The 115,343-nt window shown below is 69.2% G+C and carries 81 protein-coding genes, 1 pseudogene and 1 riboswitch (2 of these 83 cut by a window edge); of the genes and pseudogenes, 49 read left to right on the top strand and 33 right to left on the bottom strand.

Annotated features, from left to right (window positions below; genetic code table 11):
- The 5 genes from ACEWX3_RS15185 to ACEWX3_RS15165 all read right to left on the bottom strand — a co-directional run.
- On the bottom strand, positions 1–134 hold the 5' portion of the coding sequence (locus ACEWX3_RS15185) for a metal ABC transporter substrate-binding protein (protein WP_374156991.1). The gene continues 802 nt to the left of window position 1, outside the view; only the first 134 of its 936 coding nucleotides appear in the window; it begins with the start codon at positions 132–134; its stop codon lies beyond the left edge, outside the window.
- A 97-nt stretch (positions 135–231) separates the two neighbouring features.
- The gene (locus ACEWX3_RS15180) at positions 232–2,724 is read right to left on the bottom strand and encodes an AMP-binding protein (RefSeq protein ID WP_374156990.1); all 2,493 of its coding nucleotides are present in this window, start codon (positions 2,722–2,724) and stop codon (positions 232–234) included.
- On the bottom strand, positions 2,721–3,770 hold the full coding sequence (locus tag ACEWX3_RS15175; protein WP_221357714.1) for an ABC transporter ATP-binding protein: 1,050 nt from the start codon (positions 3,768–3,770) through the stop codon (positions 2,721–2,723). The genes ACEWX3_RS15180 and ACEWX3_RS15175 overlap by 4 nt, the downstream gene beginning before the upstream one ends.
- Positions 3,767–5,359, bottom strand: coding sequence for an iron ABC transporter permease (locus tag ACEWX3_RS15170; RefSeq protein WP_221357713.1), 1,593 nt, complete (start codon positions 5,357–5,359; stop codon positions 3,767–3,769). The genes ACEWX3_RS15175 and ACEWX3_RS15170 overlap by 4 nt, the downstream gene beginning before the upstream one ends.
- Positions 5,360–6,373, bottom strand: coding sequence for an iron ABC transporter substrate-binding protein (locus ACEWX3_RS15165; RefSeq protein WP_207067114.1), 1,014 nt, complete (start codon positions 6,371–6,373; stop codon positions 5,360–5,362). It abuts the gene before it with no gap.
- A gap of 164 nt (positions 6,374–6,537) precedes the next feature.
- Between ACEWX3_RS15165 and ACEWX3_RS15160 the strand changes: the two genes are divergently transcribed.
- Both ACEWX3_RS15160 and ACEWX3_RS15155 read left to right on the top strand, forming a co-directional pair.
- Positions 6,538–7,461, top strand: a complete 924-nt coding sequence (locus ACEWX3_RS15160) for an EfeM/EfeO family lipoprotein (RefSeq protein WP_374156989.1) — start codon at positions 6,538–6,540, stop codon at positions 7,459–7,461.
- Positions 7,458–8,750 (top strand): Dyp-type peroxidase, encoded by a 1,293-nt coding sequence (locus tag ACEWX3_RS15155; protein WP_207067112.1) that lies wholly within the window; start codon positions 7,458–7,460, stop codon positions 8,748–8,750. The genes ACEWX3_RS15160 and ACEWX3_RS15155 overlap by 4 nt, the downstream gene beginning before the upstream one ends.
- Positions 8,751–8,774: 24 nt before the next feature.
- On the opposite strand, the gene ACEWX3_RS15150 is transcribed toward ACEWX3_RS15155, so the two are convergent.
- Both ACEWX3_RS15150 and ACEWX3_RS15145 read right to left on the bottom strand, forming a co-directional pair.
- Positions 8,775–10,169: a mechanosensitive ion channel domain-containing protein gene (locus tag ACEWX3_RS15150; RefSeq protein ID WP_374156988.1), complete on the bottom strand. Its 1,395-nt coding sequence runs from the start codon at positions 10,167–10,169 to the stop codon at positions 8,775–8,777.
- Positions 10,166–12,289 carry an adenylate/guanylate cyclase domain-containing protein gene (locus ACEWX3_RS15145; protein ID WP_374156987.1) on the bottom strand — a complete coding sequence of 708 codons (2,124 nt, stop codon included), beginning with the start codon at positions 12,287–12,289 and terminating at the stop codon, positions 10,166–10,168. The genes ACEWX3_RS15150 and ACEWX3_RS15145 overlap by 4 nt, the downstream gene beginning before the upstream one ends.
- A 250-nt stretch (positions 12,290–12,539) precedes the next feature.
- Between ACEWX3_RS15145 and ACEWX3_RS15140 the strand changes: the two genes are divergently transcribed.
- Positions 12,540–14,507 carry an alkaline phosphatase family protein gene (locus tag ACEWX3_RS15140; RefSeq protein WP_374156986.1) on the top strand — a complete coding sequence of 656 codons (1,968 nt, stop codon included), beginning with the start codon at positions 12,540–12,542 and terminating at the stop codon, positions 14,505–14,507.
- Positions 14,508–14,509: 2 nt separating this feature from the next.
- Here ACEWX3_RS15140 and ACEWX3_RS15135 read toward each other — a convergent pair whose 3' ends face one another.
- From ACEWX3_RS15135 to ACEWX3_RS15120, 4 genes are all read right to left on the bottom strand, one after another.
- Positions 14,510–15,166 (bottom strand): glycoside hydrolase, encoded by a 657-nt coding sequence (locus tag ACEWX3_RS15135; protein ID WP_207067109.1) that lies wholly within the window; start codon positions 15,164–15,166, stop codon positions 14,510–14,512.
- A gap of 109 nt (positions 15,167–15,275) precedes the next feature.
- Complete coding sequence (locus ACEWX3_RS15130) at positions 15,276–16,394, bottom strand: sensor histidine kinase (RefSeq protein ID WP_374156985.1); 1,119 nt, start codon at positions 16,392–16,394, stop codon at positions 15,276–15,278.
- Positions 16,395–16,455: 61 nt separating this feature from the next.
- Complete coding sequence (locus tag ACEWX3_RS15125) at positions 16,456–16,785, bottom strand: cupin domain-containing protein (protein WP_207067107.1); 330 nt, start codon at positions 16,783–16,785, stop codon at positions 16,456–16,458.
- Between the two features lie 53 nt (positions 16,786–16,838).
- The gene (locus ACEWX3_RS15120) at positions 16,839–17,672 is read right to left on the bottom strand and encodes a hypothetical protein (RefSeq protein ID WP_221357703.1); all 834 of its coding nucleotides are present in this window, start codon (positions 17,670–17,672) and stop codon (positions 16,839–16,841) included.
- 237 nt (positions 17,673–17,909) lie between these two features.
- Between ACEWX3_RS15120 and ACEWX3_RS15115 the strand changes: the two genes are divergently transcribed.
- The 6 genes from ACEWX3_RS15115 to katG all read left to right on the top strand — a co-directional run bounded on the left by ACEWX3_RS15115 (position 17,910) and on the right by katG (position 26,215).
- On the top strand, positions 17,910–20,144 hold the full coding sequence (locus ACEWX3_RS15115; RefSeq protein ID WP_207067105.1) for an NADP-dependent isocitrate dehydrogenase: 2,235 nt from the start codon (positions 17,910–17,912) through the stop codon (positions 20,142–20,144).
- A 55-nt stretch (positions 20,145–20,199) separates the two neighbouring features.
- Entirely contained in the window at positions 20,200–20,607 is a 408-nt protein-coding gene (locus ACEWX3_RS15110; RefSeq protein ID WP_374156984.1) for a hypothetical protein, read from the top strand.
- A 153-nt stretch (positions 20,608–20,760) separates the two neighbouring features.
- Entirely contained in the window at positions 20,761–21,894 is a 1,134-nt protein-coding gene (locus ACEWX3_RS15105; RefSeq protein WP_374156983.1) for a hypothetical protein, read from the top strand.
- Between the two features lie 179 nt (positions 21,895–22,073).
- The gene (locus ACEWX3_RS15100) at positions 22,074–23,444 is read left to right on the top strand and encodes an acyltransferase (protein WP_374156982.1); all 1,371 of its coding nucleotides are present in this window, start codon (positions 22,074–22,076) and stop codon (positions 23,442–23,444) included.
- 38 nt (positions 23,445–23,482) lie between these two features.
- Positions 23,483–23,926, top strand: a complete 444-nt coding sequence (locus ACEWX3_RS15095; protein ID WP_207067101.1) for a Fur family transcriptional regulator — start codon at positions 23,483–23,485, stop codon at positions 23,924–23,926.
- Positions 23,927–23,950: 24 nt separating this feature from the next.
- A complete protein-coding gene (gene katG, locus ACEWX3_RS15090; RefSeq protein WP_221357695.1) occupies positions 23,951–26,215 on the top strand; it encodes a catalase/peroxidase HPI in 2,265 nt (754 codons plus the stop codon).
- Positions 26,216–26,238: 23 nt separating this feature from the next.
- On the opposite strand, the gene ACEWX3_RS15085 is transcribed toward katG, so the two are convergent.
- Positions 26,239–26,991: an STAS domain-containing protein gene (locus tag ACEWX3_RS15085; protein ID WP_374156981.1), complete on the bottom strand. Its 753-nt coding sequence runs from the start codon at positions 26,989–26,991 to the stop codon at positions 26,239–26,241.
- 571 nt (positions 26,992–27,562) lie between these two features.
- On the opposite strand from ACEWX3_RS15085, the gene ACEWX3_RS15080 reads away from it, so the two are divergent.
- The 4 genes and pseudogenes from ACEWX3_RS15080 to ACEWX3_RS15065 all read left to right on the top strand — a co-directional run bounded on the left by ACEWX3_RS15080 (position 27,563) and on the right by ACEWX3_RS15065 (position 32,156).
- Positions 27,563–28,702, top strand: coding sequence for a glycosyltransferase (locus tag ACEWX3_RS15080; protein ID WP_207067098.1), 1,140 nt, complete (start codon positions 27,563–27,565; stop codon positions 28,700–28,702).
- Positions 28,703–28,866: 164 nt separating this feature from the next.
- A pseudogene (locus ACEWX3_RS15075) lies at positions 28,867–29,001 on the top strand (sigma factor-like helix-turn-helix DNA-binding protein); the annotation flags it as partial.
- A gap of 87 nt (positions 29,002–29,088) precedes the next feature.
- Positions 29,089–31,491 (top strand): Tex family protein, encoded by a 2,403-nt coding sequence (locus ACEWX3_RS15070; protein ID WP_374156980.1) that lies wholly within the window; start codon positions 29,089–29,091, stop codon positions 31,489–31,491.
- 38 nt (positions 31,492–31,529) lie between these two features.
- Complete coding sequence (locus tag ACEWX3_RS15065; protein WP_374156979.1) at positions 31,530–32,156, top strand: sensor domain-containing protein; 627 nt, start codon at positions 31,530–31,532, stop codon at positions 32,154–32,156.
- Here ACEWX3_RS15065 and ACEWX3_RS15060 read toward each other — a convergent pair.
- Positions 32,153–33,049 carry an alpha/beta fold hydrolase gene (locus ACEWX3_RS15060; protein ID WP_374156978.1) on the bottom strand — a complete coding sequence of 299 codons (897 nt, stop codon included), beginning with the start codon at positions 33,047–33,049 and terminating at the stop codon, positions 32,153–32,155. The two genes, ACEWX3_RS15065 and ACEWX3_RS15060, sit on opposite strands and share 4 nt — an antisense overlap.
- A 131-nt stretch (positions 33,050–33,180) precedes the next feature.
- Here ACEWX3_RS15060 and ACEWX3_RS15055 point away from each other — a divergent pair, with 131 nt between their 5' ends.
- Complete coding sequence (locus ACEWX3_RS15055) at positions 33,181–34,026, top strand: helix-turn-helix transcriptional regulator (RefSeq protein ID WP_207067094.1); 846 nt, start codon at positions 33,181–33,183, stop codon at positions 34,024–34,026.
- Here the strand turns inward: ACEWX3_RS15055 and eutC are convergent.
- From eutC to eat, 3 genes are read right to left on the bottom strand one after another with little or no spacing between them, the layout of a single operon-like run.
- Positions 34,008–34,784 carry an ethanolamine ammonia-lyase subunit EutC gene (gene eutC / locus ACEWX3_RS15050; RefSeq protein ID WP_221357689.1) on the bottom strand — a complete coding sequence of 259 codons (777 nt, stop codon included), beginning with the start codon at positions 34,782–34,784 and terminating at the stop codon, positions 34,008–34,010. The genes ACEWX3_RS15055 and eutC overlap by 19 nt on opposite strands.
- The gene (locus tag ACEWX3_RS15045) at positions 34,781–36,190 is read right to left on the bottom strand and encodes an ethanolamine ammonia-lyase subunit EutB (RefSeq protein ID WP_374156977.1); all 1,410 of its coding nucleotides are present in this window, start codon (positions 36,188–36,190) and stop codon (positions 34,781–34,783) included. Before ACEWX3_RS15045 ends, eutC begins: the two co-directional genes overlap by 4 nt.
- Complete coding sequence (gene eat, locus ACEWX3_RS15040; RefSeq protein ID WP_221357688.1) at positions 36,187–37,626, bottom strand: ethanolamine permease; 1,440 nt, start codon at positions 37,624–37,626, stop codon at positions 36,187–36,189. The genes ACEWX3_RS15045 and eat overlap by 4 nt, the downstream gene beginning before the upstream one ends.
- Before the next feature lie 366 nt (positions 37,627–37,992).
- On the opposite strand from eat, the gene ACEWX3_RS15035 reads away from it, so the two are divergent.
- Together ACEWX3_RS15035 and ACEWX3_RS15030 are read left to right on the top strand one after the other, a co-directional pair.
- The gene (locus ACEWX3_RS15035; RefSeq protein ID WP_374156976.1) at positions 37,993–39,105 is read left to right on the top strand and encodes a hypothetical protein; all 1,113 of its coding nucleotides are present in this window, start codon (positions 37,993–37,995) and stop codon (positions 39,103–39,105) included.
- Between the two features lie 18 nt (positions 39,106–39,123).
- Positions 39,124–40,326: an acyl-CoA dehydrogenase family protein gene (locus tag ACEWX3_RS15030; protein ID WP_374156975.1), complete on the top strand. Its 1,203-nt coding sequence runs from the start codon at positions 39,124–39,126 to the stop codon at positions 40,324–40,326.
- 96 nt (positions 40,327–40,422) lie between these two features.
- On the opposite strand, the gene ACEWX3_RS15025 is transcribed toward ACEWX3_RS15030, so the two are convergent.
- The 6 genes from ACEWX3_RS15025 to ACEWX3_RS15000 all read right to left on the bottom strand — a co-directional run bounded on the left by ACEWX3_RS15025 (position 40,423) and on the right by ACEWX3_RS15000 (position 46,410).
- Positions 40,423–41,709 (bottom strand): spinster family MFS transporter, encoded by a 1,287-nt coding sequence (locus ACEWX3_RS15025; RefSeq protein ID WP_374156974.1) that lies wholly within the window; start codon positions 41,707–41,709, stop codon positions 40,423–40,425.
- A gap of 229 nt (positions 41,710–41,938) precedes the next feature.
- Complete coding sequence (locus tag ACEWX3_RS15020; protein ID WP_374156973.1) at positions 41,939–42,403, bottom strand: DUF5078 domain-containing protein; 465 nt, start codon at positions 42,401–42,403, stop codon at positions 41,939–41,941.
- 59 nt (positions 42,404–42,462) lie between these two features.
- Positions 42,463–42,744: a hypothetical protein gene (locus ACEWX3_RS15015; protein WP_207067088.1), complete on the bottom strand. Its 282-nt coding sequence runs from the start codon at positions 42,742–42,744 to the stop codon at positions 42,463–42,465.
- Positions 42,741–43,079 carry a DUF732 domain-containing protein gene (locus ACEWX3_RS15010; RefSeq protein WP_374156972.1) on the bottom strand — a complete coding sequence of 113 codons (339 nt, stop codon included), beginning with the start codon at positions 43,077–43,079 and terminating at the stop codon, positions 42,741–42,743. Before ACEWX3_RS15010 ends, ACEWX3_RS15015 begins: the two co-directional genes overlap by 4 nt.
- Positions 43,079–45,985 carry an RND family transporter gene (locus tag ACEWX3_RS15005; protein WP_374156971.1) on the bottom strand — a complete coding sequence of 969 codons (2,907 nt, stop codon included), beginning with the start codon at positions 45,983–45,985 and terminating at the stop codon, positions 43,079–43,081. Before ACEWX3_RS15005 ends, ACEWX3_RS15010 begins: the two co-directional genes overlap by 1 nt.
- A complete protein-coding gene (locus tag ACEWX3_RS15000; RefSeq protein WP_283613726.1) occupies positions 45,982–46,410 on the bottom strand; it encodes an MmpS family protein in 429 nt (142 codons plus the stop codon). Before ACEWX3_RS15000 ends, ACEWX3_RS15005 begins: the two co-directional genes overlap by 4 nt.
- 290 nt (positions 46,411–46,700) lie before the next feature.
- Between ACEWX3_RS15000 and ACEWX3_RS14995 the strand changes: the two genes are divergently transcribed.
- A complete protein-coding gene (locus ACEWX3_RS14995; protein WP_374156970.1) occupies positions 46,701–48,002 on the top strand; it encodes a cytochrome P450 in 1,302 nt (433 codons plus the stop codon).
- 53 nt (positions 48,003–48,055) lie between these two features.
- Here ACEWX3_RS14995 and ACEWX3_RS14990 read toward each other — a convergent pair whose 3' ends face one another.
- Positions 48,056–48,451 carry a hypothetical protein gene (locus ACEWX3_RS14990; RefSeq protein ID WP_207067083.1) on the bottom strand — a complete coding sequence of 132 codons (396 nt, stop codon included), beginning with the start codon at positions 48,449–48,451 and terminating at the stop codon, positions 48,056–48,058.
- A 106-nt stretch (positions 48,452–48,557) separates the two neighbouring features.
- Between ACEWX3_RS14990 and ACEWX3_RS14985 the strand changes: the two genes are divergently transcribed.
- Both ACEWX3_RS14985 and ACEWX3_RS14980 read left to right on the top strand, forming a co-directional pair.
- A complete protein-coding gene (locus tag ACEWX3_RS14985; protein ID WP_374156969.1) occupies positions 48,558–49,370 on the top strand; it encodes a nuclear transport factor 2 family protein in 813 nt (270 codons plus the stop codon).
- Positions 49,371–49,453: 83 nt separating this feature from the next.
- Positions 49,454–50,017 carry a hypothetical protein gene (locus tag ACEWX3_RS14980; protein ID WP_207067081.1) on the top strand — a complete coding sequence of 188 codons (564 nt, stop codon included), beginning with the start codon at positions 49,454–49,456 and terminating at the stop codon, positions 50,015–50,017.
- Here ACEWX3_RS14980 and ACEWX3_RS14975 read toward each other — a convergent pair.
- Both ACEWX3_RS14975 and ACEWX3_RS14970 read right to left on the bottom strand, forming a co-directional pair.
- A complete protein-coding gene (locus ACEWX3_RS14975) occupies positions 50,014–50,778 on the bottom strand; it encodes an SGNH/GDSL hydrolase family protein (protein WP_374156968.1) in 765 nt (254 codons plus the stop codon). The two genes, ACEWX3_RS14980 and ACEWX3_RS14975, sit on opposite strands and share 4 nt — an antisense overlap.
- Positions 50,779–50,872: 94 nt before the next feature.
- Positions 50,873–51,715 carry a hypothetical protein gene (locus ACEWX3_RS14970; protein ID WP_179967512.1) on the bottom strand — a complete coding sequence of 281 codons (843 nt, stop codon included), beginning with the start codon at positions 51,713–51,715 and terminating at the stop codon, positions 50,873–50,875.
- 46 nt (positions 51,716–51,761) lie between these two features.
- Between ACEWX3_RS14970 and ACEWX3_RS14965 the strand changes: the two genes are divergently transcribed.
- The gene (locus ACEWX3_RS14965) at positions 51,762–52,253 is read left to right on the top strand and encodes an NUDIX domain-containing protein (RefSeq protein WP_374156967.1); all 492 of its coding nucleotides are present in this window, start codon (positions 51,762–51,764) and stop codon (positions 52,251–52,253) included.
- Here ACEWX3_RS14965 and ACEWX3_RS14960 read toward each other — a convergent pair.
- The 5 genes from ACEWX3_RS14960 to malQ all read right to left on the bottom strand — a co-directional run bounded on the left by ACEWX3_RS14960 (position 52,174) and on the right by malQ (position 57,686).
- Positions 52,174–52,668 (bottom strand): nuclear transport factor 2 family protein, encoded by a 495-nt coding sequence (locus ACEWX3_RS14960; protein ID WP_207067078.1) that lies wholly within the window; start codon positions 52,666–52,668, stop codon positions 52,174–52,176. The genes ACEWX3_RS14965 and ACEWX3_RS14960 overlap by 80 nt on opposite strands.
- A 2-nt stretch (positions 52,669–52,670) precedes the next feature.
- Positions 52,671–53,771, bottom strand: a complete 1,101-nt coding sequence (locus ACEWX3_RS14955; RefSeq protein WP_207067077.1) for a PDR/VanB family oxidoreductase — start codon at positions 53,769–53,771, stop codon at positions 52,671–52,673.
- The gene (locus ACEWX3_RS14950; RefSeq protein WP_207067076.1) at positions 53,771–54,670 is read right to left on the bottom strand and encodes a metal-dependent hydrolase; all 900 of its coding nucleotides are present in this window, start codon (positions 54,668–54,670) and stop codon (positions 53,771–53,773) included. The genes ACEWX3_RS14955 and ACEWX3_RS14950 overlap by 1 nt, the downstream gene beginning before the upstream one ends.
- Positions 54,671–54,763: 93 nt before the next feature.
- Positions 54,764–55,234, bottom strand: coding sequence for a hypothetical protein (locus ACEWX3_RS14945; RefSeq protein ID WP_152517271.1), 471 nt, complete (start codon positions 55,232–55,234; stop codon positions 54,764–54,766).
- A gap of 196 nt (positions 55,235–55,430) precedes the next feature.
- Positions 55,431–57,686 carry a 4-alpha-glucanotransferase gene (gene malQ, locus ACEWX3_RS14940; RefSeq protein ID WP_374156966.1) on the bottom strand — a complete coding sequence of 752 codons (2,256 nt, stop codon included), beginning with the start codon at positions 57,684–57,686 and terminating at the stop codon, positions 55,431–55,433.
- A 100-nt stretch (positions 57,687–57,786) separates the two neighbouring features.
- On the opposite strand from malQ, the gene ACEWX3_RS14935 reads away from it, so the two are divergent.
- From ACEWX3_RS14935 to ACEWX3_RS14915, 5 genes are all read left to right on the top strand, one after another.
- Positions 57,787–59,007, top strand: coding sequence for an MFS transporter (locus tag ACEWX3_RS14935; RefSeq protein WP_374156965.1), 1,221 nt, complete (start codon positions 57,787–57,789; stop codon positions 59,005–59,007).
- A 94-nt stretch (positions 59,008–59,101) separates the two neighbouring features.
- On the top strand, positions 59,102–60,673 hold the full coding sequence (locus ACEWX3_RS14930; protein WP_374156964.1) for a carboxylesterase/lipase family protein: 1,572 nt from the start codon (positions 59,102–59,104) through the stop codon (positions 60,671–60,673).
- A gap of 46 nt (positions 60,674–60,719) precedes the next feature.
- Positions 60,720–61,607 carry a sterol desaturase family protein gene (locus tag ACEWX3_RS14925; protein WP_374159862.1) on the top strand — a complete coding sequence of 296 codons (888 nt, stop codon included), beginning with the start codon at positions 60,720–60,722 and terminating at the stop codon, positions 61,605–61,607.
- 10 nt (positions 61,608–61,617) lie between these two features.
- Positions 61,618–63,024 carry an NAD(P)/FAD-dependent oxidoreductase gene (locus ACEWX3_RS14920; protein ID WP_374156963.1) on the top strand — a complete coding sequence of 469 codons (1,407 nt, stop codon included), beginning with the start codon at positions 61,618–61,620 and terminating at the stop codon, positions 63,022–63,024.
- 172 nt (positions 63,025–63,196) lie between these two features.
- Positions 63,197–63,952 carry a hypothetical protein gene (locus ACEWX3_RS14915; RefSeq protein ID WP_374156962.1) on the top strand — a complete coding sequence of 252 codons (756 nt, stop codon included), beginning with the start codon at positions 63,197–63,199 and terminating at the stop codon, positions 63,950–63,952.
- 24 nt (positions 63,953–63,976) lie between these two features.
- Here the strand turns inward: ACEWX3_RS14915 and ACEWX3_RS14910 are convergent, their stop codons facing one another.
- Entirely contained in the window at positions 63,977–64,417 is a 441-nt protein-coding gene (locus tag ACEWX3_RS14910) for a nitroreductase/quinone reductase family protein (protein ID WP_374156961.1), read from the bottom strand.
- 110 nt (positions 64,418–64,527) lie between these two features.
- Here ACEWX3_RS14910 and ACEWX3_RS14905 point away from each other — a divergent pair, with 110 nt between their 5' ends.
- Genes ACEWX3_RS14905 through ACEWX3_RS14895 form a run of 3 tightly spaced genes read left to right on the top strand, consistent with a single transcriptional unit; the run spans position 64,528 to position 67,298 of the window.
- Complete coding sequence (locus ACEWX3_RS14905) at positions 64,528–65,208, top strand: TetR/AcrR family transcriptional regulator (RefSeq protein WP_374156960.1); 681 nt, start codon at positions 64,528–64,530, stop codon at positions 65,206–65,208.
- 45 nt (positions 65,209–65,253) lie between these two features.
- Entirely contained in the window at positions 65,254–65,760 is a 507-nt protein-coding gene (locus ACEWX3_RS14900) for a VOC family protein (protein WP_207067069.1), read from the top strand.
- A gap of 2 nt (positions 65,761–65,762) precedes the next feature.
- On the top strand, positions 65,763–67,298 hold the full coding sequence (locus ACEWX3_RS14895; protein WP_374156959.1) for an FAD-binding protein: 1,536 nt from the start codon (positions 65,763–65,765) through the stop codon (positions 67,296–67,298).
- Here the strand turns inward: ACEWX3_RS14895 and ACEWX3_RS14890 are convergent.
- Complete coding sequence (locus tag ACEWX3_RS14890) at positions 67,295–69,208, bottom strand: ABC transporter ATP-binding protein/permease (protein WP_207068737.1); 1,914 nt, start codon at positions 69,206–69,208, stop codon at positions 67,295–67,297. The genes ACEWX3_RS14895 and ACEWX3_RS14890 overlap by 4 nt on opposite strands.
- A 52-nt stretch (positions 69,209–69,260) precedes the next feature.
- Positions 69,261–71,171: an ABC transporter ATP-binding protein/permease gene (locus tag ACEWX3_RS14885; protein WP_221357653.1), complete on the bottom strand. Its 1,911-nt coding sequence runs from the start codon at positions 71,169–71,171 to the stop codon at positions 69,261–69,263.
- 187 nt (positions 71,172–71,358) lie between these two features.
- On the opposite strand from ACEWX3_RS14885, the gene secA2 reads away from it, so the two are divergent.
- The 21 genes from secA2 to ACEWX3_RS14780 form a co-directional block, all read left to right on the top strand.
- Entirely contained in the window at positions 71,359–73,728 is a 2,370-nt protein-coding gene (gene secA2, locus ACEWX3_RS14880; RefSeq protein ID WP_221357650.1) for an accessory Sec system translocase SecA2, read from the top strand.
- A 9-nt stretch (positions 73,729–73,737) separates the two neighbouring features.
- Complete coding sequence (locus ACEWX3_RS14875; RefSeq protein ID WP_221357648.1) at positions 73,738–74,364, top strand: CDP-alcohol phosphatidyltransferase family protein; 627 nt, start codon at positions 73,738–73,740, stop codon at positions 74,362–74,364.
- Positions 74,361–75,248 (top strand): DUF881 domain-containing protein, encoded by an 888-nt coding sequence (locus ACEWX3_RS14870; RefSeq protein ID WP_283612683.1) that lies wholly within the window; start codon positions 74,361–74,363, stop codon positions 75,246–75,248. The genes ACEWX3_RS14875 and ACEWX3_RS14870 overlap by 4 nt, the downstream gene beginning before the upstream one ends.
- Positions 75,245–75,577, top strand: a complete 333-nt coding sequence (locus ACEWX3_RS14865; RefSeq protein ID WP_152517285.1) for a small basic family protein — start codon at positions 75,245–75,247, stop codon at positions 75,575–75,577. Before ACEWX3_RS14870 ends, ACEWX3_RS14865 begins: the two co-directional genes overlap by 4 nt.
- The gene (locus tag ACEWX3_RS14860; RefSeq protein ID WP_374156958.1) at positions 75,574–76,380 is read left to right on the top strand and encodes a DUF881 domain-containing protein; all 807 of its coding nucleotides are present in this window, start codon (positions 75,574–75,576) and stop codon (positions 76,378–76,380) included. Before ACEWX3_RS14865 ends, ACEWX3_RS14860 begins: the two co-directional genes overlap by 4 nt.
- Positions 76,381–76,429: 49 nt before the next feature.
- Entirely contained in the window at positions 76,430–76,825 is a 396-nt protein-coding gene (gene gcvH, locus ACEWX3_RS14855; protein WP_152517287.1) for a glycine cleavage system protein GcvH, read from the top strand.
- 151 nt (positions 76,826–76,976) lie between these two features.
- Positions 76,977–77,450 (top strand): glycogen accumulation regulator GarA, encoded by a 474-nt coding sequence (garA, locus tag ACEWX3_RS14850; RefSeq protein WP_152517288.1) that lies wholly within the window; start codon positions 76,977–76,979, stop codon positions 77,448–77,450.
- Between the two features lie 48 nt (positions 77,451–77,498).
- On the top strand, positions 77,499–78,257 hold the full coding sequence (locus ACEWX3_RS14845; protein WP_207068731.1) for a MerR family transcriptional regulator: 759 nt from the start codon (positions 77,499–77,501) through the stop codon (positions 78,255–78,257).
- Positions 78,258–78,350: 93 nt separating this feature from the next.
- Positions 78,351–78,845 (top strand): bifunctional nuclease family protein, encoded by a 495-nt coding sequence (locus ACEWX3_RS14840; protein ID WP_207068730.1) that lies wholly within the window; start codon positions 78,351–78,353, stop codon positions 78,843–78,845.
- A 220-nt stretch (positions 78,846–79,065) separates the two neighbouring features.
- Positions 79,066–79,689: a MerR family transcriptional regulator gene (locus ACEWX3_RS14835; RefSeq protein WP_152517291.1), complete on the top strand. Its 624-nt coding sequence runs from the start codon at positions 79,066–79,068 to the stop codon at positions 79,687–79,689.
- 205 nt (positions 79,690–79,894) lie between these two features.
- Positions 79,895–79,993, top strand: a riboswitch (glycine riboswitch).
- A 185-nt stretch (positions 79,994–80,178) separates the two neighbouring features.
- Positions 80,179–83,046 (top strand): aminomethyl-transferring glycine dehydrogenase, encoded by a 2,868-nt coding sequence (gene gcvP / locus ACEWX3_RS14830; protein ID WP_374156957.1) that lies wholly within the window; start codon positions 80,179–80,181, stop codon positions 83,044–83,046.
- Positions 83,047–83,076: 30 nt separating this feature from the next.
- The gene (locus tag ACEWX3_RS14825; protein WP_152517293.1) at positions 83,077–83,808 is read left to right on the top strand and encodes a thioesterase II family protein; all 732 of its coding nucleotides are present in this window, start codon (positions 83,077–83,079) and stop codon (positions 83,806–83,808) included.
- Positions 83,809–84,396: 588 nt separating this feature from the next.
- The gene (locus ACEWX3_RS14820; protein WP_221357642.1) at positions 84,397–86,172 is read left to right on the top strand and encodes an AMP-binding protein; all 1,776 of its coding nucleotides are present in this window, start codon (positions 84,397–84,399) and stop codon (positions 86,170–86,172) included.
- Positions 86,169–91,670 carry an acyltransferase domain-containing protein gene (locus ACEWX3_RS14815; protein ID WP_374156956.1) on the top strand — a complete coding sequence of 1,834 codons (5,502 nt, stop codon included), beginning with the start codon at positions 86,169–86,171 and terminating at the stop codon, positions 91,668–91,670. Before ACEWX3_RS14820 ends, ACEWX3_RS14815 begins: the two co-directional genes overlap by 4 nt.
- 126 nt (positions 91,671–91,796) lie before the next feature.
- The gene (locus tag ACEWX3_RS14810; protein ID WP_374156955.1) at positions 91,797–93,527 is read left to right on the top strand and encodes an AMP-binding protein; all 1,731 of its coding nucleotides are present in this window, start codon (positions 91,797–91,799) and stop codon (positions 93,525–93,527) included.
- Positions 93,524–98,332 (top strand): SDR family NAD(P)-dependent oxidoreductase, encoded by a 4,809-nt coding sequence (locus tag ACEWX3_RS14805; RefSeq protein ID WP_374156954.1) that lies wholly within the window; start codon positions 93,524–93,526, stop codon positions 98,330–98,332. Before ACEWX3_RS14810 ends, ACEWX3_RS14805 begins: the two co-directional genes overlap by 4 nt.
- Before the next feature lie 5 nt (positions 98,333–98,337).
- Complete coding sequence (locus ACEWX3_RS14800; protein ID WP_374156953.1) at positions 98,338–103,767, top strand: SDR family NAD(P)-dependent oxidoreductase; 5,430 nt, start codon at positions 98,338–98,340, stop codon at positions 103,765–103,767.
- Positions 103,767–109,163, top strand: coding sequence for a type I polyketide synthase (locus tag ACEWX3_RS14795; protein WP_374156952.1), 5,397 nt, complete (start codon positions 103,767–103,769; stop codon positions 109,161–109,163). Before ACEWX3_RS14800 ends, ACEWX3_RS14795 begins: the two co-directional genes overlap by 1 nt.
- Positions 109,160–113,623, top strand: a complete 4,464-nt coding sequence (locus tag ACEWX3_RS14790) for a type I polyketide synthase (protein ID WP_374156951.1) — start codon at positions 109,160–109,162, stop codon at positions 113,621–113,623. The genes ACEWX3_RS14795 and ACEWX3_RS14790 overlap by 4 nt, the downstream gene beginning before the upstream one ends.
- A 97-nt stretch (positions 113,624–113,720) precedes the next feature.
- Positions 113,721–114,725 carry an ATP-binding cassette domain-containing protein gene (locus tag ACEWX3_RS14785; RefSeq protein ID WP_374156950.1) on the top strand — a complete coding sequence of 335 codons (1,005 nt, stop codon included), beginning with the start codon at positions 113,721–113,723 and terminating at the stop codon, positions 114,723–114,725.
- Positions 114,722–115,343: the 5' portion of an ABC transporter permease gene (locus tag ACEWX3_RS14780; RefSeq protein ID WP_286183357.1), read on the top strand. The gene runs 218 nt beyond the window's last position; 622 of the gene's 840 nt are visible here — the first part of the coding sequence; the start codon lies at positions 114,722–114,724; its stop codon lies beyond the right edge, outside the window. Before ACEWX3_RS14785 ends, ACEWX3_RS14780 begins: the two co-directional genes overlap by 4 nt.

Raw genomic sequence — 115,343 nt, 5'->3', positions numbered from 1 at the left:
AAGGTGGTCAGCACGACCGGTCGGCCGCCGTCCTGCGAGTCACCGTCCTGCGGATTGCCGCCCGGCGCGCACGCGCACACCACTGTGGTGGCGAGCACCATCAAGATCGCCGCCACGCGGCGAGGTCCGATCATCACACGCAATACCTGGGGTTTCGGGGGCTGTTATCCGATTTTTCGGGTAGCCGAAAATATAGCGGCGGCCCGGACGGGGCCGCAACCAGGGCAGGTCCTACCGGGAGGCGGTCGCCGCGTCGGCCGTCTGCTCGTCGCGGCTCACGCGGTTGCGCAGCAACGACACCGCCTTGGTGAGCAGGATCCCGACCACCAGAGAGGCGAGCACCCCGGGCAGCGGGTGTCCGTCGAACAGCGCGTAGACCTGGTAGTGGGTCAGGTAGGTGAACAGCGACGCCTCGGCGAGCCATCCGGCGAGCATCGACACCCCGGCGGGACAACGGATCGCGGGCAGCCAGATCAGCAGCGTCAGACCCGCGAACACCAACACCGTCCGATAGGTCTGATCGAAGTAGCCGTACAGGCCGATCGCGAGGACCGCGGTCACCAGGGCGCGCTGCCATCCCGCCGACGCTTTCGCCGCCGCCCAGCCGGCCGCGAAGAACCAGAAGGTCAACACCGTGAACATCGCCTGATAGCCGAGCCCCAGGCCCAGCACGTCATAGCGCAGAGCCATGCCGAGTGCCAGGAAGGCCATGGCGACCAGGAACGGGCGTCGACGCTCGGCGCGGTCGGCGACCGGCCACCAGAACACCACGGCGAGTGCGACCAGAATCCACACCAACGCCTCGACGAACCACAGCCGGCCGGCCGTCATGCTGCCGTCGGGGCCCAGGATCTTCTGCAGCAGAACCAGATTCGTGGGGTGATAATCGTCGGTGAGCGCAAGCATCAGCGCGATCCACAGGATCGAGGGCACGGCGATCCAGGCGATCGTCGAACGCAGGTGACGGATGCGGTCCCGGCGTGGCAACGGGGTCAGACAGAAGCGGCCGAAGTTGTATCCGGCAACTCCGAGCAGCACGTGTGCACCGCCCCACACTTCGAACAGCTCGGCATGCGATCCGACGATCAGCACGATCGCCACGGCGCGCAGGGCGACGCTGGTCTCCATCGTCGAGGCCCACCACGACCGTCGACGGGTCGGCTGCGCGGTCGACTCCAGGTCCGCGATCGGGCGCCGGTGCCAGTCGGGCGGCAGATGGCCGAGTGCCCGCTCGAGCCGCACCGACAGCGCGACGTAGGACAGTGAGTTGCCGCCCAGATCGACGAAACTGCGATCGCCGGTGACGTCCCGCGGATCCAGGTGCAGCGCCTCGGCGAACACACCGCGCAGATCGGCCCGCTCCGTCGGCGCCGGCTTCCGGCGGGCGAGTTCGCGCACGGCCTGGTAATCCGGCTTGTTCGAGGCGGTACGCGGCAGGGCGGCGACCCGTACCGCCGTCACCGCCGCCGGGGGGAGCCCGGCGACGTCCGCGGCCGCCCGCGACACCTCCGATTCCCCGGGCGCACCGGAGTAGGCGACTGCGATCCGGTCACCGTCACCGGTACACATCGCGGTGACGCCCCGACCGCGCAGCTGCGCCTCGAGCTGCTGGAGGTCGATGCGCAGGCCGTACATCTTGACGAAGCGGCTCGCGCGGCCGATCACCTCGTAGAGTCCGTCGGCGCCTCGCCTGGCGATGTCGCCGGTGCGCAGTTCCGTCAGGGCGCTGCCGCGCGCCAGATCGGCCCGGTCCTGCGCGTACCCCATCATGACGTTCGGGCCCTGGTAGACGAGCTCGCCGGATCCGTCGTCCCAACCTTCGACAGGGTCGATCCGAAATGACCCGCCGGGAATCGGCCGGCCGATCGCGTCCGGCCGCGACCGGGCGAGTTCCGATGGCAGGTAAGCCATTCGGGCGGTCGCCTCGGTCGCGCCGTACATCACGAAAAACCGCCAGCCGGACCGTTCGCCGAGTTCGGCATAGGCTCGCACCCGTTCGGGAGCCAACCGTCCACCGGCCTGGGTCAGGTAGCGCAGGTCGGGCAGATCCATGTCGGCGAAGCCCACCCGGTCGAGCAGATCGAACGTGTAGGGCACCCCGGCCAAGGACGTACCGCGGTGACGCCGGAACAGCTCCCAGAACTCGTCGTCGACCACCGACGTGTCGGTCAGGATCAGGCCCGCCCCGACGAGCAGGTGGCTGTGGATGACCGACAGGCCGTAGCAATACGACATCGGCAGCGTGGTGGCGGCCCGGTCGGTGTCGCGCAGTTCCAGGTACTCGGCGATGGCGCGGGCGTTGGCGAGCACGTTGTGCGCGGACAGCCGCACCAGTTTCGGTGACCCGGTGCTGCCCGAGGTGGACAGCAGCAGCACCAGATCGGGGTGCAGAGGGCGGGCGGATCCCGGGGCGGCCGAGCGGATCTCCCGGATACCGTCGCCGTCGATGACGACGTCCGGGGCGTAGGTGGCGATGATCTCCGGATGCGGCCGCCCGGCCGGCATCGGCAGCACGACGTGCCCGGCGGCCAGCGCACCCAGATAGTGCACCAGGGTGTGCAGGTCATTATGGGTTTCCAGCAGCACCAGCCGCCGCACTCCGGCCAGTTGCGTGGCGACCGCAGCGACCCTGGCAGCCAGATCCAGGTAGCTCAACTGCTCGGTCCGGGTCGCCACCGCCAGACGCTCACCGTGGCGGGACAGCCCCTCGACCAGACCGTTCATCGAAAGACCACACCACTGCCCATCACATCGATGTGCACCTTGGTGTCGACCGCAGGCGGGTCGATGCTGTGCTGGCGCACCGTGATCGGGGCGGTGTCGCCCCCCGGATCGATGGTGAGCAGCACGTCATGGCCGAGGAACTCACTGGCGATGACGGTGCCGACGCCGGCCTGTCGCTCACTGTCGGATACCTCCGTACCCATCAGCTGCTCCGGTCGCAGCATCAGTGTTGCCGCCCCGTCGTCGACGGGCGGGTCGACGGGCACGCCGCCCAGCACGCAGTCGGCCACGCCGGAACGGACGGTGCACGGCACGAACACGCACTCGCCCAGGAACTCGGCGGTGAACCGGTCCACCGGGTGGCGGTACACCTCGCGGGGGCTGCCGACCTGGGTGAAACGACCGTGTCGCATCACCGCGACCCGGTCGGCGATCGACATCGCCTCCTCCTGGTCATGCGTCACGACCAAGGTGGTGACGCCCGCTGAGGTCAGCAGCTGGGCGACGGCCTTGCGGGTGGATGCGCGCAGTCCCGCGTCCAGCGCGTTGAACGGCTCGTCGAGCAGCATCAACTTGGGGCTGCGGGCCAGCGCCCGCGCCAGTGCCACCCGCTGCTGCTGGCCGCCGGAGAGTTGGTGGGGACGCCGGGTGGCGAACGCCGGATCCAGCGCCACCGTCTCCAGCAGTTCGGCGACCCGTCGACGCACGGCACCACCGCGCCGCACTCCGGGGAGCCCGTAGGCGATGTTCTGTCCGACGGTCAAATGGGGGAAGAGCGCACCGTCCTGCGCCACGAAGCCGACCTCGCGCCGGTGGGCGGGCACGAACACCCCGGGACCGGACACCACGGTGCCGTCGATGGCGACGCTGCCCGCGTCCGGGGTTTCGAATCCCGCGATCAACCGCAACAACGTGGTCTTGCCGCACCCGGACGATCCGACGATCGCGGTCGTCTGTCCCCGGGGCAGGTCGAGATCGATGCCGTCGAGGACGGCGGCCCCGCCGAACGACTTCGACAGACCCTGCACCGTCGCCGCGACGCTCATACCGACGCCGCCTTCGTGGACTGGCGGAACAACACCATGGTGACCGGCATGGCCAACAGCACCATGACCAGGGCGTACGGTGCCGCCCCCGCATAGTTCAGCTCGCTGGACAGCGACCAGAAACCCATCGCCAGCGTGCGTGTCCCGGTCGGGGCCAACAGCAGGGTCGCGGTGAGTTCGGTGGCCACGGCGACGAACACCAGCGAGGCGCCGGCCGCCGCCGCGGGGGCGGTCAGGCGCAGCGTGACCCGCAGGAACGTCGCCCAGGGCGCCACACCCAACGAACGGGACGCCTCTTCGAGGCCGAGGGGGACCTGCGCCAGGCCGGCTCGCACGCTGACCAGCGCGCGGGGCAGGAACATCAGTACGTACGCGCAGACGACCACGACGACAGTCTGGTAGAGCGGGGGAGCCACCCGGATCGTCACCGTGACCAGCGCCAGCGCCGTCACGATGCCGGGCAGCGAACTCGTCACGTAGTTGGCCCCCTCCACCGTGCGGGCCAGGAAGCCTTCGCAGCGCACCGCCACCCAGGCGACCGGGAAGGCCAACACGGTCGTCACCACCGCCGCCACGGCGGCCAGGCCGATCGTCTGGGTCAGCGCCTGCCCGATCGAGCCGAGGGTCCACACGTCGACCCCGCCGATCCACAACCAGCGCGCCAGCGTCCACAGCGGCACACCGAGAGCCAGCAGAGCCAGCCCCACCAACGCCACCAGCGCGGGAATCCGGTTGCGGCCCAAGCGCAGTGGCACCACTGTCCGCGCAGCGCCGCTGCCCACCCGGGCGAGCCGCGCGTTGCCCCGCGCGCCGGCTTCAGCGACCAGCAGCACCAGGCAGCACAGCACCAGAACACCAGCGAGCATGCTGCCGGCCGGCCCGTCGAAGGTGGCCTGGAACTGCTGGAAGATCGCCGTGGTGAAGGTCTCGAAGCGCAGCATCACGAACGCCCCGTACTCGGCGAGAAGGTGCAGCCCGATCAGCAACGCACCGCCGAGGATGGCCAACCGCAACTGCGGCACCACCACCCGCACGAAGACGCCGACCGAGTTGGAGCCCAGCGCGCGCGCCGACTCCTCGACGGTGGGGTCCAGCCGGCGCAGCGTCGCGGCAGCGGGCAGGTAGATGAACGGAAAGTACGACAGCGTCGTGACCAGCACACCGGCCCCCAGCCCGTGCAGCGACGGGACGATCCCGAGCCAGGCGTAACTGTTGACGAACGCCGGCACCGCCAGCGGCGTCACCAACAGCGGGCGCCACACCGCCCGGCCCGCAACGTCGGTGCGCTCCACCAGCCACGCCGCCCCCACCCCGACCACGATGCACAGCGGCACTGTCAGCACGACCAGCGACAGCGTGTTCACCAGTAACTCGCCGACACGTGGACGGACGATCAGGGCATAGGCCTGATCCCAGCCGGTGGTCGCGAACGCCCAGGCCACATAGCCCAACGGAATGAACGTGGCGGCGACCAGGACCGCGACGGTGGTGGAGATCAGCGGGCCGGGACGACCCGCCCCCGGCCGGGACCCGGCCGGGGGACGCTGCGGTGCCGACTCGAGGTCGGGTGACGTGGCCGGAGCGACCACCTACAGCAAACCGTCCTGGGTCATCATGTCCGACACCGCCTGCGCATCGAGATCAGACGGGTTGACCGCCGGAGCCTGCAGGTCGGCCAGCGGCGGCAGCGCCGGATTGGCGGCCACGCCGCTGGCGACCGGGTATTCGAAGGAGGTGCCGGTGCGCAGCACGTCCTGGCCGGCCTTGCCGGTGACGAACTGCAGGAACTGCTGAGCCTGGTCCTGCTTGTCGCTGGAGGCCAGCACCCCGGCGCCGGAGATGCTGACAAAGGCGCCCGGGTCCTCGTTGCGGAAGTAGTGCAGCTGGGTGTTGCCGCTGATCTCCTTGGTCTCCGCCTGATCGCGGAACCAGTAGTAGTGGTAGATGATCCCGCCGGCCACCTCGCCACTGTTGACCGCTTTGAGCGTGGTGATGTTGTTGTCGTAGATCTTGGCGTTGGCCTTCATGCCCTCCAGCCACTGCTGGGTGACCTCGGGGCCTTCGAGCTCGAGCAGCGCGGCCACGATCGCCTGGAAGTCGGCCTTCGCCGGCGGCGCTCCCCACCGGCCCTGCCACTCGGGCTGCTGCAGGTCCAGCATCGAGGCAGGCAGCTGCTCAGGGGTGAGCAGGTCGGTGTTGTAGGCGAACACCGTGGCGCGGGCGGCGACACCGGTCCACTTGTTGCTGGCCGGCCGGTACTGGGCCGGAACCTGCGCGACGACCTCGGGGCTGATGTCGGCGAAGAGGCCTGCCCGCTCGACGGCGGCCATGGCGGGGGAATTCTCGGTGAGGAACACGTCGGCCGGCGAGGCGTCCCCCTCGGCCACCAGCTGGTTGCCCATCTCGGTGTCGCCGCCTTGGCGGTAGGTCACCGGGATGCCGGTCTCGGCGGTGAACGCCTCGATCCACTCCTTGGTCAGCGACTCGTGCTGGGCGCTGTAGACGAGCAGTTCGTCGCTCTCGCCAGAGCTCGAGCAAGCAGCGGTGCCCAATGCTGCGGTGAGGGCGACGACTGCGGCGATCCGACTCCAACCTGCGCGCATGCGGGGGCCTTCCTTTCCCGCGCCCTACTCAGACGCTTTAGCGAACCCTAGCCTAAGCGGACACCGTACCCGAGGGACTAAGGTCCTCTTTACCTAGGTGTGGCTACCCTCATCTCCGCCGGGGCGCTAGCCTGCCTTTCGACCCGAACAAGGAGGTTCCTTTGATGAGACGGCGTACTGCCCTTCCGATCTCGGCGCTGGCACTGGGCCTGGCGTTGGCCGGCTGCTCGAGCTCCGACACCGACACCGCCACGACCGAGACGGAGACCGCGACGCAGACCAGCGCGGAGCCCTCGGCGGCACCGGACCCGCTGGTCGCCCAGGCCGCGGAGGAGTACCAGGCCTACGCCGTCGACCAGAGCGACCAGCTGGTGACCGCCGTCAAGGTGCTGACCGATGCGGTGCGGGCCGGCGACCTGCAGGCCGCCCAGGATGCCTACGCCCCTTCTCGTGAACCGTGGGAGCGCATCGAGCCGCTGGCCGGGCTCGTCGAAGAGATCGACGGGCTCGTCGACGCCCGCGTCGACGACTTCGCCGGCGTCGACGATCCCGCCTTCACCGGCTGGCACCGGCTGGAGTACCTGCTGTTCGAGCAGAACACGACCGACGGCGGCGCACAGTTCGCGGACCAGTTGGACGCGAACATCGCCACCCTCAACGAGCAGATGCCGACACTCGAGGTGGCACCCAGCGACGTCGCCGTGGGGGCAGCGGAGCTGATCGAGGAGGTCTCCGAGGGCAAGATCACCGGCGAGGAGAACCGCTACTCCAAGACCGACCTGTGGGACTTCAACGCCAACCTCGAGGGCTCGCAAGCCGCGATCGAGGACCTGACACCGGCGTTGCAGCAGGCCGATCCGAAGTTGCTGGAGCAGATCAACGCCGGGTTCGCCGACGTCAACGCGACGCTCGAACCGCTGCGTCGCGGCGACGGCTGGGTGCTGTACTGCACCCCGAATGACCAGTACCCCTCGCCGCGCTGCCCCGAGGTGACCGTCGACCAGCAGACCATCGACACCCTCAAGGCCCAGCTGGCCGGGCTGTCGGAGAACGTGTCGGAGGTCGCCGGAGTGCTGAACCTGCAGTGAGCACGCAGTCGCCGCGATCCGGCATCAGCCGCCGTAATTTCGTCACCGGGGCGTTGGGCACCGGTGCGGCGGTCGGTGTCGGCGCGGCGCTGACCGGGTGTTCGGCGGAGGACGGCCCGTCCACCGCCGGCCCGCCGGCGCCGCGATATGTGCCGTTCGAGGGACCTCACCAAGCGGGCATCACCGCCATCCCCGTGCCAATGCAGGGACTGATGGCGGCCTTCACCGTCATCGCCGACAGCCGGGAGAAGCTGGCGGACACGCTCGCCGAGCTCACCGACGAGATCCGGGGCCTGATGTCGGGCCGGCCGCCCGAGCAGCGCGGGCCCGCCTACCCGCCGGTCGACTCGGGCATCCTCGGCGAAGAGCCGCCACCGGACGATCTGTCGGTCGTGGTCAGCGTCGGCGCGTCGCTGTTCGACGGCCGGTTCGGTCTGGCCGACCGGCGCCCCGCCGAGCTGGTGCAGATGCCGTTTCTGGCCAACGACCGGCTCGACCCCAAGTTCTCCCACGGTGACCTGCTGCTCACCATGGAAGCCGGGCACATCGACACCCTGCAGTTCGCACTGCGCCAACTGATGCGGCGCACCAGACGACACCTGGTGCTGCACTGGATGATCGACGGCTACGCCCGCGGCGCAGGCGTCGCCTCACACGCCGCCACCCCCCGAAACCTGTTGGGCTTCAAGGACGGCACCGCGAACCTGGACAGCGATGACCAAGCCCTGATGGACCGCTACGTGTGGGTCGGTTCCGGCGACGCTGAGCCGGACTGGGCAGTGGGCGGGTCCTACCAGGCGGTGCGGATCATCCGCATGTTCGTCGAGTTCTGGGACCGGACCCGGCTGATCGAGCAGGAGCAGATCTTCGGCCGAGAGAAGATCAGCGGCGCGCCGCTGGGGATGTCCGACGAATTCGCCGACCCTGACTACGCCGATGATCCTCGCGGAGAACGGATTCCGCTGAACGCCCACATCCGGTTGGCCAACCCGCGGACACCGGAAACCGAGGACAGTCTGATCCTGCGCCGCGGCTTCTCCTATGCCCGCAGCTTCGACGGTGCGGGCCGCCTCGATCAGGGCCTGGCGTTCGTGTCCTATCAGCGCAGCCTCGAGCGCGGCTTCCTGGCGGTCCAGAATCGGCTCACCGGTGAACCGTTGGAGGAGTACATCATGCCGGTGGGCGGCGGGTTCTTCTTCGCTCTTCCGGGTGTGCAAGGCCCCGACGAATTCCTCGGCCAGGCGTTGGTCGGCGACCCCGGTCACGGCAGACGACACCGCCGGGGCTGACCGGAGTCCGGCTGAGCGCCGGGGCTAATCCGCCGCGGTCACTTTGCGCATGCTGGCCCGGCGCTCTTCGATCACCCGGCCGATCTCCTGCATCAGCAGCGGACGGCGCAGCACCAGCGCCTCCATGCTCTGGCGGTCGATCCACGCCACGGTCAACTCGTCGAGCGCGCGGGCGTCGGCCTTGACCTGCTCTCTGGTCAGAGCGGTCTGACCGAGGAAATCGCCGCGCTCGAGCGTGCGGATGCCCACCACGGCGCCACCTGAGCGGACCTCCAGACGAACCTGCCCGCTGACGACGAACATCATCCGCACCGGGACGGTCCCGCGTTCCTGGACGATCTCACCGACCCCGTAGCGGACCACCCGGATGTGCTCGCGCACCAGCTCCTGATCGGTGCGACTGAGGTGCAGGCTGCGCCCCACCACCTGCAGCGCGTCGTCGAACAGCAGAGGTGAGGGAAAGTCGTCGGTGACGTCGTCGAGCGAGAGTTCCTCGCGCCGTGCGGCGTACCAGGCCCAGCGCAGAAAGGTGGACCGGGCCTCGGCGTCCTCGGCCGGGGTGTGCAGCGGAACGGTGGTGGTGTACTCGCCGGTGGCGCCGATGAGGGTCACCGGGTCGGCCCCGGCGCGCAGCTGGGGTACCCGCTGCGCGAGGCCGGTCAGCATCCGGCACACCGCGTCGGGTGGATCCGCAGCCGAGAACTTCGTCGTGATGTCGATCGAGTGTTCACCGCGCGGCAGGCTGCGGTTGATGAACAGCTCGGTGGCCAGCAGCGAATTGGGCAACACGTAGACACCGTTTCCGGAGTCCAGATGTGTGGCCCGCCAGTTCACTTCGACCACCCGGCCGCCATCGATCCATCGGGTGGCGACCCAGTCGCCGATCTCGAAGGGCTGCTCGAAGAGCACGAGCAGCCCCGAGATGACCTGCCCTACGGAGTTCTGCAGCGTCAGGCCGAGCACGATCGAGCCGATGCCCAGCGCGGTGAACAGACCGCCGACGTTGGCGCCCCAGATGTACGCGAAGATCAGCGCGACACCGACGGTGATCAGGACGAACCGGGCGACGTCGAGGAAGATCGACGGAACCCGCTTGCGCCAACTGCCTTCCGGCGCGCTCTGGAACACCGTCGCGTTGAGGCCGGACAGCAGCAGGACCAGGACGACGAACCCGAGCACGGTGGCCACCACCCGCACGGTGGTGGCATCGGCGCGCACCTCGGTCGCTTTGAGCAGCAACAACAGCAGTGCCCCCAGCGGCAGCACGTAGTTGCGCACCAGGCTCACCGGCCGGGCCAGATAACTGTCGCGCCGCAGCAGCGCGTTGTGCACCTCGGTGAGCACCACCAGCGAGATGGGCAGTGCCACCGCGATCGCGATGGCCCACCAGAACCACGGCGCGGAGAAGATCTCGCTCACCGCTGGTCACCCGAGAGACGCCACAGGCGTTCGACGCGATCGTTGGCGACGACCTCACCGTCGGCGGTGAAGTCGCGGAGATCCCGCATCGCCTCGTACACCGGGCGGGTCACATAGACCCCGGCCGTCGCCGGGCTCTTGTGCGCCTGGTAGGCGAGGTTGACCGCCGAACCCCAGATGTCGTAGACGAGGTTCGACTGTCCGAGCAGACCGCTGGTCACGATGCCGGTGTTGATCCCGGCCCGCAGGCTGAGCCGGTGCCCCGTCTCGCCGTTGAACCGGTCGATGATGTGCTGCATCTCCACGGCGAGGTCGACTGTCCGGCGCGCGCTGTCGAGCCTGGGCACGGTCAGGCCGCAGCTGGCCAGGTATCCGTCGTGCAGCGTGCGCACCCGCTCGACACCCAGATTGTCTGCCGCGGCGTCGAACTGGCGAACCAGCCGGTTCACCACGCCCAGCGATTCCTGCGCGGTCAGCTGTTCGGCGAGATCGTCGAGACCGTCGACGTTGGCGAACAGCACCGTCACATCCTGGTGCTCCTCGGCGATGTTCTCCTCCCCGTCGCGGTAGCGCTCGAGTACCGGTTCGGGCATGAGCGACAACAGCAGCCGGTGGTTCTCGGCGCGTTGTTCGGTGAGCTGTCGCTCCTTGGTCTGCAGATTGCTGCTCATCTGGTTGAACGCGCGGGTGAGGTCGCCGAATTCGTCGCGCGAGGTGACGGGCAGCTCGACATCGAAGTCACCGGCGCCGATCTGCTCGGCCCCGGCCTCCAGCCTGCGGATCGGCCGAACGAACACCCGGGCCAGCAGCAGCGCGGCGATGCAGACCACCAGGACGATCGCGACGGTGGACAGCACCAGGGTGCGGGTGAACGTGGCGACGGGAGCGAACGCCTCGGCGACGTCGATCTTGGCGACGAGCACCCAGTTCAATCCCGCGGTCTGCACCGGTGAGTACGCCTGCAGCGTCCGGCGACCCTCATAGTCCTCGGTGATCAGCGTTCCGGTCGCCCCCTGCAGGGCCTGTCCGACCGCGTCGGTGTCCACGGGCTGCACGAGAATGGTGCTGCCCTGGCGGATCGCCTCGTCGGCCACTTCCACGGGCGTGCCGGCGGCCACCACGTCGTTGCGGTAGGCGTCGGGGTCCTCCAGGAACAGCCGTGACTCCGAGCGCATCAGCAGATCGGGCCCGACCAGGATCGTCTCACCGGTTTTGCCGAGCCCGGCACCCTGCCAGTCGCCGTTGAACGTGAGACCGCGGTTGAGGTTGTCCACCGGCAGCGCGAGCGCCATCACGCCCTGCACGTTGCCGGCCGGACCGATCGGCGACACCATCCAGGCGGTGGGCGTCCCCGACGGTTGGTAGGTGTCGAAGTCCCGGACCACGACCTCGTCGAGCGAGTTGGAGTTCATCGCCTCCTTGAACGCCTCGGCGAGGTTGCTGCCGCGGTAGGGCCCGTACTGGATGTTGGTTCCCAGGTCGATGCCCTTGCCGACGCTGTAAACGACGTTGCCACGGGCATCGATCAACAGAGCGTCGGCGGAGTGCTGCCGCTTGATCACCTGGCGGAAGAACTCGTTGTACTGGGCGTTCGCCGCCGACCAGGCACTGCCGTCCCCGGGATCGTCGATCTCGATGCGGTCCTCGGGGGTGTCGGCGGCCAGCGTGTAGGTGGTCTGCAGGTAGCGCTGCGAGTTGCCGCGGGGCAGCAGTGCCTGGACCCGGGCCTGAGCGGCGTCGCGGTCGGCGTCGGCGTCGGTCTCGCCGTAGTTGCGCTGGTAGAACTCGACGAGGGCCTGCTGCCGGTCGGGCGGCACCTCGGCGTCACGGAGCTCGTCGTATCCGGCGGTGAACGCGGCGATCGCCTGCTCGGCGGTGCTGCCGCGGGTGTAGACGACCATCGAGCTGGTCAGGTCCCGCATCGCTTTTTCCAGCATGCGGGCCTGGGCGCTGCGAATGAGGGTGAGCTGTTCGAACACCGATTCACGCAGCGATTCGCGGCCGGACTGAAAGCCGATCGCGCCCACCACGGCCACCGACAGCACGCTGGTCAGCAGCAGCATCAGCAGCAGCTTGGACTGGATGCTGATGCGCGAGAAACGCCGTGGGGTGTCCGGCACACTTGCCCTTCCGTCGCTGGCGAAACTCCGGTGCTACACCTGTCGGAACGGCAGCGTCGCGGTCTGCTTCCGCAAGCGGCGCGGGCCAGCCTACCCTGCGGGGTGTTCGCTCGGGCCGGGCTGGTGGCGGTCGACTGTTTTCAGCCAAGTCGCCGATTCATGGCCTCCAGGACAGGTGTTCCGCGTATTTTTACGCCCGCGGCAACTTTGCCGCAGCGGTGTCAGTCAGGCGGCCCCGAGGAGATGTCCCATGAACCATGCCAAGTACATCGGTCGGGTGGGAGGGCTCGCGGTCGCACTGGGCGTCGGGCTCGCCGTGGCCAGCGCGCCGGGGATCGCCGCGGCCGAGACCGCAGATTCGTCGAGGAGTTCCTCGACCACGAGTCAGGCCGGCGACTCGGGAGGTTCGGCGTCGTCGGGGGCCGCCGGCGCCGCGTCGTCGGACCGCACGGACGATACGACGACACAGCAGGAGGAGTCAGCCGCCTCGGATGACGGGGGACAGGGTCTCGGCGCCGACGAGGATTCGGACGCGGACTCCGATCTCGGGGACGACCTCGCCGACGACCTCGGGGACGACCTTGCAGACGACCTCGACGAAGCCGGCGATGGCGCAACCGACGTCGGCGAGGGCACCGATCTCGATGATGCGCAGGTCACCGACGCCGGCGCGGACCTGGACGAGGCCGCGACCGACGACGCGGTGGTCGCGTCCGGGTACGCCACCGAAGCGCCGGCCTCGGCGCCCGTCCAGGCCGCTGATGTCGCGATCGAACAGCCCGCACCGCAGCCGGTTCCCGACGCTCCCGCACCTGCGGTCCTGCCGATGGCGTTGGCGACGCTGGCCGGTGCCCGGGAGGAGTCCGAGCGCGCCGCACTGCGCAGCAGCGCCGTCGCTCCGCCGGAGATCGAGTTGCTGGCCGATGCCTCGCCCAATGTCCTGCTCATCGGCGTCGACGGCACGAACTTGAGCAGAGTGCTCGCCGATCTCGCGAACACCAACTTCTTCGGCCTGATCCAGGACGGCACCACTGCGCCGGCGAGCATCGCCGGACACACCACCATCTCCAACCCGTCGTGGACGTCCATCCTCACCGGGGCGTGGGGCGAGAAGACGGGCGTCATCAACAACGTGTTCACCCCGTGGACCTATGACGACTGGCCCACGGTGTTCACCCAACTCGAAGCGTTCAACTCGGCAATCCAGACCACGTCGATCGCCAACTGGAACGTCATCTCCGCCATCGCGGACGCGGGCGCCACGCCGGCCGACAAGGTCATCGACATCAAGCAGGTCGAGGGCGACACCGACTGGTTGCTGACCGACGACGCGGTCGGCGACGCCACCGAACTGGCGATCATGGGCGCCGACCCGATGGTCCCCAACTTCGTCTTCAGCTACTTCGTCGGCGTCGACGAGAACGGCCACATGTACGGCGGCGCCTCGCCGCAGTACGCCGCCGCGATCCGCAACGTCGACCGCAATCTCGGTGAGATCCTGCAGGCGGTCGACGCGTGGGAGGCCCTCACCGGCGAACAGTGGACCATCCTGGTCGTCACCGACCACGGCCACCAGCCGCAGCAGGGCTTCGGCCACGGGTTCCAGTCACCCGACGAGACGTCGACCTTCGTCATCGCCGAGAACCCGAACCTGTTCGCGGCCGGCGCGATCAACCTCAAGTACCAGATCGTCGACGTCACCCCGACCGTCATGACGCTGTTCGGCGGCACCCCGTCCACCGACTCCGACGGCGTGTCGCTCACCACGCTCGGCGACAGCGATGTCTTCCCCGTCAACGACGACGAAGCACTGCGCGGCGCGCTTCAGGACGCCATCGACATGTACGGCTACCCCGACATCGCCACGAACATCGCGCTGGGGGTGCGCACCGTCGCCGCCACCGTGCCCTACATCGTGTACGGGCTCACCGAGAGCCTCACCGCGGGCCTGCAGCAGATCGTCGATCAGGACATCTTCCTGATCAGTCCGCTTGCGGCGCTGGCGATCGTGCCGGTCCGGCTGATCGGCAACCTCACCTACGTGGTGACCAACGTCGTCGCGCAGATCGTGGCCAGACTGACCGGGGTGACCGGTGCGAGCATCTTCCCACTGTGGCCGCCGGCCCCGCCGTCGGTCGAATCTCCGCTGGACGCCGCGCAGCTGTGCGACGGGGACAACGCGGCGGCGCTGCCCGCCTGCGGTCAGATCGCCGTCTAGGGCTAGGACTGCATCGAAGCGATGTAGTAGGTCTCGTCACCGTCGGGATAACCGCCCCCGATGGTGGCAATGTGGATGTGGTCGAAGTGGTTGAGCGTCTCGTTGCCGTAGTCGGCGGTCCAGCTCGGCGCACCGATGCCCGGATAGAAGCCCTGCCGCCAGATCACGTGCAGCACCCCCCAGCGTTCCGCATTGGCGAGTGCGTACCCGGCGATCTGGTTGCCGAGCTCGATGCCCTCGTCACTGTGGTAGTTCGGGATCATCACGTCGATCGCCAGCCCGTTGGGATGCCACTTCAACGGATCCTGGCGATAGCCGCCGATGGTGGTGATCTCCGGGAACAGGGCACTGATCGCCCGGGCGGCCCAGATGGTGTTGACCTGCAGGCCACCCTCCGGCGCGACGCCGGCGGGCAGGGCAAGGTCGAAGACGCGGCCGTCGACCGGGGCGCTGGCGGCCAGCAACTCCGCCTCGGAGAGCCGGACCCGCTCCGGTGCGGCACTCGGTTCCGCGCCCTGGGCGCTCGGTGGTGGCGACGGCTCGGGGGCGCAGCACGGCGGCGCGGCGTTCTGGGCGTAGATCATGCCGCCCGAGACGACCAGAGACACCACGACCGCGAGCCATCGGCCCCGGCCCTTGGCAAACACGTCCCTGCGCACGATCAGCACCTTAGTGGCGCGACCCCGCCATGCGGCCAGGTTTGCCGGCAATTGCGCCTGGCGCGTCGGTCGGCCGTTGGCCCGCACCGGGCCGCTGCAGGTCGCCGGCTCAGACGGATTCGCCGACCGGAAGGGTGACCGTGATTGTCGTGCCCTGCCCGGGTCCGGCGCTGGCGGCACTGATGTCGCCGCCGTGGGCCTCGGTCAGCGCCTTGGCTATCGCCAGACCGATGCCCGCACCGCCACCGACCCGGTTGCGCGACGGATCGGCCCGATAGAACCGCTCGAACAGGTGCGGCAGGTGCTGCGGTGCGACGCCTTCGCCGTCGTCGACCACCCGTACGATCACCTGCCGGCCCACGCGATCCGCGCTCAGCTGCACCGCGCCACCAGCGGGAGTGTGGCGCAAGGCGTTGTCGAGGAGGTTGGCCAGAACCTGCGCCAGACGCTGCGGGTCCGCCCAGACCGGTGGAACATCTCCACCGACGGCCACAGTCAGCGCGACCCCCTTGTCGTCGAATCGTTCGGCGACCGCAGCCGCGCAGCGCTCCAGCAGCGCAGCGACCGCCACACGGCAGAACGACACGTTCGCGGTGTTCTCCTCGGCCTGAGCCAGCGCCGCCACGTCCTCGGAGAAACGCACCAGCCTGCGGGTCTGGTCCCGGAGCACCTCGGCCGTCTCGGGCGTCAACATGCGCACGCCGTCCTCCAGCGCTTCGATGTAGGCGTCGAGCACCGACACCGGCGTGCGGATCTCGTGGGCCAGGTCCCCGAACAGACGTCGCCGGGTGGCCTCCACCGACTCCAGCCGTGTCGCCATCTGGTTGAAAGCGCGGGCGAGGCTGTCGAACTCCTCACCCAACTCTTGCGGTGCGACCCTGATCTCGTAGCGGCCGTCGGCGACCGCGGTGGCCGCCGACGCGACTTCGCCAACCGATCGCTGCAGGCGCCGGCCGGCGTAGCCGCTCACCGCCAGCGCGGCCAGCGCCGAGACCGCGACCGCGCCTCCGATCGACAGGGCCGTCGCGTACCGGTACGCCTCCTCGGCGTGCAGTTCCTCGAGCGAATCAGCCGGAACGCCGGCCCGGTGCAGGTGCTCGCGGAACAGCGGAGGGCCGACGATCGCGGCCACCACCCACACCGCGGCCGCCGCGACCAGCAGCACGAGGGCCTGGGCCGCCAACAGCCGTACGCCGATCCCGGCCCGCCGCCACCGAGATCGCATCATGACCGCCGCCCCGCGCTGTCCATGGCACCATCGTCCCCCCAGCTGCGGAAGAACTTCGGCGCTACGGGAGTTTGGCCACCGTCAGCAGTAACGCGGAGTCGGCGAGCGCGACCAGCGAGTGCCGGGCATCGGGAACCTTCAACAGGTCGCCCGCGCGCGCGTCCCACTGCTCGTCACCCGAGGACATCCGGACCGATCCTTTGATCACGTACACGGTTGCCTCGCCGGGATTCTCGTGTTCACCCATCTCCGCGCCGGCAACCATCCCGATGACGGTCTGGCGCAGGACCTTCTCGTGACCGCCGACCACGGTGTCGGCGGCGTTGCGGTTGTTGGCGGTCGCGAGCTGCAACTGCTGGCGGGCCAAAGCTTCGATCGACACCTTCTGCATGTCTGCCATTCGATGCCCGGCAGCACCCGCTCGTCAACCCGGCAGGGCGCCGCTCAGAACGGTGCGACCCGCGCAGCACTGACCACCGCGCCGTGGCCGGTGGCGTCATGGGTGAATCGCAGCTCCGAGGCGTTGGCGACGATGGTCCACCCCAAGGCGCGGTAGGTTCGCTCGGCCAACGGAGTCGGGGCCGCGGCGCCGAGATTGCCGTCCACCCACGAACCGGTGCCGTCGGTGTTCACCCGCACCCCGTGGTAAGGACCGCTGCCGTCAGCGTGCTGTTGCCAATTGCGAGCGGCCGTCTGGCATCCCACGAACGTGGTCTCGACGATGCACTGCGGGTCACCCGCCGCGGTGGTCACCACGACGTAACCGAACTGGTTGGGCGGAATCGTCGTCACCTCGGCAGACGGCACGGCACCGGGCAGCTGCTCGGTTGAACGGGCCAACGCCGGCGACCGGTAGGACGCCACCGTGAAGCCGAATCCGGACAGTGGGGCCAGGTCCTCGGCCTCGCCGTCGGGTGTCCAGATCGCCAGCGGACGGTCGTCGAGCGTCGTCGTCGCGACCTGAGGGGACGGCGCCCACGACAGCATCGCGTCCATCGCGGGCACCGAGTCGAAATGGTCGAAGTTGACCACCCCGTCGCCGTCGTGGGGGACGCAGGTACTGCCGTCGACGATGTGGCGGGTGCCCGAGTCGGTTTCGGTCCCGTCGCGGCACACCGCGTCCTGCCACTGCTCGACGGTGCCCGATACCGGCGGCGTCCCGGCCGCGTTTGCCGTGCCATCGGCTGTCTGCGGCGCCGAGCAGCCCGCCACCGCGACGAGCACCCCCAGCGCCGCCGCGACGCTGCGAACACAGTCTTTGCTCCCGGCCCATGTCATGGCCGTGAATGTAGCGGCGGGACGTGCGCCGGCCGGCTCGACGCGCCGGGCCGAAGCCCGACCGTGACCGAGCACCGCAGGTCTGGCCCGCCCTGTCGTCGCCGCAGTTGGGTAGGCTCCGCCTGAAGGGTGCGGTGCCGCGATACTGACTGCCGGATACCGACGACCAGCCGATGGTCACCGGCCCCGACGCGAGCCGCCACGAACTGACCGAAACCGATGCCGGGAGAACACCACATGAGCGCCGAGCAGCCGACCATCATCTACACGCTGACCGACGAGGCGCCTCTGCTGGCGACCTACGCCTTCCTGCCCGTGGTCCGCACCTTCGCAGACGCAGCCGGCATCTCCGTCAGCTCCAGTGACATCTCCGTGGCCGCGCGCATCCTGGCCGAATTCCCCGACTATCTGACCGAGGAACAGCGGGTGCCCGACAACCTCGGGGAGTTGGGCAAGCTGACCCAGCTGCCCGAGACCAACATCATCAAGCTGCCCAACATCAGCGCCTCGGTTCCGCAGCTGCTGGCCGCGATCAAGGAGCTTCGCGAGAAGGGCTACAACCTGCCCGACTACCCGGGCGAGCCGAAGTCCGACGAGGAGAAGGAGATCAAGGCGCGCTACTCCAAGGTGCTCGGTAGCGCGGTCAATCCGATACTGCGCGAAGGCAACTCGGACCGTCGCGCACCCCAGGCGGTCAAGGCGTATGCGCGTAAACACCCGCACAGCATGGGGGAGTGGTCGCAGGCCTCCCGCACCCACGTCGCCACCATGAAGCACGGCGACTTCTACCACGGCGAGAAGTCGATGACGATCGACAAGGCCCGCACCGTGAAGATGGTCCTCAAGACCGACAGCGGCGAGACCGTCCTCAAGCCCGAGGTGGCCCTCGACGAGGGCGACATCATCGACAGCATGTTCATGAGCAAGAAAGCTCTGTGCGAGTTCTTCGAAGAGCAGATCGAAGACGCCTACAAGACCGGCGTCATGTTCTCGTTGCATGTCAAGGCGACCATGATGAAGGTCAGCCATCCGATCGTGTTCGGCCACGCGGTCAAGGTGTTCTACAAGGACGCGTTCGCCAAGCACCAGCAGGTCCTCGACGAGCTCGGCGTGAACGTCAACAACGGCATGTCGGATCTGTACTCCAAGATCGAGTCGCTGCCCGCCTCGCAGCGCGAGGAGATCATCCGCGACATCCACGCCGTGCACGAGCACCGGCCCGAGCTCGCGATGGTGGACTCGGCGCGCGGCATCACCAACTTCCACTCGCCGAGCGATGTCATCGTCGACGCCTCGATGCCGGCGATGATCCGCGCCGGCGGGAAGATGTACGGCGCCGACGGCAAGCTCAAGGACACCAAGGCCGTCAATCCGGAGTCGACGTTCTCGCGGATCTACCAGGAGATGGTCAACTTCTGTAAGACGCACGGCCAGTTCGACCCGACGACGATGGGCACCGTGCCCAACGTCGGTCTCATGGCCCAGCGCGCCGAGGAGTACGGCAGCCACGACAAGACCTTCGAGATCCCGGAGGACGGCGTGGCCGACATCGTCGACGTCGAGACCGGCGAGGTGCTGCTGAGCCACAACGTCGAGGCCGGCGACATCTGGCGGATGCCCATCGTCAAGGACCCGGCGATCCGCGACTGGGTCAAGCTTGCCGTCACGCGGGCGCGGGCGTCGGGCATGACCGCGGTGTTCTGGCTCGACACCGAGCGCCCGCACGAGGCCGAGCTGCGCAAGAAGGTCAAGGCCTACCTCAAAGACCACGACACCGAGGGACTCGAGATCCAGATCATGCCGCAGGTGTGGGCCATGCGGTACACGCTGGAGCGGGTCATCCGCGGCCAGGACACCATCGCCGTGACCGGCAACATCCTGCGCGACTACCTCACCGACCTGTTCCCCATCCTGGAGCTGGGTACCAGCGCCAAGATGCTCTCGATCGTTCCGCTGATGGCCGGCGGCGGAATGTACGAGACCGGCGCCGGCGGCTCGGCGCCCAAGCATGTTCACCAGCTGATCGAGGAGAACCATCTGCGCTGGGATTCACTGGGTGAATTCCTGGCGTTGGGGGCCAGCTTCGAGGACATGGGCCGCAAGTCGGACAACAAGAAGGCGACCCTGCTGGGCAAGACCATGGACGCCGCGATCGGCAGACTCCTCGACAACAACAAGGGCCCGTCGCGGAAAGCCGGTGAGCTCGACAACCGGGGCAGCCAGTTCTATCTGGCCATGTACTGGGCGCAGGAGCTGGCCGAGCAGACCGAAGACCCCGAACTCGCCGAGCACTTCGCCTCCCTGGCCAAGTCCCTGGCCGAGAACGAGGACAAGATCATCGCGGAGTTCAACGACGTGCAGGGCAGCCCCGCCGACATCGGCGGCTACTACTACCCGCAGGACGAGAAGCTCATGACCGTCATGCGGCCCAGCACAACCTTCAACGAGGCGCTCGAAGCGGCCAAGAGCTGAGGCGAGCCGCACGCTTCACCGGCGGCCGGGCGGCCGGTTGCCCTACCATGCGGGCATGAGACGCCCCGGCGCGACGGTTCTGATCGCCGCGATGCTTCCGCTGGGCGGCGTGGTCACCGCCGGCTTCGCCGCCGCCGAACCGCCCCCGCCGTGCGCGTTCACCCTGTCGGCGCCGCAGGTGGTGCACCACGACGGGGTCGACGCCGTGGCGGCGACGGTGGCGCCCGCCGACTGCGGTCCACCCGCCGCGCCCCATATGAGCGTGGCCTGTGTCCAACCGGCAGACGCCGGCGCGCCGATGCAGTGTGCGCAGGGCAGGGGTGCCCAGCCGGCTCAGGTGTACTTCACGCCACTCGTCCCGGGAGTCACCTACACCGCCACCGGCCGCGGTTGTGGTAGCTGGATCGGCACCGATCCGGCTCCGCTATGTCAGCAACTCGGTCCGCTGACTGCGGCATTCTGAGAACAGCGCACACCGCTAGCTACCCTCTCTAATTCGCCGAAATGGTTAATTAAGGATTCGCTCACGCGGCTGATCTCAATCGAGTAACGTGCGTAACATCGGACCCAGGCACGCCGATACAAAGCTAACACCGGCAGTTGTCGAGGGGTAACTATGCGCGTGGTATTGGGTCTGTCACTGACAGCGACAAGTGCAGTCTGGGCGCTGGTCGACACCAAGGACGGTGCGATCCTGGCTGACGAAGTCGTCGCTCTCGATTCGGTAAACGAGATAGCCAGAGCGACGGCCCGCAGCGTGCAGGCATTCGCCCTGCAAAGCGACCGCGACATCGACGGCATCCGCATGACATGGACCGACGACGGACGCGATCACGGCATCCGGCTGCGCTCCAAGCTGCGACTGTTCGGTTTCGACACCATCGAGCACGTCACGGAGGAGGAGGCTCGGGAAGGCCGCAACCAGACGGCCCGCCACATCGCTCCCCACCTGACCCTGGCCTACGGGGCCGCTCGCGCGCATCCCGCCGACGAGGCGCACCACCTGCTGCGGCGGCTGACCTCCCGCGTGCCCGTCGCCCGCGCCACCATCGCCCGGGTGCCGATGCGCATCACCATGGCGGCGAGCATCGCCGCAGTGTGTGCCGTCGCGGCGCTCGGGGTCTTCGCGACCATGGGCGGTTCTCCGTCGCAGCCGGTCGAGACCGCGAACGCCGAGCCGGCGCCGGCAGCAGCGCCCCCGGCAGCGCTCACCCCGCCGGCCCGGACCGACCCAGCGCCGGCGGCGGCGCCCGCGCCTGCCCGCCAGCCCGCGGCACCGGCGCCCCAGGCGCCGGTGGTGGACATCCCGGCGCCCGCATCGGCGCAGATCGTCGCCGAACCGCAGCCTGCCTCGGCTCCCCAGGTCGTCGCCGACCCGCAGCCCGCGTCGGCTCCCGAGGTGATCGCTCAACCGCGGCCCGCCTCGGCGCCGCAGGTCGACACCGACACCCAGCCCGCCTCGGCCGCGCAGGTCACTTCCTCGCAGCCGGCGACCACCCCGCACCACATGATGGTGTCGCAGCCCGCTTCCGGGCCCGACACCCCCGACGCTCCCGCCGTCGTCACGGATCCGACCGGTGCGGGCACGCTGCCCGCGGAGGCGGCCCCGGTTGCCGTGCGCGTGGGCCAACCGCACCTGACCGACAGTGCGCCGCTGGCGGGGCCGTCCCCGGCCCAGGCGGTGAAGAATCCGGCCACCGCGCCGGCTCCGCCTCAGAACCCTCTCGACATCCTGTCGGCGCTGCCCTGATTCAGGGCCGCTGATGGCACCGGCGCCGGAGACCCTGGCACTGGCACTGGCGCCAATGCCGCCACGCTGAGAGTGCCGCCACTGCTCTCGATGCCGTCACTGCTCTCGATGCCGCCATTGCTCTCGATGCCGTAGTACTACTCAGTCGCGGAGCGTCGCGGGCGGGCATGCTTGAGGTCATGGCGCACCCCGTCCGCCCGACCGACTCCACGCCCGACGTGATTCCCCCGGGCCGAGACCGAGCAATCGACGTCGCCCGTCTCGCGGCGCTCGTCGTCGTGATGTTCGGGCACTGTGCGTTGCTACTGGCGACCATCGACACCCGCGGAGTGCGTATCGGCAACACCCTCGGGGCGCTGCCCGCGCTGACGCCGGTGACGTGGGTCCTGCAGGTGATGCCGCTGTTCTTCCTGGCCGGCGGTGCGGCCGGCGCCTACGGTTATCACGCCGGAACATCCTGGGGGAGTTGGCTGTTCACGCGTGCGCAACGCTTGTGTCGACCGGTGTTCTGGTATCTGGCCGCGTGGTCTGCCATTCTGCTGCTGGTTCGGGCCGTCCTGGGGGAGGCGTCCGAGGCGCGCCTTGGCGGCGAAAGCGTGGCGCTGCTGTGGTTCCTCGGGGTCTACCTGCTCGCCCTCGCGTTCGTGCCGGCACTGACCCGGTTGACCACCTCCTGGGCGCTGACCGGGCTGCTCGTTTCGCTGCTGGTGGTGATCGCTGCCCTCGATGCGGTCCGTTTCGCGGTGGACTCCCCGATGGTGGCCGTGGCCAACTTCGTGCTGGTGTGGCTCATCCCGGTGGTGTTCGGTGTCGGGTACGCGCATCGTCTCCTCGGGGTTCGGACTGCGGGCGTGGTGGCCGTCGTCGCGTTCACGGCTCAAGTCGGCCTCGTCGCCCTCGGGCCCTACGAGGTGTCGCTGGTGGTCACCGGAGCCGACCGGGTGTCCAACGTGTCGCCGCCGACGCTGGTCCTGGCCCTGCAGTGCGTGTGGATGTCGAGCGCGTTCGTGGTCGTGGCGAGGTCGATCCAGCGGTGGGCGCAGCGCCGCCGGGTCTGGCGTGTCGTGGCCCGGGGCAACGCCGGGGCGATGACCCTGTACCTGTGGCACATCCCGGCCATCGCGGTGGCCGCCGTCGGACTGCACCTGGTGGGGCTGGACGCCTATGACGTCCACGAGCCAGGCTTCTGGGGCCGATTGGCGTTGCGCGCGTTGGTGTTCGCCGCGGTGATGCTGGCGCTGTTCTGGTTGCTCGCCCCGCTGGAACACCGGCCGCTGCCATGGTGGGACGCGCCGGTGCGGGCGGTCGGTGCACGCGCCGGCGTCGCCGGCCTGTCCGTCTGCGCCGCCGGTATCGCACTGGTGCTGATGGCGAAATCGGGACTCGGGGAGGCGCCCGGCTGGTGCGCGCTCGCCGGCTTCGTGGCCACCGCCGCACTGGGCCGGATCGCCGCCGGCCGACCGACGACACCGCGACCCGGGCGCAACTATCCAAAAAACGAACGAAATCGGTTGTCCATCAAGCAATCCGGTGGGCAATCCGGCCGATAATCTTGATCCCATCCAGTTTTCACGACAGTATCGAGTGGATGGGTCACGATCCGGACTACGCCGAGGTTCTCAAGGGCGCCTCGCTGCGTGTCACCCGCCCACGGATGGCAGTGCTGCACGCCGTGGAGCACCATCCGCACGCGGACACCGAGCTCATCATCCGGGCCGCGCGGGAACGACAACCCGACGTGTCCCGCCAGACCGTGTACGACGCGCTCAGTGCGCTGACGACTGCCGGGCTGGTGCGCCGTATCCAGCCGGCCAACTCGCTGGCCCGCTACGAATCCCGGGTCGGCGACAACCACCACCACGTCGTGTGCCGCAGTTGCGGCACGATTCGCGATGTGGACTGTGCCGTCGGCGACGCACCGTGTCTGACGGCATCCGACGAGCAGGGCTTCGACGTCGACGAGGCCGAAGTCATCTACTGGGGGCTGTGCCCCGACTGCTCTGCGCAGCACACTTCCCGATCACACCCGTGATCACAGCTCGACCACCGCAGGAAGATGGAAGGTAAACACACTGTGTCATCATCTGATACCTCCGACGCCAAGCCGCCGTTCCCCGAGGAAGCGACGCACAGCAGCGGCAGCGAGAGCGAGAACCCGGCCATCCGTTCCCCGGAGCCCAAGGCACACCGACCTCTGACCAACCAGGACTGGTGGCCGGAGCAGATCGACGTCACCAAGCTGCACGCCCACTCCAGCAAGGGCAACCCGCTGGGCGAGGATTTCGATTACGCCGGCGAGTTCGCCAAGCTCGATCCGGAGGCGCTCAAAGCCGACGTGATGTCGGTGATCACCACGTCGCAGGACTGGTGGCCGGCCGACTATGGCAGCTATGCCGGCCTGTTCATCCGGATGAGCTGGCACGCCGCGGGTACCTACCGCATCTATGACGGCCGCGGCGGCGGCGGCCAGGGTATGCAGCGTTTCGCGCCGCTGAACAGCTGGCCGGACAACGCCAACCTGGACAAGGCGCGTCGGCTGCTGTGGCCGGTGAAGAAGAAGTACGGCAACAAGATCTCGTGGTCGGACCTGTTGGTGTTCGCCGGCAACGTCTCACTGGAGTCCGCGGGCTTCCAGACCTTCGGGTTCGGCTTCGGCCGGCCCGACTTCTGGGAACCCGAGGAAGTCATCTTCGGCGAGGAAGAGGAATGGCTCGGCACCGACAAGCGCTACGAGGGCTCAGCCCAGGGTGCCCGCGAGCTCGAGGAGCGCTACGGCGCCACCACCATGGGCTTGATCTACGTCAACCCCGAAGGTCCCGAAGGCGAGCCGGATCCGTTGAAAGCCGCTCACGACATCCGCGTCACGTTCGGCCGGATGGCGATGAACGACGAGGAGACCGCTGCGCTGATCGTCGGCGGGCACACGCTGGGTAAGACGCACGGGGCCGGCGACGGCGACCTGGTCGGACCCGAACCCGAGGGCGCCCCGATCGAGCAGCAGGGACTCGGCTGGAAGTGCGCGTTCGCCTCCGGCAAGGCCGCCGACACCATCACCAGCGGCCTGGAGGTCGTGTGGACCCCCACTCCGACCAAATGGAGCAACTCCTACCTGGAACTGCTCTACGGCTACGAGTGGGAGCTGACCAAAAGTCCCGGTGGCGCATGGCAGTTCGAGGCCAAGGACGCCGAGGCGATCATTCCCGGTCCGTTCGGCGGCCCGCCGCGCAAGCCCACCATGCTCGTCACCGACGTGTCGATGCGCGTCGACCCGATCTACGGCGAGATCACCCGCCGGTGGCTCGACCACCCCGAGGAACTCAACGAGGCCTTCGCCAAGGCCTGGTACAAGCTGCTGCACCGTGACATGGGGCCGGTGTCGCGGTACCTCGGACCGTGGATCCCCGAACCACAGCTGTGGCAGGACCCGGTGCCTGCGGTGGAGGGCGAGCTGATCGGTGAGTCCGAGATCGCGTCGCTGAAGGCCACGGTGCTCGACGCCGGGCTGTCCGTGCCGCAATTGGTCAAGACGGCGTGGGCGTCAGCGGCCAGCTTCCGCAGCACCGACAAGCGTGGCGGCGCGAACGGCGCACGGCTGCGCCTGGAGCCGCAACGCCACTGGGAGGTCAACGAGCCGGCCGAGCTCGACAAGGTGTTGCCGGTGCTGGAGAAGATCCAGCAGGACTTCAACGGCTCGAGTGCGAAGAAGGTGTCGCTGGCCGACCTCATCGTGCTGGCCGGTTCGGCTGCGGTCGAAAAAGCCGCGAAGGACGCCGGTTTCGAGATCGACGTGCACTTCGCGCCCGGTCGCACGGACGCGACACAGGAGACCACGGATGTCGATTCGTTCGCGGTGCTCGAGCCGCGCGCCGACGGCTTCCGCAACTACGTGCGCCCGGGGGAGAAGGCCCAGCTCGAGGAGTTGCTGCTGGACCGCGCCTACATGCTCGACGTGACCTCCCCGGAACTCACCGTCCTGATCGGCGGCATGCGGGCTCTGGGTGCCAACCACGGCGGGACGAAGCACGGCGTGTTCACCGACAAGCCCGGCGTGCTCACCAACGACTTCTTCGTCAACCTGCTCGACATGGGCACCGAGTGGAAGGTCTCCGAGACGACGGAGAACGTCTACGACGGTGTCGACCGCGCTACGGGGACCAAGAAGTGGACCGCGACCGTCAACGACCTGGTCTTCGGTTCGCACTCCATCCTGCGGGCGCTGGCCGAGGTGTACGCCCAGGACGACAACCAGGGCAAGTTCGTCGAGGACTTCGTCGCCGCCTGGGTGAAGGTGATGAACAACGACCGGTTCGACCTGCGTTGACCTGGCTGCCCGGGGGCCGGCTGCTACAGCCGGTTCTCGGGCACCAGCACCGCCCACACCACCTTGCCGGCGGGTACGGGGATTACGCCCCAGGCCCGGCTCAGCTCGGCGACGATGGCCAGCCCGGAAATCGCACAAGCAGAGTCGGCCGTGTCCTCCCGGCGGGCCGGAAGGTGCGGGCTGCTGTCGTGGACCGCAACGGTGAGCCGCCCGTCCATCGTCTCCAGCCGAAGAGTGGGACAGCTGAGGGTGTGGTCGATGACGTTCTCGACGAAGATGGTGGCCACCGTGCTGGCCGTGAGAATCATTTCCCGGCAATCCCACTGCGTGAGCCACTCGTCTACCAGTTCGCGGGAACGCCGCAGAGTGCTCCGATTCCTGGCCACCTCACAGTGGGCGCGGCGGCGGAACCCGACGCCGTCCTCGACTGACCGTGCGGCGGACTGCGCGGTTGCGTGCACCGGCACGTAGCGTGCCGCACCACTGCGGGTGATCGCGTCTCGCCCGTCCTGATGTGCGCACACCAAGACAACGGGAACATCGGGCCACGTGCTCACATGCCAACGTGCGCTGCTGAACGCCGCCCACGCCGATTCCGACGGCACCGACAACGCGGTGACGTCGACGAGGACTGCCCGCGGTTCCTCCAGCGCCGCCTTGATCACGCTGTCCCGGACCTCATGGTAGGTACGTTCGTCCAGCATCCCGGCCATGGTCATCAGCGCGCCGACCGGCGCAGTCACCGCCGCGATGCCGATGTCGCCGTGCTCAACCATCGTCCAAGCGGCATTCGGTTTCGACGAGCCGCTCACGTCGCGCGGTCAACGCTGTGTCGGATTCACCGACCAGCACGCAGTAGCCGTGCCGCCGAGTGGGCGACGTCGCCGACTCGACCAGTTCAACTGCCAGCCCGAATTTTTCGTACAGCCGCCGCCGGACCGGGTGCCCGCCAGTCCGTAGGCGGTGGGAGATGTCGCCATCGATTCCACGAAAGCGAAATCCTCGGGCAAACGTCAGGCGCCGACACATAGAGCCGCCACGCCGACTGCAGAGCTGTCGGTCGTCATGGCCCCGGCGGCCGGGGTGTCCGCATCATTGCCCATGAAGCTCGGACTACCCGATGTGGGGGCCGGTAACCGGCACATCGGAACAAAGCCCGCTCGTCGGTCCGCAATGCGAACAGATTCGGACATGAGACGAAGCATTGTCGCGGGATTGTTTCGCGAACAACTTTTTCGGCCCTCCAGAGGGATAGGAACCGTCCCGCGACCGGGGCGGCCGCCAATGCCGATCCGAAGGGCTTTCATGCGACTGGCGATAGTAGGCGCAACACCGGACAACGCGAGAGTGGCGGGAGGCAACGACGGCTGCTATGACATCGCGAGCCTGGCAAACGCTCTGGCAGGCAGGGGGCACGACGTCACGCTCTACACCGCCTCGCCGACAACTCCGGAATCCCCCGGCGACTACCAGGTGGTCACGCTGCCGGCTGAATCCGGCTTCGACGGGCCGCCCGAGGCGTTGATGCCGCTGATCGGTGATCTCGGACGTCAGTTGGTCGACGAATGGTCGCATCGCCCTCCGGACGTGGTGCACTGCCACGGCTGGGCATACGGGATGGCGAGCCAGCTGGCGGCCAACCGACGTCCTGTGCCCACGGTGCAGTCCTTTCACGGACTGGGCACCCTGATGCGTCTGCCCAGGGATGAGGCCGGCACGTTGGAAACCCGGATCAAACTGCAGACGCTGCTGGCCAAGAACGCCACCGCGGTCGCTGCCGCGTGCACCGACGACCTCTTCGAGCTGGTTCGGTTCGGATGCCCGCGCACCAAGATCTCGGTGGTGCCGACCGGCATCTCCGTCGACGAGAACAGCGTCGGTTTGGCGCACGCATCTCGCGGACAGGACGATCACGAGGTCGTCGCCGTCGCGAGCGGACCCGCACGCCCGGATCGGCTGACCGAAGTGGTGAGGGCCGTCGCGGTGCTTCCACACACTCGGTTACGCATCGTCGACGACGGTGGCGAAGACCAACGCGACATCCACCGGATTCTCGCCCTGGCGGAGAAACTGGGCCTCGGTGACCGTTGCCGGGTCGCGTCTGTGGACAACGACGGTGACCTCGATGCGGTACTGCAGTCGGCGGATGTGGTCGTGTGCCCTGCCTCCTACGACGCCTATGGCACCGTCGCGCTGCAGGCGATGGCCAGCGGCACCGCGGTCGTCGCCGCGGCAACCGGCGGTATGCGCGACGCGGTCATTCCCGACGTCACCGGAGTTCTGGTACCACCGGCCAATGTGGACGCGCTGCGTCGGGCGTTGAAGTCGATCCTCGGCCAGCCGGTACTGCGGGAGGGCATGGGGCTGGCCGGACGTTCCCGTGCGCGGTCCCGGTACAGCTGGGATCGCATCGCCGTCGATGCCGAGGTGACCTATCACGACGCTGCCACACGTCCCAGCGGTGTCGCTCGCCGCGCGATGGCGTGAGACGGCCGAGCCAGTCACCCGCGACCTCGAGCACGCTGCACATCGACGTCGGCTCTCAGCTCTCACGCGCAACGATCTGCCGTGCAGTGACATTCGCGTCCAGAAGCGATGCAGCACCTCCTTGTGCGGATGGCTGCGCGTCGACCTCATCGGCGCCGTGTCTCGAATCTCTGACCCAGTCCGAAATCACCGCCCGAAGGGGCATTTCGCAGATGCACGTGTCGAGGCTGCTGAGCCAGTCGCTGTACCTCCTGCGCGAGGCATTGGCCGGGGGAGGGCCGGCCAGCACGGTCGCCTGATCGAGCCTCCCGGTGGTGCGGGGCGGCCTGTCCGGCACCGTCGTGTCCGCAGCCCTTCTGTCGGGCTGATTCGGTAGGGTCCTGCGCGTGAATTCGAGCGCCACCGAGAAGAGTCGATCGACCGCCCTGCCCTCGCTGAGCACCCGGCTCGCCGCCGAGCTGGCGGTGGGTGAGAACCAGGTCGCCGCCGCCATCCGGCTGCTCGACGAGGGCTCGACGGTGCCGTTCATCGCCCGGTACCGCAAAGAGGCCACCGGCAGCCTCGACGACGCCCAGCTGCGTCAGCTCGACGAGCGTCTGGGCTATCTGCGCGAGCTCGACGACCGCCGCAACGCGGTGCTCGCCTCGATCGATGAGCAGGGCAAGCTGACCGCCGAACTCACCGCGGCGCTGATGTCTGCCGACACCAAGGCCCGGGTCGAGGACATCTATCTGCCCTTCAAGCCCAAACGGCGCACCAAGGCCCAGATCGCTCGCGAAGCGGGCCTCGAGCCGTTGGCCGACCGGCTGCTCGCCGACCCCACCCTGGTACCCGAGACCGCCGCCGCCGACTTCATCGGCACCGCCGTCGCCGACACCGCCGCGGCACTCGACGGTGCCCGCCACATCATCGTCGAGCGCGCCGCCGAGGACGCCCGGCTCGTGGGCGCCTTGCGCGAACGGTTCTGGGACAACGGCTGGGTGCGCACCCGGGCCGCGTCGGAAACGGCGGAGAAGACCGCTGCGGCGCAGAAGTTCCGGGACTATTTCGACTACTCCGAGCCGCTGACCAGTATGCCCGGCCACCGGGTGCTCGCCGTGCTGCGGGGCGAGAAGGAGCAGGCCCTCACGCTGACCCTCCACGGCGGCGTGCCCGACGACCCAGACGCCGGCGCCGACGAGGTCTACCAGGCGATGATCGCCGCGGCGCTCGGCATCGACCGCGCCGCTCCGGGAGCGGCAACCCCGTGGCTGAGCAACACCGTCGGCTTCGCGTGGCGCACCCGGCTGTCGGTGTCGGCGTCGGTGGACGCGCGAGTGCGGCTTCGTCGCGGCGCCGAAGAGGACGCCGTGTCGGTGTTCGCCAAGAACCTCAAGGATCTGCTGCTCGCCGCGCCTGCCGGTAATCGCACGACACTCGGACTCGATCCCGGGTTCCGCACCGGGGTCAAGGTGGCCGTCGTCGACGGCACCGGCAAGGTCCTCGACACCTGCGCGATCTACCCGCACCAGCCACAGAAGCAATGGGACACCGCGAAAGCCACGCTGGCCGCTCTGGTCGCCCGTCACGGTGTCGAACTGATCGCGGTGGGCAACGGCACGGCCTCGCGCGAAACCGACCTGCTGGCAACCGAATTGATCTCCGAGATCCGGTCGGCGGGCGCCGCCGCCCCGGCCAAGGCCATGGTCAGCGAGGCGGGCGCGTCGGTGTACTCCGCTTCGGCATACGCCGCACACGAACTGCCCGGCCTCGACGTCACACTGCGCGGTGCCGTGTCGATCGCGCGCCGCCTGCAGGATCCGCTGGCCGAGCTGGTCAAGATCGAGCCGAAGTCGATCGGCGTCGGCCAGTACCAACACGACGTCACCCCCGCCCTGCTGAGCCGCAGCCTGGGCGCGGTCGTCGAAGACGCGGTCAACGCCGTGGGCGTCGACCTCAACACCGCCTCGGCACCGTTGCTGGCGCGGGTCTCCGGTATCACCGAGACGCTCGCCGAGGCGATCGTCGCGCACCGCGACCAAGCCGGCCGGTTCGCCAGCCGGCGCCAGCTGCTCGACGTTCCGCGCCTGGGCCCCAAGGCATTCGAACAATGCGCCGGCTTCCTGCGGATCCGCGACGGGGAGGACCCGCTGGATGGTTCCGGCGTGCATCCCGAGGCGTATCCCGTCGTCCGCAGAATCCTGGACCGGGCCGGGGTCGGTCTGGCCGAGATCATCGGCGACCAACGGGCGTTGCGCGCCATCCGACCCGCCGACTTCGCCGACGACCGGTTCGGTATCCCCACGATCACCGACATCCTCGCCGAACTGGAAAAACCCGGTCGTGATCCGCGGCCGGCGTTCGTCACCGCCAGCTTCGCGGCCGGGGTGGAGAAGGTCGCCGATCTGAAGGTCGGCATGGTGCTCGAAGGGGTGGTCACGAATGTGGCCGCGTTCGGGGCGTTCGTCGACGTGGGTGTGCACCAGGACGGTCTGGTGCACGTCTCGGCGATGGCCGACCGTTTCGTCTCCGATCCGCACGAGGTGGTGCGATCCGGGCAGGTGGTGCGCGTCAAGGTGGTCGAGGTCGACGTCGAACGCCAGCGCATCGGGCTGAGCCTGCGGTTGAACGACGATGTTCGGGCACAAGATGCCGATCGACGCACCGACGCGACCCGGCCTGTACGCGGTGACCAGCGTCGCGCCGCTCAGCAGCGCAACCGGCCACGCGGGGACAACGCCCCGCGGCGCGACCGCGCCGCGGGCGGCTCGATGGCCCAGGCGTTGCGGGACGCCGGTTTCGGGCGGTGAGCATGTCAGCCCGCCGACGAGCGCGCGCACGTGCAGGTGTGCTCGCTGCGGCGGGCAGCGTGGTCCTGGTGGCGGCGTGCGCCCGCCACGTCGACGACGCCACCGCGACCGCGGGTTCGGTCGCGGCGCCGATCCTCACCACCCAGGTCGCCGACCTGTTGAGCCCCGACGTCCGCGGCGAGGAAGGCAATCTGTTCGCGGTCGTCGAACCACAGCGCTGCGCGGGGCTGGCCCGTGAAGTCGACCCGCCCTTCATCCAGGCGCACCGGCCGCTGGCCACCGACGGCGGACACTGGACGACCCCGGACGGATCGATCTACATCGAGGAGATGGTCGCGGTCTACCGCTACGACTTCGATCCGGCAGCGGCGCTGGACCTGGTGCGCCGCACGGCTGACGAGTGCCGCGACCAGACACTGACCGTCACCACGATGAAAGACCGCACCTATCTGTTCGACGTCGCTCCGGGGAGCGCGCCCCAGCCGCAAAACAGTGTGCTCTGGCAGCTGCGTGCGGTCGACTGGAATTGCGACAACACCTTCGTCGCGGCACACAACGCCGCCGTGGAGATCACCGCATGCGGAGAGTCGGGGAACCCCGGTGCCGCCGATCTCGCCGAGGAGGCGCTGGCCCGCATCGAGGCGTTGGCGAACACCGCCGCCTAACGGGCAGCACGCCGATTCGCGAGGAGGGTCGGCAACAACGCCTCAGCGCACTCACGCGGAAACTCCTCGTGCGCGAAGAGTTTTCCTCGCGCGATCACGTCGAGCTGCACCGGTCCGGAAAAAGTGGTGACCATCTGACGGGTCCACGACAGCGGAAAGAACGCATCCCGCTCACCGTGCACCAGGTGGACAGGCACGGCGATCCGGTGGTGCAACTCGGTCAGCGCGCCGAAGGCGCCGAGGTCGAACTGCCGGCCGAAATCCCCGGCCGCTCGACGGCGAGCCGCGTCGTGACGCAGAGGGCGGAGGAAGAACTCGGCGAACTCACCGTCGAGCAGATCACGATCGGTGAAGCAGTCACCCAGGACGAGCTTGTTGCGGCGAATCCGCGGTTGGTTGACGAGGTAGGCCAGCAGGTTCTCGAAGCGGGGCACCACACGGATGGCCAGAAACGAACGGAAGCGAAGAGTCGGGCCCTGCGGCTGCTCGGTGTCGATCAGGCCCCAGGAACGGACCCGGGGATCACCGGCGAGGGCGTGACGGGCGATGAGCCCTCCGCTGTCATGGCCGACCACCGCCACATCGCCGAAGTTCATGGCGTCCACCACCTGCCGAACCGCCGCGGCGTGATCACCGATGCCGAAGCGGGAGTCCGGGCCGAACCGGCTGTCACCCGCCCCGGCCAGATCGACGACATGGCAACGGAGGTGGGGGCTCAGGTGGGGCAGCAGACCGCGGAACGTTGCGCCCGACACCGGCCAGCCGTGGACGAACAGCACATCGGGGCCGGTGCCCACACTGCGCACCGCGACCTGCCCGTTGCCCACGCAGATGTGGCGGTCGGCGGGCCGGCGGAACAGGTCGGCGGCCTCCGCCCGGGTCAACGTCGACATCGCAATGCCCTCCTTCGCGGGAAGATCCGCTGCCCGCCGATCTCGGTAAAGCTTGGATTCCTCACCGGGGCGCCGCAATGACCTGACGAGGTAACGACTGCGGCGTTCCAGGCTGGATTACTGTCGCTGTCGTGCACCGACACGGGGCGCAGAGATACGCCGACGATCGCCGCGGGCTGTATTCGACCTTGCTGCGGCACTGGCGCAGGCGCCGAGGGATGAGCCAGCTCGACCTCGCGCTGGCGGCCGACGTGTCCACCCGTCACCTGAGCTTCCTCGAAACCGGCCGGTCGTCACCGAGCGTCGAGATGGTTCTGCGGCTGGCAGCTGCGCTGGATGTACCTCTGCGGCAAGCCAATGCGATGCTGCGCGCGGCCGGCCACCCACCGCGATACGCCGAGCCCGCCGAGGGCTTCCCGCCAGAGGTGTCCTCGGCACTGGAGCTGATGAAAAAGCACCACGAGCCGTTTCCGCTGTTCGTGATGGACCGCAGCTACCGGGTGCTGGACGCCAACGAGGGCGGCCGGGCGGTGCTCGGTGCCGCGCTGCCGGAGCTGGCACCCGGACATCTCGGCGAGGCGAATCTGGCCCTGCTCACGCTCGATCCCGGCATCGGCGGACGCGTCATCGTCAACCATGCGACGGTGGCGCGCGAACTGATGTGGCGGCTGCAGCGGGAGATGCTGGCCGACCCCGACAACGGGTCTTTACGCGAACTCCTCGACCACGTCGAAGCATCGCCCGGCCTGGATCAGGACTGGCGGCGCCCCGATCCCACGACGCCGTCCGCTGCGACCGTGGAGTTGAAGCTCAGGGTCGGCGCGGCGACGTGGTCATTTCTGCTGCTGGTCAGCGTTCTGCAGGCGCCGCTGGAGGTGAGCGTCGAAGACATCCGCATCGAGCAGTGGTTTCCCGTCGACGGGGTCACCGCAGCGGGGTGCGCCGAGTTGGCGCGCGATCAGCCCAGCGCGGGCTGACCTCCGTCGTCACCGAGCAGTGCCGGTGAGGTGTCCTTGAGCGCGACCCCCGAGCGTCCGAGTTGACGGGCTCCGGAGATCAGCGCGGCGGTGGTGCGGGCAGCGCGGTGATATCCCAGCCCGTCCGGCGGGTGGATGTTGGAGATGCAATTGCGGTCGGCGTCGGTGCGGCCCGGCCGCGGCAGGTGGGTCAGGTAGATCCCCAGGCTGTCGGCGACCGACAGCCCCGGCCGCTCACCGATCACCATCACGAGCGTGGCGACGTCCAGCGCCGCGCCGATGTGGTCACCGAGTGCCACCCGCGCCTGCGTCGCGATCACCGGTGGCGCCAGCCGGTAACGGCCGGCGAATTCGTCCACCAACGCACTCAGCAGCCCGACACCGTGATCGACCAGTGCGCGCGGCGACAACCCGTCGGCCAGCACGATGCCGACGTCGGCGCCGGTGGACGGAAGCGCGCTCACGTCGGCCGGGGTGCGGCCGAGGTCGGGCCTGCGCAGGTACTCGCTGCGGGACTCCGCACGGCTGCTGACCAGCACCGGCGCCCCGAGCCCGACCGCCTCGACCTGCTCGGCGAACTGATCGGCGTCCAGCGGGACATGCACGGCGTCCCGGGCCGCGGAATGCGCGGCTTTGAACTCCAGCACCCGCCGCGACGGCAGCGCATTGCCCGCCCGGCCCAGTCCGATACGCGCCTGTGTGGTGCGCCGCAACGGTGCCCAGACATCGTCTGCGGGTCGGCGGTCCGCGTCGTTCACTGACCCGACGCCAATCCGAGCAGGGGGGAGCCGGCGGGGTCGACGGGCAGCACCCGGCCCTCACCGTCGGCCATGCCCAACCGGGCCAGCCACGCTTCGAACTCCGGCGCCGGCCGCAGTCCCAGAGCCTTGCGCACGTACAGCGCATCGTGAAACGCCAGGCTCTGATAGCCGAGCATGACGTCGTCGGCGCCCGGCACGGTGATCACGAATGCCGCCCCCGCGACGCCGAGCAGCGTGAGCAGCGTGTCCATGTCGTCCTGGTCGGCCTCGGCGTGGTTGGTGTAGCAGACGTCCACCCCCATCGGCAGACCCAGCAGCTTCCCGCAGAAGTGATCTTCGAGCCCGGCCCGGACGATCTGCTTGCCGTCGTAGAGGTATTCCGGGCCGATGAATCCGACAACGGTGTTGACCAGCAGCGGATCCAGCGCGCGCGCCACTGCGTAGGCTCTGGTCTCCAACGTCTGTTGATCCACCGGACGGCCTCCGGTACCCAGGTGCGCGCCGGCCGACAATGCCGAACCCTGCCCGGTCTCCAGATACATCACGTTGTCGCCGATCGTGCCCCGGCCCAGGCTGCGGCCCGCCTCGTTGGCCTCGGTGAGCATGGCCAGCGTGATGCCGAAACTGGTGTTGGCGCCCTGTGTCCCGGCGATGGACTGGAACACCAGATCGACCGGCGCACCGCGGTCGATCAACTCCATGGTCGTCGTGACGTGGGACAGCACGCACGACTGCATCGGGATCTCGAAACGCTGCCTGATTTCGTCGAGCAGATGCAACAGATCCGAGGTGTGTTGCGGTGAGTCGGTCGCGGGATTGATGCCGATGACCGCGTCACCGCAGCCCATCAGCAGCCCATCGAGGGTGGCCGCGGCGATGCCGCGCGGGTTGTCGGTCGGGTGGTTGGGCTGCAGACGGGTCGCCAACGTGCCAGGCACCCCGATCGAGGTCCGAAACGCCGCACTGACGGTGCACGCGGCCGCTACGGCGATCAGATCCTGGTTGCGCATGATCTTCGACACCGCCGCGACCATCTCTGGTGTCAGTCCCGCAGCCACCGCGGCGATGCGCTCGGCGCTGTCGTCCTGGCTCGCCGCGTCGAGCAACCAGTCTCGGAAGCCGCCGACCGTCAGATGGGAGATCTGCGAGAAGACCTGCCGATCGTGGCTGTCGATGATCAGTCGGGTGATGTCGTCGGTTTCGTAGGGGACGACGGCTTCGTCGAGAAACGTCGACAGCGGCAGATCGGCGAGCACCCAGGCCGCGGCGGCACGTTCGGCGTCGGACTCCGCCGCGCATCCGGCGAGTTCGTCACCGGAGCGCAGCGGAGTCGCCTTGGCCAGAACGTCGACCAGACCGTCGAACTGGTAGGTGTGTCCGGAAATCTGCTGGCGATAGGTCAATTCAGCTCTTCCTCGGCTGCGGCCAGAGCGGCGAATTCCTCGTCGGGGGAGTTCGCCACCAGGTGGTGCCGGCTGTAGAGCCCGAAATAGGCCATGAACAACGCGAATACGATCAGGCAACCCAGCGCGGCGACGCTGTCGACCAGGAATGTGGCGATGACCGCGAGTACCGCGATGACGAGCGCGAAGCCGGTGGTGACCACGCCACCGGGGGTGCGGTACGGCCGCTCCATCTCGGGAGCCCGGACCCGCAACACGATGTGGCTGACCATCATCAGCACGTAGCTCAGCGCTGCGCCGAAGACAGCCATGTTGAGCAACAACGCACCCTGGCCGGTCAGTGACAGCGCGAACCCGATGACGCCGGGCACCACGAGGGCCAACGTGGGCGCCTTGCGCGAGTTCGTCACCGACAGGGCGGTCGGCAGGTAGCCGGCCCGGGACAACGCGAAGAGCTGGCGCGAGTAGGCGTAGATGATGGAGAAGAAGCTGGCGATCAGACCGGCCAGGCCGATGTAGTTGACGACCTTGGCCATCGTGCCGTCGCCGAGGGCCTCGACCAACGGGTTACCCGACTCCGACATCGCCGCGGCGCCACCGGCTCCGGGCGTGAGCACCAGCACCGTCAGGCACGTGACGAGCAGCACCGCGATGCCGGCGATGATGCCGCGGGGAACGTTGCGGGCCGGGTTGGCGGCTTCCTCGGCAGCCAGCGGGACACCTTCGATCGCCAGGAAGAACCAGATCGCGAACGGGATCGCCGCCCAAATACCCAGATAGCCGAACGGCAGCCACTCCGAGGCGCCCGCCGCGTCGGTCACGGCGATGTCGGTCAGATTCGCCGCGTCGAACTGCCCTATCGCCGAGATCGCGAAGATCACCAGACCGAGCAGGGCGATACCGGTGATCACGAACATCACCTTGAGCGCTTCGCCGACTCCGGAGAGATGGATGCCGATGAAGATGGCGTAGGCGGCCAGGTAGACCCACCAGCCGTCCTGGATGCCGAACAGGTTCAGCGATTCGACGTAGGCACCGATGAAGGTGGCGATGGCCGCCGGCGCGATGGCGTATTCGATGAGGATCGCGGTGCCCGTGGCGAAGCCGCCCCAGGGACCCAGCGCACGCCGTGCGAACGTGTAGCCGCCACCGGCCGCGGGCAGGGCCGAGGACATCTCAGCCATGCCGAGAACCAGGGCGAGGTACATGCCGGCGATGATGACGGCGGCGATGGCCAAACCGCCGAACCCGCCCTGGCCCAGTCCGAAGTTCCAGCCGGAGTAGTCGCCCGAGATGACATAGCCGACGCCGAGGCTGGCCAGCAGCAGCCACCCAGCGGTTCCCGTCTTCAGCTGGCGCTTCTGCAGGTAGTCATCCGACTCGTTGTGCTCTTCCACGCCACGTCGTGGGTGGTGGGGGTGACTGTCGCTACTCATGGCATGAGACTCCGTTCGTAGGTGTGAACTAGCACACTATGCTCCACCCGGTTGCACCACCGTTGCAGATTTTCACCGAAACCAGTTGGGACACAATGCAATAACGAGACACAATTCACGCGCAGGCCATCACCGACGGCGGCGCGACCGCATCGTCGCGCCGTCGGCGCGCACAAAGCGCGTGTCAGCGTTACGCTCCTGCCGATTCGTCGAGCACCGGACAGAACTCAAAGGTTGGCCAGTCGACCTTTAGAAGGAGCTTATGGGCTGGGTCTCACCTTGTCCAGCCGTGAGGCGCATGTAACAGCACGTCGGAGCACCGCGATACACCGCACACACCGAATCCGTCGTCGGAAGGGGATCACCGTGGGCACGGTGATGGGACTGTCTCTGACCGCCGACATGGTGGGTTGGGTGTTGGTGGACGTCGACTCCGGTGGACTGCTCGACCACGATGTCCTGGAGGTCACCGCCGGCGCGGAGACCGCTCGCGCGGCGGTGTTGGGTGCCCATGCCATCGCCGCCACCGCCGGTCACGAGATCGACCGTGTCCGCATCACGTGGAGTGACGACGCCGGACACGACGGGTTGCGGCTGCAGAGTCGACTTCGCAGCCTGGCTCTGTCGCCCGTCGAGGCGGTGCCGCAGTCGCGGGCGCTGGCGGTGCTCGTCGACCCCGAGGACGCCGACCTGCCGGTCGACATCGCGCTGGCCTACGGTGCCGCGATGGCGGCCGCCGACCACGACGAGACGATCCCCGACCCGGTGGGCGTCGACCCGGTCCGGCGGAGTCCTGCGCGGCGGCTTCTCACCTCGGCGCTCGGTGTCGCAGCAGCCGTGGCAATCGGTGTCTTCTTTCTCGGAGCGGCCGGTGGTCCGGACGTCGCTCCCGCCGCGACGGCGGTCGAGCAGCCCAGCGCCGCCGAGCCGGGCTGGGTTGCGGTGCCGGTGACACCGCCGAACACGGTCACCATTCCGGCCCGGAAAGTGGTCGCTGTGCCATCCCCGCGCAGTGCCCGGCCCGAGCCGGTGTCCAGCTATCAACCGGCACAGTCCGCGGCCACCGTTCCCGCTCCGCAGGTGGCACCGGCCCCGGCGGCTGTGACGGCCGCCGAGCCCGAGGGGCAGCCGCTGCTGAGCGAGACACCACCAGAGGTCGTACCGCATCTGGGCGGCCAGCAACCGGAGGCGGTGCCTCAGCTGGGCACCCCGCAACCGGGGGCGGTGCCGCACCACGGCGGCCCGCAGCCGGATGCGGTGCCGCCCCTGGGCGGCTCCGAACCGCGGGCCGTCACACAGCCCGACGCTGCCGGCCCGGTGCCGGCAGCCCCCGTGGGCACAATGGCCGAACCGGCGGCCGTCCCCCACGTCTCCGAGTCGATGTCACCCCATGCTCCGGGGCCGTCGACCGTCGTCACGGGCGGCGCACCCGCACCAGAGATGACAGATTCGGCGAACCTGTTCACTGCGCTGCCCTGACGCAGTACCGTCGAGGCCGTGACGGCGGCGACGCAGAACCTCTCGCAACCCATCCGTGCCGACGGGCTTGTCGACCTGGCCCGCGGGCTGCGCGATCTTGTCCGATCACAGGCTGCCGACTCCGAGCGTGCCCGCACGCTGACGCCCGACATCGTCGAGGCCATGTGGTCGTCGGGTCTGATGTCGTCGTTCAATCCCGGAGCCGCCGGCGGCGTCGAACCATCGTTCGCCGAGATGATCGAGACATGGATCGAGATGGCTTGGCAGGATGGCTCGTTCGGGTGGATCGGGATCGCCAATCTGCCCTCGGCGTTCGCTGCCGCGACCTACCTGCCCGAGGACGGGTTCGCCGAGGTGTTCAGCGCCCGGTCGAACCGGGTCACGATGGGCGGCCAGTTCTTCCCGAACGGACAGGGCGTCGCCGTCGACGGTGGTTACCGGTTGACCGGATCCTGGAGTTTCGGTTCGGGCACCGGCCACGCGGAGTACGTCGCGGCCGGGTTCCTGCCGATGGTGGACGGCGAGATGCGCTGGGCCGGTGAGGGAATCCCCGATATGCAGGTTGCGATCGTCCCGCGTGATCAGGTGGTGTTCAAAGACGGCTGGCATGTGCAGGGGTTGAAAGGCACCGGCTCCTACGACTACGCGATCGACGATGTCTTCGTCCCGCAGTGCCGCACGTTCGCGCTGTTCACCCGTGAGCCTGCGCGGGGGAGTTCGCCTGCCACCAGGATGGGGATGATGCCGGTGACAGCCGCCGGTCACGCGGCCTGGGCGCTCGGTGTGGCCAAGAGCATGCTCGACGACGTCGCCGAGTTGGCCGAGACCAAGTTCCGGATGAGCGATATGGCGGCGCTGGCCACCCGGCCGACATTTCAGAAGGGGTTGGCCCATCACGTCGCTGCCTGGCGGGCTGCCCGGTTGCTGGTGCTCGATGCGTTCGGCACCGCCGAGTCCGCGGTGGCGGCTGGGGGAGAGCTGACCCCGACGCTGCGCGCCGACATGCGCGTGGCCGCGGTGTTCGCCACCGACACCGCACGCGAGTGCGCCGAGTGGGCGCATCTCGTGGCGGGCACGAGCGCGATTCGGGAAGGTAGCCGACTCGAACGGGCCTTCCGGGACATCTACACCGGCACCCAGCATGCGTTCATCAGCGAGAAGGTCGCGATCGACGCGGCGCAGATCTGGCTGGGGATCGTGGAGGACCAGTTCGGGCTCTGATCGCGGAGCGATCGATCCGGCCGCAGATCGCGGAGCGATCGATCCGGCCGCAGATCGCGAAGCGATCAATCCGGCTGCAGATCGCGGAGCGATCGATCAGGCGACGATCTCGCGCAGGAAGCGCCTGCTGGCGAGCAGGTAGCACACGATGGCGCCGACCTGCATGACCGGCACGACACTCAGCAGCGCCCAGCCCAGCGACATGTCCCCATGGTCTGTCCGCAGCGCGTCGCTGATCAGGCCGGTCAGAAGCGGCCCGACCGACCCGAGGATCGCACTGAAGAACAGAAAGATCGCCGACGCGGTCGCGCGCTGCTCGGCTGACACGAGGCGCTGGATGGCCGCGATCGACGGCGCCATGTAGGCGGTGCCGACCACGTAACTCAGCGCGATGAAGCACACCGAAAGCGTGGAACTGTCCACCAGGAAGCCGAGTGTCGAGAACGGGATCAGCGCGGCGGTCATGGCGGCGACCAACCAGAGCAGCCAGCGGGCGTCGATGCCGGACAGCTTGTCGGCGATGCGGCCGACAACGATCAGCCCGACGATTCCGGTCAGGCCGCTGGCGATGCCGTACTGCAGGCCCACGTCGCCCAGTGTCATCCCGCGGGCGCGCATCAGAAACGCCGGCGCGAAGGTGGTCAGGGCGTAGCCTGCCACGGAGATGCACGCGGCACCGCTGACGATCGCGAGATAACTCGGCTTGCGGAGAATGTCCCACCATCTCACCGGAAGCTGTTGTACAGCAACCATTTCGACGTGTTCGGCCGGTACGTTCTGGCGCCGGCCGACGACGGCCAGCACGACGGGCACGAAGGCGACGCTGAGCGCTCCCATGGCGACGAAGGCCCAGCGCCAGCCCAGCGCCTCGGCCAACAGTCCGCCGCCGATGAGGCTGGCCGCCGAGGCCAGCGGAATCGCCAACGTGATGACCGCAAGCGGCGCCGCACGACGCTCGGGTACGAAGTTGCGTGCCACGTAAGCGTGCGCCGCGGGGGTGGATCCCGCTTCCCCGATCGCGACGCCGACCCGGGTGAGGGCGAGTTGAAAACCGGACTGAACGGCACCGCCGAGCATCGTCATGGCGCCCCACAGGGTCAGGCATCCGGAGATCACCAGCCCGTAGGCGCCGCGGTCGGAAATCCTCGCGATCGGGATCCCGATGAGCGCGTAGACCGCGAGAAAGCCGAATCCGTTGATGATTCCGATCGCGGTGTCCGACAACGCCAGATCCTGGCGGATGGGTTCGGCGAGCACCGCGGGCAGGAAGCGGTCGGCGTAGTTGAGCGTCCCGACGACGGCGAGCACCGACACCGCCGCCCACGCCCGACGGGGCCTGTGGGTGCCGGTATCGGTCGCTGAAGTCTGCGACGGTGCGGACATGCAATCTCCTCGATCGCCGGATGGCGTTACAGATCAGAGAAAGATTGTCACCATGTGGGCGGCACCGTTCGGTAATCGCGAACTTCCCGCGCAAGCGCGCGCTTGCGGTCACGCTGGGGCGCAGGCGGGCGCCGGGCTTCACACGCTGGTCGCAGCGATCCACGCCCCGGGGTCGAGCGCGGCGGTGGTGTCACGGTCGGGCCGAACCGGGCCGACCGTTCAACCAGGATCAGACAGGCCAGTTCCAGACCGACATGTCGCCGCGCGGGTACTCCATGCAGACGTCGGTGGCGTGGGCGACCACACCCTTGTTGTTGAAGAAGATCTTCGCCCAGTTACCCCAGCGCGTCGCGACCTGCTCGTAGAACACGTTCGTCGCGGTGTTCTCCGAATACTGGCGCCGACCCACCGGGTCGAGCGAGAAGAACCAGTGGATGCGGTCGAAGGCCATCTGCTGGACGTCTGGCGGTCGGTTGCTGCGGTCGATCATGTATCGCTCGTAGTACACCGGGCTGGTGTCGCGCACCGCCGCCAGATACTGCTCGACGTCGCACGTGGTGTGGATGATCCGGCGTGGGATCGGATAGTCCTCGGTGGAATCGGCCATGGCCGGTCCGGCTCCGCTGAAGAACACCATCGCGGCTCCCGCGAGCCCCAGCCCCATCCGCGCGAGGCGACCTCTCGGTCCTGTCATCGTCACTCCTACCTCGTCGTTGCCTGTCGGTCCGGTCGTGTGTGCGCCGGCGTCATCGGTCAGCCGCCTCCGGTGACGGGGTTGGACGACAGGATCAGGAATCCGCCGTTCTTCCACACCCCCCAGCGCCCGCCCCACGCGGAGGTCCACACGACAGGCTCACCGATCCAGAACTCGGCGGGTTTGGGCGGCGCCCACGCCGGCACCGGCTCACCCTGGCCGGGGGCCGGTGGCGGCGGCTGGGCCCCAGCCGGTGCGCCGCCCCCCGCCATCATCCCCGCCGCCAGAGCGGCGACGGTGGCGGCGGTGGTCAGCGCCGAGAAACGCCGGGACCGACTCATTGCCGGGCCTGATCCAGGATGGGCAGGCGGTCCGGGCAGTAGGTGCGCAGACCCGCTGCCAGGAATTGCCACGCCTGTTCGGTGGTGGAGTCGTTCTCCAACTGGTTGTGCACGAAATCCGCGGCCTCGAACGCGTTCGCGTCGACGCCGGTGGCGATCCGCTTGCACGTGATCTTGCCGATCCACGCGTTGTAGTCCTTCTGGCCGTAGATCCCGTAGGTGTTCAGCTCGTTGGTGAACGCCGTGTCGGGGTCGGCGACGGCCGGGGCGGAGAAGCCCAGAGCTGATCCCAGCCCGACGGCGGCCGCGGCCGCACCGATTATCAACCGCTTCATCAAGATCTCACTCCATCCGACGGATTCGTCTGCAGCTCACCGGCTTTGGGCCAGGGCGACGGTTTGGGCCGGGTTCGCACCCGTTGCGGCCACCAGAACCACGGGCCGAGCAGGGCGGCGATCGACGGGGTCATGAAGGACCGCACCACCAGGGTGTCGAACAACAGACCCAGGCCGATCGTCGTACCCACCTGGGCGATGACGGTCAGTTCACTCACCGCCATCGACATCATGGTAAGTGCGAACACCAGTCCGGCGGCGGTTACCACCGAGCCACTGCCACCCATGGCCCGGATGATGCCGGTACCGACACCCGCGTGGATCTCCTCTTTGAGCCGGGAGACGAGCAGCAGGTTGTAGTCGGCGCCGACGCCCAGCAGCACGATCACCGCCATCGCGAACACCATCCAGTGCAGCTCGATGCCGAGGATGTGCTGCCACAGCAGGATCGACAGACCGAACGATGCGCCCAGCGAGATGGCCACCGTGCCCACGATGACCGCCGCCGCCACGATCGCGCGGGTCAGGATCAGCATGATGATGAAGATCAGTGACAGAGCGGCGATCCCGGCGATCATCAGGTCGTAGTTGTTGCCGTCCTTCATGTCCTTGAAGGTCGCCGCGGTGCCGCCGAGGTAGATCTTGGACCCTTCCAGCGGCGTGCCCTTGACCGCTTCTTTGGCCGCGGTCTTGATGTTGTCGATCTTCGCCACGCCTTCGGGACTCAGCGGATCACCCTCGTGGGAGATGATGAAACGCACCGCGTGCCCGTCGGGAGACAGGAACTGCTCGAGGCCGCGCTGGAAGTCCTCGTTCTCGAAGATCTCCGGCGGTAGATAGAACGAGTCGTCGTTCATCGAGTCGTCGAACGCCTCGCCCATGGCGTCGGCGTCCTCGGACATCGCCGCCATCTGGTCCTGCATGCCCTTCTGAGACTGATACATCGTCAGCATCATCGTGCGCATGGTCTTCATCGTGTCGATCATCTCGGGCATCAACGCGACCATCTGGGGCATCAGCTCGTTGAGCCGGCGCATCTCCGGAAGGATTTCCTTGAAGTCGTCGGTCATGATGTTGATGCCGTCGAGGGTGTCGAACACCGACCGCAGGGCCCAACACACCGGGATGTTGTAGCAGTGCGGTTCCCAGTAGAAGTAGTTGCGGATCGGACGGAAGAAGTCGTCGAAGTTCGCGATGCTGTCCCGCAGGTCGGCGATGTCGACGTACATGCCTTCCATCTTCTGCACCATGTTGTTGGTGATCGCCGCCATCTGGCCGGTCAGGTTCGACATCTTCTGCATCGTGGCGATGGTGTCGTTCATCTCGTCGGCCTGGACCAGCATGTCGGCCATCCGGTCCTGCATGTACTTCTCGTTGAGCCGCTGGGTGGTGCCCTGCATGCTCATCTGGAACGGGATCGAGGTGTGCTTGATCGGTTTGCCGTCGGGGCGGGTGATCGCCTGCACGCGGGCGATGCCCTCGACCTTGAAGATGGCCTTGGCGATCTTGTCGATGACCAGGAAGTCCGCCGAGTTGCGGAGATCGTGATCGCTTTCGATCATCAGCAGCTCGGGGTTCATCCGGGCCGGGTCGAAGTGCCGGTCGGCCGCGGCGTACCCCTCGTTGGCGGGCAGGTCGGGCGGCAGGTAGTCGCGGTCGTTGTAGTTGGTCTTGTAGCCGGGCAGGGCCAGCAGACCGACCAGAGCCAGCGCGATGGTGGCCACGAGGATCGGTCCCGGCCAGCGCACCACCGCCGCACCGACCTTGCGCCAGCCCCGGATGCGCATGGCCCGCTTGGGTTCCAACAGCTTGCCGAAGCGGGTGACGACGCTGATGATCGCCACCATCAGGACCACGCCGGCGAGCATGACCACGAACATGCCGATCGCCAGAGGCACGCCCAGCGTCTGGAAGTACGGCAACCGCGTGAAGCTCAGGCAGAACGTCGCGCCCGCGATCGTCAACCCCGACCCCAGCACCACGTGCGCGGTGCCGTGGAACATCGTGTAGAACGCGGTTTCCTTGTCCTCGCCCATACTTCGGGCTTCCTGATAGCGGCCTATCAGGAAGATGGCGTAGTCGGTTGCCGCCGCTATCGCGAGTGTCACCAACAGGTTCGTGGCGAAGGTCGAGAGCCCGATCACCTCGTGATAGCCGAGGAAGGCGACCACGCCGCGGGCCGTGGTCAGCGACAGCACCACCATGAACAGTGTGATGACGACCGTCAGGATCGAGCGATACACCAGCAGCAGCATCACGATGATGACGGTGAACGTCGCCATCTCGATGGTGCGCATGCTGCGGTCACCGGCGATGTGCTGGTCGGCCGCGAGCGCCGCGGGTCCGGTCACATAGGCCGTGACGCCCGGCGGCGGCTCCAGGTTGTTGACGATGCCCTGCACGGCCTTGACCGACTCGTTGGCCAGCGCCTCGCCCTGATTGCCGGCGAGCTTGACCTGCACGTAGGCGGCTTTGCCGTCGGTGCTCTGGGATCCTGACGCGGTGAGCGGGTCACTCCAGAAGTCCTGCACCGACTGCACGTGCGTGGTGTCGGCCTCCAGCCGCTGGACCAGTTCGTCGTACCAGGCGTGCGCCTCGTCGCCGAGCGGTTCCTGACCTTCGAAGACGATCATCACCGAGCTGTCGGAGTCGCCCTCCTCGAACAGCTCGCCGACCTTCTTCATCGAGATCATCGACGGCGCGTCGTCGGGGCTCATCGACACCGCCTGCATCTCGCCGACCGTCTCCAGCTGCGGAACGGTGACGTTGACGACGACGATGAGCGCGATCCACCCGAGCAGGATCGGCACGGCGAACGCGCGGATCATCCGCGGGATGAACGGACGCTTCTGCGGTTGGGCGGGTGGGAACGCGTCGGTGGGTGCGTCGCTGACGGGGGCGCTCATGCCGACTTCACAAAGCAGAAGGTCTGAGCGTTCAAGCCGGTGTTCGTCCTCTCGTCCTTCACCTCGTCGTCGACGATGATGCGGCACGTGATCGAACTGCTGTCACCCTGCGCGACGATGTTGGGCGCGGCCGAGGGCTCGGTGGTCTCCAGCGTCAGCGACCACGGCAGCGCGGCACCGTCGACGCGTTGCGGCTTGGCGTCGAGGTCGAGGTAGTTGATGTCGGCGTAGGAGCCGTTGCCGACGATCTCGTAGCGCACGACCTTCGGGTCGAACGGTTCGGGCAGGTCGGCGAAGTTCTCCGGCGTCTCGATGATGCCCTCCGAGCCGAAGAAGGTCCGGATGCGCGATACCGTCAAGCCGGCGATCACCACCACCACTATGATCAGCAGCGGAAGCCACACCTTTTTGGCGACTGCGATCACGCCCTCTGCCCCCGACTTCTGTCGCGCATCTGACCCCTGGTTCCCGTGACTCTTGTTCGGCTGATCGTAACTTAGCCGATATAACTTCTCACTCGGCCACAGGCTAGCTCAAGTCATTGTGGCGCTGCTAACTGCTTTGCGTCACCTGCGTGCCAGGTCACTTTTGCGTCAGCTCTTGACCCCCTTTCGGTCCGCTGTTACACATAGCGACAGCACGATATGCTGAGCGGTCGCACAACAAGGGTCTCCTGCAGGCGGAGAAGCCCCGCGGAACCGTCGGAGGAGCGCCCATGGCAACACCACGATCAGCGGGCACGACCACGACGAGCGCGGCGACGGCCACCGGAACCGCCCACGGCTCGGGCCCGAGATCCGTCCCGGGGGCGGGGCCGGCCACCGGGGCCGAGCCTCAGGTTTACTACGACCCCTACGACACCGGGATCGTCGCCGATCCCTACCCGGTGTACGCGCGGCTGCGCGACCAGGCACCGCTGTACCACAACCCGCACTACGACTTCTGGGCACTGTCCCGGCACGCCGACGTCGAACGCGCGCTGCTGGACTGGAAGGTGTTCTCCAACCGCCGCAGCGACATCCTCGAACTGGTCAAGTCCGACTTCGACATGCCCGAGGGCGTGATGATGTTCGAGGACCCGCCCGAACACACGATGCTGCGGGGGCTGATGGCACGGGTGTTCACCCCGCGGCGGATGGCCGAGATCGAAGACCGGATCCGGACCTACTGCATCAACTGTCTCGACCCGCTGGTCGGGACCGACGGGTTCGACATCATCGCCGAACTCGCGGCGATGATGCCCATGCGGGTCATCGGCATGTTGCTGGGCATCCCGGAATCGGAGCAGGTCTCGGTGCGCGACGCCAATGACGCCAACCTGCGCACCAGGCCCGGCACCCCGATGAAGGTCACCGATGCGAGCAGAATCGCCGACGGTCGCATCTACGCCGACTACGTCGACTGGCGCGCAGCCAACCCGTCCGACGATCTGATGACGGCGCTACTCAATGTCGAGTTCACCGACGAGCACGGTGTGCACCGCAAGCTCACCCGCCCGGAGGTGCTGCACTACACCCAGGTGGTGGCCGGCGCCGGTAACGAGACGACCGGCCGTCTGATCGGGTGGCTGGCCAAGGTGCTCGCCGAACACCCCGAACAGCGGCGCGAGATCGCCCGGGACCGCTCTCTGCTGACGCGGGCGGTCGACGAGACCCTGCGCTTCGAACCCACCGGCCCCCACGTCGCCCGGTATCTGGCCGCGGACTTCGACTACGCCGGCACGACGGTGCCCGCGGGCAGCGCCATGCTGCTGTTGTTCGGTGCGGCCAACCGCGACGAGCGGCGCTACCGCGATCCCGACACCTTCGACATCCACCGCGACAACATCAGTCATCTCACCTTCGGCAAAGGCCTGCACTACTGCCTGGGCGCCAACCTGGCCCGGCTCGAGGGCCGAGTCGCCCTCGACGAACTCCTCAACCGGTGGCCGGAGTGGGACATCGACCACGACAGCGCGCGGCTGGCGCCGACCTCGACGGTGCGTGGCTGGGAGTATCTGCGAATCCTGGTGCGGTAGCGCAGCCCGGGGAACCGGTCAGCGCCGTCCCGACAACCGGTCAGGCGTCCCGATCAGGCATCGCCGCTGTCGGCCGCGTCGAGGACGCTGACTGCTATGCCGTAGGGCAGGAACCGCACCCGCCGCGCAGGGTCGGTGTTGTTCTTGTTCGCCCGAAGCGCGTCGAGTTCGGTGGGGTAGACCTCTTCGATGTGTGCGCCGCCGTCCTGGCCCACGGTGTAGATCGCCCACACCCCGTCGCCCGTCTCGCCGGTCGTCTCCGGCTCCGGGCGGGTGCGCGTCCCGCGGGTGAACTCGTCGAACAGCATCGACCATCCGGCGCGCTCACCCGACGTGTTGACGAACTTGCCCAGCCCGTCCAGCGCGTCGCGCAGCCCCTCGCCCGCTTCGCGGACGACGCGCTCGAAGTCTTCGGGGTCCAGCCCGAACGGACCGTTGTTGCTGCTCATCGTCGTGCCTCCTGACGGCCGCGCTCCCGCGCAGCAGATACCTCTAGTGTGCCCGCGCCGAGAGCGCGGTGTCGACTACCGCTGGTCTGAGGTGGTAGGCAACGTTATGGCCTTCACCCGAGTCGACCTGCTGTCGACGGCGCAGCGGTCGCTGGCCGCGGCCGGCGCCCACGACCGCGACGGCTGGATCGGTCTGTTCACCGCCGACGGCACGATCGAAGACCCCGTCGGGTCGCGACCACACCGGGGCACGGCGGCGATCGGCAGGTTCTACGACACCTTCATCGGCCCTCGCGCCATCACCTTCCATCCCGACGGGGACATCGTCGTGGACACCACGGTCATTCGCGACGTCGAGCTGATCATCGCGATGACGCCGACCCTGACGTTGCGGGTCCCCACGTTCATTCGGTACGACCTGCGCGGATACGAACGTGACGACGACTCCGAGCTGAAGGTGTGCGCGTTGTCGGCCTACTGGGAGCTACCGGCGATGATCACGCAGTTCGCACGCAGTGGCCTGGGCGCGGTGCCCAGTGGGATCACCTTGGGCCGCACCATGCTCACCGAGCAGGGCCTCAGCGGCTGCGCCGGCTTCCTGCGCGGCTTTCGCGGTGTCGGGAGCGGGGGGAAGGGCCGGTTCACCGATCTGCTGGACGCCGCCTGCGAGGGTGACGAGCTCGGTCTGCGACGCCGTGTCGGCGACGCGTCGATCACCCAGGGCGACAGGGCCCCGATGACCACCTCGGAGTTGCTCAAGAACCTGTCCGGAGGCAGCTGGACCAAAGCGGTGCAGTCCGGGGCCTCGGTGGCGGCCCGGGTCGAGCGGTCCGGACGACGCTGGGTGCTGATCGGCGAGACCGGACCGGATCGGGGCTCGTTCGGCCGGTTGCGCCTCTTCGGCGAGGCAGTGTCCTGAGGGCGATGTCGGCCACCATGTCGGCCACGATGTCGGCCACGTTGACGCAACCTCGTGCGTGGACGTGAGAACGTAACAGCACCATGGATCCAGCTGATTTGGTGACGTACGAGGAGTTCGGGCGCCGGTTCTTCGAGGTCGCGGTGACCGAGGAACGCGTCGGTGACGCGATCGGCGCGATCGCCGGCGACGCCTTCGAGATGGGCCCGATCGCGCAGGGACCCGGCCGGCTGGCGAAGGTGACGGCCAAAGTGCGGATCATGGCGCCCCGGGTCACCCGCGATCTCGGCGAGACCATCACGTTCTCGATCCGCATTCCACTGGAAATCGACATGGTCGTCGATCTGCGGATCGACAAACCGAAGTTCATGGTCTTCGGCGAGATCTCGTTGCGCGCCACCGCTCGCGCCGCCAAACCGCTGCTGCTGATTCTCGACGTCGAGAAGCCGCGCTCGTCCGACATCGCCATCCACGTCACGTCGAAGTCGTTGCGGGCCGAGGTCGTCCGCATCGTCGGCGGCGTGGACGCCGAGATCAAACGGTTCATCGCCGCGCACGTCGCCGGCGAGATCGACAGTCCGGAGTCCCAGCAGGCCAAGGTGATCGACGTCGCCGAACAGCTCGACGCGACATGGACGGGTATCTAGACCGGCGCCAGCACGGGCCGGCGCGGACTGCGCCCACCGCCGCTGGAGCGACCCCGGACGTGGCGCCACAGCCAAGGCATCAGCATGTTCTGGGTCCACAGCACCTGGGAGTACGCCTGGGAGCGCACTGACGGCGGGGGTGCAGACGGGTCGACGCCGGCCCAGTCGTGACTGCTGCCGGGCAACCCCAGCGCCTCGGCTGCGGCGGCCGCGAAGAGCATGTGCCCCCTGGGGGAACCGTGTACCCGATCCACGCTCCAGGTCTCGGGCTGCGCCATCGACGGCGCATCGAACAGATCGACCAGCCCGAATCCGTACCGCTGCGCCGCGGCGCGGATCTCGTCGTTGATGCGCAGCACGCGGGTGTTGAGCACCCGTCCGATCGGCAGGATTCTCGCCACGTCGGGAAACGTCGTCGTCACGACCGTGGCGCCGGAACCCGCCAACGTCCGGTGCACTTGGTCGAGCCGTGCCAGCGCGCCGTCGAAACCGGGACCGGGCCGGGTCACGTCGTTCATGCCGATACACACCGTGACGAGATCCGGGCGCATCGACAGGGCGCGGGGTAGCTGATCGACCAACACATCGCGGATCTGATTGCCGCGAATGGCCAGGTTGGCGTAGCGGAGACCGGGATTGTCGGCGCTGAGCCTCAACGCCAGACGGTCGGCGAACCCGAACAGCCCGGCGTCGTCGTCGCCGTCCCAGAGTCCCTCGGTCTGGCTGTCGCCCAGCGCGACGTAGCGGGCGAATCCGGCCACGCCGGTGACTCTAGAGCGTGAGCGCCGGTGGCGCACCCGGCGAGCCGGCACAACCAACCCGCCGGCGAGCCGGCCCAACGAACCCGCCGGCCCACTAACCCAGCCGGCCGAGCCGGCTCACCGTCAAGACGACCCCGGTGACGCTGAGCTGGTTGAGGATGTCCTCGAGGCGGGTCCGGGGCAGATCGGCACGCCATTGCGGCACCGTGCCCGACAACCGCACCACGCCCGGGGCAAACGTGATGCCGGTCAGCACAAGCCCCCGGGCCAGCTCCGGCAGCTGTATCGGATACGCCGGGGTCCGCGCGGGTAACCGCCAGCCCCTGGAGCCGACCGTCAGCCGGCTCGCCGTCAGCCACAGGGTGGAACCGTCCACCCGCGCCGCCACCTCGAGGTGACCCAGCCGGGGCCGTCGCGCCAGCCGCAACCTGGCCACGCCGTCGGGGCCGACCTCCCCGGCGAAGCGTGGTGCGGCCGAGCGGAACATCTCGTCGAGCACCGCCGCGGGCACGTCGAGCGTCAACTCCACCGGCGCGGCGACCAGCACGGGCGGGGCGCCGGGCTTCATGTGCACGTTGTGCGCCACCACGGTGGCCCGCCCGAAGGTGCTGCTCCGCCAGCGGACGTCGTCGGCGGTCAGTCGCACGTCATTGAGCTGACCCACCGACAGCCCCCGCGCGTCGAGCCGCGACTCGAATCCGGTGACCGTCATCGTCAGATCACCGTCGTCGAGACGCACTGTGAGCCGTCGCCCCAGCACCAGCCGCCGGATCGTGAGGAACAACGTCCGATATGCGGCGGCGGCGCCGCTGTTCACCGGCACCATCGCGGTGGCCGACCACAGCGAGGTGAGCATGTCGATCGGCCGGAACGGATCGAACCGGCGGACGGACCGTGTCGGCGGCCGCCGCCCCGCCGGCTCCGTGGGACGGGTCATCGTGTGCTCCATCCTCGCACGCGCCTGGTTCAGCTATGGTCCCGTCGTGCCGAAACTCAGTGCCGGGCTGCTGCTCTACCGCGGCGACGGTGATCGCCTCGAGCTGCTTCTCGGCCATCCCGGGGGTCCGTTCTGGGCGCGCAAGGACGACGGCGCCTGGTCGGTGCCCAAAGGCGAGTACGCCGAGGGGGAGGACCCGTGGACGGTCGCTCAGCGGGAGTTCAGCGAGGAGGTGGGAAAGCCGCCCCCGACCGGGCCACGCCTGGATCTCGAACCGGTTCGACAACCCGGCGGCAAGATCGTCACGGTGTTCGCCGTGCATGCCGACCTCGATCTGACCGGCACCGTCAGCAACACGTTCACCATGGAGTGGCCCCGAGGCTCAGGGCAACAGCGGGAGTTCCCCGAGATCGACCGCCTGGCATGGTTCGACCTGGCGGCGGCGCGGGTGAAGTTGCTCACGGGCCAGCGGCCGCTGGTCGACCAGTTGCAGGAGGCAGCCGGACCCGGCGGACCATCGGCGTCTCGATCGCGTTGACGGTCAGCGCGCGGCCGTGGATGCGCCAGCCCCGCGACGTCCTGAGGTATTCGTCGTCGTAGCGCAGGTGCCACACGACATCGGTCACCGTGTCGCCGCGGACGGTCCAGTGGTGGGCGATACAGGTGATCCTGCCCAGCACGTGATCGGCATCGTCGCCGGGTGCGTACACCTCACCGACGATGGCGTGCTCGGTGCGGGCCACCGCAGCCAGGCCCGACATGGCCGCCCGCACACCGGGGGCACCGTGGAGGCGGCGCACCGGGTCGAGCCGCGCGGGCGGCTCGGGGAGCCGCAATTCTGCTGTGCCGGTGAACAATTCGACGACGTCGTCGAACCTGCGGTCGTCCACCGCGGCTGCGTAGAGATGGACCAGATCGGCGATCGCCAGGCGGTCGGAAAGCGGGAGGGGCACGGCTAGAGGTCGAGCGTCAGCCCGCGTGCGCCCGCCGCCCGGGACACGCAGATCAGCATCGTGCCGGCGGCACGTTCCGGGTCGGTCAACAGCGTGTCCCGGTGGTCGACCTCGCCGGCGATCACCCCGGTGCGGCATGTGCCGCAGAACCCCTGCTGACAGGAGTACGGGGCGTTCACCCCGGCCCTGCGCAGCGCCGACAGCAGCGTCTCCTCTGCTCCGACGGCAACGACCTCTCCGGTGCCGGCGACGGTGACCTCGAAGGGCGTGCCGTCGACGACGGGCGGGGCGGCGAAACGTTCGAAGTGCAGCTCGACGTCCGCGCGGCCGACCAGTGCCCCGCGGATCGCGGTCAACATCGGTGCGGGCCCGCACGCGTACACCGCCGTGCCGGGAGGGCAGTCGCCGAGCAGTTCAGCGGCGGTGGGCAGGCCGTGCTCGTCGTCCGTGCGGATCTCGACTGCGGCCCCGAATGCGCCGACCTCGTCGAGGAACGGCAACGCGGCACGGCTGCGGCCTGTGTAGACCATCGACCAGTCGATGCCCAGCGCATCGGCCGCGCCGAGCATCGGCAGGATGGGAGTGATGCCGATGCCGCCGGCGATGAAGCGAAACGCCCGCGCGGGCGACCCGAAGCCGGGCACCGTGAGCGGAAAGGCATTACGCGGGCCGTGGGTGCGAACCGTCGCGCCTTCCGGCAGCTCATGCACCTCGAGGGACCCGCCACCGCCGTCGGGGATGCGGCGCACCGCGATCCGGTAGTGGTCGACAGCCGCCGGGCTGCCGCACAGCGAGTACTGGCGGACCAACCCGCTGGGCAGCACCACATCCAGGTGGGCGCCGGGATACCAGCGCGGCACGGCCGAGCCGTCGGCCGGGACCAGCGTCAACTCGACCACGTCCTGGTCGTGGGCGACCACTCGGCGCCGCGCCACCGTCAACGCCAGCGTGCGTGCCGTCCCGGACGGCGGCGCCAACCGGCGTCGCGACGACGCCGCCAGCAGCCCCGAGACGGCTGTGACGGCGACGCTGAGCGGGACATCGTGCCGGATTCGCCCGGAAGCGCTCGGCGGTGTCCTGCGGTAGTTGTCGAACAGCCTCATCACAGGTGCGCGGCGCGCGCCGCGGGGGAGGAGGCCAGGTACGCCACCGCCTGGGCGGTGGAGCCGAACTCCTCGGGGGAGTATCCGGGGCGGAAGTAGGACAGCGTGGCCGTGCCGAACAGGTAGCGGTAACGCGGGAGCAGGCCCAGTTTCGAGTCGCGCATCCGCATCCGGTTGAACGTCAGCCAGTTCGCGTCGACATTCGGGTCGGTGCGCATCAGATACCAGGCGGCACGCTGGAAGAACACCGCCAGCATCGTCGCGGCCGTCGTCATCGCCCGGATGCGGCTGAAGTAGCTGTCGTGGAAGTAGACCGCCACATCGTGGGCGACGCTGCGGTGCTCGACCTCCTCACTGCCGTGCCAACGGAACAGGTCGACCAGCGTGGGATCGGCCCCGTAGTCGTCCCAGGTGCAGTTCAGCGCGAAATCCCCCATGACGGCGGTGTAGTGCTCGATCGCCGCGATCAGCCACAACCGGTCGCTGAGATGGTTGAGCCGACGAGTCGGATCGGTCGTCGACGGCGGTGCCAGCGCCTCCCTGAAGAGGTGTTCGACCTGCGCGACGATCGGCGCCGGGTCCACCCCACGGGCTTCCATGAACGAGTGCAGCACCTGCTCGTGCACGTCGGCGTGGGTGGCCTCCTGCCCGACGAAACCGCGGATGTCGTCAGCCAGTTTGGGGTCCTTGACCATCGGCAACGCCTCGTTGAAGGTCTGGACGAACCAGCGCTCACCGGCCGGGAGCACCAGGTTCAGAACACTGACCACGTGCGAGGCCGCCGGATGCCCCGGAATCCAGTGCAGCGGCGCGTCTGCGACATCGAACTGGACCTTGCGGGCCTGGATCTGAACGGGGCCGGGATCGACTTCATCGCGGAAACGACGCGGACGCAACATTGCGGGCACTCCATCGGTGGTGAACTCGAGGGTCTTCCCGCCAGTCTAGAACCCGCGCGACCGGTTACCGGGACCGCGGGTCCCGGATAGCTGTCAGGGTTGGGGCGACGTGTTCGCGACGATCGGCGCGCCCATGCCGGGCGGCGGACCCGCGACCACCGGGGAGCCCGCACCGGGTGCGCCCGGGATCGGCACCATCGGGGTGGGCGTGACGGTTGTCACACCGTTGGCCCCGACGCGGGGGCCGCCCGTGGGTCCCATGGCGGCGATCTGGTCGGCCGCGGCCTGGGTGCAGTCCAACTTCAGCAGCATCCGGCCGCCGCTGGTCACCTTCTGGTGATCGACCAGGCAGGAGGACTGCGGCAACGCGCTGCCCGTCGAACCGCCGAAGTACGCCTTCACGCCCTGGCTCTTCAGGATCGCCAGCGCGCGTCCGTACTGCTCACCGACCACGTTGTAGGGGGAGGTCTCGACCGACGGCTGCGACAGCGCCACGCCGGCGCCCATCAGCGCGGCCGTGCCGGCTACGACGAGCCCGCTGCCGAGCACAGCGACTTTCCTCACGCAGTTCTCCTCGCCTCGTGGTGCGCTGCGAACATATCGCAGCCGTGCCGAATGTGAAACCGCTGCAGAAGCCGTCGGCGTTACAGCATCGAGCGTGACGCCGGTGCGCAGTTTCGCCGGGCGCTGTGCGCAACAACGACGGACTCAGCGTTTCCTGGGCGCGGTCGGCGCGGCTGCAACGGGTTGCGGATGGCCGCTATCGGCGCGGCTCGACCGAGTTGCGCATCGCCTCGCACAGCGCAGCCGCCCGGGCGTCGGTGAACACGTCTTCGAGCAGCACCTGACGTCCGTGCGGGCCACCCAGCGGAACCCGCCAGTTCGGGTACTCGTCGGTGGTGCCGGGCTGATTCTGGGTGCGCACCTCACCGACGGCGTCGGCGAGCGACAGCGCCAGCAGCCGCGACGGGGTGCGGCCCAGGTAGCGGTGCAGGGCCAACACCACCGTGTCGACGTCGGCACCGTCCCCATCGTCGAGACCGCCACCGTCGTCGAAGCCGTCACCGTCGTCGAAGCCGTCACCGTCGTTCGCGCCGTCACGGTCGGCAGCGTGGGCGCCGTCCTCGTCACGGTCGTCGCCGAGCAGACCGACCCGGCGCAACTCGGCCATCCAGGCCTGCTGCGCGGCCCGGTCACTGGCGAGCTCCTCCTCGGCCGGGCGCGTCAACAGGTCCAATTCGGCCCGTAGTCGCACGTGTACGCCGGCCAGATACCCCGCCGTCGGCGGCAGGTCGTGGGTCGTGACCGCGGACAGGCAGTACTCGCGCCACCGCTCGGCAGGCAACGGGCGTCCCTCGTCGTCCTGCTCGAACCACAGGATCGACGTGCCGAACAGTCCGCGGTCGCGCAGGTAGTCGCGCACCCAGGGTTCGACGGTGCCCAGGTCCTCGCCCACCACCACCGCACTGGCGCGGTAGGCCTCCAGCGCGACGATGCCGATCATCGCCTCGTGGTCGTAGCGCACGTAGGTGCCCTCCGTGGGCGGCGCACCCTTCGGAATCCACCACAACCGGAACAAGCCGATGATGTGGTCGATGCGCACCCCGCCCGCATGTCGAAGTACCGCGGCAACCAGCGCGCGGAACGGCTCATAGGCCGACTCGGCCAGCCGGTCGGGCCGCCATGGCGGCTGCGACCAGTCCTGACCGAGCTGATTGAACTCGTCGGGCGGGGCGCCCGCCGTCACCCCCAGCGCCAGCACGTCCTGCAGCGCCCACGCGTCGGCGCCGTCGGGATCGACGCCGACGGCGAGGTCGGCCATGATGCCCAGCGCCATCCCCGCCTGCACGGCAGAGTGCTGCGCGGCGCCGAACTGCTCGTCGACGACGAACTGCAGCCAGCGGTGGAAGTCCACCTCCGCCTCGTGCTCGATGGCGAAGCGGGCCACCGCCTCGCTGCGCGGGTGCTGCAACTCGGCAGGCCACCCGTGCCAGTCCGCGCCGTGATGTTCTGCCAAGGCGCACCAGGTGGCGAAGTCGTCGAGACTGCGGCCTTCCCGAGCCCGGAATGCGGCGTAGGCGATCTCCCGGCCGGCCGAGAACTCGACGAGGTAGACGCTCTCCAACGCCGCGCGCTTGGCCTTCCAGGCGCTGTCGCGGTCGATCTGCTCGGCGCGCGCGGCACGGGACTGCACCTGATGCCGGGCTTTGCGGATCCGACCCCGGTGGCGCAGTGAGGCGTACTCGGGAATCGCCTCCACCCGCAGATAGATCGGGTTGACGAACCGGCGCGACGTCGGAAGGTAGGGCGAGGGTTCCATGGGCGCGGTCGGGGCGGCCGCGTGCATCGGGTTGACCAGCACGAAACCGGCTCCGTGCTGGGCGGCCGACCAGACGGCCAGGTCGGTGAGATCGGTCAAATCGCCGACGCCCCAGGAGTTCTCGGAGCGGACGCTGTACAGCTGGGCGGCCAGGCCCCAAGCGCGGCCACCGCCGAGCCGGGCCGGCACATCCAGCTTGGCGGGCGTGACGATGACGGGCGTGCTGATGTCGGTGGAACCGATCTGCATGTGCAGGTGGTGGTAGCCGATCGGCACATCCGCAGGCAGTTCGAAGGTGGCCTCGCCGACCGAGCGACCGTCGAGGTCGAACGGCGGCCGGTTGTTCTCCAGCTGCCGCAGACCGGTGCGCACGCTGCCGTCCTCCAGGCGCATCCACAGCCGGACCGGATCACCGTGGGTGACGTGCACCCAGAACGGTGTCGTCACGCCGTGGCGCCCGACGATCGACGGCGGCAACGACCGCGTCCAGTACTGCCGGTCGTGATTGGCCAGGGCGGCGGCCCGGTCCTCCTCGGTGGCGGCGGGCACACCCAGCGCCTCGAGGACGGCGATCAGCGTGGTCGCGCCGGCACTGACCCGCCGGCCGGTCCAGTCCTCGTAGTCCGCCGCCACCCCGTACCGCTGGGCGAGGTCGATCAACGAGGAGGGCGGTTGCGCCGCCACTTCGGTTGCCATGCCGCCAATCTTGCCTGCAGTTGCGCATCTGAGCCCAACATCCCCGCCCAGGGACCCGGGCGGCCGCCGTCGCGCAGGGACGGCCGGTAACCTCGCGGGCATGGCGACCGAACCGCCGATCGGCGGCGAGGTGAGCCACCGCCGGGCCCGGCTGGCCGTGGCGGCCCTGTTCTTCAGCAACGGCGCGCTGTTCGCCACGCTGCTGCCGCGCTATCCCGAGATCAAATCGGATCTCGGGATGTCGAACGCCGGATTCGGTGCGGCCGTGGCGGCCTTCTCGGCCGGGGCACTACTGGCCGGCATGGCGGCGGCCGTGCTGATCCGCCGGTTCGGGTCGGCGCGGGTGGCCTTGGTGACGACCATGCTTCTGGCCGGGTTCATCGTGGCCGCCGCGATGGCACCCGCGCCGTTGATGTTCGCCGGCGCCTTGTTCGTCGCCGGGGCCAGCGACGGGGTGACCGACGTCGCCCAGAACGTCAACGGACTTCGCCTGCAACGACTTTACGGCCGCTCGATCATCAACTCGCTGCACGCGGTGTGGGCGGTGGGAGCCATCGCGGGCGGGTTGACCGGGGCCGCGGCGATCGCGCTGCACATTCCGCGCGGCGGGCATCTGGCCGGCGCGGCGACGTTGTTCTGCGGCCTGGTGATCATCGCCTATCCACACCTGCTGCCCGGCGCCGACCACGACGAACACCCGTCGGCCGGGCGGGTCGCCGACGTCCCGGTGCCTGCGGCGGTCTGGGTCACGCTGGCGGCGCTGGTCGGCATTGCCGTCGCGGGCGCCACCGTCGAAGATGCCGGCAGTTCGTGGGCGACGCTGTATCTGCGCGACAGCCTGGACGCCCCGGGCTCGGTGGCGGCGCTCGGTTATGTCGCACTGGTGGGGTCCATGTTCGTCGGGCGGATGCTCGGCGACCGGCTGGTCGATCGCTTCGGCGACCGCGCCGTGACCCGCGCCGGCGGGGTGGTGGCCGCCGCCGGGATGGGTGCCGCACTGGCGTTCCCGTCTGTGCCGGGCACCATCGCGGGTTTCGCCGCGGCGGGCCTGGGCGTCGCGACTGTGGTGCCCGCGGCGATGCGCGCGGCCGACGAGCTGCCGGGACTGCGGGCCGGAACAGGCCTGACGGTACTGACCTGGCTCATGCGCGTCGGATTTCTGGGTGCTCCGTTGATCGTCGGCGTGGTCGCCGACACGGCGAGCCTGCGGGTGGGACTGCTCAGCGTGCCGATCGCCGGCGTGGCGCTGGTGCTGCTGGCCCGGGCGTTGACCGCCAGGCGCGGCAAAACGTCCGGCTTTACACCCCTGGACACGCCGTGAACAGCCACAATGAGGAGGCGCCCGCACGCTGGTACAGTTACGTACCGCCGTGGCAGCCTCCGCGCTGCCGCACCGTCGATCGAAGGAGCTCGGGATGACTGCGGAAGCCACCACCCGCCGCCCAGCCGACGGCCGCCCGGTGGTCGACACCACCCACGGCCCGGTCCGCGGGGTCGACAACGGCATCGTCAAGACCTGGAAGGCCGTGCGCTACGCCGCCGCGCCGGTCGGCGAACTGCGGTGGCGCGCACCCCAGCCGCCGCAGAAGTGGACCGAACCGGCCGACGCGTCGCGCGTGGGCCCGGTGTGCCCCCAGCCCACCGACCCCAAGATCCCGATCGACCTCGGCGCACCCCAGGGCGACGACTTCCTGTCGCTCAATGTCTGGGCGCCGCCCGACACCCAGCCCGGCGACGGCAAGCCGGTGATGGTGTGGGTGCACGGCGGAGCCTACGTGCTCGGCTCTGCCAGTCAGCCGCTGTACCACGGCGCCGCGCTGGCCACCGGCGGCGACGTGATCGTGGTGACCGTCAACTACCGGCTCGGTGCGTTCGGCTTCCTGGAGCTGCCCACCCTGGGCGCCGACAGCGAACGCTTCGCCACCAACCTGGGCCTGCGCGACGTGCTCGCCGCCCTGGAGTGGGTGCGCGACAACATCGCCGCATTCGGCGGAGACCCGGCCAGGGTGACGCTGTTCGGTGAGTCCGCAGGCGGCGGGGTGGTCACCACGCTGCTGGGCAGCCCCGCGGCCGCCGGGCTGTTCAGCGCGGCGATCGCGCAGAGCTCGCCGGCGACGTCGTCCTATGACACCGAACGCGCCCGGCGGGTGGCCGCACGCTTCCTCGAAGTGCTCGACCTCGGAACGGGTGATCTCGACCGCCTGCACGGGTTACCTACCCAGGCTGTCGTGGAGGCGTCACGCACGGTGTTCGACGAGGTGCCGGTCAACACGCCGGGCCTTCTCGCGTTCGCCCCGATCGTGGACGGCGACGTGGTCCCGGACTACCCGGTCGCCACCGCACGGCGGGGGATGACACACCCGGTGCCGCTGATCATCGGCACCAACAAGAACGAGGCCGCGCTGTTCCGGTACATGAAGTCGCCGTTGATGCCCGTCACACCCGAACGCGTCAAGGCGATGTTCGCCCAGATCGCCTCCGAACAGCCGGACGTGCGGTTGCCCAGCACCGCCGACCTGGATGGGACCTACCGCGGCCGCGGCAAGGTCAAGGGCATGGGTCTCAGCAGCGACCTGGGCTTCCGGATGCCCTCGATCTGGTTCGCCGACGGGCACCGCGCGGTCGCGCCCGTCTACCTCTACCGGTTCGACTTCGCCACCCCGTTCCTCAAGCTGGTGCGCCTGCACGCCGCGCACGCCACCGAGCTGCCGTTCGTGTGGGGCAATCTCGGCTCCGGCCGCAAGGACCCGACATTCGCGCTGGGTGGACGCAAGACCGGGCAGCAGGTCTCCGAGAGGTTGCGTGCCCGCTGGACGAGTTTCGCGCGGCACGGGCGTCCCGACGGCCTGGGCGGGGAACCGGCCTGGCATCCCTACGACGCCGACCGCCGGGCCACCCTCGTCATCGACAAGACCGACACCGTGATCGACGACCTCGACGCCGACGTGCGCCGTGCGTGGGGCGATGACGTGCTGAGTTTCCGGTAGGAAGGCGGTTCCGCTCGTGGATCTCCTCGAAGTGCTGCCACCGCCGATGCGCGACCCGGTGTTGTTCGCGATCCCGTTCTTCCTGCTGCTGCTGATCATCGAGTGGAGCGCCGCGCGCAAGCTGGAGCATCTGGTCGACGAGACCGGCCGACCGAGTTCGGGCTCACATCAGGCCCGGGACTCGTGGGCCAGCATCTCGATGGGCCTGGTTTCGGTGTTCACCATGGGCGCCTGGAAGCTCCTGGCGCTGCTCGGGTATGCGGCGATCTACGCCTATGTGGCGCCGTGGCAGTTGTCGGCAGGGCAGTGGTACACCTGGGTGATCGCGCTCGTCGGGGTGGATCTGCTGTTCTACGCCTATCACCGCACCGCTCATCGGGTGCGGCTGATCTGGGCCACCCATCAGGCCCACCATTCCAGCCGCTACTTCAATTTCGCGACCGCGCTGCGGCAGAAGTGGAACAACAGCGGGGAGATCCTGATGTGGATTCCGTTGCCGCTGTTGGGCGTTCCACCGTGGATGGTGTTCTTCAGTTTCTCGGTGAGCCTGATCTATCAGTTCTGGATCCACACCGAGCGCATCGGCAGGATGTGGGCGCCGTTCGAGTTCGTGTTCAACACGCCGTCGCACCATCGCGTGCATCACGGCATGGATCCCGAGTACCTGGACAAGAACTACGGCGGCATCCTGATCATCTGGGACCGTCTTTTCGGCACGTTCCAGCGCGAGCTGTTCCGGCCGCACTACGGGCTGACCAAGCCGGTGGACACGTTCAACATCTGGACGCTGCAGACCCACGAGTACCGGGCGATCGCCCGTGACGTGCGCGCCGCGACCGGGTTGCGGGACCGGCTCGGTTACCTCTTCGGGCCACCGGGCTGGCAGCCCGCCCACGCGGCCCAGACGACGACGCCCGCCCACGTCAAGCCGTAATGTGCGGGTCATGAAGACGGTGTTCGACGCCGAGGTCGACGCAGCCCTGATCGACCGTTCGCTGGCCGGAACCACACTGGGGTCGGTGTGGCTGGACACCGACCGTCCGGAGCATCCCCCGGCAGCCGGTCCGACGACGTGTGACCTGCTCGTGGTCGGCGGGGGATACACTGGCCTGTGGAGCGCGCTGCACGCGGCGCGCCGCCACCCCGATCGCCGCATCGTGCTCATCGAGGCCGACCGGATCGGCTGGGCCGCCTCCGGGCGCAACGGCGGATTCGTCGACGCCAGCCTCACCCACGGCTACGAGAACGGAAAGTCCCGCTGGCCCAACGAGATCGATGCCCTCGAGCACATGGGGATGGAGAATCTCGACGGCATGCAGGCCGAGATCGCCGAACTCGGGCTGCAGGTCGACTGGCAGCGCACCGGGATGCTCACGGTGGCCACCGAACCGCACCAGATCGAGTGGCTCGACGAGGCGGCCGGGCAGGGCCGGGGTACGGCGCTCGACCAGGCTCAGGTCCGCGCCGAGGTGGACTCGCCCACCTATCTGGCGGGCCTCTTCAGCCCGGACACGTGCGCGATCGTCGACCCGGCGAAGTTGGCGCTGGAACTCGCCCGCGCCTGCGTCGAGGCCGGCGTGGACGTGCACGAACACACCACCGCGCGGCAACTCATCTCCGGCGGGGCGGCGCTGCGGGTCCACACCGACGGCCCGGTCATCACCTGCCGTCAGGTGGTGCTGGCCACCAACGTCTTTCCCAGCCTGTTGCGCCGCAACCGCTTCCACACGGTGCCGGTCTACGACTACGTGCTGGCGACCGAGCCCCTGTCGGAGGCGCAACTCGACCGCATCGGCTGGCGCAACCGGCAGGGCGTCGGCGATTCGGCCAACCAGTTCCACTACTACCGACTGACCGCGGACAACAGGATCGTGTGGGGCGGTTACGACGCGATCTACCACTTCGGTCGTCGCATCGACTCGTCGTACGAAGACCGCACCGAGAGCTACCGCCGGTTGGCCGCTCACTTCTTCATCACGTTCCCTCAGCTCGCCGACGTGACGTTCACCCACCGCTGGGCCGGACCGATCGACACCAACACCCGCTTCTGCGCGCACTGGGGTCTGGCGCGCGAAGGTCGGGTGGCCTACGTCAACGGCTTCACCGGACTCGGGGTCGCGGCCACCCGGTTCGCCGCCGACGTCTGCCTGGACCTGCTCGACGGGGCGACAACTGCGCGAACCGGGTTGGAGATGGTGCGCAAGAAGCCGTTGCCGTTTCCGCCGGAGCCGCTGGCCAGTGCCGGTATCCAGGCAACGCGCTGGTCGCTGGACCGCGCCGATCACTCAGCGGGCCGGCGCAATCTGCTGCTGCGCGCCCTCGACGCCGCCGGACTGGGCTTCGACTCCTGAGCGGCGCGCACCCCGAGCGCGGCGTGTAACGCCCCGTTATCGGGCCGCGATGAGGCAGTTATACCGTCTGCATCAAAAGAGTCTCGTTCGGGTATCAAACCTGATACCACTCGAGGGGCGGTAGCCGACACCTCACTTCACGGGGAGAGCGGAGGGGGCAGTGCCTACTCAGATGCCTGTTGGGTCGCCTGTCGAGACACCCGCGCGGACACCTTCTCCGGTGTCCCGGTGGTCACCGCGACGACTGCGACACCTGCTCCTCGCGCTGATCGCTCCGGTTCTGGCCCTGACCCTGGTCACTCCTGCGGCCGAGGCCCAACCCGGAGTCCTGGTGTATCCGGGCATGGAGATTCGGCAGGACCGGGTGCGCTGCACTCTCGGCTACGTCGACCCGCAGACCAGGGTGGCCTTCACCGCCGGCCATTGCCGCGCATCCGGGCTGGTCACCGACCAGAGCGGCCATGTCATCGGCACCCAGGGCTCGTTCCGGGACAACACTCCCGACGGCACCACGATCGACACCAACCACCAGATCACGGACTGGCTGGTGGTTCATCTGGCCAGCGACGTCGCGGTCAACAATGTGCTGCCCGGCGGCCGGGTGCTCGTCACCGATCCCGGTGTGGTGCCCGTGGCGGGGATGCCGGTCTGCCATTTCGGGGTGGTGACGGGGGAGAGCTGCGGCACCGTCCAGGCGGTCAACAACGGGTGGTTCACGATGGCCAACGGCGTGGTGAGCCAGAAGGGCGATTCCGGCGGTCCGGTCTACACGCCGACTCCGGACGGGCGCACGGTGTTGATCGGCATGTTCAACAGCACCTGGGGTAGCTTCCCCGCCGCAGTGTCCTGGCAGGTGACCAGCCAACAGGCCCGAGAGGACGTCATCTCGGCGGCTTCGGCGACGCTGCAGGCCCCGGCGATCCCCTGACACCGAACCTTTCCCGGCACGAAGTCAGTCCAGGAGTTCGAACACCGGAATCGACGGAGCGACCCGCACCAGCTCGGCCGGCCCCGAGGTCGGCGTCAGACCGCCGACATGGGTTTTGACCTGCCAATACCAGCGGCGGAGATAACGACTCAGCAGTTCGGGCTTGGCCTCGTCTTCGACCTCGACGACGGTGTGGCGCGCGGGACGTCGCGGCGGACCCAGCTCGACCTCGCCGGCGGCCCGTACGTTGCGCGCCCACTGGGTGTTCCCGCGCGGAGAGACCAGATAGGCCCGCCCGTCGGCAGTCAGCAGATTGACCACCACGGCGTGCGACCGCCCCGAGACGCGGCCTCGCACCCGCAGCGCAGTGCTGCCCTGGATGCTGATCCCCGATTCGGCGAGCCGGCGGATGGCGGCGTTGAACACCCGTGCGCCCACCCCGGGTACGTCGTAGCGCTGAGTCATCGATCGATCCTTTCCCTGACCATTAACGAGAGCATTGCTCTCGAATAAGCGTGACACGCGAACGAGGTCAAAGCAAGAGCGGTGATCTCGTTCTGTGCCAGACTGGTCCCGTGGGCAAACGTCAGGAGTCCCGCGACCGCATCGAACGTCGCATCGTCGAACTGGGCCGGGACCAGCTGATCAGCGAGGGAGCAGCGGGACTGTCGCTGCGCGCGATCGCGCGTGAGCTGGGGATGGTGTCCTCGGCGGTGTACCGGTACGTGGCCAGCCGCGATGAGTTGCTGACGCTGCTGCTCGTCGACGCCTACACCGAACTGGCCGACGCGGTCGAGCGCGCCCGGCCCGACACCGGCACGTGGCGCGAGCAACTGACCGCGATCGGCCGCGCTGCGCGCCGGTGGGCGCTGGGCCAGCCGGCGAGCTGGGCCCTGCTCTACGGCAGCCCCGTGCCCGGCTACCACGCACCGCGCGACAGGACCGTGGGTCCGGGCACCCGGGTGGTCGGCATGGTGTTCGCCGTAGTGAGTCTCGGCATCGCCGACGGAGATATTCCCGACCCCGAAGGCGTTGTGGCCCCGCAACTCTCCCGCGATCTGGCGCTGTTGCGCAGTGAGTATGACCTTCCCGCGGGCGATGTGGCGGCCACCAGGTGCCTGACCGTGTGGGCGACGCTGATCGGCGCGATCAGCCTGGAAGTCTTCGGCCAGTACGGCGCCGACACATTCTCCGATCCGGCTGCGGTCTTCGACACGCAGATGGAGCTGATGGCCGATTTTCTGGCGCAGAATTAGAACACGTTCTAGCTTGCGTGGCGCGGGAGCGATATTCTCGAACCGATGCTTGACCAGACACCTGTCCAGATCGCCTGGGTGACGAACGACCTGACCGCCACCGAGACGACGCTGAGCGCGCTGCTGGGCGTCACGAGATGGTTCCGCATGCCCGGCGTGCACTTCGGTCCGGACGGCTGCACCTATCGCGGAGAACCCGCCGACTGCTCGGCTGACATCTCGCTCAGCTACGCCGGCGACATGCAACTCGAGGTGATCGCGCCCACCTCGGGCGACAGCGTGTACAGCGAGTTCCTCGAGCGCTGCGGCCCCGGTCTGCACCACATCTGCCGGGACGTGGGCGACGCCGACGCGTTCACCGCCGCGCTCGACGAGGCCGCGCACCGGGGCGCTCCCGCGGTCATGGTCGGCACGATGCCGGGAGGTATGCGCTTCGCCTATCTGTCCGCGCCGGAGTCGGGGGTTCCCTATCTGGAGATCGCCTACCTGCCGCCGGAGATCCGCGCGTACTTCAGCCATCTGAAAGACCAAGTGAACCAGGAGCAGAATTGAGCATGCAGCACATCCCCGAGACGGTGTCCGTCGCCGACGTCGACGACTGGTCCGACGAGACCGACGTCGTCGTGCTCGGTTTCGGCATCGCCGGCGGTTGCGCGGCCGTCAGCGCCGCCGCAGCCGGCGCGCGAGTTCTGGTCTTGGAGAAGGGCGCCGACGCCGGCGGCACCACATCGATGGCCGGCGGCCACTTCTATCTCGGCGGCGGCACCGCCGTGCAGCGCGCCACGGGCCACGACGACACGCCCGACGAGATGTACAAGTACCTGGTCACCCAGTCCCGGGAACCCGAGCACGACAAGATCCGGGCGTACTGCGACGGCAGCGTCGAACACTTCGACTGGCTCGAAGGTCTCGGGTTCCAGTTCGAACGCAGCTACTACCCGGGCAAGGTCGTCGTCCCGCCCGGTACCGAGGGGCTGTCCTACACCGGGAACGAGAAGGTGTGGCCGTTCTGCGAGCAGGCCGAGCCCGCTCCCCGCGGGCATTCGGTTCCGGTGCCGGGTGAACTCGGCGGCGCCGCCATGGTCATCGACCTGCTGCTCAAGCGCGCCGAGTCGCTCGGTGTCACGATGCGCTACGAGACCGGTGCCACCGCACTCGTCGTCGACGGCAACGGCGCCATCGTGGGCGTGCGCTGGAAGCACTTCGGCGAAAGCGGTTATGTCAAGGCCGATTCCGTGGTGATCGCCGCGGGCGGCTTCGCGATGAACGCGGACATGGTCGCCGAGTACACGCCCGCGCTGGGCCAGGAGCGCAAGACCAAACACCACGGGATGGTCGCGCCCTACATTCTGGGTAACCCGAACGACGACGGGCTGGGCATCAAACTGGGCGTCTCGGCCGGGGGCGTGGCAACGAACATGGACCAGTTGTTCATCACCGCGGCCGCCTATCCGCCCGAGATCCTGCTGACCGGCGTCATCGTCAACTCCGAGGGCAAGCGGTTCGTCGCCGAGGATTCCTACCACTCGCGCACCTCGGCGTTCGTCCTCGAACAACCCGACCAGACCGCGTATCTGATCGTCGACGAGGCACACATGCAGATGCCGGAGATGCCGTTGATCAAGTTCATCGACGGCTGGGAGACGGTGGCCGAGATGGCAGAGGCTCTGGGCATCCCGGAGGACAACCTCGCCGCGACGCTCGAGCGCTACAACACCCATGCCGCGGCCGGCGAGGACCCCGATTTCCACAAGCAGCCGGAGTATCTCGCGGCGCAGGACCACGGGCCGTGGGCGGCGTTCGATCTGTCGCTCGGGCGGGCGATGTACTCCGGGTTCACGATGGGCGGCCTCAAGGTCTCGGTCGATGGTGAGGTGCTGCGCGAAGACGGCAGCGCGGTGCGCGGGCTGTACGCGGCGGGCGCCTGCGCGTCGAACATCGCCCAGGACGGCAAGGGCTATGCGAGTGGAACGCAGCTGGGCGAAGGCTCGTTCTTCGGTCGGAGGGCGGGAGAGCACGCAGCGCGGCGGGCGGGAGAGTCGGCCACCGAGGCCGCCGAAGCACAGCCCGCGCAAGCAGCCAGAGACTAGGTGCGGACCGGCTCTTCACCGACGTCGCCCAGATGCCAGCGGCCGTCACCGAGCAGCTGCAGCTCCTGGCTGTGGTGCTGCTCGACGGTGCTGCGGTGGCTGACGCTGACGAGGATGGTGTCCGGCAGCCGGTCCCGCACCAGCTGGTAGAGCATCAACTCCAGACCCTCGTCCAGCGCTGAGGTCGACTCGTCGAGGAACACCGCTTCGGGCCGGGTGAGCAGGATGCGCGCGAACGCCACGCGCTGCTGCTCGCCGGGAGAGAGCACCTTGGCCCAGTCCTGCACCTCGTCCAGCCGATCGACCAGATGGGGCAGCGCGACGGTGGTCAGCACGTCACGCAGCTGCGTGTCGGTGATGTCGTCGGTGCTGTTCGGATAGGCGACGACAGTGCGGAGATCACCGAGCGGCACGTAGGGCAGCTGCGACAGGAACATCGTGGCGCCCTCGCCGCCGGGCCGCCGCAGCGTCCCGGAGCAGAATGGCCACAGCTGGGCCAGGCTGCGCAGCAGCGTGGTCTTGCCGCTGCCCGAGGGTCCGGTGATCACCAGGCTGTCGCCCGGGTGCAGGGTGACGTCGAGCGGTTCGACCAGCTCCCGCCCGTCGGGTGTGCGCACCGAGACCCCCTTCATCTCGACGCGGCCGCCGTCGCAGTCCTCGCAACCCAGCGACGGCAGTTCGCGGCCTTCCTCGTTGGCGACGACGAGGCCGTGCAGGCGGATGATGGCCGCGCGGTAGCCCGCAAAGTTGTCGTAGGCGTTGCGGAAGAACGACAGCCCGGACAGGATCTCCCGGAACGCGCTCGCGGTCTGCGACAGCTGCCCCAAGGTGATCTCTCCGCTGTAGAAGCGGGGGAACTGCACGATGTAGGGGATGAGCTCCTGGGCCTGGGTGATGCCGAGGTTCCAGCCGAGGAATTTGGCCATCCGGTTGACGTAGCGCTTGTAGTTGTCGACGATCGGCGCGAAGCGGCGGCGTAGCCCGGTGCGTTCGGCGAGCTCGCCACGGTAGAAGGCCACCGCCTCGGCGGCGTCCCGCAGCCGCACCAGGGCATACCGGAACGCGGCGTTGAACTTCTCGTTGAGGAACGCCAGCGTGATGATCGGCCGGCCGATCCAGAACGCCACCACGGTGGCGAACACGATGTAGACGATGCCGATCACGAACATCGCGCGCGGCAACTCGACGCCGACCAGCGGCAAGGTCACCGGACCCGAGAGGTTCCACAGGATCGTGGTGAACGAGATCATCGCCGCGATCGAGGAGACCGCACCGAACAGCAGCGTGGATTGTGACGTGTTGTTCGGGGTGTTGGGCAGGGATCCGACGCCGGTGGTGAAGATGTCGATGTCCATCTGGATGCGCTGATCCGGGTTGTCGATGGTGTCGTCGATGAACCGGGCGCGGTAGTAGGCCTTGCCGTCGAGCCAGTCGCCGGTCAGCTGGTCGGTCAGCCAGGTCCGCCATCGCAGCATGAACCGCTGGGTGGCGATCAGGTCCAGCATGATGAGCGCGACGTTGAGCACGGCGAGCACGGCGAACACCGTCATCGAGAGCCAGAATCCGTCGGCGCCGGATTCCCGGACCGCCTCGTTGTCGGAGCCCAGGCCCGCGGCGATGACCTGGAAGCTGGTCATCATGTCGTTGCCTTGGAAGCTGAACAGCACCGAGAGCCGCACGCTGGTGATGACCATCAGCAGAAGTCCGGCCAGCCACAGCCAGACCACGACACTGTCCGGGCCGGTGAAGTAGCCCCGGGTGATCCGCCAGAACTGCCGACCCCAGGTGGTGAAACGGACGATCAGTACCAGGATGACGAGGGTGGCGACCGCGGCGATCGCCCACCCCTTGGCGATCCACAGAAGCGAGGTCCACAGCTCGCTGCCCCAGTCCAGTGTCGGGGTGAACATTTCCACCCGGGCAAAGTACCGTGACAATCTGTATTCGTCGTGACGGAGCCGATCACGGCGATGCAGCGAGTCGCGTCAGCCGCCATTCCCCGTCGCCGAGCAGCTCCAGCCGCCGTTCGTGAAAGCCGTGCACGGTCGCGCGATGGCTGACGGTGACGACGGCCGCGTCGGGCAGTGCAGCGCGCAGGCGCTCGTAGAGAACCGACTCCAGCTTCTCGTCCATCGCCGAGGTCGACTCGTCGAGGAAGACGGCTTTCGGCTTGGCCAGCAGGACGCGGGCGAAGGCGATGCGCTGCTGCTCGCCGACCGAGAGCATCGTGGCCCACTCGGCGACTTCGTTGAGTCGCAGCACCAGCGCAGGCAGGTCGACGTCGATGAGGGCCCGCTGGATCGCGCGGTCGTCGTCGTCGCCCTGGCGGGGGTAGGTCACGACCGAGCGCAGATCGCCCAACGGCAGATACGGCAGCTGGGGCACGAACATGACCGCGTCGCTGCCCGCCGGCAGCGCCACCCGCCCGGACGCGTACGGCCACAAGCCGGCCAGGCTCTGCAGCAGCACCGATTTGCCGATCCCGGACGGCCCGCAGATGACCAGGCCCTCGCCGGGCGCCACCTGCAGATCCAGGCCGTGCAGCAGCACCGTGCCGTCGGGCCGGCGCACGTCGACGCCGTCGACCGCGATGGCATCGTCGGCGGATTCCAGGCTCTCGACGCCGCGGAACGTCGCCGCGAGGACGTTCTGGTCGACCAACCCGTCGAGCCGGATGATGGCCGCCCGATAGCTGGCGAACTGGTCGTAGGCGTTGCGGAAGAACGACAGCGAGTCGTGGATCGCGGCGAACGCGTTGGACGACTGCCACACATCGCCGAATGTCAGCCGCCCGGCGAACAACCCCTGCGCCTGCACCAACCACGGCAGCGGGTTGATCGCCTGGCTCATCGAGACGTTCCAGCCGAAGAACAGCATCATGCGGTTCAGCCAGTGCCGATAGTTGTCCATGACGGCGTCCAGGCGACCCTTCGACAGCGCGCCTTCGGCACGCTCGCCGCGGTAGAGACCGATCGCGGCGGCCGCCTCCCGCACCCGGACCAGGCCGTAGCGGAAGCTGGCGTTGCGCAGTTCGTTGACGAAGCTCAGCCGGATCAGCGGCCGCCCGATGACGAAGGCGACGATGGTCGCGACGGTGACGTAGACCAACACGATCCAGAACAGCGCACGTGGCAGTGTGAGGCCGCCGATCGTCAGGGACTCCGACAGCCGCCACAGGATCTGGCCGAACGAGAGCACCGACAGCACCGCCTCCACCGCGCCGAAGAGCAGCGTGTGCCCCGAGTGGTACATCGGGTTGTTGGTGAATCCGCCGACGCCGGTGGTGAAGATGTCGACGTCCTGCTGGATCCGTTGTTCGGGGTTGTCGATCTGGCGGCCGGCGAACTGCGACCGGTAGTAGGCGCGATCATGCAGCCAGCCGTCGATGAACCGGCGGCTCAGCCACACGCGCCAGCGCATGATGAACCGCTGCGTGACGTACAGGTCGGCCAGCAGCCTCACGATGTAGCAGCCGGCGAGCACCGCGAACACCACCATCGTGGCCCAGAAGCCGGCGATACCGCTGTCGCGGCCCGCCCCGGAGGCACCCCCCTGAAACGCCACCTGCAGCGCCGTGAAGAGGTCGTTGACGTAGTAGGTCAGCAGCACGTTGATCCGCACCGAGATCACCGTCGACAGCAGCAGAAATCCGAACAGCAACCAGACCGGGACACTGCTGCGGCCGGTGAAGTAGTCGCCACTGACCCGCCAGAACTGCCGCCCCCACACCGTGAAACGGGCCAGCGCGGCCAGCACCAGCAGCAGGCAGATCAGGGTCAGCACGAAGGTCGTGGCGACCCACTGCGCCGAGTGCAGCCACTCCCGGCTCCAGTCGAGGGTGGGCTCGAACGTCCCGGCGTTCTCGCCGTCCACAGCCGTGCCACCTCCCCTCCACCGCGGTCTCGCCTGCGGCGAAGCTACCCCAGCCGACGCTGGACGGCGGGCAGGAAGTCGACGAACGTGCGGGGCGGCGTGAGCGTGCGCAGAATCAGGCCGGCGCCGGCGTGTCGGGGGAGACACGCACGCTCGGCGCCGGAGAGCAGACGCGTACCGTGATCGTGTGGCTCGCACCTCATCGAAGTCGGAATCCAAACCGGCCCAGAAATCAGCTCAGAAGGCGCAGGGACGATTGTCCGGCCGATTCTGGAAGATGCTCGGCGCCAGCACCGAAAAGGACCATGACCGGTCCATGGACAAGGTGCGCGCCGCCGAGGAGTTCGCCGACAAGGCCGCCGAGCTCGACGACGAGCAGATGCGCAAAGCGACCTCGCTGCTGCAGCTCGAGGACCTGGCCGACGCGCAGGACATCCCGCAGTTCCTCGCGATTGCCCGCGAGGCCGCCGAGCGCGCCACCGGCCTGCGCCCGTTCGATGTCCAGCTGCTCGGCGCGCTGAGGATGCTCGCCGGTGACGTCGTCGAGATGGCCACCGGTGAAGGCAAGACGTTGTCGGGGGCCATCGCGGCCGCGGGCTACGCGCTGTCCGGTCGCAACGTGCACGTCATCACGATCAACGACTACCTGGCCCGCCGCGACGCCGAGTGGATGGCTCCGCTGATCGAGGCGCTGGGCCTGACGGTCGGCTGGATCACCGCGGAGTCGACCGCACAGGAGCGCCGCAGCGCCTACCAACGCGACATCACCTACGCCTCGGTCAACGAGGTCGGCTTCGATGTGCTGCGTGACCAACTGGTCACCGACGTGGCCGATCTGGTGTCGCCGAACCCCGACGTCGCGCTCATCGACGAAGCGGACTCCGTGCTCGTCGACGAGGCCCTGGTCCCATTGGTGCTGGCCGGTACCAGCCACCGCGAGACACCGCGGGTCGAGCTCATCCGCATGGTCGGTGACCTCGAGGAGGGCCGCGACTTCGCCACCGATGCCGACAGCCGCAACGTGCACCTGACCGATGTCGGCGCGCGCAAGCTGGAAGCCGCGCTGGGCGGTATCGACCTGTACTCCGAGGAGCACGTGGGGACGACGCTGACCGAGATCAACGTCGCCCTGCACGCCCACGTGCTGCTGCAGCGCGACGTGCACTACATCGTCCGAGACGATGCGGTTCACCTGATCAACGCCTCGCGCGGTCGCATCGCGACGCTGCAGCGCTGGCCGGACGGGTTGCAGGCCGCGGTGGAGGCCAAGGAGGGGATCGAGACCACCGAGACCGGTGAAGTGCTCGACACCATCACCGTGCAGGCGCTGATCAACCGGTACCCGCGGGTGTGCGGCATGACCGGTACCGCGCTGGCCGCCGGCGAACAGCTGCGCCAGTTCTACAAGCTCGGGGTGTCGCCGATCCCGCCGAACAAGCCCAACATCCGCGAGGACGAACCCGACCGGGTGTATGTCTCGATCGCCGCGAAGACCGCCGCCTTGATCGAACACATCGCCGAGGTGCACGAGACCCGCCAGCCGGTGCTGGTCGGTACGCGTGACGTCGCCGAGTCCGAGGAACTGCACGAGCGCCTGGTGAAGGCCGGCATCCCGGCGGTCGTGCTCAACGCCAAGAACGACGCCGAAGAGGCGGCCGTCATCGCCGAAGCCGGCGCGCTGGGCGCGGTCACGGTGTCGACGCAGATGGCCGGCCGCGGCACCGACATCCGTCTGGGTGGGTCTGCCGAGCAGGACCACGACCGGGTCGCCGAACTGGGCGGCCTGCACGTGATCGGCACCGGACGTCACCACACCGAACGGCTCGACAACCAGCTGCGCGGTCGCGCCGGGCGCCAGGGCGACCCCGGTTCGACGGTGTTCTTCTCCAGCTGGGAGGACGACGTCGTGGTCTCCCACCTGGAACCCAACAAGTTGCCGCTGGACTGCGACGAGGACGGTCGCGTCGTGCACCCGAAGGCGGCCAGCCTGCTCGAACACGCCCAGCGCATCGCCGAGGGCAGGCTGCTCGACGTGCACGCCAACACTTGGCGCTACAACCAGCTGATCGCCCAGCAGCGCGCGATCCTGGTCGAGCGCCGGGACACCTTGCTGCGCACCACGACCGCCCGTGACGAGCTGGCCGAGCTGTCGCCCGAGCGCTACGCCGAACTGTGCGAACAGCTCGGCACCGACGCCGAGGAGAAGCTGGCCACCATCTGCCGGCTGATCATGCTCTACCACCTGGACCGCGGCTGGGCCGACCATCTGGACTTCCTCGCCGACATCCGCGAGAGCATCCACCTGCGCGCGCTCGGCCGGCAGAACCCGCTCGACGAATTCCACCGGCTGGCCGTCGACGCGTTCGCCTCGTTGGCCGCCGACGCGATCGAGGCGGCTCAGCAGACGTTCGACACGGCGCCCTCGATCGAGGACGAGCCCGGCGTGGACCTGTCGAAGCTGGCCCGGCCGACCTCGACGTGGACGTACATGGTGCACGACAATCCGCTCTCCGACGAGTCGATGTCCGCGCTGAGCCTGCCCGGGGTGTTCCGCTAGGTTCTAGGCATGGCCGAGGCGCCGAGCGACAGCGCTGGGACCGGGAACGTGACATCACCAGATCGGGTGCTCACGGTGCCCAACGCACTGTCGGTGATCAGGTTGGTGCTCGTCCCGGTGTTCCTGTACCTGCTGCTGGTGTCCGGCGCGCTGGGCTGGGCGGTCGCGATCCTGATGTTCAGTGGTTTCTCCGACTGGGCCGACGGCAAGATCGCGCGCCTGTTCGACAATCAGTCCTCGCGGCTGGGGGAGTTGCTCGACCCTGCCGTGGACCGCATCTACATGGTCGTGGTCCCGGTCGCGATGGCGTTCGCCGGCGCCCTGCCGTGGTGGCTCGTCGCCGCGCTGCTCGGCCGCGACGCGGTGCTCGCCGCGACGCTGCCGATTCTTCGGCGGCGCGGCCTGGCCGCACTGCCGGTCACCTACCTCGGTAAGGCCGCCACGTTCGCTCTGATGTCGGGGTTGCCGCTGGTGCTGCTCGGCCAGTACGACGCGCTGTGGGCGCGGGTGGTGCTGGCCTGCGGCTGGGGCTTCCTCATCTGGGGCCTGGTGATGTACCTGTGGTCGGGCGTGCTGTACCTGGCCCAGGTCGCGTTGGTCGCGCGCACGATGCCGGTGAGGGCGCACCCGACATGAGCCTGCTGGGGGGATTCGACTCGGGACGAAACGAGCATCGGGCGGGGGCACCGACGCGGATCCCGGTTCCGTCGCTGCTCCGGTCGCTGCTGTCCGAGCACCTCGACCCCGGCTACGCGGCCGCCGCGCGCGACGGACGGCCTCGGCGACGCGGCACCGAGTGGGCCTGGCAGTTGCTGGCCGCGGTGGCGATCGCGACCGTCTTCGTGCTGGCCTGGTCCCAGGCCCGCGCCACCGCACCCGGAGTCGTGGAGTCGCGTCAGGTGCTGGCCGGCAGCGTGAGCGCGACCCAGGCGACGACCGACGAACTGACCGAGCAACGTGACACGCTGGCAGCAGAGGTCAACGCCGAGCGCCGCAGCCGACTGGAGGGCGACGCGATCGGCCGCCGCCTGCTCGCCGAACTGGACCAGGCGAACTTCGCCGCGGCGGCGACACCGGTGATCGGTCCGGGCCTGACAGTCACGGTCACCGACCCCGGCATGACCCCCGACCTGACCGACGTGTCCAAGCAGCGGGTGGAGGGAAGCCGGCAGGTGATCCTCGACCGCGACCTGCAATTGGTGGTCAACTCGCTGTGGGTGGCCGGGGCCGAGGCCGTCTCGGTGGGCGGAGTCCGCATCGGACCCAACGTGACCATCCGACAGGCCGGCGGCGGGATCCTCGTCGACAACAAGCCGATCTCCAGCCCCTATGTCATCCTCGCGGTCGGACCGCCGCACGCGATGCAGGAGTCGTTCGACCGCAGTACCGGTCTGCAACGTCTGCGTCTGCTGGAGACCTCGTACGGGGTCGGAGTCACCGTCGCCGGCGGTGACGGTCTGGCGTTGCCCGCCGGATCGGTACGGGACGTCAACTTCGCCAAACAGATTGGGCCCAATTGATCGGAATCGTCGCCCTCGTCATCGGCATCGTGATCGGCGTGGTGCTGCAGCCCAGCGTGCCCGACGTGGTTCAGCCCTATCTGCCGATCGCCGTCGTCGCAGCGCTCGACGCGGTGTTCGGCGGGTTGCGCGCCTATCTGGAGCACATCTTCGACGCCAAGGTGTTCGTGGTGTCGTTCGTGTTCAACGTCTTGGTCGCTGCCGTGATCGTCTACGTCGGTGACCAGCTCGGTGTCGGAACCCAGCTGTCCACCGCCATCATCGTGGTGCTGGGCATCCGCATCTTCGGCAACGCCGCCGCGCTGCGACGCAGGTTGTTCGGCGCATGAGCGGCGATCACGAACGCAGCCGCCACGAAGGCCGTCAAGAAGGTCGCCACGAGCTGCCGCGCGATGCGGCGGCGAGCAGCCGGCAGGCCCCCCGCGGACGGTCCTCGATGGTTTTCGGCGTGTTGGCCGTGCTGCTGTGCCTGCTGCTCGGAGTTGCGATCGCCACGCAGGTCCGCCAGACCGACTCCGGCGACGCGCTGGACACCGCACGCCCCGCCGACCTGCTGGTTCTGCTGGATTCGCTGCAGCAGCGCGAGGCGGCGTTGAACACCGAAGTCGCCGAACTGCAACGGACTCTGGACGAGGTACGAGCCTCCGGCAACAGCGATCAGGCGGCCATCGAGAATGCGCGGGCGCGGTTGGCCGCACTGTCGATCCTCATCGGCACCGTCCCGGCCACCGGTCCCGGTGTGACACTGACCATCGAGGATCCGGCGCCCGGCGTCGCGCCCGAGACGATGCTCGACGTCATCAACGAACTGCGGGCGGCCGGTGCGGAGGCGTTGGAGATCCGGGGCGGCGGCCAGGCCGGCAGCGACAACGCCGTGCGCGTCGGTGTGGACACCTGGGTGGTGGGCCAGCCCGGCGCTCTGGTCGTCGACAGGGCCACCCTCACCCCGCCGTACACGGTGCTCGCGATCGGCGACCCGCCCACACTCGCCGCGGCGATGAACATCCCCGGCGGCGCGACCGACAGCATCGAACGCGTCGGGGGGACCATGGTGATAGAACAGTCCGACCGGGTCGACGTCACCGCCTTGCGGCAACCGAAACCACGCCAATACGCTCAGCCCGTCAAGTGAGCACCCCCAGCACCACATCCACCGATCAGCTGAGAAACCGAGGAGCGCTGTGAGCCAGATTCCCGCCGAGTTGTCCTACACCGCCGAACACGAATGGGTGCGCAAGACCGGTGACGACACGGTGCGGGTCGGTATCACCGATTTCGCTCAGTCCGCCCTCGGCGACGTGGTGTTCGTCCAGTTGCCCGACGTGGGAGCCGAGCTGACGTCCGGGGATTCGTTCGGCGAAGTGGAGTCGACGAAGTCGGTGTCGGATCTCTACGCGCCGATCACCGCGAAAGTCATTGCGGTCAACGGTGATCTGGAGGGCAATCCCGGTCTGGTCAACTCCGATCCCTACGGCGAGGGCTGGCTGGTCGAGCTGCAGGCCGATGCCGCCGACCTGGCGGCCGCTCTCGGCGATCTGCTCGACGCCGACGGCTACCGCGACCACGCCACGGATTGAGTTGTTGTTAGGGTTCTGCAGACCGACAGCAACGAGCCGATCCGGCGGTGGTGCGCACAACGCGGCCTGCAGCACGGTACGGTCGACACCAGCGGCGTGACCCCCGAAAAACCGGCCGGGTCGCGCTACGGCAGCCAGTGAGGAGCAATGGGTGACGGAGAAGGACTTCAACTCTGGGGCTGACTCTGAGGAAGTCACCGTGGAAACGACATCGGTGTTCCGCGCCGACTTCCTCAACGAGCTCGACGCCCCGCCCGCCGCGAGCGGCGAAAGCGCGGTGTCCGGGGTCGAGGGTCTGCCGGTCGGGTCGGCTTTGCTCGTCGTCAAGCGCGGGCCGAACGCCGGGTCCCGCTTCCTGCTCGATCAGCCGACCACGTCGGCCGGTCGGCATCCCGACAGCGACATCTTTCTCGACGATGTCACCGTGAGCCGCCGCCACGCCGAGTTCCGGCTCGAGAACGGCGAGTTCCAGGTGGTCGACGTGGGCAGCCTCAACGGCACCTACGTCAACCGGGAACCGGTCGATTCCGCTGTGCTCGCCAACGGCGACGAGGTGCAGATCGGCAAGTTCCGTCTGGTCTTTCTCACCGGACCGAAAGGTGAGGACAGCGGCGCCGCCGACTGACCCCGACCCACGACCGAGCGACACCACCGAAGCTGCGCGAGCGAGCCGATGACGCAACCCGACACCCCTGCGTTGAACGGGATGTCGATCGGGGTTGTGCTCGATCTGCTGCGCGACGAGTTCCCTGACGTCACGATCTCGAAGATCCGGTTTCTCGAAGCCGAGGGGTTGGTCACGCCCGAGCGGACTGCGTCGGGTTACCGAAGGTTCACCGCGTATGACTGCGCGCGGCTGCGCTTCATCCTCACCGCCCAGCGGGACCACTATCTGCCGTTGAAGGTGATCAAGGCCCAACTGGACGCGCAGCCCGACGGCGAACTGCCGCAGAGTGCGGTCGCTGCGTCCGGCTACCCGGCGCCACGGCTGGTGCCGGTGACGGGGGAGTCCGGGGTCGCGGCGGGGCGGGCTGCGGTGGCACCGGCTCAGGTGCGGCTGACTCGGGAGGATCTGCTCGAGCGCTCCGGGGTCGATGACGAACTGCTCAACGCTCTGGTGCGGGCGGGGGTGATCACGCCGATGTTCAAGGGTGCCGGCACGGCGCTGTACGACGAGCACGCGGTGGTGATCGCGCAGTGCGCCCGCGCCTTGGCGGACTACGGCGTCGAGCCGCGGCACCTGCGGGCGTTCCGTTCGGCCGCCGACCGGCAGTCCGATCTGATCGCCCAGATCGCCGGGCCGGTGGTCAAGGGCGGCAAGGCCGGAGCGCGCGACCGCGCCGACGACCTGGCCCGCGAGGTGGCGGCGTTGGCGATCACGTTGCACACGTCATTGATCAAGTCGGCCGTGCGCGACGTTCTGGATCGCTGAGGACTAGACTCGCCGTGACGGGTTACCCGTCGGATTCGGCCGGCACCGGCCGGATGAGAAGTGGCAACACACCGGTGCGGAGGGCAGGCACAAATGGGCGAGGTCCGTGTGGTCGGCATTCGAGTTGAGCAGCCCCGCAACCAGCCCGTTCTGTTGCTGCGCGAGTCGAACGGCGACCGCTATCTGCCGATCTGGATCGGGCAGTCCGAGGCCGCGGCCATCGCGCTGGAGCAGCAGGGCGTGGAGCCGCCCCGGCCGCTGACCCACGACCTGTTCCGCGATGTCATTACCGCTCTTGGACATTCGCTCAAAGAGGTGCGGATCGTCGACCTGCAGGAGGGCACGTTCTACGCCGACCTGATCTTCGACCGCGACATCAAGGTGTCGGCGCGGCCGTCGGATTCGGTCGCCATCGCGTTGCGCGTGGGGGTGCCGATCTACGTCGAGGAGGCGGTACTGGCCGAGGCGGGCCTGCTGATTCCCGACGAGGCCGACGACGAGGCCGACGGCGGCGTGCGCGAGGACGAGGTGGAGAAATTCAAGGAATTTCTCGACAGCGTGTCGCCCGACGATTTCAAGGCCACCTGAGCCATAGGCACACCGCAGAACACTTGGTCACGGATGCGTCTCGTCGCGGTCGACACGCGGGCGCGTTTCTTTTCGAAGTGAATCGGGCAGCCATACTTGGTGGCGACGGGCAGTCACGGAAGGCTCTCGGGCGTATGCTCGAACGAAGTTCGCAGAGCTGGGTAGACGTGCGCCCACGCAGGTCAACGACGCGGGTTCGATCGGTGAGAGGATTCGACAAGTGGGAGACACGCCACGCCAGGAGCAACTGGATCTGACCACCGGCTCCCCGCAGGCGGACACCCTTCCTCAGCCGGTCGGTGAACCGGTTCAGGCCGGTCTGTTCCCGGACGATTCGGTGCCCGATGAGTTGGTCGGCTATCGCGGCCCCAGCGCCTGTCAGATCGCCGGTATCACCTATCGGCAGCTCGACTACTGGGCGCGCACCTCGCTGGTGGTGCCCTCGATCCGCGGAGCGGCAGGGTCCGGCAGCCAGCGGCTGTACTCGTTCAAGGACATCCTGGTCCTCAAGATCGTCAAGCGCCTGCTCGACACCGGCATCTCGCTGCACAACATCCGCGTCGCGGTCGACCATCTGCGTCAGCGCGGCGTGCAGGATCTGGCCAACATCACGTTGTTCTCGGACGGCACCACCGTCTACGAGTGCACCTCCGCCGAAGAGGTGGTCGATTTGCTGCAGGGTGGGCAGGGCGTGTTCGGCATCGCCGTGTCGGGTGCGATGCGGGAACTCACCGGTGCGATCGCCGACTTCCCCGGTGAGCGCGCCGACGGCGGGGAGTCGATCTCGACGCCGGAAGACGAGTTGGCGTCCCGTCGCAAGCACCGCGACCGCAAGATCGGCTGAGCCGATCAGAGCAGTGCGCGGCTGAGCCGATCAAAGAGGCACGCGGCTGAGCCGATCAGAGCAGAGCGCGGCTGAGCCGATCAGAGCGGTGCGCGGCTGAGCCGATCAGAGCGGTGCGCGGCTGAGCCGCGATCAAAGCTTTGGCGGACGAGCGCCTGCTCTCGTCGCGCAGTGAGGTGACCTGCCGGTACACTCGACTGCGCATCGCCCTTGCGCGGGAGAGTTCCGTGGCAGCCGGCCACGGGCGCCGAAGGAGCAACACCTCTCCGTCAACCTCTCAGGCCCCCAGGACCGCACGAGGCCCCGATGCCTCTGGAAAGTGGTGCGCCCGCGACGTGGGCCTGCCCGCCCATGGGGAAAGGTCTCGGTCGGCAGAAGCGACCGGCACCGAATCTCTCAGGCAACCCGGTTCGGGCCGACGACAGAGGGGGAGGAGCCGGTACGCCTGCGCTCCAAGCGCCCGCGGCACTCGTCGGGAGATTTCTACCAGTGTCCGAACACCACGAAACCCGTTCAGAGCTCACGTTCGTCGACCGCCACATCGGCCCGGACGCCGCCGCGGTCGACACGTTGTTGAGCACCATCGGAGTGTCCTCGCTCGACGAGCTCGCCGCGAAGGCGCTTCCGGCCGGCATCCTGGATGCGCTCACCGCCGACGGCGTCGCCCCCGGCCTGGAGCACCTGCCCGCCGCCGCCAGTGAAGCCGAGGCATTGGCCGAGCTGCGCGCGCTGGCCGACGCCAACACCGTCGCGGTCTCGATGATCGGTCAGGGCTATTTCGACACCTTCACCCCGCCGGTGCTGCGGCGCAACATCCTGGAGAACCCGGCGTGGTACACCGCGTACACGCCCTACCAGCCCGAGATCAGCCAGGGGCGCCTGGAGGCGCTGCTGAATTTCCAGACCATGGTCACGGATCTGACCGGGTTGGAGGTGGCGAACGCGTCGATGCTCGACGAGGGCACCGCGGCCGCCGAGGCGATGACTCTCATGCACCGCGCGGTCCGCGGATCGGCGAACAAGTTGGCCGTCGACGTCGACGTGTACGCGCAGACCGCCGCGGTGTTGGCGACCCGCGCCGAACCGCTGGGTATCGAGATCGTGACCGCCGACCTGAGCGTCGGACTACCCGACGGCGAGTTCTTCGGAGTCATCACACAGCTACCCGGCGCCAGCGGGCGCCTGGTCGACTGGTCGGACCTCATCGCCGCCGCCCACGAACGTGGGGCGCTGGTCGCGGTCGGCGCCGACCTGCTCGCGCTGACGCTGGTCACCCCGCCAGGTGAGATCGGTGCCGACGTCGCATTCGGCACCACCCAACGTTTCGGTGTGCCAATGGGTTTCGGCGGTCCACATGCCGGCTATCTGGCCGTGCACGCCAAGCACGCGCGTCAGCTGCCGGGCCGTCTGGTCGGGGTGTCCGTCGACGCCGACGGGTCACCGGCGTACCGGCTGGCGCTGCAGACCCGCGAACAGCACATCCGCCGCGACAAAGCCACCAGCAACATCTGCACCGCCCAGGTCCTGCTGGCCGTGATGGCCGCGATGTATGCCAGCTACCACGGTGCCGCCGGCCTGACGGCGATCGCCCGCCGGGTGCATGCCCATGCGGCGGCGGTGGGCGCCGGACTGTCCGGCGCCGGGATCGAGGTCGTCCACGACGCGTTCTTCGACACGGTGCTGGCCCGCGTTCCCGGCCGCGCCGACGAGGTCCAGGCCGCGGCCAAGCAGCGCGGTATCAACGTCTGGTGTCGCGACGCCGATCACGTGTCGGTGGCCTGCGACGAGATGACCACCGATGAGCATGTCGCCGCGGTGCTCGCGTCGTTCGGGGTCGAGGACGGCGCGCAGCGCTCCGGGGACTCGGCGTCGACCGGTATCGCCACGCGCACGTCGCCGTTCCTCACCCATCCGGCGTTCACCAGGTACCGCACCGAGACGGACATGATGCGTTATCTGCGCTCGCTGGCCGACAAGGACATCGCGCTGGACCGCAGCATGATCCCGCTGGGCTCCTGCACGATGAAGCTCAACGCAGCCGCCGAGATGGAAGCGATCACGTGGCCGGAGTTCGCCCGCCAGCACCCGTTCGCGCCCGCCTCGGACACGCCGGGCCTGCGCCGACTGATCGCCGATCTGCAGGACTGGCTGACCGGCATCACCGGTTATGACGAGGTGTCGCTGCAGCCCAACGCCGGTTCGCAGGGGGAGTACGCGGGTCTGCTGGCGATCCAGGCCTATCACGAGCAGCGCGGCGACACCGGCCGAGACGTGTGCCTGATCCCGTCCAGTGCGCACGGCACCAACGCCGCGTCGGCGGCGCTGGTCGGCATGAAGGTGGTCGTGGTGGCGTGCCGCTCCAACGGCGACGTCGACCTCGACGACCTGCGCGCCAAGGTTAACCAGTACGCCGACCGGCTCTCGGCCCTGATGATCACCTACCCGTCCACCCACGGGGTGTACGAGCAGGATGTCGCCGACATCTGCGCCGCCGTGCACGATGCCGGCGGACAGGTCTACGTCGACGGCGCCAACCTCAACGCGCTCGTCGGGCTGGCCCGTCCGGGCCGGTTCGGCGGTGATGTCAGCCACCTGAACCTGCACAAGACGTTCTGCATCCCGCACGGTGGCGGCGGGCCCGGAGTGGGGCCGGTGGCGGTGCGCGCGCATCTGGCCCCGTTCCTGCCCGGGCACCCGCTGGCCGACGAGCTCGGTGACGCCCGCACGGTGTCGGCGGCGCCGTACGGCTCTGCGTCCATCCTTCCGATCACGTGGGCCTACATCCGGATGATGGGCGCGGCCGGTCTGCGCTCGGCGACGTTGGTGGCCATCGCGTCCGCCAACTACATCGCCCGCCGTCTCGACGAGTACTACCCGGTGCTCTACACCGGCGAGCACGGCATGGTGGCCCACGAGTGCATCCTCGACCTGCGCGGGATCACGAAGTCCACCGGCGTGACCGTCGACGACGTGGCCAAGCGGTTGGCTGACTACGGCTTCCACGCGCCCACGATGAGCTTCCCGGTCGCCGGGACGTTGATGGTGGAGCCGACCGAGAGCGAGTCGCTGGCCGAGGTCGACGCGTTCTGCGAGGCGATGATCGCGATCCGGGCCGAGATCGACAAGGTGGGGCAGGGGGAGTGGCCTGCGGACGACAACCCCCTCGTGGGCGCACCGCACACCGCGACATGCCTGCTGACCGCCGACTGGGACCACGCCTACACCCGCGAGCAGGCCGCCTATCCGCTCGGGCCGTCGTTCCGGCCGAAGGTGTGGCCGCCGGTGCGGCGGATCGACGGCGCCTACGGCGACCGCAATCTGGTGTGCTCGTGCCCGCCGGTGGAGGCCTTCGCATAGCCGGGGAGCAGTGAACGGTACTCTCACCGCATGACAGGAGGGGTTGCGGACATCACGCCGAAGTTGTTCATCTTCCCGCACGCCGGCGGTACCCCGCAGTTCTACGTGCCGTTCGCGAAGTCGTTCACCACGGACATCAAGCGGACCGCGGTGCAGTACCCCCGGCAGGGCGGCAAGCAGGATTTCGGCTCGTTCACCAGCCTGCCCGCGGTGGCCGACCAGATCAGCACGATGGTCTCGCCGGACCGCGAAGGCGGCGTCCCCGGATCGCCGGTCTTCTTCTTCGGACACAGCATGGGCGGATTGTTGGCGTTCGAGGTCGCGCGCCGCTTCGAGGAGGCTGGCCGGCCGATCGCCGCGTTGTTCGTCTCCGCGGTCGCGGCACCCGGCCGGGTCGGCTATGACGACATCCCCGACACCGACGAGGGTCTGCTCGCCGCGGTCAGCACCCTCACCGGCGCCGACCCGGAGTTCATGAAGAACCCGGAGTTCGCCGCGGCGATTCTGCCCACCCTGCGCGGCCTGAAGGCGATCGCCAATTACACCTGCCCGCCCGAGGTGACACTGTCGTGTCCGATTCACGCGTTCTACGGTGACGACGACGAGATCGCCACCGAGGAGAAGGTCCTGCCGTGGGCGGAGCGGACCACCGGTGGATTCACCGTGCGGGAGTTCAGCGGTCACCACTTCTATCTCACCGATCATCTCGATGAGTTGGTCCCGGACGTCGAGGAGAAGCTCTGGGCCCGCTGCCGCGCCTAGGCATCACCACCGATGACCTGCTGGAGTGTGGTGTTCACCACATTCCGCTGCGGGCGAAGCTACCGGCCCGGCACATCGCATCGTGCCCCGCCGGCACATGATGGTGAGTCTGTCTAAGTGCAGCGCAACGACGGCTGAGCGGCTGGTTCTTACCCGTGAGTCAGTTTTAAACATGTCGCCGGCGTGCAATATGAGCAAACCGTTGACGCGCACGTCAAAGCGGATATAGCACTGTGTTCAGCCCTCGCTGAGCCGTCCTCGCTCACCGGACGCGCACAGGGTCGAGCAACCGGTAACCGCCTGCTCATGTGCAGCGTTTCCATTGCTGGCAAAACTGTGAAGATGCTGTAAGGATTTAGTTGCGGCCTCGGGCAGCTGCCGTGCCGGCGAAATCGGCCCCGAACAGCCCGCTTCCCTCTGGCAAGCTATTCGTGATGTAATCCTTCGTCAGCATTAGACGACATATCTGACAGTGCGGTGTTAGCCTTCCGGCGAGCGGGGGGATGCGCGGCCACGGGCTGCGAGTCGGTTTATTGCCTTGACGGCGATGAGGCCGGGGCGCAGAAGCAGAGTTGAAAGGACGTCGCCATGCCGTTGCTTGAGTCGACCATTCCTGGCCTTTTGGCTGAACGCGCACGACTGCAGCCCGATGAGGTGGCTTACACCTTCATCGACTACGACGTGGATCCCGCCGGGTTCGCGGAGTCGCTGACGTGGTCTCAGGTCTACCAGAGGGCGCAGGTCGTCGCGGAGGAGCTCCTGCGCCACGGCCGCAAGGGGGACCGGGCGGCGATCCTGGCTCCGCAGGGGCTCGAATACATCGTCGCGTTCTACGGTGCGATGACGGCCGGATTCATCGCGGTGCCGCTTCCGGTGCCGGCCCTCGGTCAGCTCGACGAGCGGGTCAACGGCGCGCTGCGCGACTGCCAGCCTGTCGCGGTGCTGACGACGTCGGCCGTCGTCAGCGACATCATGACCTACGTGGGTGGCTTCACCGGCGGTGCGACCCCGGTCGTCGTCGAGGTCGATGCCCTCGACTTCCACTCGCCGCGCACCACCGAGATGAACATCGGTGACCTGCCCGAGATGGCCTACCTGCAGTACACCTCCGGCTCCACCCGGGCACCGGCCGGTGTGATCATGACCCACCGGAATGTGATCGCCAACGTCAAGCAGGTCTTCGACGACTACATGGAGCACCGCGACGGCATCCCGCCCCAGGACATCACGATGGTGTCGTGGCTGCCCTTCTATCACGACATGGGCCTGATCCAGGGCGTGTTCGCGTCGCTGCTCACACCGTCCGAGGACGGCGGCCTGCACGGTCGCCCGGCGATGCTGATGAGCCCGGTGGCGTTCCTGCAGAAGCCGGCCCGCTGGATCCAGCAGCTGGCGATCCACCCGCACGCCTGGTCGGCCGCACCGAACTTCGCGTTCGAGCTGTCGGTGCGCCGCACGTCCGACGCAGACCTCGAGGGCATGGATCTCGGTGGGGTCCTGGGCATCATCAGCGGTAGTGAGCGGATCCACTCGGCGACCATCCGGCGCTTCAACGAGCGGTTCGCGAAGTTCAACATGCCCACCACCACGGTCCGGCCGTCCTACGGGCTGGCGGAGGCCACGCTGTACGTCATCTCCGCGCCGATGGGCCACACCCCGTCGACGGTGCGGTTCGACTACGAGAAGCTCGCCGCCGGCCACGCCGAGCGGTGCGGTGCCGAGGGTGGCTCCGAGCTGGTCACCTACGGCGCCCCTCGGTCGTCGACGGTACGCATCGTCGATCCGGAGACCCGCACGGAGAATCCGGACGGCAAGGTCGGCGAGATCTGGGTGCACGGCGAGCAGGTCGCGATGGGTTACTGGCGTAACCCGCAGCAGACCGAGCGCACGTTCGGCGGCGAGATGGTCGATCCCTCGGAGGGCACCCCGGTCGGGCCGTGGCTGCGCACCGGTGACCTGGGCGTGATGTCCGAAGGCGAGATGTTCATCATCGGCCGCATCAAGGACCTGCTCATCGTCGACGGCCGCAACCACTATCCCGACGACATCGAAGCCACCATCCAGGAGATCACCGGTGGCCGGGTGGCCGCCATCTCCGTGCTCGACGAGACCAGCGAGCAGCTGGTCGCGATCGCCGAGCTGAAGAAGAAGGGCGCCTCGGAGGCCGAAGCTCTCGACAAGCTGCGCGCGGTCAAGCGTGAGGTGGCTTCGGCCATCAAGCGCACGCACAGCGTGCGGGTCGCCGACCTCGTCTTCGTCGCCCCCGGCTCGATTCCGATCACCACCAGCGGAAAGATTCGGCGCTCGGCCTGTGTGGATCGCTACCGCCAGGACGAGTTCAGCCGTTTGGACGTCACTGCATGACAGCTGCTTTCGACGAGGATGCAATCCGGAACTGGTTGGTCGACTATCTCGTCACCAACATCGGTTGCAGCCCTGACGAAATCGATTTCGATGCCCCACTGAGCGATCTCGCCGTCGGCTCCAGCGACGCCGTGGTCCTCACCGGCGAGCTTTCCGAGCTGCTGGGCCGCACGGTCTCGCCGGTGGAGTTCTGGCAGTACCCGACGATCAACGCGCTGGCCGCGTTCCTCACCGGGGGCGAGGTCGAGTCGGTGGCAGAAGCCTCGCCGGCGAAGAGCGTCAACGCCGACGACGCGATCGCCGTGGTGGGCCTCGGGTTGCGCTACCCCGGGGACATCCACGGCCCCGAGGCGTTGTGGGAGTTCCTGACCGAGGGCCGGTCGGCGGTCGGTCAGGTGCCCCCGTGGCGGTGGGAGTGGTTCGACGACGGATCCCCGGAAGGCGGCGCCGCGCTGGCCGGCACCACCCGTTGGGGTTCGTTCCTGTCCGACATCGACCAGTTCGACGCCGAGTTCTTCGAGATCTCTCCGAGCGAAGCCGACAACATGGACCCCCAGCAGCGCATGCTGCTGGAGGTCACCCACGAGGCGCTCGAACATGCCGGGATCCGCCCCGAAGCTCTGCGGCACACCCAGACGGGCGTGTTCACCGGAGCCTGCCTCAGCGAGTACGGCGTCATGGCGTCGATGGACCTCGCCCAGGTGGGCGCCTATTCGGGAACCGGCGGTGCGCTGAGCATCATCTCCAACCGGGTGTCCTACTACTTCGACCTGCGCGGCCCGTCGGTCACCGTCGACACCGCCTGCTCGTCGTCCCTGGTGGCCATCCACCTGGCCTGCCAGAGCCTGCGCACCGGTGACTCGGATCTCGCTCTGGCCGCAGGCGTCAACGTGCTGCTCTCGCCGGCCGTCACCCGGAGTTTCGACCAGGTCGAGGCGATGTCGCCCACCGGCCGGTGCCACTCCTTCGACGCCCGCGCGGACGGATACGTGCGCGGCGAGGGCTGCGGCGTCGCCGTCCTCAAGCGCCTCGCCGATGCGCAACGCGACGGCGACCGGATCCTGGCCGTCGTCCGCGGCTCCGCGGTCAACCAGGACGGCCGGTCCAACGGTCTGATGGCGCCCAATCCCGCTGCCCAGATGGCCGTGCTGCGCGCGGCCTGCTCGGCGGCCGGGGTCGAACCCCGCGAGGTCGACTACGTCGAGGCGCACGGCACGGGCACCCTGCTCGGTGATCCGATCGAGGCCCGCGCGCTGGGCACCGTGCTCGGCCGCGGCCGGGCGGCGGACGCTCCGCTGCTGATCGGGTCGATCAAGAGCAACCTGGGCCACACCGAGGCCGCCGCCGGAATCGCGGGTTTCGCCAAGACCGTGCTCGCGCTGCAGCACGGCCGCGTGCCCGCGAACCTCGACTACCAGTCGCCCAACCCACACATCCCGTTCGACGAACTTCGGCTCAAGGTGGTCGCGGCGGACAGCGACCTCCCCGGGCGGAACCGTCCCCTGCTGGCGGGCGTCTCGTCGTTCGGGTTCGGCGGCACCAACGCCCACGTCGTTCTCGAACAGGCACCATCAGCCGTCCAGGCGGCAGAACCCGTCGACACGCCCGCGATCACGACCCTGGTGGTGTCGGGGAAATCGGCACCCCGGATCGCGGCCACGGCCGCCGTGCTGGCCGACTGGATGTCCGGGCCCGGCCGGCAGGTCCCGCTGAGCCAGGTGGCCCAGACGCTGGCCCACCGGCGCGCGCAACACAACCGGTTCGCCACCGTCTCCGCGCGCGACCATGCCGGCGCCGTCGCCGGACTGCGCGCACTCGCCGACGGCCAGTCCGCTCCCGGCGTGGTGGAACCGCAGGACGGTCGCCACGGGCACGGCACCGTGTTCGTCTACTCCGGCCAGGGCTCGCAGTGGCTGGGAATGGGTCGCCAGCTCATGGTCGAGGAGCCCGCCTTCGCCGCGGCGGTGGCCGAGATCGAACCCGCCTTCGTCGAGCAGGTCGGTTTCTCGCTGCAGCAGGTCATCGCCGAGGGCCAGCAAGTCACCGGCATCGAACGGATCCAACCGGTGCTCGTCGGCATGCAGTTGGCGCTGACGCAGCTGTGGCGCTCCTACGGCGTGCACCCCGATGCCGTCATCGGCCATTCGATGGGTGAGGTGGCCGCATCCGTGGTCGCCGGTGCCCTGTCGGTTTCCGACGGGCTGAAGGTCATCGCCACCCGGTCGCGGCTGATGTCGCGGCTGTCGGGGCAGGGCGCGATGGCTCTGATCGAGCTCGATCCCGATGCCGCGACCGAGTTCATCGCCGACTACCCCGACATCACGCTGGCGGTGTACGCCTCACCGCGGCAGACGGTGATCGCCGGGCCGCCCGACCAGGTCGACGCCGCGATCGCCGCGGTGTCGGCGCGCGACCGGTTGGCCCGCCGCATCGAGGTCGACGTGGCCTCCCACCATCCGACGATCGATCCGATCCTGCCCGAGCTGCGCGAGGCCCTGGCGGACCTGAAACCGGCCGTACCGACCATCCCGATCGTCATCACCACTCGCGAGCACAGCGGGCCGGCTCCGACGTTCGACGCCGACTACTGGGTCGACAACCTGCGCAACCCGGTGCGCTTCCATCAGGCCGTCACCGCCGCGGGCGCCGAGCACGGCACGTTCGTCGAGGTCAGCCCGCACCCGCTGTTGACCTACGGCATCGACGACACGCTGGGGACCAGCCAGCACCGAAGCGTGCCCACGCTGCTGCGCGACACCGACGAGACGCTGACGTTCCACACCCACCTCAACAGCGCCCGCACCACGCGTCCCGCCGGACCCGAACAGACGGCGACCCCGCCGGTGACGCTGCCCGTGACGCCGTGGCACCACGCCAGCCACTGGGTGTCGGCGACCGCCGCCGACCACCGGGGCGCCACCGCTCCGCGTCCGGGGACCCTGCTCGGTGAACGCACCGCAGTGGCGACCAGCCCGCCCACGCATCTATGGCAGGCCAGGCTCGTCCGCGAAGCCAAGCCCTACCCGGGATTTCACCGCATCCAGGGTGTCGAGGTCGTGCCGATGTCGGTGCTGCTGCGCACCTTGGCGGTGGCAGCGGCCGAATCAGGGGCGACGCTGCTGTCCGAACTCCGCTTCGAGCGTCCGGTCGTCATCGACCAGCCGCAGGTGATCCAGGTGGTCGTCAGCGGCGACTCCGTCACGATGTCGTCGGCGCCGTCGGCTCAGGCCGAGGCCAGCCGGTGGGTGCGCCACGCCACCGCCCGGCTGTCGCCGCCGCAGTCCGAGACCCGGGCCAACCCCGATCCGGCCGGGTCCGAGCAGGACTACGACCGCGCCACCGTGGACGAGCTCCAGGCCAAATGGGGTGTGGAAGGCCAGCCCTTCCCGTGGTCGATCGCCTCCTGCCGATCCGGTGACAACCAGGTGCGCGCCGAGGTCACACTCGGCGACGCCGGGCCGGGCGGGCTGCCGGTGGCGATGCTCGACGCCGCGGTGCAGATCGCGCGCCTGGCCGACATCACCGACGAACGTCTGCTGGTACCCGCCGGCGTGCAGAGCATGTCGATGACCGGTGAACTCACCGGCACCGATCTGTCGGTCACCGTGCTGCGCCGCCCGGACGCCGGAGACGATCTGCTGATCGACGTGGCGGTGACCGACGGCACCGCACGGCTGGACATCCGCGGCCTGCGCTATGTCGACGTCCAGGCCGGTGCCGCGCAGTCCGCCGCGCCGGTGGCAGACCCCCGCGACGTCGCCCATGCGCTGGACTGGCAGCCCTGGACCGCGCCGGAACGAACCGAGCCCGGAGCCGCCCTCTCGGTGGCCGTGCTCGGCGCCGAAGAGAACGACGCTGAGCTCACCGGTGCCCTGACGGCGGCCGGACACCGGGTCGTCGACGAGGCGGACGCCACGTCGGTGATCTTCGTGCCCGCCACCGACACCGACGAGGACGACCTGACGTGCGCGGCGCGGCTGACCGCGCAGGTCGCCGATGTCGTGGCCCGGCTCGCCGCCCGGGAAGCCCGCGAGGAGCCCAGGCTGTGGATCGTCACCCGGGGCGTGCGCGAAACCGGCTCCCGCGACGCTGTGCGGCAGAGCTGCCTGTGGGGCGTGGCCGGCGTGATCGGAGCCGAGCAGCCGCAGCTGTGGGGCGGGCTGGTCGACCTCGCCGAGGACGGGCAGACCGGGTCCGCTGACACCCTCGCCGAGCTGCTGAACACCCCCGCGAAGACCATCCTGTCGCTGCGCGACGGTCAGTGGTCCGAACAGGTGCTGGCGCCGCTGGCCGACGACGCCGCGCGCGAGCCGTACCGGGAGCCCCTGCGCTGCCGCGCGGATGCGGCCTATCTGATCACCGGCGGCATGGGTGCCCTCGGGTTGCTCACCGCGGGCTGGCTCGCCGACCGCGGCGCGCGCCGAGTGGTCCTGGCGGGCCGGACGCCGCTGCCGCCACGGCGCGACTGGGACGCCGACTCCGTCGACGAGGCCACCCGGCACAAGATCGAGGCGGTACGGGAGCTGGAGGCCCGCGGCGTCGCCGTCGAGATCGCGGTGCTGGACATCGGCTCGGCCTCCGCGCTCGAGGCCTTCCTCACACAGCGCGACGATGCGGGCGCACCGCCGGTGCGCGGCGTCGTGCACGCGGCCGGCGTCACCGACAGCCAGCTGCTGACCGACCTGTCCGCCGACCGGGTGCAGTCCACGTTGTGGCCGAAGGTGGCCGGCGCGGCCGCCCTCGACGCGGTGTTCCCGCCGGGCAGCCTCGATTTCCTGCATTTCACCGCCTCCGCGGGCACGGTGTTCGGCGTGCCCGGCCAGGGCGCCTACGCCGCCGGCAATGCCTACCTGGACGGACTGGCCCGGGCCCGGCACGCGCAGGGCGACGCCACGGTCAGCCTGGACTGGGTGGCCTGGCGCGGGCTCGGATTCGGGTCCGACGCCCAGGTCGTGGTCGACGAACTCGCGCGGCGCGGGTCACGGCCGGTGACGCCGGCCGAGGCGTTCGACGCCTGGGAGTACGTGTCCCGGTTCGACGTCGCGCACGCCGTGATGGCCCCGATCGTGTCCGAGAGCGACCCGGACGCCGCCTCCGGGGGCGCCGGTGTCGCACCGGCACGGGCCTGGTCGGAGATGTCGGCCGACGAGGTGCTGGCCGAACTGCAGAACGGTCTGCGCACCATCCTGGCCACCGAGCTGCGGACCCCCGAGAGCGAGGTCGACACCGACCGCCCGTTCGCCGAGATGGGGCTGAACTCGGTGATGGCGATGTCGATCCGGCGTGAGGTCGAGCAGCTCACGCGCGTCGAATTGTCGGCGACGATGCTGTGGAACCATCCGACGATCGCCTCGTTGGCGACCCATCTCGCCGAGAAAGTCGCACCGCACACCGTGTCGCAGGCCGACAGTGACGTCGACAGCGCCTCCGATAGTTTGCTGGACAGTTTGTTCGACAGCGTGGAATCGAGCTCCGCCAGCAGCGAGGGCAGGATTTGATGCCATCGGCGTTTCGCCGGGTAGCATCCTGCGTGCCGGGCGGTACCGCGTCGGGTCTCGACGCCGGCCGCTCGGTTCTCGTTGCGGCGCGTTTTCGCGCATGAGCCGAAGTGAAAGGATGCTGCGATGTCGATGACCGAAGCCTCCATCCCGGCGGTACTCGCCGACCGCGCCGAGCGGCAACCCGACGACGTCGCCTACACGTTCGTCGACTACGAGGCCGACCCCTCCGGCGTCTCCGAGAGCCTGACCTGGTCCGAGGTCTACGAGCGGGTACAGGTCGTCGCCGAGAAGCTGGCCGGCCTCGGCTCGCCCGGTGACCGCGCGGTGATCCTGGCGCCGCAGAGCCTGGAATACATCGTCGGCTTCCTCGGCGCGATCCAGGCCGGATTCATCGCCGTCCCGCTGTCGATGCCGCAGACACGCCATCACGACGAGCGCGTGACGGGGGCGATGAAGGACTCGACGCCGGTCGTGGTCCTGACCACGTCGGCGGTCGTCGACGACATCCGCAAGTACGGGCAGGCCGACCCGACGCAGCGCCCGCCGAAGTTCCTCGAGGTGGACACGCTGGACTTCGACACCCCGCCGCGGTCCACGGCCCAGCCGACGCTGCTGAAGACCGCCTACCTGCAGTACACCTCGGGATCCACCCGCAGCCCGGCGGGTGTCGTGGTCACCCACCGCAACGTCGTCGTCAACCTCGGCCAGCTGCTCACCGACTACTACGAGGCGTACCCGGACGGCGCACCCGGGGACACCACGGTGGTGTCGTGGCTGCCCTTCTACCACGACATGGGTCTCATCGTCGGAGTGTTCATCCCGATGGTGCTGGGCCGCCCGGCAGTGCTGATGAGCCCGGTCGCGTTCATGCAGAAGCCGTCGCGGTGGATGCAGCAGCTCGGCTCGCACCCCAGAGCGTTCACCGCCGCACCGAACTTCGCCTTCGAGTTGGCCGTCAAGCGCACCTCCGACGAGGACCTCGCCGGCAAGGACCTCAGCACGGTCGCGGTGATGATCAACGGCGCCGAGCGCGTGCACGGTTCCACGGTGCGCCGGTTCAACCAGCGCTTCGCCCAGTTCGGCCTGCCCGAGTCGGCGATGCGCCCGTCCTACGGACTCGCCGAGGCCACCGTCTACGTGGCCGCGTCGGCCGGGGGGCAGCCGCCGACGGCGGTGCGCTTCGACTACGAGAAGCTGGCCGCCGGGCATGCCGAGCGCTGCGACGACGAAGCGGGCGCCGAGCTGATCGGCTGCGGTGCGGTGCGGTCGACGACGGCGCGCGTGGTGGACCCGGACACCCTGGTGGAGAATCCCGCCGGCAAGATCGGTGAGGTGTGGCTGCACGGCGAGCACGTCGCCGCCGGGTACTGGCACAACCCGAAGCTCAGCGAGTTGTTCGCCGCTCAGCTCGGTGAGCCCACCCCGGGCACCCCGAAGGGGCCATGGCTGCGCACCGGCGATCTGGGCGTCATGTTCGACGACGAGCTGTTCATCGTCGGCCGGATCAAGGATCTGCTGATCGTCGACGGCCGCAACCACTATCCCGACGACATCGAGGCCACCGTCGCCGAGTTCACCGGCGGCCGGGTGGCCGCCATCTCGGTGCCCGACGACGCCAGCGAGCGGCTCGTCGTCGTCGCCGAGCTGAAGAAGCAGATCGAGCCGGCCGCGCTGGAGTCGATCAAACAGCAGGTCACGTCCGCGATCTCGATGACGCACAGCGTGCGCCTGTCGGACTTCGTGCTCGTCGGCCCCGGCTCACTGCCGCTGACCACCAGCGGCAAGGTCCGGCGGGCGTCCTGCGTGGAGCTGTACCGCACCGACGGTTTCAACCGGTTGGACGTCACTGCATGACCTCAGCCGTCGACGAGGCTGCTGTTCGGAGGTGGTTGGTCGACTACCTCGTCACGAACAACGGCTGCAGCCCCGAACAGATCGACGCCGGCGCCTCGATGCACGACCTCGGGGTCGGTTCGCGCGACGCGGTGGTCCTGACCGGGGTGTTGTCGGAATTCGTGGGACGCACCGTGTCCCCGGTGGATTTCTGGCAGTACCCGACCGTGGATGCGCTGGCCAAGTTCCTCACCGGCGGGGAGGTCGAACCGGCCACCCCGGACGCGGGCGCGGAGCGGCCCGCCGCGCTGGACGAGCCCGTCGCCGTGATCGGGCTCGGGCTCCGGTTTCCCGGCGGCCCCGACGCCGACGGCAACATCGAGGGTCCCGACGCCTACTGGGACTTCCTGTCCGAGAACCGGTCCGCGGTCGGTGAGGTGCCCGCCCAGCGGTGGGCGCATTTCGACGACGGCACGCCGGCAGGCGCGGCGGCGCTGGCCGGGGTGACCCGGTGGGGTTCCTTCCTGCGCGACATCGACGCGTTCGACGCCGAGTTCTTCGAGATCATCCCCCGCGAAGCCACCCGGATGGACCCGCAGCAGCGGCTGCTGCTCGAGGTCACCCACGAGGCACTCGAACACGCCGGCATCCCGGCCGACTCGCTCGCCGAGACCCGCACCGGGGTGTTCGCCGGGGCGAGCGCCGGCGACTACGCCCAGCTGGGCGCCACCGATCTGAGCCAGGTGGACGCCTGGTACGGAACCGGGGGGTCGATCAGCATCATCGCCAACCGGGTGTCCTACTTCTTCGACTTCCGCGGCCCGTCGGTGACGATCGACACCGCGTGTTCGTCGTCGCTGGTCGCGCTGCACCTGGCGTGTCAGAGTCTGCGCACCGGCGACTCGGACGTCGCGTTGGCCGCCGGGGTGAACCTGCTGCTGTCCCCGGCCGGCACCCGCAGCCTGGACCAGGCCGACGCGATGTCGCCCACCGGACGGTGCCACGCCTTCGACGCCGCCGCCGACGGGTTCGTCCGCGGTGAGGGTTGCGGTGTCGCGGTGCTCAAGCGCCTCTCCGACGCCCAACGGGACGGCGACCGGGTGCTCGCGGTGATCCGCGGATCGGCGGTCAACCAGGACGGCCGCTCCAACGGGCTGATGGCGCCCAACCCGGCCGCCCAGATGGCGGTGCTGCGTGCCGCGTACGCCGCCGCCGGGGTCAACCCGCGCGAGGTCGACTACGTCGAGGCCCACGGAACCGGCACGCTGCTCGGTGATCCGATCGAAGCCCGCGCTCTGGGCACGGTGCTCGGCAAGGGGCGGCCCGCCGACGCACCGCTGCTGCTCGGCGCGGTCAAGTCCAACCTCGGGCATCTGGAGGCCGCCGCGGGTATCGCCGGGTTCGCCAAAGCGGTGCTGGCCCTGCAGCACAACCGGATCCCCGCCAACCTGGGCTATGAGAACCCGAATCCGCACATCCCGTTCGACAAGCTTCGACTGAAGGTCGTCGCCGAGCACACCGAGTGGGCACCCGCCGGCCGGCCGCGCCGGGCGGGCATCTCGTCGTTCGGATTCGGCGGCACCAACGCCCACGTCATCATCGAGCAGGCACCGGTCGCGGCGCCGACCGACAGTGCACCGACCGTGCTCACCACGCTGGTCGTCTCCGGCAAGACCGCCGAGCGGGTGGCCGGGCAAGCTCAGATGCTGGCCGACTGGATGACCGGCGCCGGCGCCGACGTGTCGCTGCCGGAGATCGCACACACCCTCAACCACCACCGCACCCAGCACGCCAAGTTCGCCACGGTCACCGCCCGCGACCGCGAGCAGGCGCTGGCCGGGCTGCGATCCCTGGCCCTGGGCCAGAGCGCCCCGGGCGTGGTCGGCGTTCCGACGCACATCCCGAAGCCGGGCACGGTGTTCGTCTACTCCGGGCAGGGTTCGCAGTGGGCGGGCATGGGCCGTCAGCTGCTGGCCGACGAACCGGCCTTCGCGGACGCGCTGGCCGAGATCGAGCCGGTGTTCGTCGACAAGGTCGGCTTCTCGCTGCGCGAGATCATCGAGGGCGGTCTGCCCGTCAGCGGCGACGCCCAGGTCCAGCCGGTGTTGATGGGTCTGCAGCTGGCGCTGACCGAGCTGTGGCGCTCCTACGGCGTGCATCCCGACGCGGTCATCGGCCACTCCATGGGCGAGGTGACCGCCGCGGTCGTCGCCGGCGCGCTGAGCCTGGCCGACGGTCTCGAAGTCATCGCCGCCCGATCGTCGATCATGGCGCGGCTGGCCGGCCAGGGCGCGGTCGCGCTGCTCAATCTCGACGAGGACGCGGTTCGCGCGCTCATCGCCGGTCAGTCCAGCGTCGAGGTGGCCGGTCATCTGTCGCCACGCCAGACCGTGGTGGCCGGGCTGCCCGACCAGGTCGACGCCGTCATCGCGGCGGCCACCGCCGACAACGTCTTCGCCCGCCGGGTGAACATGGTGGTGGCGTCACACACCGCATTGATGGATCCGGTGCTGGGCGACCTGCGTTCGGCGCTGGCGGACCTGGAACCGAGCATCCCGACGCTGCCGTTCCTGTCCACCGTCACGGCGCCGGCCACCCCGGCCACGTTCGACGCCGACTACTGGGTGGCCAACGTGCGCCAGCCGGTGCAGTTCAGCCGGGCCGTCGCGGCGGCAGCCGGCGAGCACGGCACCTTCATCGAGATCAGCCCGCACTCGACGCTGGGTCAGCCGATCGCCGACACGCTGGCCGGCCTCGACGACCCGTCGCACTACCTCACCGTCGGCACACTGGCGCGCGACGGGGACGACACCGTCACCTTCCACACCCACCGCAACGCCACGCACACGTCGCGTCCGCCGCACACCGCGCGCCACGGCGAGCCGCACGTGCCGCTGCCCACCACCCCGTGGCGGCGCACACGGCACTGGGTGGAGGTACCGCCGCTGCGCCGAGCCACGGCCGGCCGCGGGGGTGCGCTGCCCGCCGACAGCGCGGTACCGCCGGAGTGGTTCTGCGAACTGACCTGGCCGGAGAAGGCGCTGCCGAGCACCGCCGAGGGCGCTGCGGCCGACGGCCGCTGGCTGGTGATCGCCGACCCCGCGGTGGGCGAAGCGCTGGCACGCCTGCTCGACGGGGAGGGATCCTCGGTCTCCACGCTGCCCGCGTCCGCCGCCGCCGAGACCGTGGTCGAGGCCGTCGGGAACGCCACCCACGTGCTCTACGCCCCCGGCAGCACGGACGGGGGCGCGCTGGGTTACGAGCTGTTCGAGATGGGCCGCACGATCGCCGCCGCTGCTGCCCGGCGTCCGGCACCGCCCACGCTGTACCTGCTGACCCGAAACGCCCAGCCGCTGGCCGAGGGTGACCGCGCCAACGCCGCACACGCGGTGTTGTGGGGGCTGGGCCGCACCCTGGCGCTGGAGCATCCGGAGATCTGGGGCGCGGTCGTCGACGTGGACGAATCGGTCCCGGCCGCGGTGGCCGCGCGGTGGCTGCTCGGTGAGGTCCGCGCCGGCGACGGCGAGGACCAGCTGGTGTACCGGGCCGGTGCCCGGCACGTCGCGCGGCTGATCCACGCACTGCCGCCGGCCCCCGCCGGTACCGACGCCGAAACGCTGGATCCCGAGCGGACGCATCTGGTCATCGGCGCGACCGGCAACATCGGGCCGATCCTGATCGAGCAGCTGGCTGCGATGGGCGCCACAACGGTGGTCGCGGTGTCGCGTAATCCGGGTGACCGACTCGCCGCGCTCACCGAGCGGCTGGCCGAGAAGGGCACCACCGTGGTCACCGCGGCGGCCGACGCCGCCGACGAGGCGTCGATGCGGGCACTGTTCGACCGTTTCGGCGCCGTCCTGCCGCCGTTGGGCGGGGTCTATCTGGCCGCGATGAGCGGGGGGCCGGTCACGCTGACCGAGATGACCCGCGACGACGTGGTCGCGATGTTCCGGCCCAAGATGGACGCCGCGATGGTGGCCCACGAACTGACCCTCGAGCATCCGGTGGCGCAGTTCGTGCTGTTCTCCTCGATCTCCGGGGTGCTCGGATCGCGGTGGCTGGCGCACTACGCGGCCACCACCACGTTCTGCGACACCCTGGCTTTCGCGCGCCGCGCGGCCGGCCTGCCCGCCTGCGCCATCAACTGGGGGCTGTGGAAGTCGCTGGCCGACGCGCAGACCGGGTTCGAGAAACAGGCCACTGCGGAGTCCGGACTGGAGCCGATGGAGGACGCGGTGGCGATCACCGCGCTGCGCTCGTTCGTCGGTCCCCAGGCTCCGGCGCGGGCGACCGTGGTGGCCGCCGACTGGCCCCGGCTGGCCGCGGCGTATCACACCCGCGCCGAGCTGCACATCCTCGACGAGTTGCTGGCCGCCGAGTCGGGCGTCGCAGCCGCAGCGCTCAGTGGCGACACCGCATTTCGCCAGGAGCTGAAGGATTGCGCTGCGCCGCGCCGCATCGACATGCTCACCGACCATGTGTTGGCGCAGGTCGCCGCCGCGATGGGGCTGACCTCGACGCACACTCTGGACCCCACCGTGGGGTTCTTCCAGTTCGGGATGGATTCGCTGATGAGCGTAACGTTGCAGCGTTCGCTCAGCGAAAGCCTGGGGGAGGCGTTGCCGGCGTCGGTCGTCTTCGACTATCCGACGGTCGAGGCACTCACCGATTACCTGGCGTCGATCCTGCCTGAGATAATCGATACCGCCGGTTCCGACGACGAGGTCGCCGGCGCAGGCGTCGACGGCCCGGATGCGGCCGAGGACGCCTACGACGACCTTGCCGAGGACGAACTGCTTGCGAGACTTTCGGAAAGATTGAGTTGACTGAGATGACCCAAGCCTCTTCAGCGTCGCCCGCCACACCGGACCGGCGGGCGATCATCACCGAGGCGCTGCGCAAGATCGACGATCTGACCGCACGACTGGCCGAAGCCGAGAAGGCCGAGACCGAGCCGATCGCCGTCGTCGGCATCGGTTGCCGGTTGCCCGGCGGGGTCGACAACGCCGACGATTTCTGGAAGCTGTTGTGCGACGGCGAGAGCGGAGTCATCAGGGTGCCCGCCGACCGGTGGGACGCCGACGAGTTCTATTCGCCCGACCACAGCGTGCCGGGCACCATCTGCAACCGCGAGGGCGGATTCCTCACGTCCTGGCAGCCCGACGAGTTCGACGCCGAGTTCTTCGCCATCGCGCCGCGTGAGGCCGCCGCCATGGACCCCCAGCAGCGGCTGCTCCTGGAAGTGTCCTGGGAGGCGCTCGAGGACGCCGGCATCAATCCCCGCACCCTGCGCGGGTCGGCGACCGGCGTGTTCATCGGCATGACGACCAACGACTACTACCACTCGGTGGTCGGCACGTTGCGGCCCGAGGACATCGATCCCTACATCCCGTTCGGCAACGCGCCGAACTTCGCGGCGGGCCGGTTGTCCTACTTCCTCGGCGTCCGCGGTCCGGCCGTGGTCAGCGACACCGCGTGCTCGTCGTCGCTGGTCTCCATCCACCTGGCCTGCCAGAGCCTGCGTCGCGGCGAGAGCGACCACGCCCTGGCCGCAGGGGTGAACCTGATCCTGAGCCCGGAGAACAACATCGCCTGTTCCCGGTGGGGCATGCTGGCGCCGGACGGCCGGTGCAAGACCTTCGACGCCGACGCCGACGGCTACGTCCGCAGCGAGGGCTGCGGTGTCGTGGTGCTCAAGCGCCTCTCCGACGCCCAGCGCGACGGGGACCGGGTGCTGGCGGTGGTCCGCGGCTCGGCGGTGAACCAGGACGGCGCCAGCAGCGGGCAGACCGTGCCCAACGGTCCCGCGCAGCAGGAGCTGATGCGCAAGGCACTGCAGACCGCGCGGCTGGCGCCGGCGGACATCGACTACATCGAGGCCCACGGCACCGGCACCGCACTGGGCGATCCGATCGAGCTCGACGCGCTGGCCGCGGTGTACGGCGACCGAGGCGCTTCGGCGCCGCTGGTGCTGGGTTCGGTGAAAACGAACCTGGGCCATCTCGAGTCGGCGGCCGGGGTGACGGGCTTCATCAAAACCGTGCTCAGCGTGCATGACGGGCACATTCCCAAGCAGCTGCACTTCCACTCCCTGACCCCACAGGCGGGGGAAGGGGCGTCGCGATTCCGGATCGCGTCGGAGCCGCTGGACTGGCCGGCGGTCGAACGGCCCCGCCGGGCCGCGGTGTCGTCGTTCGGCGTCAGCGGCACCAACGCGCACATCCTCGTCGAGCAGGCACCCGAACCCGCCACCACGACCGAGGCGCAACCGGAACCGCCGGTGAGCACGCTGGTGGTCACCGGCAAGTCACCGGCGCGCATCGCGTCGCTGGCGGGGCGCCTGGCCGACTGGCTGCAGTCTCCGGACGGGCAAGCCGTGACTCTGGCCGACGTCGCCGACACGCTCAACCATCGCCGCGCGCTGCATCCCCGCTTCGCCACGGTCGCCGCCGCTGACCGCGGGCAGGCGATCGCCGGGCTGCGCGCTCTCGCCGGTGGCTACCCGGCGCCGGGTGTGGTCGGCCCCAACGATCCGTCCATCGGCTCGGGCACGGTCTTCCTGTACTCGGGGCAGGGTTCGCAGTGGGCCGGCATGGGCAAGCGTCTGCTGGCCGACGAGCCCGCGTTCGCCGCAGCCGTCGACGAGCTCGAGGGCGACTTCGTCAGCCAGGTGGGGTTCTCGCTGCGTGACGTGCTCACCTCGGGGGAGACGGTCGAGGGCATCGACCGTATCCAGCCGGTGCTGGTCGGCGTGCAGCTGGCGCTCACCGCGTTGTGGCGCTCCTACGGAATCGAACCCGACGCAGTGATCGGGCACTCGATGGGGGAGGTGACCGCGGCCGTGGTCGGCGGCGCGCTGAGTCCGGCCGACGGGTTGAAAGTGATCGCCACCCGCTCGCGCCTGATGAAGCGGCTGTCCGGGCAGGGCGCGATGGCGCTGCTGGAACTCGATGCGGCCGCCGCCGAGCAGTTGATCGCCGGATATCCCGGACTCACCGTCGCTGTCTACGCCTCGCCGAACCAGACCGTCATCGCCGGTCCCCCGGATCAGGTGGACGCCGCGATCGCGGTGGTCGACGCCCAGGACAGGCTGGCGCGCCGGGTCGACGTGGACGTGGCGTCGCACCACCCCATCATCGATCCGATCCTCGGCGACCTCCGCGACGCACTGTCCGGTCTGTCCCCGCGGCAGCCGAGCATCCCGGTCATCGTCACTACCGACGGCCGACCCAGCGACGGCACCTGTGTGTTCGACGCCGAGCACTGGGTGGCCAACCTGCGCAACCCGGTCCGCTTTGCCCGCGCGGTGGCCGCCGCGGGCGCCGAGAAGTCGTTGTTCGTCGAGGTCAGCCCGCATCCACTGCTCGCACATGCGATCAAAGACACCCTGCCAGAGGCGGGGCACCGCAGCATCGCGACGCTGCAGCGCGACGCCAACGACACCGTGACGTTCCGCACCAACCTCAACGCCGCGCACACCGCGCGGCCGCCCAGGCAACCGCAGCGCGGCGGCCCGCGGGTGCGGCTGCCGTTGACGCCGTGGCATCACGCGCACCACTGGATCCACACCGCGAAGCCCGCCGACCGGCAGGCCCGCAGCGACCGGGACGTCGCCGCGCCGGCCGAGGGGGAGAAGCACGAGTGGTTCCATCAGCTGAGTTGGCCGGTCAGCGACCTCGCCGCGGGCCGGGCCGACGGTCCATGGCTCGTGGTGGCCGAAGACGGCGAGGCGCTGGCGGGGTTGCTCGCCCCGGGGTCGCGCGCGCTCGCACTGGCAGCGCTGGACGAGGGCGCTGACGAGTCGGCGCTGCGCGCCGCGCTCGAGGGCGTGGCCCACGTGGTCTACGCGCCGGCCACCCCAACGGGCCGTTTCGACGCCGCAGGTGCCTATCAGGTGTTCGGCCAACTACGCCGTCTGGTCGTCGCGCTGGCCGGTATGTCCGGCGCACCCCGGCTGTATGTGGCCACCCGCAACGCCCAGCCCGTCGCCGAGACCGACCGCGCCAACCCGGCGCACGCCGCGCTATGGGGACAGGGCCGCACACTGGCGCTCGAGCATCCCGAGTTCTGGGGCGGGCTCATCGATGTCGACGAGACGCTGCCCTCGGAACTGCTTGCGGCATACCTGCTTTCCGAAGCCGCCCACACCGGCGGCGACGACCAGGCTGTCTACCGTGCCGGTGAGCGGCGCGTGCCGCGACTCGAGCCGCGGCCGTTGCCCGCGGTGCCCCTGACCCGGTTGGAGCGCGACACCAGCCACCTGGTGATCGGCGCGACCGGCAACGTGGGTCCGTATCTGATCCGCCAGCTGGCCGAGATGGGCGCCGCCACCGTGGTGGCGGTGTCGCGGCGGGGCGGGGGAACGCTCACCGAACTGGCCGACGAACTCGCCTCGCGCGGTACCACGTTGGTCGAGGTGGCCGCCGATGCCGCCGACGAGGCGTCGATGGCGACCGTGTTCGACCGCTTCGGCGCGGATCTGCCGCCGCTGGAAGGCATCTACCTCGCGTCGCTGGCGGGCGGCGAGGCGCTGCTGAGCGAGATGACCGACGACGACATCACGCCGATGTTCCGCGCGAAGGTCGACTCGGCGGCGGTGCTGCACAAACTGTCGCTGACCACACCGGTGCGACGGTTCGTGCTGTTCTCGTCGATCACCGGCCTGCTGGGCTCCCGCGCCGTGGCGCATTACACCGCGGCCAACGCGTTCGCCGATGCGTTCGCCTATGCCCGCCGCACGCTGGGCCTGCCCGCCACGGTCGTCGACTGGGGCCTGTGGAAGTCCTGGGCGGATGCGCAACCGCAGATGAAGGCGGCGGGTCTGGAGCCCATGCCGAACGACGTGGCGATCCGGATGCTGCCGGCGGTGTTGAGCCCGGACGCCCCCGCGCAGGCCGTGGTGGCCGGCGCCGACTGGGCGCGGTTGGCCGACGCCTACCGGATACGTGCGGCGGTGAAGGTGCTCGACCATCTGCTGGCCACTCCCGGCGACGGGGTGAACCTGGATTCCGTACCCGCCCCGGCGTGGGGAACGGTGCTGGGCGAGAAGGTCGAGAGCACCGGTCACGACCGGGTGTGGCGGGCTCGCCTGCTGCCCGACGAGCGGCCCTACCCCGTCGCGCACCGGGTGCGCGGCGTCGAGGTCGTCCCGGTTTCGGTTCTGCTGCAGACCCTTTCGTCAGCGGCCGAGCAAATGGACGGCGCCGCGGTCGGTGACGTCCGGTTCGAGTATCCGATCATCGCTGACCAGCCCAAGGTCATCCACGTGGTGGCCGACGGCACGACACTGACCGTGTGGTCGAGCGCCGGCCCGGACACCGCCGAGCAGCGCTGGACGCGGCATGCCGGCGCCGTGCTGACCGAAGCCGCCACCGCCGCCCCGCAGGGCGATCAGAGCCCGCTCGACGGACAGCTGTTCGACGCCGCGGCCATCGCCGAGATGCAGCGGGCGTGGGGTGTGGAAGGCCAGCCGTTCGCGTGGACGGTGACCGAGTGTGCCGCCACGGTGGCCGGTGCGCGCGCCGACGTCCAGCTGCCCGAGGAAGCCGAGTCGCCGGCGGCGGCGCTGGTCGACGCCGCGGTGCATGTCGCACGCCTCGCCGATGCGGACAACCCGGCGCTGCTGTTGCCGGCGGGGGCGGAGAGCCTTGCGGTGCACGCCGCGGCGGGCCACCGCGGCGTGGTCGAGGTGTACCGGCGTAGCCGGAACGGCGGGGCCGGCCTGCTGGTCGACGTCCGCATCACCGGCACCGACGGCACCACCTGGGTCGACATGCGCGGGCTGAACTACGCCCCGGTGGAGTCGGCCCCGGCCCCCGTGACCGACGAGACCGACTCGGCCGCAGCCGAGTTCATCGACTGGTCGACGATGACCGCCGCGCAGACCGTGGCCGAGCTGCAGGTCAGGCTGCGGGCGGTACTGGCCCGCGAACTGGGCATGCCCGAGGACGCGGTGGACGTCGACCAGCCCTTCCCCGAGTTGGGTCTGGATTCGATGATGGCGATGAACCTGCTGCGCGATGCCAAACAGCTGGTTCGGATGGACCTGTCGGCCACCATGCTCTGGAACAACCCGTCCATCTCGAAGCTGTCGGCGTTCGTCGCCGAGCTCCTGGCGCCGATGCAGCAGGCCGCGCCCGAGCCCGAGGCCGACGACTCGGCGGAGGGCGCCGAGGAGTTCAGCGTCCTCGACGAGCTCTTCGACAGCATCGAATCTTCTTCCGTGGAATCGGCGAATGCCGGTAGTGAGGGCGCAATCTGATGAAGACGACCTTCGACAGGATCTCGGCGATGTCGGCCGAGCAGCGAGACAAGCTGGCCGAACAGTTCGAGAAGGCCTCACGCGTCGCCGGTGCCGAACCGATCGCCGTGGTCGGTATCGGCTGCCGGTTTCCCGGAGGAGTGAGCGGGCCGGACAGTTACTGGGATTTCCTGGAGAAGGGCACCGACGCGATCCGCGAGGTTCCCGCCGACCGGTGGGACGCCGAAGCGTTCTACGATCCCGATCCGATGGCGCCGGGCCGGATGCCCACGAAGTGGGGCGCCTACCTGGAGGACATCTCGGGCTTCGACGCCGAGTTCTTCGGCATCACCCCGCGGGAGGCCGCGGCGATGGATCCCCAGCAGCGGGTGCTGCTCGAGGTGGCCTACGAGGCGCTGGAGAACGCCGGGCTGGCACCCGACGCGGTCGGCGAAGTCCGGGGCGCGGTGATGATGGGCGTGTACTACAACGAGTACCAGAGCGCATCGGCCGGCAACCCGGACACCATCGACGCGTACTCGGCCACCGGCAATGCCCACAGCGTCACGGTCGGCCGGATCGCCTACCTGCTGGGCCTCAAGGGTCCCGCCGTCGCGGTCGACACCGCATGCTCGTCGTCGCTGGTCTCCATCCACCTGGCCTGCCAGAGCCTGCGGATGCGCGAGAGCGACCTGGCCCTGGCCGGCGGGGTGAGTTTGTCCCTGCGCCCGGAAACCCAACTCGCACTGGCCAAGTGGGGAATGCTCTCACCCAACGGCAAGTGTTTCGCGTTCGACTCCCGCGCCGACGGGTTCGTCCGCGGCGAGGGCGCCGGCGTCGTCGTCCTCAAGCGCCTGACCGACGCCGTGCGCGACGGTGACCGGGTACTGGGCGTGGTCCGCGGCTCGGCCGTGAACCAGGACGGCCGTTCCAACGGCCTGACCGCCCCCAACGCCCCCTCGCAGCGGGACGTGATGACGCGGGCGCTGCGCTCGGCCGACGTCGCCGCCGGAACCGTGAGTTACGTCGAAACCCACGGCACCGGAACGGGTCTGGGCGACCCGATCGAATTCGACGCGCTGGCCGCCGTCTACGGCAAGGGCGAGACTCCCTGCGCTCTCGGCGCGGTCAAGACCAACATGGGCCACCTCGAGGCCGCGGCCGGCATCGCCGGGTTCATCAAGACCGTGCTGACCCTGCAGCACGGCACGATCGCACCGAACCGCAACTTCGAGAAGTGGAACCCGAGCATCGACGCGTCGGGCACCCGGCTGTTCGTGCCGACCCAGGCCGGCCAGTGGCCGCAGACCGAGCACCCGCGCCGCGCGGCCGTGTCGTCGTTCGGCATGGGCGGCACCAATGCCCACATCGTGCTGGAGCAGGGCCCGGAAACGGTTCCCGCACAATCGAGTTCGGGCCCCTCGGTGACCACCTTGGTCGTCTCCGGCAAGACCCCGGCCCGCATCGCGGCCTCGGCCCGGGTGTTGGCCGACTGGCTCGACAGTGACGGCGCCGACGTCGCACTGGGTGACGTCGCGTTCACCCTCAACCACCACCGCAGCCGCTACCACAGCATCGCCACGGTGTCCGCACGCGACCACGCCGAGGCCGTCGCCGGGCTGCGCGCCGTCGCGGCCGGTCAGCCCGGACCCGGTGTGGTCGGCGTCCACGACGCGAAACCCGGTGCGGGAACGGTGTTCCTGTACTCCGGCCAGGGCGCGCAGTGGGCCGGTATGGGCAAGGCGCTGCTGGCTGAGGAGCCGGCCTTCGCCGACGCCGTCGACGAGCTCGAACCCGCATTCCTCGACAAGGTCGGCTTCTCGCTGCGCCAGACGCTGGAAGCCGGCGAGCCCGTCGTCGGCATCGACCGCATCCAGCCCGTGCTGGTCGGGATGCAGCTGGCGTTGACCGCGCTGTGGCGCTCGTACGGCGTCGAGCCGGACGCGGTGATCGGCCACTCGATGGGGGAGGCGACCGCGGCGGTGGTGGCCGGGGTGCTCACCCCGGCCGAGGGTCTGGACGTCATCGCCACCCGGACGCGGCTGATGAAGCGGCTGTCCGGGCAGGGCGCGATGGCGCTGCTGGAACTCGACGCCGCCGCGACGGAAAAGCTCATCGCCGACCGGCCCGAGGTCACCATCGCGGTCTACGCGTCGCCGAAACAGTCGGTGATCGCGGGTCCGCCGGCGCAGGTCGACGAACTCGTCGCCCTCGTCGACGCGCAGGGCAAGCTCGCCCGGCGTATCGAGGTGGACGTCGCGTCGCACCATCCGACGATCGACCCGGTGCTGCCGGAGCTGCGTGAGGCGCTGGCTTACCTGCGCCCGGCCGCGCCGAAGATCCCGCTGGTGTCGACCGTGGCCTACGCGGGTTCGGAACCGCTGTACAGCGCGGACTACTGGGCGGCCAACCTGCGTAACCCGGTGCGATTCAGCCAGGCGGTGCACGATGCCGGCGCCGATCACGCCAACTTCATCGAGATCAGCCCCCATCCGCTGCTGTCGCACGCGATCAGCGACACCCTCGCCGCGCAGCCCACCAGCCGCACCTTCCACGTGGGCGCGACCGTCAACCGCGACCATCCGGAGACGGTGGCGTTCCACGCCCAGCTCGCGGCAATCCGGCCGCCCGCGGTGAAGCTGTCCGACGGCGCCTCCGGCGCGCATCTGGCCGACGTGCCGCCCACCGCGTGGCAGCACGAGCCCTACTGGATGGCCGACCGTTCGACCGGACGCGAGTTCTCCGGTGCGCATCCGCTGCTCGGGATGCATGTGGAGCTTCCGTCGGGCCACGGACACGTCTGGCAGTCCGACGTCGGGCTGGATCCGCATCCGTGGCTGGGGGACCACCTGGTCCACGGGCTGCCGGTGATGCCCGGCGCCGGGTTCGCCGAGATCGTGCTCGCCGCCGGCTGCGAGGCGCTGGGCCGGCCCGCCGACGCCGTCGAGGCCGAGGTGACCGTCGAGCAGATGCTGCCGCTGGACCAGCACACGAAGCTGACCACCCAGCTGAGCACCGCCGAGGACGGGTCGCTGCGCGTCGAGGTCCACTCCCGGTCCGAGGCCGGCACCTGGACCCGCCACGCGGTCGGCACCGTTCGCGCTGCCGAACCGGCCACTCCGGACCGCCTGGGCGCCACTGCCGATGGGGCAGTGGTGGTCTCTCCGGCCGATTTCTACACCGCTCTCCGGCGCACCGGCGCCCACCACGCCCACGCGTTCGCGGCGCTGACCCGCATCGTGCGGGCAGCCGATTCGGCCGACACCGAGATCGTGCTGCCCGACGAGGCGACGCCGCACCGGGGCATGATCCTGCACCCGGTGATGCTGGACGCCGCACTGCAGGGCCTGGCGGCCGCGATGAGTGACGCCACGCTGGCCGAGGCCACCGACGTCACGTTCCTGCCGGTCGGATTCGATTCGATTCGGGTGTTCGGCGAGGTGGGCCGGCGGGCCAAGTGCCGTGCCGAGCTGCTCGGTGTCCGGGAGGACAGCGGGGACGCGCAGGGCCGGGTCACGCTCACCGACGAGACCGGTGCGGTGCTCGCCCGTGTGGACGGCGTCCAACTCAAGCGCATCCAGCGGCGCACCGTCCCGTTGCCGTTGTCGCAGAAGATCTTCGACACCCGCTGGGTGGAGTCGGCGGCGCCGGCGGCGGGGTCGCCCACCGGCAGCTGGCTGGTGCTGGCCGACGGCGCGGCGGCCCTGGCCACCGCCACCGACTTCGCCGACCGGTTCGGCGGACCGCAGCGGAAGGTGGTCACCGCCGACCTGGCCGACGACGCCGCGGTGCGGGCCGGGTTCGAGACCGCGACGTCGGCGGCGGATCTGCCTCCTGCCGGGGTCGTCGTCGTCATCGACCATCCGGCCTTCGACGGCACCGACGCCGAGGGCGCGCTGGCCCACACGCGCGACGTGCTCTGGCGCGTGGCCGGCACGGTGCGCACGCTGGTGGGCAGCTGGCACGGCAAGCCGCCCCGGGTGTGGCTGGTCAGCCGTGGCGGTCTGGTCGTCTCCCCGGGCGACACCGCGAACCCGGGCGTCAGCAGCCTCGACGCGCTGGTGCGCGTCCTGGCCTACGAGCACCCGGACCTGCGGGTGACGCTGGTGGACACCGGCGCCGACGCCGACGCGGTGACACCGCTGATCACCGAGATCGACGCCGACGGCACCGACGACGTCGTGGCCTGGCGCGCCGGTGGCCGGTACGTCGAGCGCCTGTCCCGTGCCACGCTGCCGGCCGAGCCGGGCCGGCTGGTCGTCCGCGCCGACGGCTCCTATGTCGTCACCGGCGCGTTGGGCGGCGTCGGCATGGCCGTCGTGCGCTGGTTGGTCGACAACGGCGCCGGCCGGCTGGTGCTCAACGGTCGCAGCGCTGCCTCGGCCGAGGTGCAGGCGACCCTCGACGAGCTGTCGGGGCGCGCCGAGATCGTCACGGTGCTCGGCGACATCACCGCGCCCGGCGTCGCCGAACGGCTCGTCGCCGCCGCCGAGGAAACCGGTAAGCCGCTGCGCGGGGTGATCCACTCCGCGGCCGTGCTCGACGACGAGCTGGTCGTCGGGCTCACCCGGGAGAGCCTCGAGCGGATCTGGGCACCCAAGGCGAGCGGAGCGTGGCGGCTGCACGAGGTCACCGCCGCCAAGGAGCTGGACTTCTGGGTCGGCTTCTCCTCGGTGGCCGCGCTGCTCGGCTCACCCGGCCAGGCGGCGTATGCGTGCGCCAACGCCTGGCTGGACGCCCTGGTCGCATGGCGGCGGGCGGCCGGGCTGCCGGCCACCACGATCGACTGGGGCCAGTGGGCCGAGGTCGGCCTGGCCAGTTCGCTGCGGTTCTCGGTGCTCGACCCGATCACCCCGGACGAAGGCGTCGACGCGCTCGGCGGCGTGTTGGCCGCGGGCCTGACCCGCGTCGGGGTGGCCCGGCTCCGGCTGGACCGCGCCGCGGCGGCCTTCCCGGAGATCAACCAGATCGGGTTCTTCGCCGATCTGGTCGGGGAGCTCGACGTCGACGACGCCGACGAGGACTGGGCCGGACCGGAAGCGCTCAAGGAGATGGACGCCGCCGAGGTCAACCGCGTGGTGCTGGCGCGGCTGCGCCGCCGCATCTCGGCGATCATGGGGTACTCCGACGAGAGCGCGGTGGACATTGCGCGGCCGCTCACCGAGATCGGACTCGACTCGCTGATGGCGGTGCGCATGCGCAACACCATCCGGGGCGACTTCGGTGTCGAGCCCCCGGTGGCACTGCTGCTGCAGGGAGCCAACCTGGCCGACGTGGCGCTGGATCTGATCCGCCAGCTCGGCCTGGAAGAGCAGGAGTCCGCCGAACGCCCCAACGCCCTGCGGGACCGGGCGCAGCAGCGCGCCGCAGCGCGTCAACGAGCCGCATCGCGGCGGAAAGTGGGACCACGATCGTGACCAGCAGTACCGGAGACTCGCGGACCGGGGACCTCCCCGAGAATGCCATCGCCGTCATCGGCATGGCGGGGCGGTTCCCTGGCGCGGACTCGGTGTCGGCGTTCTGGCGCAACCTGCGCGACGGGGTCGAATCGATCGTCGATCTGTCCGAGCAGGAGCTGCTGGCCTCGGGCGTGACCGAGCGGACGCTGGCCAACAACTCCTACGTGCGCCGGGCCGCACTGATGGCCGGTATCGAGGACTTCGACGCCGACTTCTTCGGCTTCACGCCGCACGCCGCGCGGACGCTGGACCCGCAGCACCGGCTGTTCCTGCAGTCCGTGTTCCACGCGCTCGAGGACGCCGGCTACGACCCGGCCGATCTCGAGGCGACCGTCGGGGTCTTCGGAACCAGCTCGACCAGCGGGTACCTGCTGCACAACCTGATGTCCAACTACGACCCGGCGATGGTCATCGGGCAGGGTGCCAGCTTCGACATGGTCGCCCTGTCGCTGTCCAACGACAAGGACCATCTCGCCACCCGGGTGGCCCACCAGTTCAACTTCCGCGGCCCGGCCCTGTCGGTGGCGACGGCGTGCTCGTCGTCGTTGGTCGCGGTGCACCTGGCGTGCCAGTCGATCCTCAACGGCGAATGTGACATCGCACTGGCCGGCGGCTCGTCGATCCGCATCCCGAACCGGGTGGGCTACTGGTACGAGCAGGGCTCGATGGTGTCCCCGACCGGACACTGCCGCCCGTTCGACGTGCGCTCCGACGGCACCATCTTCGGCAGCGGCGTCGGTGTGGTGGTCCTCAAGGCGCTCGAGGACGCCGTCGACGACGGCGACCACATCCACGCGGTGATCCGCGGGTCGGCGCTGAACAACGACGGCGCCACCAAGATGACCTACGCCGCGCCCAACGCGCTCGGGCAGGCCGAGGTCATCGCCGAGGCGCACGCCATCGCCGGAGTCGACGCGTCGAGCGTCACCTACGTCGAGACCCACGGCACCGGCACCCCGCTGGGCGACCCGATCGAGGTCGAGGGCCTTCGCCAGGCGTTCGACCTGGCCGAGGAGACCCGCAGCGCCCCGTGCTATCTCGGCTCGGTCAAGTCCAACATCGGTCACCTCGAGACGGCGGCCGGTATCGCGGGTCTGATCAAGGCGATCCTGTGCCTGGAGCACCGCGAGATCCCGGCCACGCTGCACTACAACAGCCCCAACCCCGAATTGCACATCGACCGCGGACCCTTCCGGGTGCGGGGCGCGAACGGGCCGTGGGAGGCCGACGGGATACGCCGCGCCGGGGTCAGCTCGTTCGGCGTCGGCGGCACCAACGCCCACATCGTGCTGGAAGAGGCACCTGCCCGCCCGGCGCCGGCCGCAACGCCGGGCCCGCAGGTCCTGCTGCTGTCGGCGCGCAGCCAGGAGGCGCTGGCCCAGGCGCGTGCCGACCTGGCCGCCGACCTGGCCGGCGAGGACACGGTCAGCCTGCCCGACGCGGCCTACACGCTGACCCGGCGGCGCCGGGAGCCCGTCCGGCTGGCCGCCGTGGTGCACGACCAGCAGAATGCGGCGGCGGTGCTGGCGGCGGCCGAGACCGACAACGTGTTCATCGGCGACGCGGTTGCCGACCTGGACGAGTCCGCCGACGCCGGACAGCGTGTCGCGTTCCTGTTCCCCGGGCAGGGGGCCCAGCACATCGCGATGGCTCGCGGACTGCACGAGAGCGAACCGCTGTTCGCCCGGCACTTCGACGAGTGCGCCACGGCGTTCAGCGACGAGATGGGCTACGACCTGCGGGCCGAGATCTTCGACGGCGTGGGACGCAACCTCGAACACACCGACCGCGCCCAGCCCGCGCTGTTCACCGTCGAGTACGCGTTGGCCAAGCTGATCCAGTCCTACGGCGTGACACCGGCGGTCATGGCCGGGCACAGCATCGGTGAGTATCCGGCGGCCACCCTGGCCGGGGTGTTCGACCTCGAGACCGCGGTCAAGGTGGTGTCGATGCGCGCGCGGCTCATGCACGCGGCGCCCCGCGGCGTCATGGTGGCCGTGCCGCTCAGCGTCGACGCCGTCGCCGAGCACCTGACCGGCGATGTCGACGTCGCCACGGTCAACGATCCGGGGAGCTGCGTCGTCGCCGGCAGCGAGGAGGCCATCCGCACCTTCCAAGCCGCGCTGGCCACGGCCGGGGTGGCCGCACGGCGCGTGCGCACGTCGCACGCCTTCCATTCCCGGCTGATGGACCAGGTGGTGGCCGAGTTCACCGCGTTCATGTCCCGGATGACGCTGCACGAACCGCAGATCCCGTTGCTGTCCAACATCACCGGCACCACGATGTCGGCGGCCGAGGCGACCAACCCGGCCACCTGGGCGCGCCAGATCCGGGCCACCGTCCGCTTCGCCGACGAGCTGGGAGTGCTCCTCGCCGAGCCGAACCGGGTGCTCGTCGAGGTGGGGCCGGGCGGCACGCTGACGTCGTCGGCGGGGCGTCATCCGGCCTGGACCGACCGCCACCGGGCGGTTCGCCTGATGCGGCACCAGGCCCAGAACCGGGGTGACCACGACACGTTCCTGCTGGCACTCGGCCAGCTGTGGGCGGCAGGCGTGCCGGTGGACTGGGAACGCATCTGGAACCGCAACGCACCCGACCAGACTCAGCAGCGCAGCCTGGTGAGCCTGCCCGGCTATCCGTTCGCCAAGCAGCGGCACTGGGTCGAGCACAACCCGAAGGCGGCGTGGGGCTCGGCCGGCGCGGCCGGTCAGGGAGTGGCCGATCCGGTGGCCGGCGCGTCCGGCTCCGGCACCGCGGGCGGCAAGTCCACGGTGGAGATGTCCCTGCAGGGCATCTGGTCGCAGTGCCTGGGGCTGCCGGACATCGACCCCAACGCCAACTTCTTCGAGCTGGGCGGCGACTCGCTGATCGCGATCAGCGTCGCGATGACCGCCGGGCATCAGGGCCTGGACCTGACGCCGCAGGACATCTACGAGAACCAGACGGTGGCTTCGCTGGCCCGGGTGCTCACGGCCCGGTTCGCCGAGGGCGGACTGGCCCGCCAGACGCTCGACGACGTCGTCAACCCGCCGGTCCCGCCGAACGTGGCCTACTTCCTCGAACACGGCCTGCGCGACGCGGGCCGGTGGCGCATCCCGGTGGTGCTCGGGCTGCGGTCCGACGTCGGTGAGGCCGACGTCACCGCGGTGCTGACCGCGGTGACCGGCACCCACGATGCGCTGCGGGTGCACCTGGTCGAACGCGCCGGAACGTGGGAGCAGCACATCGCCGAACCCGGCGAGTTCACCGCTCTGGTGACCAAGCAGCTCCCGGCGGACGTCCCCGCGGGCAGCACCGGTGAGCGCGAGGCGGTTCAGGCGATCCTCGACGAGCAGATCGCCGAGCATCAGTTGCTCAGCGCCCCGCTGTCGGCGACGTTCATCCGGGGAGCCGGCGGGGGACCGTCGTACCTGGCGCTGAGCCTGCACGGCGTGGCGGGCGGCTCGGCCGACGACGGGGTGTCGCGGGACGTGCTGCTGACCGACATCTTCACCGCCTTCAACCAGCGCATGTCGGGCCAGGAGATCAGCCTGGCCCCGGTGGCGACGTCGTGGCGGGAATGGTCGCAGCGCTGCGCGACGCTGGCCACCCATCCCGCGGTGCTCGAGAGCCGCGACTACTGGCTGGACACGGCCGGCAGATCGACGCTGAGCGTGGCCGGCCCGGAGGTCTCCGAGCGGCCCGCCGCCGAGGATCTGGTCCGGCTGTCGACGACGCTGGCCGCTGCCGACACCGCCGAGGTCGACGACGCCCGCCGCCGGTTGCGGCTGCCGGTCGAGGAGCTGCTGCTCGGCGCCCTCGCGCGCACCGTGGCCGCCACCATCGGCGAAGGCACGGTGACCGTGGACCTGGGCGGCCGGGCCCGGTCGGTGCTCAAGCCCGACGTCGACCTGCAGCGCACGGTGGGCTGGTTCACCGCGGTACACCCGATCGCGCTGTCGGCGTCGACCGCCGAGCATGCGAGTGCCGGCGAGCTTCTGGGCGGCGTGCGCGAGACGGTGCAGGCGGTGCCGCACTACGGCATCGGCTACGGCCTGCTGCGCTACCTCTACGCACCCACGGCGCGGGTGCTGGGTGCGGCCAGACCCGCCGACATCCTGCTGTCGCACGTCGGCACGATCCCCGACGTCCCCGAGGGGCAACCCGACGACGCCCCGGTGCGGTTCGACTCCGACACCGCGATGCCGATCCGCGACACCCTGCCCGGGCTCGGACACGCACTGGAACTGCGCGTCTACCGCAGCTCAGGGGCCCTGCACCTGGATTGGTGGTACGACAGTCGGCGACTCGGCCCCACCGATGTGGAATCCTTTGCCAGGCAGTACTCGTCGGCACTCGTCGAGCTCACCCGCGAAGCGGTGGCCGAAGAGGACGCCGACACGGCCGGCGACGAGCTGGCTCTGGTTGATCTGTCGTGACCGGCGATGGGTTGATCCGTCGTGACCCACACCGATCGGTCTGTCTGCCGCGACGGATCGCCCGGTCGGGTTCCACGACCGGGGGGAGGAGGATCCCATGACCCGCACTGACAAGGCGGTGATCGTCGCCGGCATCAAGAAGTCCTTCGGCTCGGTCGCTGCGCTGCGCGACGTCAGCTTCGAGGTCGAGCGCGGCGAGGTTCTCGGTCTGCTGGGCCCGAACGGCGCCGGGAAGACCACGACCGTCAACATCTTGTCGACGCTGATCAAGCCGGACAGCGGACGTGCGCTGATCGCCGGTCACGACGTGGTCGGCGATCCCGCCGGGGTGCGTCGCTCGTTGATGCTGACCGGCCAGCACGTCGCGCTGGACGAGTTGTTGACCGGCCGCGAGAACCTGTTGATGTTCGGCCGGCTGCAGGGCCTGAAGAAAAAGGTGGCCAAACAGCGGGCCGTGGAACTGCTCGAGCAGTTCGACCTGGTTCATGCCGGGGACCGCCCCGTGGGCACCTACTCCGGCGGGATGAAACGGCGCATCGACATCGCCTGCGGACTGGTGGTGCGTCCCGAGGTGGTGTTCCTGGACGAGCCGACGACGGGTCTGGACCCGCGCAGCAGGCAGGCGATCTGGGAGCTGGTCACCGACTTCAAGGAAGCCGGCATCGCGACGCTGCTCACCACCCAGTACCTGGAAGAGGCGGATCTGCTGTCCGACCGGATCATCGTCATCGACAGGGGGACGGTGATCGCCGAGGGCACCGCCGATCAGCTCAAGGAGCGCACCGGCGGCACGTACTGCGAGATCGTGCCGCGTCACCTGCGGGACATCCACGAGGTGGCCAGGCTGCTGGGGCCGCTGCTGCCCGAGGCGAACCGCGCGGCGCTGACCGAGACGTCCGACCGGATCTCGATGCCCGCACCCGACGGTCCCAACACGCTGATGGCGGCCCTGCAGATGCTCAGCGAGGCCCACATCGAGTTGATGGACATCGCGTTGCGCCGGCCGTCCCTGGACGAGGTGTTCCTGGCGCTCACCGGGGACGACACCCGCTCCCGCGACGACGAGACCGAGGAATTCGCCCGGGCGGACGCCTACGCGTGATCGACAACTCCACCCTCACTGCCCCGGTCGGCGCCGTGCCGGTCGGGGCGCGTCCGCCGGTGTCCACGCTGCAGCAGTGGTGGGTGCTGACGGTCCGCATGATCACCCCGACCCTGCGCAACGGCGAACTCGCGACGCAGATCATCGGTTCGATCGTGTTCACCGTCGGCTATTACCTTCCGCTCAAGCAGATGATGGGGGCGGTTCAGCCGCTGAGCAGTTACGCGCAGTACCTGACGCCGCTCATCGTGCTGCAGGCGATCTGGTTCGCCGCGGTGTCCGCGGCGTTCCGCTCGGCCACCGATTCGGTGCAGGGCATCAACCGCCGCTTCCGCGCGATGCCGATCGCGACGCTGACCCCGCTCTCGTCGCGGCTCACCGCCAGCATGTACCGGTGCTGCGTGGCGCTGGCGGTGTCGGTGGCCTGCGGCTATGTGATCGGGTTCCGATTCAACGAGGGGCCGCTGTACATCGTCGGTTTCGTGGCGTTGACGCTGCTCATCGGGGCCGGACTGGCGCTGATCGGTGATCTGATCGGCGTGGCCACCCAGAACCCCGAGGCGACCGCCCCGATGATGCTGGTGCCGCAGCTGACTCTCGGTCTGGCTTCGGTGGGCC

This window comes from Mycobacterium sp. G7A2 (assembly GCF_041902445.1).
Classification (GTDB): Bacteria; Actinomycetota; Actinomycetes; order Mycobacteriales; family Mycobacteriaceae; genus Mycobacterium.
This window is presented reverse-complemented; position numbering and strand designations above follow the sequence as displayed.

Coding starts and splice junctions, on each gene's coding strand:
- ACEWX3_RS15180 (WP_374156990.1), bottom strand. CDS start 2,724: ATGAACGGTCTGGTCGAGGGGCTGTCCCGCCACGGTGAGCGTCTGGCG.
- ACEWX3_RS15175 (WP_221357714.1), bottom strand. CDS start 3,770: ATGAGCGTCGCGGCGACGGTGCAGGGTCTGTCGAAGTCGTTCGGCGGG.
- ACEWX3_RS15165 (WP_207067114.1), bottom strand. CDS start 6,373: ATGCGCGCAGGTTGGAGTCGGATCGCCGCAGTCGTCGCCCTCACCGCA.
- ACEWX3_RS15160 (WP_374156989.1), top strand. CDS start 6,538: ATGAGACGGCGTACTGCCCTTCCGATCTCGGCGCTGGCACTGGGCCTG.
- ACEWX3_RS15140 (WP_374156986.1), top strand. CDS start 12,540: ATGAACCATGCCAAGTACATCGGTCGGGTGGGAGGGCTCGCGGTCGCA.
- ACEWX3_RS15130 (WP_374156985.1), bottom strand. CDS start 16,394: ATGATGCGATCTCGGTGGCGGCGGGCCGGGATCGGCGTACGGCTGTTG.
- ACEWX3_RS15125 (WP_207067107.1), bottom strand. CDS start 16,785: ATGCAGAAGGTGTCGATCGAAGCTTTGGCCCGCCAGCAGTTGCAGCTC.
- ACEWX3_RS15120 (WP_221357703.1), bottom strand. CDS start 17,672: ATGACATGGGCCGGGAGCAAAGACTGTGTTCGCAGCGTCGCGGCGGCG.
- ACEWX3_RS15115 (WP_207067105.1), top strand. CDS start 17,910: ATGAGCGCCGAGCAGCCGACCATCATCTACACGCTGACCGACGAGGCG.
- ACEWX3_RS15110 (WP_374156984.1), top strand. CDS start 20,200: ATGAGACGCCCCGGCGCGACGGTTCTGATCGCCGCGATGCTTCCGCTG.
- ACEWX3_RS15105 (WP_374156983.1), top strand. CDS start 20,761: ATGCGCGTGGTATTGGGTCTGTCACTGACAGCGACAAGTGCAGTCTGG.
- ACEWX3_RS15100 (WP_374156982.1), top strand. CDS start 22,074: ATGGCGCACCCCGTCCGCCCGACCGACTCCACGCCCGACGTGATTCCC.
- ACEWX3_RS15095 (WP_207067101.1), top strand. CDS start 23,483: ATGGGTCACGATCCGGACTACGCCGAGGTTCTCAAGGGCGCCTCGCTG.
- katG (WP_221357695.1), top strand. CDS start 23,951: ATGGAAGGTAAACACACTGTGTCATCATCTGATACCTCCGACGCCAAG.
- ACEWX3_RS15085 (WP_374156981.1), bottom strand. CDS start 26,991: ATGGTTGAGCACGGCGACATCGGCATCGCGGCGGTGACTGCGCCGGTC.
- ACEWX3_RS15060 (WP_374156978.1), bottom strand. CDS start 33,049: ATGTCGACGTTGACCCGGGCGGAGGCCGCCGACCTGTTCCGCCGGCCC.
- eat (WP_221357688.1), bottom strand. CDS start 37,626: ATGAGTAGCGACAGTCACCCCCACCACCCACGACGTGGCGTGGAAGAG.
- ACEWX3_RS15025 (WP_374156974.1), bottom strand. CDS start 41,709: ATGTCCGCACCGTCGCAGACTTCAGCGACCGATACCGGCACCCACAGG.
- ACEWX3_RS15020 (WP_374156973.1), bottom strand. CDS start 42,403: ATGACAGGACCGAGAGGTCGCCTCGCGCGGATGGGGCTGGGGCTCGCG.
- ACEWX3_RS15015 (WP_207067088.1), bottom strand. CDS start 42,744: ATGAGTCGGTCCCGGCGTTTCTCGGCGCTGACCACCGCCGCCACCGTC.
- ACEWX3_RS15010 (WP_374156972.1), bottom strand. CDS start 43,079: ATGAAGCGGTTGATAATCGGTGCGGCCGCGGCCGCCGTCGGGCTGGGA.
- ACEWX3_RS15005 (WP_374156971.1), bottom strand. CDS start 45,985: ATGAGCGCCCCCGTCAGCGACGCACCCACCGACGCGTTCCCACCCGCC.
- ACEWX3_RS14995 (WP_374156970.1), top strand. CDS start 46,701: ATGGCAACACCACGATCAGCGGGCACGACCACGACGAGCGCGGCGACG.
- ACEWX3_RS14990 (WP_207067083.1), bottom strand. CDS start 48,451: ATGAGCAGCAACAACGGTCCGTTCGGGCTGGACCCCGAAGACTTCGAG.
- ACEWX3_RS14985 (WP_374156969.1), top strand. CDS start 48,558: ATGGCCTTCACCCGAGTCGACCTGCTGTCGACGGCGCAGCGGTCGCTG.
- ACEWX3_RS14980 (WP_207067081.1), top strand. CDS start 49,454: ATGGATCCAGCTGATTTGGTGACGTACGAGGAGTTCGGGCGCCGGTTC.
- ACEWX3_RS14970 (WP_179967512.1), bottom strand. CDS start 51,715: ATGACCCGTCCCACGGAGCCGGCGGGGCGGCGGCCGCCGACACGGTCC.
- ACEWX3_RS14955 (WP_207067077.1), bottom strand. CDS start 53,771: ATGAGGCTGTTCGACAACTACCGCAGGACACCGCCGAGCGCTTCCGGG.
- ACEWX3_RS14950 (WP_207067076.1), bottom strand. CDS start 54,670: ATGTTGCGTCCGCGTCGTTTCCGCGATGAAGTCGATCCCGGCCCCGTT.
- malQ (WP_374156966.1), bottom strand. CDS start 57,686: ATGGCAACCGAAGTGGCGGCGCAACCGCCCTCCTCGTTGATCGACCTC.
- ACEWX3_RS14935 (WP_374156965.1), top strand. CDS start 57,787: ATGGCGACCGAACCGCCGATCGGCGGCGAGGTGAGCCACCGCCGGGCC.
- ACEWX3_RS14930 (WP_374156964.1), top strand. CDS start 59,102: ATGACTGCGGAAGCCACCACCCGCCGCCCAGCCGACGGCCGCCCGGTG.
- ACEWX3_RS14925 (WP_374159862.1), top strand. CDS start 60,720: ATGCGCGACCCGGTGTTGTTCGCGATCCCGTTCTTCCTGCTGCTGCTG.
- ACEWX3_RS14920 (WP_374156963.1), top strand. CDS start 61,618: ATGAAGACGGTGTTCGACGCCGAGGTCGACGCAGCCCTGATCGACCGT.
- ACEWX3_RS14915 (WP_374156962.1), top strand. CDS start 63,197: ATGCCTGTTGGGTCGCCTGTCGAGACACCCGCGCGGACACCTTCTCCG.
- ACEWX3_RS14910 (WP_374156961.1), bottom strand. CDS start 64,417: ATGACTCAGCGCTACGACGTACCCGGGGTGGGCGCACGGGTGTTCAAC.
- ACEWX3_RS14900 (WP_207067069.1), top strand. CDS start 65,254: ATGCTTGACCAGACACCTGTCCAGATCGCCTGGGTGACGAACGACCTG.
- ACEWX3_RS14895 (WP_374156959.1), top strand. CDS start 65,763: ATGCAGCACATCCCCGAGACGGTGTCCGTCGCCGACGTCGACGACTGG.
- ACEWX3_RS14890 (WP_207068737.1), bottom strand. CDS start 69,208: ATGTTCACCCCGACACTGGACTGGGGCAGCGAGCTGTGGACCTCGCTT.
- ACEWX3_RS14875 (WP_221357648.1), top strand. CDS start 73,738: ATGGCCGAGGCGCCGAGCGACAGCGCTGGGACCGGGAACGTGACATCA.
- ACEWX3_RS14870 (WP_283612683.1), top strand. CDS start 74,361: ATGAGCCTGCTGGGGGGATTCGACTCGGGACGAAACGAGCATCGGGCG.
- ACEWX3_RS14860 (WP_374156958.1), top strand. CDS start 75,574: ATGAGCGGCGATCACGAACGCAGCCGCCACGAAGGCCGTCAAGAAGGT.
- ACEWX3_RS14845 (WP_207068731.1), top strand. CDS start 77,499: ATGACGCAACCCGACACCCCTGCGTTGAACGGGATGTCGATCGGGGTT.
- ACEWX3_RS14840 (WP_207068730.1), top strand. CDS start 78,351: ATGGGCGAGGTCCGTGTGGTCGGCATTCGAGTTGAGCAGCCCCGCAAC.
- ACEWX3_RS14825 (WP_152517293.1), top strand. CDS start 83,077: ATGACAGGAGGGGTTGCGGACATCACGCCGAAGTTGTTCATCTTCCCG.
- ACEWX3_RS14820 (WP_221357642.1), top strand. CDS start 84,397: ATGCCGTTGCTTGAGTCGACCATTCCTGGCCTTTTGGCTGAACGCGCA.
- ACEWX3_RS14815 (WP_374156956.1), top strand. CDS start 86,169: ATGACAGCTGCTTTCGACGAGGATGCAATCCGGAACTGGTTGGTCGAC.
- ACEWX3_RS14810 (WP_374156955.1), top strand. CDS start 91,797: ATGTCGATGACCGAAGCCTCCATCCCGGCGGTACTCGCCGACCGCGCC.
- ACEWX3_RS14805 (WP_374156954.1), top strand. CDS start 93,524: ATGACCTCAGCCGTCGACGAGGCTGCTGTTCGGAGGTGGTTGGTCGAC.
- ACEWX3_RS14800 (WP_374156953.1), top strand. CDS start 98,338: ATGACCCAAGCCTCTTCAGCGTCGCCCGCCACACCGGACCGGCGGGCG.
- ACEWX3_RS14795 (WP_374156952.1), top strand. CDS start 103,767: ATGAAGACGACCTTCGACAGGATCTCGGCGATGTCGGCCGAGCAGCGA.
- ACEWX3_RS14785 (WP_374156950.1), top strand. CDS start 113,721: ATGACCCGCACTGACAAGGCGGTGATCGTCGCCGGCATCAAGAAGTCC.